The sequence below is a fragment of the Ovoidimarina sediminis genome, from assembly GCF_032586175.1.
In the GTDB taxonomy this organism is placed as follows: Bacteria; Pseudomonadota; Alphaproteobacteria; order Rhodobacterales; family Rhodobacteraceae; genus Ovoidimarina; species Ovoidimarina sediminis.
On sequence record NZ_JAWHTE010000005.1, the window covers coordinates 115,344 to 224,453 of the forward strand.

Sequence of the window (109,110 nt, forward strand, 5' to 3'; positions counted from 1 at the left end):
GGCCGACGAATCCGCCGATCCGATCCGCGCCGCCGAAGAGGGCCGCGCGACCGCGCCCACCTTCCCGGTCGGCTGGCTGATCGTGGTGAAGGGCCCGGGCCGCGGCGCCTGCTTCACCCTCTCTGCCGGGGCCTCGAAGATCGGGCGCGGCGAGGATCAGGCCGTGCGGCTTGATTTCGGCGACACCTCGATCTCGCGCGACAACCACGCGGTCGTGGCCTATGACGACGAAAGCAAGCAGTTCTTCATCGGCCATGGCGGCAAGGCGAACCTCGTGCGCCTGAACGACATGCCGGTTCTGTCGACCGAGACACTGAACGATGGCGACGTGATCCGGATCGGTGAAACGGTTCTTCTGTTCGTTGCGCTTTGCAGCGATGCGTTCTCGTGGACGGACGGGCCCTTTGCGGAAAGCACGCATGCCGCGGAATGAGGCCACATACGATGCCACCTCGGCGCTGATCCGGGGCGCGCGCGATCACCAGGAAGATGCGGTGATCGTCGACTTCCCCGTGGGTTCGCCCCTTGGCATGGTTGTCCTTGCGGACGGCATGGGCGGGCATGCGGCGGGCGATGTCGCGTCGAAAATCGTGATGACCGAAGTGTTCTGCGAACTGAAGTTCCAGACTTCGGACGCGGCGCTGGAGGGCGGGGTGCGCGAGACGCTTCTTGCCGCCGCCCAGGGCGCGAACGAATGCATCGCGGCCCATATCGCCGAACATCCCGAGGCGGAAGGCATGGGCGCGACGCTGATCGGCCTTGTCATGGAAGGCGAGCGCCTGAACTGGGTGTCGATCGGCGATTCGCCGCTTTACCTGTTCCGAGCCGGGGCGCTGACCCAGCTGAACGAAGATCATTCCATGGCCCCGCAGATCGATCAGATGATCGCCAGTGGCCAGATCGACGCGGAAACCGGCAAGAACCATCCCGACCGCAACGCACTTCTGTCGGTTCTTTCGGGGGACGAGATCGCGCGGATCGACTGCCCCAAGGACGGCGTCGCGCTCGAACACGCCGATATCGTGATTGCGGCGAGCGACGGGATTCAATTTCTCGATCACGAGGTGATCGAAGGCATCCTGCGCGACACGAAGGGCAAGCCTTCGCAGGCGATCGCCACCGCCCTGATCAAAGAGATCGAGGCGCTGGGTGACCCGGACCAGGACAACACCTCGATCGCGGTGATCAAGGTAGAGCTGGACCAGGCGCAAAGCGACATGGCCGCAGCGCTTCAGGCCGCGTTCCACACCTTCGAGACGGCGGAACCGTCGGAGCGGATGTTCGAGCCGCCCGAGCGCGTGCGCTCGCACCGGAAGGCGGACTTGGCGGAAACGCCCCTGCCGGTCTTCGAACACCATGTCGCAGAGGCTGAGGCTGAGGCCGAGGCCGATGACGACGCGGCGGACGCCGACGGGATGAACTCCGAGACGGTCGACGTCGGGATGGCGGAAGACGACGTGGCGGACGCCGTCGAGGAAGGCGTTACGGCAACGGACGCCGCGGAGGCGGAGATGACAGCCGACAACGAGGCCGGCGCTCCCGATGAGGCGCACGAGGAACATCGCGGGCCGGTCCGGCCCGTCCTGCGGCTCGGGCTGAACCGCGACGCTGATGGCAAGATAGTATTGGAACGACGGGGATGAACCAGGCAGTCGCGATCGATGCAATAGAGGAACGGCTTCGCGCCCTTGTTCTTGACAGCGATCTTGGCCGCGAGGCTCGCATTCAGGCCGAACGCTATCTTGCACGGCTGACATCGCCAGTGCGCGTTACGCTGTTTGGGCGCGACGAGGTGGGCAAGCGCCGGATTCTGGAAACCGCCGCGGGACGCCCGATCCTCCCCGGCGCACCGAGTGTGCCGATGCTGGAACTGCGATTCGGCCAGATGGAGCTGACCCAGATCACCTATGCAGACGGCTCTGTCACCGAGCATCTGGGCGATGTGTCGCCCGATCACCTGGAAGGCGCGGTCGTCGTGGCGATCGAGGCGCCGCGCCCGATTCTGCGCCGGATCAGCATGCTGGATGTCTTTGCCGAGGATTCCATTCCCGATCACCGCGAGGCGATCGAATGGGCGGCGACTCGCACCGATATCGCGATCTGGTGCACCGAGCGGTTCGACACGCTGGACCAGGCGATCTGGAACGAGATTCCCGACCGGATTCACGATCACGCCTATCTTGTGCTGACCGGGCGCGAGGCCAGCGACGAGGGCGGGCTGCCCGCGCACCTGGCCGAGGCGTTTCTGGATGTCTGTGGCATAAACCCTAAGCTCGCGATCGGCGAGGATGGTGTCGACGTGGTGATCAACCGGCTGGTGAGTCATGCGGAACTCGGCCGCGAGGCGGATGCCGACAGCGCACTGCTGTTCGTCAAGAAGCTTGAAACCATGCCCGCCGCGCGCGGCAACTCGGGCCTGAGGCCGACGACGCGCCCGCGTACCCGCCCGCTTTCGCGCCCGCTGACGAAGCCCGCGCCGGCGGCCGATGCCGCAGAGGCAGGGGCGGAGAAGACAAGAACGCCCACCACGCCGATCCGCCGCCAGACGCGGCCCAGGACGCGGCCCTTGGGATCGCCCGACGCCCTTCCCAAGCGGCAGGCTGCGCCGGAGGAGCATCGCGACGTGATGCGCACCGGCCTTGGCTACCTACGCCGCCGGGCGCAGGCGCTTCTTGACGATCTCCGGCGCGAAAGTGGCGGAACGGCCACGGATATCCCCGCGATCTGCGGCGAAACGCTGCAGCATCTGGGAGATTTGCTTTCCAGCGCCGACGACACGCATTCCGAGGCGATCACACAGCTTTCCGATGCCGTGATGGATGCGGAAAACGTTGTAATTCTTATGGAAAATGAAGATGGGCCGGGGGTTGCCGCCGACGCCGTGGGCATCCTTCTGCAGGTACGGCAGGATATCGAGGCGGCGCTGGCCGCCTGATCCCCGCCCGCTAACCAAACAGCCAGAAACACGCCTTAAATTCACCACACTGGTCGGAGAGAAGAACCTATCATGAGTTCCACGTGGGGATTGTTTCTGAGGACCGATGAGATCGAGCGCACGGTCTCGTGTCTGGCGAGAGGGGCCCCAGAACGACGGTGAGGGTAGCGGATGAACGTTGAAAACAAGATAGAAGCGGACAGTGAAGCCGACTTTCAGGTGAATACCGGGTTGTTGAGGCGCGGACTGGATGCGCTTGACCCGTTCGTCCAGCGCGTGCGCGAGCTTGAGACGGCCCTTCAGACAATCGTGGATGCAGGCGACAAATCGGCCGCGCGGGCGGCCAAACGCCTGCAGCGCCAGCTTGCCAAGCTTGAACCCTCGCTGACGATGATCGGCCAGGTGAAGGCGGGGAAAACCTCGCTCGTCAATTCGCTGATCGGCTGGCCTGATCTTCTGCCCGCGGACGTGAACCCCTGGACATCGGTCGTCACCTCGATTCACCTCAGCCCGAAGGCGCAGCTTGGCGGCAACCGCTCCAGCTTCCGCTTCTTCGACCAGGCGGAATGGACGCGTCTGCTGGATCGCGGTGGCCGTATCGGCGAGCTTGCGGGCCGCGCGGGCGCCGAAGACGAGATCGAGAAGGTTGCGATCCAGCTTGAGGCGATGCGCGACAAGTCGATCCGCCGGCTGGGCGACAAGTTCGAATTGCTGATGGGGCAGGAACACAAATACGGCTATTTCGATCACGAGCTGATCGAACGCTATGTGTGCCTGGGCGACGATTTCGAAACCGATTACGAAACCTCGACGACGCAAGGCCGGTTCGCCGACATCACCAAATCGGCCGAACTTTACATGCAGCGCGAGGAATACCCGTTCGATTTCTGCATTCGCGACACGCCGGGGGTGAACGACACCTTCATGATGCGCGAGCAGATCACGATCCGCGCGATCCGTGAAAGCCGGATGTGCGTCGTCGTTCTCTCGGCGCATCAGGCGCTGTCGACGGTGGACATGGCGCTGATCCGCCTGATCTCGAACCTGCCGTCCCGGGAAGTCACGATCTTCGTCAACCGGATCGACGAACTGTCCGACCCGGTGTCCCAGGTGCCCGAAATCCGCGACAGCATCCGCAAGACGCTTAAGGATCACCAGGGCCCGGTCGATGCCGAGATCATCTTCGGCAGCGCCTACTGGGCGAACCATGCCCTGAAAGGCTGGATCGACGAATTGAGCGAGGACAGTGCCGAGGCGCTGTACAAATGGGCCGAGTCCGAGCTTGAGGATGGCGGCAAGGATATGCCGGCGCACGAGATGGTCTGGCAGCTCTGCGGCGTGCCGCGGCTTCTGCAGCGCGTGTCCTCCAGCATCGAGGAAGGATCGGGCGGCGAAGCGCTGACCCGTATCGCGAAGCAGGCGCTGAACCTCGTTTCTGGGCTGGCCACCGGCGATCACATCGAGGCGCACGAGCCCTCGGCCAGCGATCTTCCGCCTCTGGATCACGGCCAGATCGGGGCCGAGCTTGCCCGGATCGAGACCGATGCATTGTCGGAATTCGACGCGGCCTTCGACGCGGTTTCGGACGGCTTCGTGAAGCGGCTGGAGAAATCGCACAAGTCGTTCCTCGACCGCGCCACGGCTTCGCTGATCACGAACCTCGAACGCTTCGGCGACACCGATGTTTGGCATTACGATGCGACGGGCCTTCGCGTTCTACTAAGATCGGCGTTCCAGGTTTTCGCGCGGAATGCGCAGAAAGCTTCGAAGACGATCTACAAGAAAACCTCGGACGATATCCGCGAGGTGTACCTGCGCGCCTTCGGCATGTCGGACGCAAGCTTTCAGCTTGAACCGCCCCCGGTGCCCCATGTGGCCGCGCCCGTGCTTCTGGGCCAGACCATCGCGCTGGATCTGTCGTCGACCTGGTGGTCGCGCTGGTGGCGGCGGCGGAAGGGCTATGCCAATTTCGCAACCGCTTTCGCCGAGATCATCAAGGCCGAAACCGACCCGATCGTCGAGGATATGCGGGTGGAGCACGTGGCTGCAGTGCGGCGCGACGCCCGCCGGGCGCTGACCGATTTCATCGCCGCGCAGCGCGAGATGCTGGACGGGCTCGTCAGCCGGGCGGCGGGAGGCAAGGCCGATCTGTCGGTGCTTGACGGCGGGATCGATCCCTCGGCCCGCGCCGCGTCGCTGACGCGCACCCGCACCATTCTGCAATCCTATGTCGAAGATCAAACGGAGACGGCCGCATGACCACACCCGACGCCGACACCTCCGTCACCAAACGCCCCGTCATCGCCCTGATGGGGGAGTTCAGTGCCGGTAAGAGTACGCTTTCAAACCTTCTGCTTGGCGAAGGCCGATCGCCCGTCAAGGTGACGGCGACGCAGCTTCCGCCGGTCTGGTATGTGAAGGGCGAGGGCAATCCCGTTGTCGTCGGCACCGACGGTACCGAGACCGAGATCGAGCGGGGCGAGATCGAGGGCGTCGATGTCGCCTCGACTGCGCATATCCGCATCCCTTCGGGCGCCGAGATCCTCGATATTCTTGAGCTTATCGACATGCCCGGCAACTCCGACCCGAACATGTCCGCCGAAGTGTGGCAGCGGTCGATCCATCATGCCGATGCGGTGATCTGGTGCACCCATGCCAACCAGGCCTGGCGCCAGAGCGAGGCTGCGGTGTGGGAAGAGCTTCCCGATGCCCTGTACATTCGCAGCATCCTGCTGCTGACCCGCTTCGACAAGATCCTGGGCGAAAAGAACCGCCACCGTGTGCTGCGCCGGGTGCAATCTGAAACGCGTGATCTGTTCCGCCATGTCCTGCCGATCTCGCTGACCGAGGCGCTGGCGGCCACCGATCAGCCCGAGAAATGGGCTGATTGCGGGGCGGAGGCCTTTACCGAGGCTCTGCTGGACATCGTGATGAACGAAACGCCACTGCCGGCGGAGCCGGCGGGGCCCGCCCCCCGCCAGGTCGCCCCGCGCCGCGTGATGCGCGACGCGCCGCGCGAACGGCGGATCCTGCAGGATCGTCCAGCCGCGGAATAACCGTCGGGCGGCAAGGGCGCCGCCCCCTGAAGCGCAGCATATCCGGGGCATCTTGCGCAGATGCGCCATGCCGCTCCCGGTTGCATTGGGAGGCGCGATCGGTCAGTGATACCTGAGCATGTGCTCCGGGTACGATGGATGGCCGTTCTTAAAGATCTGAAACGTATACGTGAGGCCGGGCCCGGCATCGAAGCCGTGGCCTATGTGGATATGGCGACCTCGACGGTGCTGGCCACGTCTTCGGCAATCGACGAGCCGCAGGAGCGGTTCGACGGCCTGTGCGATGCGGCGATTGCCCTTCTCGACGGTGCCGATGGCGAACCCGACGAGGCGGTGCGGATGGCAAGCACCGAGGCACTTGTGGTCTGCCGGTCCGCTGCGGACCAGGAAGAGGCGCTGTGCCTTGTCTGTGCGCCTGATGCCGATGTTTCCGCCGTGATGCATCACGCCCGCGCCGCCTTCGACGCGGAGGGCAGCAAATGAGCGTCGATCCCACCCTCGAACGCCGGCTGGAGGCGCTGGCGGGGGCGGGCACGGCGGACCGGGAAGGGCGCGTCCTGCGCGCGCTCTCGGCCGATACGCTCAGAAAGCGCGTGTTGCGGCTTCTCGACGAGACGGTCATGCCGCGGGTTCTGTCGCTCAGGGCCGATGGCGGGCGGTCGGTGGCGCTTGACGTCGCCAATGGCCGGGTCGGGCGCATCCTGACGGCGGACAGCGCCGTCCTGCCCGGCGGAGAGGCCGAGCTTGTGGGCCAGCCGCTGACCATGGAGGACGAGAGCGTGACCGCCCGCGTTGCGGGCTGCCTCGAACGGCTTCTCGAAGGAAGTGCGACGCTGACGGTGCGGAGCGAAGGCCCCGGCGCCTCGCCCGAACCGACGCAGCCTGGCCCCTCGGCCCGGGCGATTGCGGAGGTCTGGGGGATCGAACTTGCGCCGTCCGACCTGCCCGAACCCGGCGCGATCTTCGATGACGTGCTGGCGGCGGTTCAGGGCAAGGCGCGGGCCTGGCTGATGCTGGGCGCAACACCGGAAGACAGCGGCGGGGCCGGCGATCAGGATGCGCTGGACGACCTGAACGCCTTCGCCGAGGCCTGGGGCGTCGGCGGGCAGGCCGCCGCCGCAACCTTGGGGCTGCCCGAGGGAGAGCGCTGGTCGCTGATCGCGCTGCACCGTACGGGGGCCGCGCCCGACCTGACGGTGATCGCGCGCTATGATGGCGTGCACCTTTACCTTTCGGTGCCGCGCGAGGCACTGGGCTTCGTCGCCGACACCTGGCGGCGGGCGGTGAGCGTCTGAGTCACGCTAAGTCGTTGCTTTCACGGAATTCTGCGCTAATTCGATGACGGAGCGGTCTCGGGATGCCTCCGCTGGCCGATGCATTGGAACCAGATCATGCCTTGAGCGTTTGAACCTTGGTCCGAGCAGGGAAACATCTGGAAGAGCACTGTGGTAGCAGAAAAGACGTCACCGAAGCAGCAAGAGGCGCAGGACGCCGAAGAGGAAAAGATCGTCGAAGACGCCACCGGTCTGGCGCCCAAGCTGATCTACGAGGTGATCCGTCGGGAGGGTGAAGAAGAACTGGCCCGCACCAAGCGCTCGCTCTTCTGGTCGGGCATCGCGGCGGGCATCATGATTAGCTTCTCAGTCGTCGGAGAAGCGGTGTTCCGCACCTACCTGCCGGTCGCTCAGTGGAGCTACCTTGTTGAGAATATAGGGTATTCCCTCGGGTTCCTGCTGGTGATCATGGGCCGGATGCAGCTTTTCACCGAGAACACGATCACCACCGTCCTGCCGCTTATGGTGACACCCACACCGCGCATGTACTGGGCCGTCGCGCGGCTGTGGGCGATCGTGCTGGGGGCGAACGTGATCGGCGCTTTCGCGATCGCGACGCTTTACGCCCATACCCCGGTGCTGCCCGGCGATCTGATCCCCGCCATGATGTCGCTGTCGGAACATGCCGTCGGCATGGGGGCGGCGGACAGTTTCTGGCGCGGCATTCCGGCAGGTATCCTGGTGGCCGCGATCGTCTGGATGATTCCACAGGCCCAGACGAGTGCGTTCTTTGTCGTGCTTCTCTTCACCTGGATGATCGCGGCCGGCGACTTCACCCATATCGTCGCGGGATCGGTCGAGATGGCCTTTCTTATGGTGCAGGGCGAACTTGGCCTCGGCCCGGCGCTTTTCGGGTTCTTCCTGCCTGTTCTGGCGGGCAACGTGGTGGGCGGCACCGTCATCTTCACGCTGATGGCCTGGGGTCAGGTGCGCGACGATATCGTGAAGGACGGGAGCTAACGCGTTTCGGCCAGAAGCGCGTCGATCTCGGCCCGTGACGGCATCGAGGGCGCGGTGCCGGGGCGGGTGACGGAAATGCCCGCCGTGGCGCAGCCGAAGCGCACCGCGTCAACCGGATCGGCCCCTTCGGACAGCGCCGTCGCGAAGCCGCCGTTGAAGGCATCGCCTGCGCCGGTGGTTTCCACAACCGGCCCGGCACTGATCACGGGGACATGCACGGTTTGTTCGCCGTCACGGTAGAGCGCGCCGTTTTCTCCAAGGGTGATGATCGCGGCGCCAACGCCCTTCGCGAGAAAGGCATCCGCCGCCCGCTCGGCATCGGCGACGGAACGTACGGCGATGCCGGTGATGCCTTCGGCCTCGGATTCGTTCGGGGTGACGACATCGCAAAGCGCCAGCATCTCATCGGAAATCGGCGCGGCGGGGGCGGGGTTCAGGATCGTGCGCGCGCCGCCGGCGCGGGCGATCTTCAGCGCCTCTTCAGCGGCATCCATCGGCTGTTCAAGCTGGGTGACGAAGACATCCACCGAACCGATCAACTCGGCATTTGCGCGGATATCGTCGGGCGAAATCGTGCGCGCGACGCCGGGGCAGACGATGATCGCGTTGTTGCCCGTGGCCTCCTCGACAAAGATATAGGCAGCCCCCGTGTAGCTGTCGTCATGCTGGGTGATCGCGGGTTTGACGCCCGCCTTCCGCCAAGTGGCCAGCGCCATTTCGGCGAAGGGATCGCGCCCCAGCTTGGTGATGAAATGCACATCGCCCCCGGCCATCGCAGCGGCCACCGACTGGTTGGAGCCTTTGCCGCCCGGCCCCAGAGCAAAGCTGTTGCCCAGGATCGTCTCGCCCATCTTCGGCGGGCGTTCGGCGCGATAGGCCGTGTCGGCAACAAAGACACCGAGAATGGCGATATGTCCCATGGGGCGGCTCCTTCGAAATCAGGCGTCGGGCGGGATCACGCCCTTGCGGAACAGGAAACAGCCGTAGAACCGGCGTTCTCCGGTCTGGATCACGGCATAGGCCTCGCGCGCGCGATCGTAGAAATCGAACCGTTCGACCGAAACCATGGGGCGAGGCTGGCCCTCGGCGGCGTCGATTTCGGCCTGCACCTCGGCCTGGACGGCGGGGATCTCGTCGGGGTTGTCGACGATTTCCATCCGCGCCGCGAAATCATCGACGAAGGTATCCAGCGGGAAGACCGAGAGGATGGCATTCGCCGCCTCGGCGCTGGTGAGGTTGTCCATCCTCAGAAGCTCGCCGTAAACGGTGTGCCGGGCGACCTGATCGGAAGGAAAATTCGTGTCGGCCAGCACCAGGACGTCGCCATGGCCCATGGCGCGCAGCGCGTGCAGCACCTCGGCATTGAGGCGCGGGTCTATCCCTTTCAGCATTGGTCGTCTCCTGTCGTCGTCTGCGGTCAGCCCGGCGCGGGCAGGCGATCTGCCACAAGCGGGATCAGGTGATCGGCAAGCGCCCGGTGCGCCTCGGGGGTAAGGTGCAGCCCGTCCACGGGCGAGGCGGGCGCGATGGGCCCGGCGTCGAGGAAGGCCGCGCCATGGGCGGCGGCGGTTTCAGCGACGCGTAGCGCCAGGCCGCGGGATTTCGCGGCCGCGCCTTCGAAGAGTTCGGCCAGCAGCCCGGTTTCGTCGATGAGCGGCGGCGAGACCAGTATGATCTCAGGCGCCGCGCCGCCGGGGCCCACGCCGGCGGCGGCGATGGTCGTGAGAATCCGGTCAAGCGAGCGCCCGATATCGTGCGGCGTCACGGAGAACCGCGCCTTCATGTCGTTCGACCCCAGCATGACGATCACAAGGTCGATCGGCCGGTGTGATTCGAGAAGCGAGGGCAGAACAGCAAGCCCGTTCTTGTGCGCCCCTTCGATCGGGTCGTCATGCAGCGTGGTGCGCCCGGGGTGCCCTTCGGCAATCACCGTGAGGTGGGGCAGGCCGGCGGCCAGGATGTTCGGCCAGCGCTCTTCCGGCGGGTAGCGGCCGCGCGTGGCCCAGTCGGTGAGCGGCATGGTGCCGTGGGTGTTCGAATCCCCGAAGCAGAGGACGACGGGCGCACTCATCCCATCCGTGCCCCGCTCTCGCGGTCGAAAAGAAGGATGGCGTCGGGCGCGGCGGTAAGATGCACCGTCTCGCCCGCCGCGAAGCTGCGGCGTTCGCGGAAAACCGCCGTAATGTCGGCCTCGCCGCGCGAAAAGACCACGTGGGTCTCGGCACCCGTGGGTTCGACGACGTTGACGGTCGCGGCGATGCCATTGTCGGACAGCGCGAGGTTCTCGGGCCGGATCCCGAGCGTGACGGGCTGGCCGTCTGTCACGCCCTCCGCACCGGTGACGGGCAGCCGCGTGCCGCCCAGATCCGCGGCCCAGCCGCCATTCTCGGCCCGCAGCGTGGCCTCGAGCATGTTCATCGACGGCGAGCCGATGAAGCTCGCCACGAAGGTATTCGCAGGCCGGTCGTAAAGATCGAGCGGCGAGCCGATCTGTTCGATATGGCCCGCCTGCATGACGACGATCTTGTCGGCCATGGTCATCGCTTCGATCTGATCATGCGTGACATAGACCGTGGTGGTGCCGAGACGCTGGTGCAGTTCGCGGATCTCGGTACGCATCTGGACGCGAAGCTTCGCGTCAAGGTTCGACAGGGGCTCGTCGAACAGAAACACCTGCGGGTCCCGCACGATCGCGCGACCCATCGCAACGCGCTGGCGCTGGCCGCCCGACAGCGCGCGGGGGTAGCGGTCGAGGTAAGGCGTAAGGCCGAGGATCTCGGCGGCGTTCTTCACACGCTTCGCGATTTCCGCCTTGTCCATCCGCCGCATCCGAAGCGCGAAGGCCATGTTCGAGGCCACTGTCTTGTGCGGGTAGAGCGCGTAGTTCTGAAACACCATCGCGATGTCTCGTTCCGACGGCGGTAGGTGGTTCACCACCCGCGGCCCGATCGAGATCTGGCCGCCCGTGATCTCTTCCAGCCCCGCGATCATCCGAAGAAGCGTGGATTTCCCGCAGCCGGACGGGCCCACCAGCACGGTGAATTCGCCATCGGCGATATCGAGGTTCACGCCATGGATCACCTGCGTCTGACCATAGGCTTTGACCAGATCGCGGATCGTCACTTCGGCCATGGGTGCCCCGTCTCCTCCCCCGTGTCGTCCAAGTGGTAGCGAAGGGGGGCGGGGCTGTCTACGGGTTGCCGACATTCTAGCATGTCAGTGCTTGACAGGCTGCGCATCCCCCGGCGACACTTTCCCCAAGGTCAGCCCATTCCGCTGCCCAGACCCGCCGCAAGACGCGGGCGGGGGCGGATCAGGCTGGTTCACGCGTTTTACGGGAGGAGCTTTCACATGAAGCGTCACATCTACGACTACATGCAGCGCACCGGCAAGCTGAAGCGCCGCGATGTTCTGAAGGGCATCGGGGCCACCGGCACCCTTGCTGCGTTCTCGGGCGTCGCCACGGGCACAAGCGTGCGCCCGGCCTGGGCGGGCGGCCATGCCTCGCTCAGGGCCGAGATCCTGAAGATCCCCGGCGTGGGCATGGGCTCGCCCACCGATGCCGACTGGCAGAAGGTCGGCGAGATGTGCCTCGGGCCCATCAAGGAAGTCGTGGCCGAGGGCGAGTTCGCGGGCGTCGAGTTGACGTTCATGGGGCTCAACAACCAGAACCTCCACAACTTCCTGTTCCGGGGCTTCCTGAAGCCTTGGGAAGCCTATACCGGCGCGAAGATCAACTGGATCGACCTGGCGCAGGCCGATTACAACGCGCGCCTCCAGCAATCGATCGCCACGGGCACCGTCGATTTCGACATCATCGAAATGGGCGCGCCGTTCGAGGGCGACGTTCTGGGCCGCGGCATGGCGTCCGAAATGCCCGACTGGGTGAAGGACGTGATCGATATGGACGATTACGTGGGCTATCTGCAGGCGCCCGTGGGCACCTGGGATGGCAAGACCTATCGCGTCTCGATCGACGGCGACTGCCACACCTTCGCCTACCGTACGGATTACTTCGGCGACGGCTCGCTGACCGGGCGCCCCGTGCCGACGACATGGCAGGAAATCAACGCGGTCTCGAAGGAACTCGTGGGCAAGACCGATCCGCTGACCGGGCTTGATGCGCACGGTTATCTCGACCCGCTGAAGGGTTGGGGCGGCTTTGGTTTCTACTTCCTCGAAAACCGGGCGGCGGCCTATGCCAAGCATCCCGACAGCCCCGCCTGGCTCTTCGATCCCGACACCATGGCACCCATGGTCAACAACCCCGCCTGGGTGCAGGCGATCCAGGACGTGATGGATCTGATCGAGGCGGGCGTTTACCCTGCCGACCAGATCAACGCCGACCCGGGCACCACCGCGTTCCAGCAGTTCCTGGCCGGCACCGGCTCGATGCTGATGTGGTGGGGCGATGTGGGCTCGTCGGCCCGCACCTCCGACACCTCGGTGGTGGGCGATGTCGTTGGCTTCGGGATCAACCCGGCCTCCGAACGGCGCTACAACGCTGCGGCGGGCGCTTGGGAAGAAACCCGGAACGAAGCGCCGAACATGGCCTATATCGGCTGGGGCGTCTACGTCATGGCGACGGTCGACGGTGACGACAAGAAGAAGAAAGCGGCCTGGTCGGCGGCGGCCCATCTGGGCGGGCGCGACCTGTCGCTCTGGGCCTCGGCCTATCCGTCAGGCTTCCAGCCCTACCGGAACTCGCACTTCCAGTACGACGAATGGGAAGAGGCCGGCTATGACCGCGCGTTCATCGAGGATTACCTCGGCTCGAACGCCGACAGCTACAACCACCCGAACGCGGCGATCGAGCCCCGTATCCCGGGCATCTTCCAGTATTACTCGGTGGCTGAGGACGAACTCGCCAAGGGCTTTGCCGGGCAGTACGGGTCGGCCCAGGAAACCGCGGATGCGATCGCGGCTGCCTGGGAAAACATCACCGACCAGATCGGGCGGGATAGCCAGATCGCGCTGTACCGCGCGTCGCTGGGACTCGACCAGGGCTGATACGAATACCCGTGGCGCGTCTTTCGCGGCGCGCCACGGGACCTGAATGGTAGTAACGATTGCATCCCTCGCCGTTCTCGCGGCGGTGCCGTGGCCGGTTTACAGCCTTCTGGCCCTTCGGCAGGTGCGCGACTGGCGGCCGGCCGAGGCCCGCAAAGCGGCGCTGGGCCTGCTGGGCTACGCCGCCGGGGTAGCGGGGGCCTGGGCGCTTCTCCCTCAAAGCCTTCCTTATCTCGCCGGGGCCGGGGCGCTCTGGCTTCTGGGCGAACGCATCCGCGCGCACAACCGCTGGGGCGCCTGGTCCGGGCTGCCGCCCGGAAGCCTGTCGCTGGCCCCGCACGGGCCCTGGACGGATGAGGCATATTTCCGGAAGGGCCGCGAACGCTATGGCCCGGTTTTCAAGTTCACCCGCTATTTCAAGCCCTGCATCTGCGTGATCGGGCATGAGCGCGCGGCAGAGATCCTGGGAAAGAAGCGTGACGCGCTCGGTCTGCCGCCGCTGGCGATGAGTCACCGGATTCCGAAAGGCTATATCCGTTTCATGGCGCCCGAGGATCGCGAGGCGCTACGCGTCATTCTGCGCGAAGGGCTTGATTGCGCACTGAACGAGGCGCGGATGGCGCGGCTTCGGGCCGAGATTGACCGGCGGATGGAGGCCGCCGTGGGAGCGGGGGCGTTCGAGCCGCGCGGGTTCTGCCACGATCTGACGACCGACCTGATGCTTGACGTGATCTATGGCGTCATGCCCGGCGATCCGGCGGCGCCGGCGTTTCGCGCCGCGATCGCAACGCTGCGGCGCGGGGAGGCGGAGCGGGCGGGCGAGCCCGAGATCGAGGCCGCGCTCGTGCGGCTCGGCGCCTTGGCGCGGGAGCGGGCGGATCGCGGGGACGGCGTGTTGCAGGCGGCCGTCGGGGCCGATCCCGGGCGGGCAGAGGACGAGACGCTGTTGAGGAATCTCGCCTATATCACGCTTCTTGGGTCGACCGATGTGGGCGATTTCATCGTCTGGGCGCTGAAGATCCTGTCGGAGGCGCCGGAGTGGCTTGCCGATTTGCGCGCGGCCCCCGACGCGCGGCTAGCTGACATGTGCGGGGCGACAGTGAAGGAAATCCTGCGTCTCGAGCAAAGCGAGTTCGTGATCCGCCGCGCGACGGAGGATCTGACGATTGACGGGTTTCGCGTGCCGAAAGGCTGGATGATCGTCATTTCGACGCGGGAAAACCACCGCGATCCCGAGGTGTACGATGCGCCGCACGCGTTTCGCCCGGCGCGGTTTCTGGGTGGCGGGCGGCCGGTGGTGGGCTATCGCCCGCTCGGGGCCTTTGATCGCACCTGCCTTGGCGCGCCCATCGTCGATCTGGTGGGCACACAGGTCGTGCGGGCACTGGCGCGCGGGATCGACCTGAAGGTAACCGGGGGCGACCCGCGCCGTTACGCGGCGCAGCACTGGCGCCCGAACCCCGCCTTCCGGGTGGCCTTCGCCTGTCGGCCGAAGGTGGCCTGAGGGCGCGCGGGCCTCAGGCGGCGAGGCCCACGCAGTTCCGCCCCTGGTTCTTCGCGTGGTAAAGCGAGCCATCGGCCTTCATCATCATCCCGCGGTAGTCGTCATGGCTCTCGTCGGTGGCCGCCACGCCGATGCTGATCGTCACCGGGATTTCGGCTTCACCCACGGCAAGCGGTTCGGCGCCCACCGCCGCGCGCACCCGTTCGGCGATCTGCACCGCGATCTCAGAGGTCGCGTTGCGAAGGATCAGGCAGAACTCCTCCCCGCCCATGCGGATCAGTTCGTCGGCGCCGCGCGTGTTGCGCTGCAGGATCGCGGCCGTCTGGCGCAGCACCTCGTCACCGATATCGTGGCCGTATTCGTCGTTCACCGCCTTGAAATGATCAAGGTCGATCAGCGCGATGGCGAACCGTTGACCCCGGCTTTGCCACTGTTCCCAAAGGGTGACGATGGTCTGCTGGAAGTAGCGGCGGTTGAAGGTGCGGGTCAGGGGATCGGTGAGGGCGAGTTCGGCAAGTTGCTGAAGCTGTTCGTGGAGGAGAAGGTAGGAGCCGAGGCAGCGCGCAAGCGCCTGGAGAAGCAGGAAACCCTCTTCCGTGATCCGGCCCGCCTCTTCATAGGCGACGCCCAGCGCGCCGAAGCACCGCTCCCCGATCACGATCGGGGCGACCATGCAGCAGGTGAGCCCGGCGGCGGCCAGTTTCTCAAGCTCCCTGTAGGTCGGCACGCCCGAGAAATCGCGCCGGATCTCAGCCTCGCGGGTGCGGTAAGCCTTGCCGATCATCGTGCCGTCGAACGGTACCAATGCACCGGTGCTGATCGCCTGTTTGCCTTCGATCGCGATCAGGCGCAGGCCGCCTTCTTCGGCGATGGCGACGGTGGAGCGGTCGGTCGCCATCATCCTGCTGGACCAGCGCGCATAGGTGGCGAACACCTCGTCGCGGTCGGTCGTGCGCGACAACTCGTCGAGAAACCCGACCGGCACACCAAGATGTGCGACGGCTTCGTCTTCCGCGACAGGCGGCGCTGGCTGCATCGGATGCACCCTTTCATTCGTACATAAAAAGCCCCGAGCCTAAGGCACGATTCATCTGGTTCTTTATCCGGAACTCATGAAGCAGGCGTTACCTCCCGGCTGGGTAGACGCGCGCGATCAGTCCACCCAGGCGACGCTCTCGGAGGCCAGAAGCGCTTCGATATCGGGAGTGACGATCAATCCGTTCGCCACACGCGCGTCGCGTTCCCCTTCGAGGTGCCGGATCGTGTCGAGCTTCCCGATAACCCTATCGATCAGGTCGAAGGGCACGGTCACAACCCCGTCGCGGTCAGCAATCACCATGTCGCCCGTTTCCACCTGACGCCCGCCCATCTGCACCGGCAGGCCGATTTCGCCGGGCCCGGTGTTCATCGGCGAATTGGGGGTCAACCCAGCGGCCCAGACCGGAAGCCCCACAGTGACGATACCGTCGAGGTCGCGGGCCGGTCCATCGGTAACAGCCCCCGCCGCGCCCGCGTTTCTGAGCGCGCCCAGCACCCGGTCGCCAAGCGCTGCGCATCCCTGATGGCCCGCGACACCGATCAGCACCATGTCGCCCGGGCGGGTGAATGCGGGGGCGGCGAGCGTTGCAAGGCAATCGCCCGGGCCCGCGTTGACGGTCAGCGCGGGGCCATGGGCGGCTTGCGGCAACTCCGTACTCAAGGGGGCGATCGCGGCGGCCAGCGCGCCCTGGCCCGCCATGGCATCGACGATGAAGCTGGTGGGCGTGTCGGCGAAGGCCGCGATCTGTGCGTCGGTCGGGCGACGCACGGGTCTGCGGATGGCAAGGACGGGGCAGGCTTCGATCATGGGTCGGGTCTCCTTCAGGCAATGTGGGCGAGGAACGCCTCGATCTCGGCTTCCGTCGTTGCCCAGTTCGTTACGAGCCGGGCGGGGATCATGTCGTCCTCCGCCCCGCCTTCGAGCGCGTCGAGCGTCATGAAATACTCTGCCCCTGCCGTCACCGCGCGGCGGTGGGCGGCCCGTGGCAGGGCGACATATATCATGTTGGCCTCCGCCGGGTGGAGGAGATCGGCATGGGGCAGGGCGGCGAGGCCCTTCGCCAGCCGCTGGCCCGCATCGTTCGCCGCGCGCGCCATGCGAAGCCACAGATCGTCTTCCAGATAGGCCGCGAACTGCGCCGAAAGATAGCGGTGTTTCGAGAAAAGCTGTGCTCCGCGCTTGCGGCGGAAGGTGGCCTCGTCGCGTTTGGCGGGATCGAAGAACACTACCGCCTCGGCGCCCATAAGCCCGTTCTTCGTGCCGCCGAAGACAAGCACGTCGATGCCGGCCTTCCAGCTCATCTCGGCGGGTGTCGCGCCAAGGGCGACGAGCGCATTCGTAAACCGCGCGCCGTCCATGTGAACGGGGCAGCCATGGGCCTTTGCAACGTGGGTGAGCCCCGCCAGCGTATCGAGCCCATAGACAGTGCCGCGCTCGGTGACCTGGGTGATCGACACCGCGCCTGGCTGCACGAAGTGAAGCCCGCGGGGCAGGCCCTCGCGGATCGTGGCATCCAGCCCCTCGGGCGTCATGCGCGCATCCGTCTCGGGCACGAGCACGAGTTTCGCCCCGCCGGTGAAGAATTCCGGCGCGCCGCACTCGTCGGCCTGGATATGCGAGACGGCGGAGGTGTAGATCGCCTGCCAGGGCTCGACGAGGCAGGCCAGCGCCAGGCTGTTGGCAGCGGTGCCCGTGGCGACGAGGAAGACCTCGGCCTCGGGCGCCCCGAATGTCTCGCGGATCCGGTCGCGGACCGGCCCCATCAGCGCATCCTCGCCATAGGGCGTGGCATAGCCTTCGTTTGCGCGCAAGAGCGCCGCCATCACGTCGGGATGGGCGGGGCCGGTGTTGTCGGATGCGAAATTCACGGGCGGGCGTCCTCGATCAGATGGTCTTCCCATTCGTCCTCGGGTACCTCGAATTCGGGCACCGTCCAGCCCCTGACAGAGATGCCCGCGCTATGCACCGTCTCCGACGAGCCGGAAAGAAGCGGGTGCCAGTCGTAAAGCGGCTTGCCCTCGTGAAGAAGGCGGTAGGCGCAGGTCGACGGCATGAAATAGGCGACGTCCGGCAGGGATTTCGGCGTCAGCACCACGCATTCGGGCACCAGCGTCTTGCGGATGTCGTATTGCCCGCAGCGGCAGGTCTCGCCATCGAGCAGGCGGCAGGCGACACGGGTGAAGGCGACCTCGCCGGTGTCTTCGTCTTCAAGCTTGTTCAGGCAGCAGCGCCCGCAGCCGTCGCAAAGCGCCTCCCACTCCCGCGGGGTGAGGTTCCTGAGCGGGACCCGTTCCCAGAACCGGTCGCGCAGCCCCTCGCGGTCGATCGGATCAGCGCCCAAGGATCTCGCGCGCCTTCGCGCTGTCACGGTCCATCTGGGTGATGAGGGCCTCGAGGCTGTCGAATTTCTCTTCCGGGCGCAGGTAGGCCACAAGCGCGACCGACAGATGCGCTCCGTAAAGATCGCCCGCGAAATCGAACAGGAAGGTTTCGAGATTGGGAAGGTTTTCCCCGAACATGGGCCGGACGCCCAGCGAAGCGACGCCCGTATAGTCGCCCGCATTCGCCCCGTCGAGAACGCGTACGCGCACCGCGTAAACCCCGAATTTCGGCGGGTGCAGCCCGTCGATCGACATGTTCGCGGTGGGATAGCCCAGATCGCGCCCGCGCTGTTCGCCGCGGATCACCTCGCCCTCGATCCGGTGAAGGTGGCCGAGCATGCGCGCGGCGTCCTCGGGCCTCCCCTCCGACAGCGCCTCGCGGATGCGGGTGGAGGACACTTCGATGCCTCCTGTTTCCAGAAGTGGCGTGACGGTGACGCCAAAGCCCATCTTGCGCCCGAAACGTTCAAGATCGGCGGCGGTGCCCGCGCGGCCCTTGCCGAAACAGAAATCCTCGCCCACGACCACGTGTTTGAGGCCAAGGCCCTCTGCCAGAATCTCGCGTGCGAAAGCCTCCGGCGTGAGTTGCGACAAGGGCGCATTGAACGACAGTTCGTAAAGCCGCTCGACCCCTAGCGCTTCCAGCCGGTGGGCCTTCGCCTCGGCGCTCATCAGCCGGAAGGGCGGCGCGTCGGGGGCGAAGTATTCGCGGGGGTGCGGCTCGAACGTGACGACGCCGGTGGGGATGCCCAGTCGCTTCGCGGCCTCGGCGGCAAGCCCGATCACCGCCTGGTGGCCGAGATGCACCCCGTCGAAATTGCCGATCGCCGCGGCGGCGCCGCGATCCTCGGGGTCAGCATAGCGTGGGTCCCTGACAATCCGCATGGACGCACGCTTATCGGCGCGCCCGGGGGCGTGCAAGTCAGTCGAACTTGGCGGAGGGGGCAAGCACCGTGGCCTCGCCCGTCAGCACCGGTTTCCCGTCGACCTCGCAGCGCGTTTCAAGCTGCACGCGGCGCTTGCCGTAATCGATCGACAGTACGGTGACGACCGCGCGCACCCGGTCGCCGGGGCGGACGGGGGCCAGGAACTTGAGCGACTGGCCGAGATAGACGGTGCCGTGGCCCGGAAGCTGTTCGCCGATTACCGCCGAGATCAGCCCGGCGGTCAGCATCCCGTGGGCGATGCGCCCGCCGAAGATCGTATCCATCGCATAGGCGTCGTCGAGGTGCACCGGGTTCCGGTCGGTCGAGACTTCGGCAAAAAGCTCGATATCGTGATCGGTCACCAGTTTCGTCAGCTCGCGGGTCATGCCCACTTCGAGATCTTCGATGACGATGGTTCCGCGGGGCATGTTGTCCAGCATGGGCGGCCTCTCACAAAGTAACTTTTGAACCCGACGTGATCGGATTTTGAAACTTAATTACTTTGCGATCGCAGGAAGTCCAGCGAAAAGAGGATCAGCGAAGCTGACCTATCGCATAGGTGGGCTGGGTCTGCGCCTCTGCCACGAAGGCATCGAGCGCCGCCTGGTCGGGATCGGTCGCGGTTTTCGTCTCTGCTGCCGCGAGGCCGCCGGTGACGAAGAGCGAATCGATATCCTCGCCCAGCGCGCCCTTGATATCGGTGTGAATCCCGTCGCCCACGGCGAGGATACGGGCATCTGCCACCGATTGACCGAGTTCGGCCAGCCGGCGGCGTGCGAGATCGTAAACCGGCGGGTAGGGCTTGCCGAAGTAAAGGCTTTCGCCCCCCATTTCGCTGTAAAGCGCGGCCAGCGCGCCTGCGCACCATTCCCGCGTGTCGCCCCGGTCGACCACGATATCTGGGTTGGCGCAAAGAAGCTTCAGCCCCTTCTGCTTGGCGTAAAGGAAATCGGGCCGGTTCACCGCCGGGTCGGCCAGCGCATCGAATGGGCCGGTGCAGACGATGCCCTCGGCCTCGGGAAGGGGCACGCGCTCGATCGTCGGGCAATCCTCGATCAGGTGGATCGGTTCGAAGAAGGTGAGATCGCGCTGTTCGCCGATATGGTAGACGCGGGTGCCCACGACGCATTTGAACATCGCAAGCCGTGCGCTGTCGCCCGACGTGGCTATGGTATCCCAGGCGTCGTCGGGCACGCCGAGTTTCGCCACCTGCCGCGCGACATCCGCGCGCGGACGCGGCGCATTGGTCAGAAGCACGACCTTGCCGCCCCTTGCGCGAAACGCCTGAAGTGCCGCGACGGCCTCGGGATGGGCGCGGACGCCGTTATGCAGGCACCCCCAGAGATCGCAGAAGAGCGCATCATAGCGGTCTGAAACCTCGGCAAGGCTCGTCAGGATCGGGGTCATGGAGTGTCCTTTCTGGCGTCTCTCCAGCCCCCTATGGCGCATTTGCGGCGGCGCTTCCAGCCGATCCCCGGTGACCCCATGGGACGGCGGCGTTTCTTCTGCGGTACCGCGACATATCGCCTGCGCTGATCCTCAACTTGCGGGGCAGCACGCTTCTCGGCGGAAGAGCGGGCCTCTTCCGCCGCGTTCCCCGGATCGGAATCCGGGAAGCGGTTCAGACCGTGAGGTTCGGAATGATCTGCTTTTTACGGCTGACGATGCCGGGCAGCACCACGGTATCGCCCGTGACCGTGGCGCCGAAGCTTTTTTCGGCCACCGCTTTCACGGTGTCATTTGGCACCAGCAGCGTGGCTTCCTCGTTCAGGATGTCGACGACGAAGAGAAGCACCTGGTTCGCCCCGTCCTCTTCCGCCACCGGCCCCATCGCGGCCATCAGCGCCTCCTTCCGGTCGAGCACCGTGCCGGGCGAGGTGGTTTCAAGCACGGAAACCCGGAATTCGAGCCCGCCAACCTCGTATTCCTTCGAATCCATCCGCAGAAGCTCGGCTTCCGAGAAGGCCGAGACGTCGGATTTCGCCGCGAACATCTCTGCCGCGTATTCAGGGATCGACACGCCCAGATCGGCCGCCAGCGCCTCGGCCACCGCGCGGTCATGTGGCGTCGTGGTGGGGGAGCGGAATTCCAGCGTGTCGGAGAGGATGCAGGTCAGCATCGCGCCCTTCAGGGGTTCGGGCATGCGGTCCATGTCGTCGCCGATCAGATCGTGCAGGATCGTCGCGGTGCAGGCAAGCGGCCGCACCGTGATGTCGATCGGGCCCTTGGTTTCAAGGCCGCCCACCAGCTTGTGGTGATCGATGATCCCCTGGATGTCGGCCTCGTTGATCGCATCGGGCAGTTCGGCGGGGTTGTTCGTGTCGACGATCACCACCGGCTGGCCGGGGGAAACGCTGTCGATGATCGCCGGCCGGGCGATCGCCCAGCGGTCCAGCATGAAAGCGGCCTCGGTGTTGGGCGTGCCCAGAAGGCGGGCCTCCGCCGGGGTGCCTTTGATCTCGCTGAGATACCAGGCCCAGATCAGCGGGCTGCCGGTGGAATCGGTGTCGGGCGATTTGTGGCCGAAAACAAGCGTCGTCATGGGTGAACGGTCCCTCGGGTCATCACTGTCGCGCGCCTTCTACCCCCGCTTTCGGGTGAAGTTAAGGGGCGCGTCAGGAGGCCGCGGCGGGCGCCTTGCGCTTCGTTGCCTCGCTTGCCACCGCCTGGGCCGAGATCACCCTGTCGCGGCCGCCGTTCTTGGCCTCGTACAGCGCGGCATCGGCCGCGCGCAGAATGCTCTGCGCCGAGGCCCCCACCGCATAGCTCGCCACACCGGCGGAGATCGTGACCGGCGGCAGGCTTTCGCCCTCGTAGGACAGTTTCAGAACACCGAGGGCGGCTCGGATATCCTCGGCCAGCCCCATCGCCTCGTCATGGGCAAGCCCGGGTGCGAGGATCACGAACTCCTCCCCGCCCGCGCGGCAGACTGCGCCCCGGTCGCGCGCCACATCGGTCAGAACCTCGGCGATCTCGCGCAGCACGAAGTCGCCCGCGTCATAGCCGAAGCGGTCGTTGAACTGCTTGAACTCGTCGATGTCGCAGGCGACGATCGCCAGTTCCATCTCGCCCGACCGCGCCTGTGCGATCATGCGCCCCGTGGTTTCCACCAGCCAGCGGCGGTTCCACACCTTCGTCAGCGGGTCGCGCACCGACTGGTCGAGAGGCATCTGGCGCAGCCTGACATTGGCGATCGCAAGGCTCATCTGTTCGGCGCAAAGCAGGCACAGAAGCCAGCGCTTCTGGATGAAGGTTTCAAGCTTCATCCGGTTCAGCCCGCTCAGGTGAAACGCGGTGAAGCGCACGTGAAGCATCCCGATCGTCTCGCCGTCGGCGACGATCGGCAGGCAGAAGAACGGGTGCTTTTCATCCTCCACATGGGCGCAGGCGAATTCGATCGCCCGGGTGCCGAAGGAATAGGCGCGCCCGCGCCGCAGCGCCCAGCATTCGTCGGGCTGGATCGCGTCGATCGACCGCCGGTCGCCCCAGGCCGAGGCCACCTCCAGCGTGTCACGGTCGTCGGTATAGATGTAAAGGCTGCCTTCGGCCTCGGGCAGAAGCGTGGCCATCGCCTTCCGCGCGACCTTAAGCAGTTCGTCCATCGACTTGGCGGAATACAGCCATTCATTGATCTGGCTCAGAAGCGAACGTTCCCGCTCGCGCTGGCGCTCTAGCTCCATCACTTCCGAATTCTTGGTCTCGAGCGCGCGGCGCTCGGTCACGTCGCGTTCGATCGCCAGGAAATGAGTGTGCTGCCCGGCCTCGTCGAAGATCGGCGTGATGTGCATCTCGATCCAGTAGGGTTCGCCGTGCTTGGTATAGTTCAGGATCTCGGTGCTGAGCGACTGGCGCCGCTTCAGGGCCTCGGATAGGGCGGCGATCGCTGCGGGATCGGTGTCGGGCCCCTGAAGTATCTCGCCCGGCCGCCGCCCGCGCATATCCTCGATCGAAAAGCCGCTCATCCGCGAAAAGGCACCGTTCACCCACACCGTCTTGCCGGCGCCGTCGGTCACGATCACGCTGTCGGTCCCATGGCGGGCGATCAGGCTTTCATAGAAACCGGAAGGGGTTTTCTCCTGCCCTTTTGGCATCGTATTCCAAGCATCCCCACGTCGTCCTGCGCCGATGCCATAGGCAGAAAAGGTAAACAGACTGCTTAAGATCCCGCCTCTCTGGCCAGCGGCGAAGGGATTGCCGTAATGTGGCCCTCATGCGCGAGGCGGAGCTTTACGAACCGGTCAAATCCCTGCTCGAAGCCCGGGGCTTCGAAGTGAAGGGCGAGGTCGGCGCGGCCGATGTGGTCGCGGTCCGCGGCGACGAGCCGCCGGTGGTTCTTGAACTGAAGACGGGCTTCACGCTCGCACTCTACCATCAGGCGGTGCGGCGGCTCGCGCTGACCGACACGGTCTATATCGTCGTGCCCCGGCCCACCGGGAAAACCGCGCGCCGGCAGATCGCCGACAATCTCAGGCTCTGCCGGCGGCTGGGGCTCGGGCTCATCACCGTCACGGGCGGTCTGGCCGAGATCCGCTGCGATCCCGGGCCCTATCGGCCGCGCAAGTCGAAGGTGCGGGCGGACCGGCTCCTGAAGGCCTTCGCCCGGCTTCAGGGCGATCCGAACGATGGCGGGGCCACGCGGCACGGGCTTGTCACCGGCTACCGGCAGGAGGCGCTGCGCTGCGCGGCCTATCTGGCGGAGACGGGGCCGGAGAAGGGCGCGATCGTCGCGCGTGCCGCCCGCGTGCCACAGGCCACGCGGATCATGGCCGACAATCACTATGGCTGGTTTCGTCGCGTCGAACGCGGGATCTATGCGCTCACGCCAGAGGGCCGCGCGGGGCTGACCCATTGGGCGGGAAGTTGGGAAGGGGAGTGACCCGGCCCCTTCATTTTGGCAGAAGTACTCAAATGGCGCGCCGTCACAGCCGGGTCAGACGGTAGCCCAGGCGTTCCAGCGTCATCAGGACGCCGGTTTCCCCCGACAGATGCGCCGCGCCCACAGCGATCACCGCGTCACGGCCCTCGATCAGGGCGGGCAGCTTCTCGGCCCAGTCGCGGTTCCGCTCCACCAGCACGGTCTCGAGGAAAGCATCGACCGACGCGTTGCTGCCGGTCAGAAGTCTGGATTGCACGCGGCTGAACTCCACGAATTCCCGGTGCCGCCCCGAAAGGTAGCTGTCGAGCGTGGTGGCGATCATCGCCGCGCCGTCGATATCCATCTGAAGCGCGACCTTCAGCATCTCGACCTGTTCGTCGAGCGTGCCGGCCGAGATCACCTCGAGGATCCGGTCGAGATCGTCGAGCGTATCGATTGCCAGGCCCAGGCGCTCCGCCTCGGCTTCGAGCATCGCGTCAAGCCCGGCTTTCCCGGCCTGCTGATCGACGATCGCGCAGGGCGGCAGGGCGAGCGTGACGCTGACGAGCCAGGGGCGGAACTGCGCGGCGACCATGGCGGGCACGCCGCGCTCCTCCAGCCGGCCCGCAAGCAACGCCCAGGTCTCGTCCCCCAGAAGATCGATCAGCGAGGGGCCCTCGGTCAAAAACGCGACCTCGGGGTTCGCCATGATCCGCTGCTGAAGCGCGGCCTGGTCCGAGGTCGTCGCCTCGAGGATCAGCACGTCGGCCCCGGCCATCGCCGGGGCCACCTCGTCGCGGATCGCGGCAAGGCGCGGATCGTGGATATGCACGGTGCCGACCACATGCACCGTCTTCCCGTCCTTCTCGGCGCGCCAGATATTGCCCTCGGGATAGGCGTGGGCGGCGGTTTCCGCCCGAAGCTCGGCCTTGAGGTCGGCGGGAAGCGCCGCGATCAGGTTTTCGCCCTCGCAGGCCGCGTAGGCGGCGGCGGGCATCAGAAGGCTGAGGGCGAGGGCGGTGAGGTGGCGCAGCATCAAGGGGTCCTTCAGGCGGCAGGAGGGCAGGGGCATAAGGCCAAGCGCGGAAAGATTAATCAACCAAAACGGGCAGCAGTTTGGCAGGGAAGGGCCGGGGCCGGCTATTGTTCGCAGACTTGCCACAAAGCGTTCCGCCCCGGGCCGGTTGCATTGCGGCCCCTGTCGCGGTAGTCCTCGCCCTCCAGCCGGGCCTCCTTCGGGCCCGGGCCGCGAAAAAATCTTCGCACCCGTTGGTTGACACACGCCATCCGCTTCCTTATCTCCGCGCCGTTAGCACTCTCTGCCAGTGAGTGCTAACATGGGAGAAAAATGAACCAAGGAGCGTTCGAAGATGGCATTCACTCCGCTGCATGACCGCGTGCTCGTCCGCCGTGTCGAGTCGGACGAAAAGACCAAAGGCGGTCTGATCATTCCCGACAGCGCCAAGGAAAAGCCCGCTGAAGGCGAAGTTGTCGCTGTGGGCGCAGGCGCCAAAGACGACGACGGCGATCGGATCGCGATGGACGTCAAGGCCGGCGACAAGATCCTGTTCGGCAAATGGTCGGGCACCGAGATCACGCTGGACGGCGAAGAACTTCTGATCATGAAGGAAAGCGACATCCTCGGCGTCATCGCCTGAGGCCCGCCCCTTTTCGGTCTAACTGAACAAACGTATTAACAGGAGACAGCAACATGTCTGCCAAGGACGTCAAATTCGACACCGACGCCCGCAACCGCATGCTCAAGGGTGTGAACATCCTTGCCGACGCGGTGAAGGTGACGCTCGGCCCGAAAGGCCGCAACGTCGTTATCGAGAAGAGCTTCGGCGCCCCCCGCATCACCAAGGACGGTGTGACGGTGGCCAAGGAGATCGAACTCGAGGACAAGTTCGAGAACATGGGCGCGCAGATGGTGAAAGAAGTCGCCTCGCGCACCAATGACGAGGCCGGCGACGGCACCACCACCGCCACGGTTCTGGCCCAGGCCATCGTGAAAGAGGGCATGAAGTCGGTTGCCGCCGGCATGAACCCGATGGATCTCAAGCGCGGCATCGACCTCGCCGTGTCGAACGTGATCGAGCACATCAAGAACGCCGCCCGCGAAGTCAAAGACTCCGACGAGGTTGCGCAGGTCGGCACGATCTCCGCGAACGGCGAGGCCGAAATCGGCCGCCAGATCGCGGACGCGATGCAGAAGGTCGGCAATGACGGCGTGATCACCGTCGAAGAGAACAAGGGTCTCGAGACCGAAACCGAAGTCGTCGAAGGCATGCAGTTCGACCGCGGCTATCTCTCGCCCTACTTCGTCACCAACCCCGACAAGATGACCTCCGAACTGGAAGACGCCGTCATCCTGCTGCACGAGAAAAAGCTCTCGTCGTTGCAGCCGATGGTTCCGCTGCTCGAGTCGGTCATCCAGTCGCAGAAGCCGCTTCTGATCATCGCCGAAGACGTGGAAGGCGAAGCCCTCGCCACGCTCGTCGTGAACAAGCTGCGCGGTGGCCTGAAGATCGCCGCCGTCAAGGCTCCGGGCTTCGGTGACCGCCGCAAGGCCATGCTGCAGGACATCGCGATCCTCACGGGCGGCCAGGTGATCTCGGAAGATCTCGGCATGAAGCTCGAGAATGTCACCATCGACATGCTCGGCTCGGCGAAGCGCGTTTCGATCACGAAGGACGAAACCACCATCGTCGACGGTGCCGGCGACAAGTCGGAAATCGAAGCCCGCGTGGCCCAGATCCGTGGCCAGATCGAGGAAACCACCTCGGATTACGACCGCGAGAAGCTGCAGGAGCGGGTTGCGAAGCTCGCCGGTGGCGTTGCCGTCATCCGCGTCGGCGGCATGACCGAAGTCGAAGTGAAAGAGCGTAAGGACCGCGTCGACGACGCGCTGAACGCCACCCGTGCCGCCGTTCAGGAAGGCATCGTGGTCGGCGGTGGCGTGGCGCTCGTTCAGGGTGCCAAGGCTCTGGAAGGCGTGAAGGGCGAGAACAGCGACCAGGATGCCGGTGTGGCCATCGTGCGCCGTGCGCTCGAAGCCCCGCTGCGCCAGATCGCGTCGAACGCAGGCGTCGACGGGTCGGTCGTGGCCGGCAAGGTGCGTGAATCGGACGACCTGTCGTTCGGCTTCAACGCCCAGACCGAAGAGTATGGCGACCTGTTCAAGTTCGGCGTCATCGACCCGGCGAAGGTTGTCCGCACCGCTCTGGAAGACGCCGCCTCGGTGGCGGGCCTCCTGATCACGACGGAAGCCATGGTTGCCGACAAGCCCGCCAAGGAAGGCGCGGGCGCCGGCGGCGGCATGCCCGACATGGGCGGCATGGGCGGCATGATGTAAGCTGCTTCGCCGGACGTCTGGCAGAAGAGTTGGGAAGGGGTCGCGCAAGCGGCCCCTTTTCGGTTTATCGTGCGCACGCGGCGAAAGGAGCGGACACGCGCGAGAAACCTTGCAGAGCCTGCCTGTCCGGACGGTCGGGCCCTGGCCGGTGGGCCAGCTGCCCTCGATTCCGGGCAAGGGAAGGATAGGCCGGCCATTCGCGCTAATACACTTTGATCACCGGTTTGCGGACCAAGGGGTCGCCAGCCAAACAGGGTGGCCTGGCGACTTACGGCGAAGGAAGTGACAAACGGACCGCCAATCCAAAGGTACCACCAAGCACAGGCAAGAAGCCGCTCAGTTTGGCATAATCCAGTGATATAATTGTGGCTGCTTTTCGGTTGAGACGACCGACTAGACCGAACGGTTAGTTCACATCTCCCAATAAATGCACTCCCTACAGGGCATCGGGCGCAAGGTCCCGATCCATTCACCCAGGAGCAAGCAATGTTCAGAAAATCCGCAGCCACTCTCGCCGTTTCGCTTTTGCTGACGGGGGCGGCTCTTGCATCGGGCAACGTTGAACTGACCGACGAGAACACCGCGCAGATCCGCACACTTCTGACCGAGCAGGGATACGAAGTCGGCAAGATCAAGATCGAAGACGGAAAGTACGAGGCCTACGCGAAAAAGGACGGCCACCGTTACGAGGTGTTCATGAATGCCGCCTTCGAGATCGTCGAGATCGAAGAGGACGATTGATTGGCGTTGGCCGCAGGCTCTCGGATCTCCGAGGGCCTGCGGCGGGTCGTGCAGAGGAATATCCGCCATGCAAAGATTGAAAGTTTGGGATCCCGTGGTGCGGGTCTTTCACTGGTCGCTCGTGGCCGGGTTCGCTGCCAACGCGCTCGTGCTGGACGATGACGGCAAACTGCATCAGTGGGTCGGCTACATCGTGGTCGCGCTCGTGATCCTTCGCCTGATCTGGGGTGTGGTTGGAACACGCTTTGCGCGGTTCTCTTCCTTCCCGCCGGATATCTCCGCGTCGCTAGGCCAGATGCGCGACATCCTGAACGGCATCCGACGGATCCACATCGGGCATACCCCGCTCGGCGCGCTGATGATCTACAATCTGCTTCTTTCGATGCTCGTGATCGGGGTGTCCGGATGGCTGATGACCACGGACATGTTCTGGGGGGTCGAATGGCCCGAAGAGCTTCACGAAACTGCCGTCGCGTGGGCCGAGGTCTCGGTCGTCCTGCACGTCGCCGCCGTTCTCTTTGAAAGCTGGCGGACGAGCGTGAATCTGCCACGCGCCATGATCACAGGTTGTAAGGAAATTCAAAAGGACCAAGAAATGGTTGCATGATTTCCGACTCCGCCGTCCGGCATCCAACAGCCCTGATCCTTTTGATGGCGGTGCAGCTGGCCTGCGCCGTCTTTTTCGTCACGGACGCGGTTCAGGACTTTTTCGAAGGCGGGCCGGGCAGTCTGGACGGGCATCTCATCATCGAGGCTCTTGCGACCCTGAGCCTGCTCATTGCGTTCGCACTGGAAGGCCGGATACTCGCCAGCCTCCGCCGCCGTGAAGCCCACCTCGAAGAGAGCCTGAAAAATGCCAGCGCCGAGGTGCACGCCGTGATCATGGCACAGTTCGACGCTTGGTCGCTCTCCCCTGCGGAACGCGACATTGCCTTGTTTCTGGTAAAAGGGCTCTCGACACAGGAGATTGCCGAAATGCGGGACAGCGCAGAGGGCACCGTAAAGGCGCATTTCAACGCGATCTTTCGAAAGGCTGGCGTCCACAGCCGGGTAGAACTTCTCAGCCTTCTCATCGATCGTCTGCTCGGCAGCAGGCTGCAAACGTTGAGTGAGTGATCGCTACGCGTGGCACCGTCATCGCACTGTAATCCCTGCCGCGGCAAAGTCCGCCTTTGCGCTACAACGACTGCTCTTACCGACGTCGGCCATTCGCTGCGGATGCGATCGATGTCACTCATGGGCTCCTACCGGACTTGCGGCGCGGAAGCGCCCCTGTGACCCTGGTCTGAAGCAGCCCTGCAGAACCGGCCGAGGTAGGGCTGCAGACGCGCAAGGCCGCTCGCCCGGGGCGACGGCCCGGCAGGAGGATGCCGGGCCATCGGAGCTTACGCCCCATTCATTTCTCCCGCAAGGAACGGCTCGGGGCTGTCTACTTCCTCGAGCCTCTTGCCTTTGATCTGCCAGAACCGGTTGCCGACATTGCGCAGGAAGCTGCGGTCGTGACTGACAAGCAGGCAAGATACGCTATGCGCAACAAGCTCGTCCTCCAGCGCTTCCTGCCCTTCGATATCAAGATGGTTGGTCGGTTCATCCAGCAGGTAGAAGTTCGGATTGATGAGCCGCAGAACCAGCAGGGCCAGCCGCGCCCTTTGCCCGCCGGACAGGGCGCCGACCCTGGTGTCCTGCATCTGTATCTTCAGGCCGGCGCCCGCCAGAACGCCGCGCGCGCGCTGGTCGCCGATATCGAATTGCCCGGTCACAACGGTCATGGGCGTGTCGTCGTCCGAAAACTGGCTCAGATGCTGATCCGAATAGGCCGACACCACCGAAGGCGCGCATTTCACCGGGCCCCCACCGCCATCCAGCGACTGCTGGATCATCCTGACCAGCTGGGTTTTTCCGGTGCCGTTGGCGCCAAGAAGCACGATGCGATCGCCCGGCAGGATCCATTTCTGTCCTGTCTTGTACAGCAGCCGGCCATCCGGCGTTTGAACCGGCACATCCTCCAGTGTCACCAGCGCCTTGGCATGGGTGCCGCTGTTTGACAGCCTGATCTCTCCGGCGCTCCGGTCGCTATGGGCGGGTCTGGCCGCGGCCTCGATCTGCGCCGCCCGGTCGTTCAGCTGCTTGGTCTTGGTCACCAGCAGGTCGGAGCCGGAGTTGATGCCGATATTCTTCAGCTTCGCGGCCTGCCTGCGGAGCTGCTGGGCCTTGTTCAGGTCGTTCGCGAAGCGGCGCTGATCCGCCCCGTCGGCCTCGTCAAGCGCCGCGCGCGCCGCCGTGTAGGGCAGGGAAAACACGCGCGAGCGTTCCGGGCGCAAGAAAAGCGTACGGTTGGTCGTGGCATCCAGAAAGGCCCGGTCATGGGAGGTGATCACAACCGGCACATCGCGCGGCAGGGCCGACAGCCACTCCTGCAACAACCCGATGCGCTGCAAATCGAGGTGGTTGGTCGGTTCGTCCAGCAGCAGAAGACCGGGCTCCCTGATCCATGCTGCGGCCAGAAGCGCGGTGCGCTGCCAGCCACCGCTGAGCGCGCTCAACGGAAGCTGCTGCAGGTCATAGGGAACGCCGAGGTCCCCCAGAACCACATCCACACGCCAGCTTTCGAACGCCGCCTGTTCGGCAGGCAGCGCGTTCAGAACCCAGTCGTAAATCGTCAGGGCATATGCGTGGTCCGGCACGTTCTGCGGGACAAAACCAACCAGCAAACCACGCGCGCGGACGATCTCGCCATGGGTGGGGTCGAATGTGCCGGAAAGGCATTCCAGAAGGGTGGTTTTCCCGCACCCGTTTGCCGCGACCAGCCCGATGCGGTCGCCTTTGGAAATTGTCAGGTTCAGGTCTTCAAAGAGGGGCTCACCAAGGATCACGCTCAAAGCGCTGATGTTCATGACAGTCATTGGAGTCTCGGGTCTTACAAAGAGATGCCGCAGCGCGGCTTTGGGCAGACCGATCGAGATTGTGCCTCTGGCCAGCCCTGCAAACGAATTTACAGGGCGAAACGGGGACCATGCTGAAGTCGGCGGATGATACGCATGTTCAGCTTGTGCCCTCCCGTTGTTGAGTGTGACTGTTCCGCACGAGGTTAGAAAACAAAGCCAGTCTCAGCAAGGGCCTCGCACGATGAAGGCACACCGGCGGCGTAGGGCAGAAGGGTTTCGGTCCGGGCCGTAAGCGGCCATTCGCGTCACCTCTCTCCGGGGTGTTCCTGTCGCAACCGCCGCGGCCAGGTGATACTCTGCGGCCAGATGACACGTGGAGAGCTGATCGCCGCCTTGTGCGCGGACCCTCTTGGTTAAGAAACATTGGACATCCCGGCAGACGAAAACCCTTCCGATCCCACGTTGCGCCTGAGGATCATGGCCGCGAGCATCGGCGGCGAGATTGGTGTGCCGTTCCTCGAAAAGCTCGTCGGAACGCTCAAGGATGTCATGGACGCGGAACTGGTGCTGATCACCCTCGGCGAGGGGCACCCACCCACCCGCGCCCGCGCCATTTTCGCGATCGAGGCAGGGGTCGCGGTCGAGAATATCGAATACGATCTCGACGGCACGCCGTGCCAGCAGGTCTATCAGGGCAAGACCATCGTCATCCCCACCGATCTGGCTGACCGGTTTCCGAAGGAAGAGGGGCTTTCAGGCTATGTCGGCGTTCCCATTCACGATGGCCGCGACCACGTGATCGGCCATATCGCGGTCTTCTCGAAGGTGCCGATAAGATCGCCGGAAGCGGCGGATGCCATTGTCCGGATCTTCGGGGCACGGGTGGAGGCGGAGCAGCGCCACAAACAACTGGCCGACGAACGCGACAAGCTGATTGCCGAACTGGTGCAGACGAACGAAACCCTGCAGGCCCGAAACCAGGCGCTGCACGATGCCAACCAGACCAAGACGGCGCTTTTGGGCATGGTGACCCATGACCTTCGCAACCCGCTATCCGCCATCGTCGCGCAGACGGAACTCCTGCAATCGCTCATGGGCAGGCAGCACGCCGATCGCGAAAAAATCGAGGGCCGGATCGCCAGGATCATGGCCAATGCCGACCGTCTGACCGGCGCGATCGATGCCACGCAGACGCGCTGCCGGTCGGAAACCGGAGAGATCGAACTCCGGCGGCGGCGGGTGGATGTCTCCATCCTCGTGGCGACCGCAATCGAAACCAATTCGCGGGAAGCCCGCCGGAAATCGATCACGCTTGCCTTCGACGGGCAGGCGAACTGCTGGGCCAGCCTCGATGACAGCCTGTGCCTCGAAGCCATCGACAACCTGATTTCAAACGCAATCAAGTACTCACAGCCGGGTACGGAGGTGCGTGTATCGGTTCGAAGCGACGACACCAGTTCACCATTCTGGTCAGGGATCAGGGGCAGGGCCTGTCCGACGAAGACATGAAGAAGGTGTTCACTCCGTTTCAGACATTGTCGGCCCGCCCGACCTCCGGCGAGAGTTCCACGGGGCTCGGCCTCGCCAATGTGCAGGCAACTGCCCGGGCCCATGGCGGGGCGGCAACCGTCGAGAGCGATGGCACGGGATGCGGGGCAACCTTCGGGATCGTGATGCCTCAGTAGGTCGTGCCGGGCCGGGCCCGCCCGGCGGGCTTGCGGCGCTCTACTCCCCGGGCAAGGAGAGGATAAGCCAGCCATTCGCGCTCACACATGTCGACGGCCGCGATGCGGACGAAGCTGACCGTCTCGGCTGACCCATTTTCTCGTCGTAGGTCCTGATTGTTCGACTATTTCATGGCAGCCAGATCTCGCGCACATAGACCGGCACGTCCATTACGGCCACGATCTCTTCCGAGCCGTCCAGAAGGGAGCCGAGTTCGGGAACGCTACTTTTCAGGCTGAACTCCCCGGAGCTTGGTTTGCCCAGCGATGTACTTGCCACCAGATCCACCATTTGCCGGAACCGGTAGATGCGTGAGAAATCGGGAACACTTGCCAAATGCGGGAACGCTTCTCCAGGCGTCCAGCTGGGGGTGCCGGTCTTGTAATCCAGTTGGAAGCTTAGCGTGCCGCCACTCGAAACTTCGACTTCCCATGTGTCCGAGCGCGCCCGGCCGCCATTCGCCGGCCCTTCGACGGATGACTTCCGAGGGATCTCCGCAGCTAGGTTGACTTTGTATGGATCTACCTCCGGCGTCGTCGTGTAGATGCGCAAGACAAAGAGGCGGACCTCTTCGTCAGTAGTCTGCTTTCCGAGGGACACCAGCGCCACGGCGCGGCGGCTGGCCGGCGCGAGAGGTTTTCCCTCTGCGTCGTACTGCACCAGGCTGTCGATGAAGACGAGTAGCAGGTTGGCGCCGCCAAGTGGACCACTCGGGAAGGGAACGGATGACCATCCCTCCGGCAGGAATGTCTGCACTGTATCCGCGGATGCACTAACACCGACAAGTACTCGACTATCGACATTCGAGCCGACTGGGGTCTCCGCTTCCGCTTCCGCTGCGCACTGAAACGTCCAAAAAGCGATGACTGTCAGAAATAGGCATAGGTGCCGTCTCAAGGTGATCCCAAGCATCACCGTCTCCCCTTCCCCATAGGCCAGAGACTCAAACGCAGGATCCGGCATCTCGCCGGATTTCTCCGCCCGATGCACTGGCACAACCTGGAAGCTCCCGGCCGGGATCTTCCAAAGCCATCATGCCAACTTTCCATCCTTCAAACAACTCGCGTCATTTAGGCCGAACCGCACATCCCGAACGCGATGGCGCAGACTGAATGGATGACCGCTCCGGCCCAATTGTGTTGAAGACGTCGGGTTGAGGAGCGCGATCGGATCGTGGTCGCATGCGCTTTCGCCCGGCTCTCAGGCCGGGGCGGGCGTCGCGGGGATCAGTTTGGCGAGTTTCCTGGGGTTCTGGGCCGTTGCGGCGAGGAGGAACTTGTCCTTGGTGCCATTTGGTCCGCTGAGGCGCAACCGGTCGAGCCGGAGAATGCGTTTCTGGTGTGCGAAGAGCATCTCCACCTCCTCGCAGAGCCGCCGCTCCGACGATTTCGCCCCAACCTCTGCTTCGCGGGCGAAGCCGCCGTTGGGGCCAATTCCTTGAAAGCTTGCTCGGCGAACATCCCTGCGGTGTGTGGCCCACACAGAGGATTTGCAGCAGATCAGTTCTTTGCGAAGCTATTGCGCAAAGTCTGTTTGGTCACTTTCCCGGCGCCATTCCGAGGCAGCGCGGCTGCATATTCTACGTGTGCCGGCACTTTGAAACCCGCCAGTCTTTCGCGCACGGTGGCCTGTATATCCTCTGAAGTGGCGTCCGCGCCGTCTTTCAATACGACCACGGCCAGGCCGACTTCACCCCACTTCGCATCGGGCACCCCAATCACGGCAACTTCAGCAACGGATGGATGGGCAAGGATCGCATTTTCCACTTCGGCCGGATAGACGTTTTCGCCGCCGCTGATCAGCATGTCCTTAATGCGGTCGCGAATGTAGAGGAATCCTTCTTCATCGACTGAACCTGCGTCGCCAGTATGGTACCAGCCGTCACGAATGGCTTCGGCGGTTGCCTCCGGCCTGTTCCAGTAGCCCGTTGTCAATTGCGGCGTCCTGCAGGTGATTTCGCCGATCTCGCCGACGGGCAGCTCGACGCCATCCGGCCCGACAATCTTCATTTCCGCGTCGGGAAAAGGCTTTCCGCAGGACTCGAGCCGCCGTCCCTCGCGCAATTCGGCCGGGTCGAGGGCGCAGAACATGCAAGTGGCTTCAGTCATGCCATAGACGTGGATGAAGCCGGTTTCCGGAAAGACAGCCTGAGCACGCTTTAGCAGTTCTGCCGGCATCGGGGATGCTCCGAAGGCCACCGTCTCGAGGCCTGTGATCGTCAGCCCTCGTGCTTCCATCGCCAGCACAAGCATCTGGATCACTGCCGGGATCATAAGGGTGCAGGTGATCTCCCGCTCGGCGATCGTACGAAGCAGACTGTCGGGAGTGATGTCTACAACAAGCGTATTGCTGCATCCCGCCGCGAGACCGAAGAACAGCCACGCGTTCCCGGCGACATGAAAAAGGGGCATGCAAACGAGGCTGCGAGACGTCTCCCTGAACGGTCCAAGGAACTCTACACCGTTGCGGCACAGGGCCAGAACGTTCTCGTGCGAGAGCAAGACACCCTTGGGATTACCCGTGGTTCCCGACGTGTACATCTGGAAGAGCGTGCTCTTGCCATCCCGCTGTCTGCTGTCGAATGCGAGGTCCTGCCTGGAGTTCCATCCATCGTAGGATCCATCTGCGGTAATCGCGATCACCCGCTCACAGCTTTCGCATTCGGTTTCCGCCAACTCCGCGGTTTTCAGAAAGTCAGGGCCTGCAAAAATGAACCTGGCCCCGCTATCGCGGACAATGAACTCGATTTCACCCTGCGCGAGCCGGAAATTGAGGGGAACAAGAACCACGCCCGTCATCGATGCCGCCATCATGAGATCGACGAAGGCCACATCGTTCTTCGACAACAGGGCTACGCGATCTCCCGGGCCCAGCCCCTCGTCCGAGAGACGCGCTGCCAGTCGCTTTGCCCGGATCAAGAGATCCGAGTAGGTCAGTTCCGCCATCTCGTCCCGCACGGCCACCTGGCCGGGGCGTTCCTGGTCATGGAAATGAAGAAGATCGTGAATGCAGGTACAGCTGTTGATGCGGGCAAGAATGGCGTCGACCCCATCGTCATCGGATCCACTTCTCATCCCAGCGGCAGTTTCAATCGTCCGAGTCAATTCAGGTTCTCCAGGGAACAGGCGGAACGCATCTTCTTCATTCGCCGCCCACACTAGCAGATTTGACCGCTTTGGCCCAAAGCCGTCGTTGGCGTCAGCTGCGCGATCTCGGGGAACCCCGTTCTGAAAGACGCGACGAGCCGGGCGAGAAGGGGGATGAGGCCATCGGGCCCGCGCGGGGGAGGTGTCTCTCGGGCGAAAGGCCGACCGTTCCTCTGGCGCGATCCTCCGAACCCATGCCCGGCGGGGTTTCCCCCGCGTGACTCCGGGCAAGAGGGCCGCCTTGCCGTCACTCGCCCGACCGCGCTAGCCTTCGCCGCGAAACGTATTGTGGAGTTCCGCCGCTATTACCGAGGACAGCGCATACCCCCCGGCGGCCGATGCCGGCAAGGTCGGTTCCTACCTGGCGGCGGCGAAGGCCGGGGGCGGCTATGTGTGGGACGAGGTGCTGGAATACAGGGTCTGGTGCTCTCCGCGCCTCGGGGCCGGGGATCAGATGGACGGCAGCGATTATTACTACGCCTTCGACACCTGCGAGGAGGCCATGGCCTTCGCGGCGGCCACGAACGGCGCGAAGGAGCCTCTGGCCCTGATCCTCCAGCGCGAATACATCGACGAACCCGCCCCCGGCGAGTACCGCCATGTGCAGGAAGAGCGCGTGGCGGAATGGCCGGTTGCCTTTCTCGCCCGCCCGCGCAGGACGGGCAGAACCATTCCCGATTTCCTCGCCCCCGACGCGCCGGAAAACAGGCTGGCCATCCTGCGGGGCGAGGCGCCGCCGCCCGGCCACTGAGGGGGACGGGCAGGCCCCCTTCCACCCGGCGCGGCTCCATGCAATCAGAAGGCGTGCGCCAGATCGTCCGATATCTCACCCACCCGCAGGTGGTGATCGATCCCGAACGGGACGTGCGCAACTGGTCGCTGAACGCCACGGGGGCCGCGCGGGTCGCGGCCCTCGCGGAGCGGCCCGGCGCGCTGGCGGGCACCCGGCGCGTGGTTTCGAGCGCCGAGGCGAAGGCGATCGAAACCGCCGAACCCCTGGCAAGGGCGCTGGGCGTTCCGGTGGAGGTGCGCCCGGCTATGCACGAGAACGACAGAAGTGCCACGGGGTTCCTCGAACCCGAGGAATTCGAGCGGGTGGCGGACCAATTCTTCGCCGCGCCGGATGCCTCCGTCCGGGGCTGGGAACGGGCGCGGGACGCGCAGGCGCGGATTGTGGCCGAGGTGGAAGAGGTGCTGGCCGGGCCGGGTGGCGATCTTCTTCTGGTGGGACACGGCGCCGTGGGCACGCTGCTTTACTGCGCGCTGGCCGGGCGTGAAATCGACCGGCGCCACGATCAGATCCCGGGCGGCGGCTGCTGGTTCGCCTTCGACCGCGACACTCGGCAGCCCGACGGGGGCTGGCGGCCGATGGAAGAGTTCTGACGCTGGTTCAAGAGGCGAGCGGGACCGGAAAGACGACGAGGGCCGGTTCTGGGGCCTTCGCGTTACATACCTGGTTCGTCCGGCGCGTCCCGCGTCCCGCTTGACGGCAATCACACGCGTTTTGTGCCAGACTGCGCTCAACCCCAAAGGGTCGGGAAAGTCACGAAACAGCTGACCTATGTGTCGGCGATCCTGATGATCCCGGCAGTGGCAACGGCCGGCCCGCTCCATGATGCCGCCGCCAGGGCGGCACCGCCGGGATCGAGGCGCTCACAGACGACGGTGCGGATTTCAACGCCGTGCAGATGGTGACACCCCTCGTGATGGCCGCGCTCAGCGGGCAATCCGAGGCCGTGGCCCTGCTGCTCACACGCGGTGCTGATCCCGATATCGAGACGTCGGCGATGGGAACCGCGCTTCACGCCGCCGCCCAGCGCGGGTTTCAGGAGGTGGCGCGTGCGCTTCCGGACGCGGGCGCAGGCACGGAAACGGGCAATCCCGATGGCTATACCCCCCTGATGATCGCCGCCCTGAAGAACCAGACGAACGTGCTGGGCCTGCCAGTCGAGGACGGCGCGGATATCCACGCGATGGGCGTTCCGCGCGGCAACGGCATGGGCGGAAACGGCAGGATCTGCGCGCTTCACGTCGCCGCCTTCGACGGAGAGACGGAAGCGGCGGGCCTGCTCAGATCCACCGGGGCCGGGCCGCTCGGCACCGAGGCACAGTGGCTGGCGTTCGAGCCCGTGATCCGCACGATGGGCGGCGCGTCCCTCCACGTCGGCGAGAAGGCGGGGATGGATGCTGGCGGCGCTTTTCGCGGGCCTCTTCACCGTGCGGCAGGGCGTCATGTGGGCCATGATCCATGGCGCGCTGGCCTGCCGGAAGGCGGGCATCCCGGTTCAGGCCCTTTCCGATCTCGATGGGCATGATGCGGCCCTGATACGACTATTTCGCAGCAACCGCCCCTGCGGGCACCTATGACGCTTCCGCCCGCCAACATGACGACCTATGCCCCGGCTCCTCGTCGACATGACGCTGAAGGGGCCGGACGAGGGGCTGGGCGACAAGGCGCTGACGGCGGTGATCGACGTGCTCGAACGCGCGCACCAAGCGGATCGCTAGCTTCGTACCACGTAGACCGAGCACTTTGCGTGGGTCACGACATGGCTTGCCGTGGTGCCAAGAAGATAATCCTGCACCTTGGGGTTGGCGGATTCCATCACGATGACGTCCACGTTGCGCTCGTCGGCCAGCTTCACGATCTGGCGGTGCACCGCGCCCTTGCGCACGACGGCTTCAAGTTCGACGCCCTCGGCGGGGTGGGTCTGCAGGAAGCTCTGCAACTGCTCGCCCCAGAAGGCTTCGGAATCGCGGATGTTCAGGTTGCGCTCCATTTCGGGTGCGACGGTGGCGACGAGGAGTTTCGCGCCCCGGCGTTTCGCCATGGCGATCGCTTCTTCATAGGCGCTGTAATCGGTTTTCAGGTGGCGCAGGTTAACGGGGCAGAGGATCAGCTTGGTGTCGCGGGGCATCTTGTCCTTTCTCGGTTCAGACAGGTCTTTTCGCCGGGCGCAAGCGCGGTTTGCCTGCCCGGGCGGCAGACCATGACTAGCACAGCTGGCGCGGATCGTCTGCCCGGGCCGGGCGAAGCGGCCTCGATCAGGCCGTTGCGGCGTAATGGGCGAAAACCTCGGTGCGCCCGTCCTTGCCGATCAGGAAGACGGAATAGGCTTCCCTCTGATCCTCCGGCCCCATACCGGGCGAGCCGTACGGCATGCCGGGTACGGAAAGGCCAATCGCCTCCGGCTGTTCGGCCAGAAGGCGGCGGATGTCGGCGGGCGGCACATGACCTTCGATGATATACCCGTCCACCGCCGCCGTGTGGCAGGATGCCATGTCGGGCGCTATGCCGCTGGCGGCCTTGAAGCGCTGCAACGCGTCAAAGGACGCGTTCCGAACCTCCATGTCGAAACCGGCGTCGGCCATGATCTCGATCCACGCCGAGCAGCAGCCGCAATTGGGATCCTTCACCACCTGCACCAGCGGACGGGATTGGGCCAGCGCGGGGCAGGCCAGCCCGGCCCCGGCCAAGGCAAGGCCCGACAGAACATGTCGGCGGTTCGGCAATCCGGGGCGGCTCATGATGTAATCTCCTGGCTGGTTTCAGGCGTCTGGCAAGGGATGGCGATCCTCCCGCGTCCCCGCAATGATATGTGTCCTATCCCGGCGCAGTCGACAGCGCGAGGCGGCCTGCGACGTCCTGCCGCCGGAGGATCGCGCCCGCGCGGGCGGCCCGCGACAGGCAAGAAAGCCTGAAAGCACAGGCAATCTCGCATCACACTGGGCAAAGACCGGCATCGAGGCCAGTCCCGCGACCCGGCCGCACCCAATCGCGAGGAGGTCAAAAGGCATCTGGCAATGTTCCTGCTACCCCTATCGGCGGCTCTCGTCTGCGGATCGGTGGCGCTTGCCGCCGGATCCGGCGATCACAGCCACGGCACGCCCGCTCCCGACGAAATGCTGGAAGCCATGCGCGACATGCATGCCGGACACGATCACGCCCACGATTTCGAGGCGATGAAAGGGATCTCGGAGGCGGAAATCCCTGAGAAATTCGGGCTTCTGATGCCCCGAGGCGACGGGCGCATGGAGGGCCGCACGCCTCAGCGCGCGGCCCGGATATCCCGCGCAATCTCGTCGAACAGCGTGCCGAAGGGTGATCCGATCCTTATCTCTTGAAACGTTTTCATCGCCGTCTTTGCGTCGATCCGGCGGTTTTTCACCGCGATGCGCGTCACCTTGCCCTTCACGATATGCTCCGCCGCGTCGAACTTGCCGTCGAAATTCGCGTCATAGAACCAGGCGCTCACCCCGGGATCGATCCGTCCGTTTCCGTCGAGATCCACGCAATCCACTACGAGCGTGTCGAACCGCCCGTCATTGTTGCGGTCGATGGCGTGGTGGCTCCAGTAGACGATCTTGAACGCCCCGCCCTCCCCCAGTGCGCTGCCGCCATTGAACACGATCCAGTCCGGCGTTCCGTCCCCGGCGAGATCGAAGAACGCCCCGAATTCAAGCGTGTGCCCGCCCGCCGCCTTCGGGGTGTAGGAATAGAAATCGGCCGTGCCGTCGCGGTTCCTGTCCTCGACGTTCAGATAGGGATAACCCTTGAAAGTCTTCGTCTTTGCGCGCGCGACGGGCGTCCGAAGGCCCATTTCCCAGAGGCGCAGGTATTCCGCGTTAAGCGCGGTGTGAATCCGCGATCGCCGCCGGTCGTCATAGGGCCCGACTTTCGCGACGATGCGGGGCGTCTTCGAGGCGAGGGTGATGTCGGCGTCGGCTGGGGTGGCGGGCAGAAGCCCGAGGCAGGCCGAAAGAACCGCGACGAAGGCCGCCGCGCCGGCGCGGGCGCCGCCTTTGCCCGGGCCGCCGGATCTTCGGGGGGGGCGGCGTTGCATGATCTTGCTCCTGCGCCTGTTCTGGTCCGGAACAAGCCTAGCCGTTGCGCCGTCCGCCCGTATTGACGGGCCTCAATCGCAAGGCGCGATCCGGCGGGTGCGCACAGGCCCCGGTGCGAATTCCGTTCAACCTGGCGCCGTTCCATGCGTAAGCTGCCCGAACGGCAGTTTCGACAGGGGGACACGAAGACATGCCCGATCATACTCACGACTGGCTCGTGTTTCATCGCGTGCGCTTCGCCGCGCCGCGCGACGGCACCAACAACCCGCTCCCGGGCCCGGCGGGGGCCGATGTCTGGCGCTTCTATCCCGCCTCGCCCTCCGGGCCGAACGGCATGCGCACCAACATCTCGGATGAATGGGGCGGGTTCGGCATCTACCCGAACCGTACGGCGGCGGAAGAGGTGTTCGCGGCGCCGGAACGCCATCTGCCGTTCCTCGCCGACACCGTAGAGGCCTATCACGCCATCGTCGTGCCCTATTCCCATCGCGGCAAGGTGGACTGGCGCGGCACCCCGCAGGAAAACACCACAATCACCCCCGCGCCGGAGGACCCCGGCGGGCCGCTCATGGTGCTGACCTCGGCGGGCTATGATCACGTGGGGCCGGACGACCTGCCCCGCGTGGCAAAGTTCATCCACGAGGTCGACCAGGTGCAGGCCTTCTACGCCACCCTGCCCGACAACATCCGCCGCGCCGTTTACAGCGGCGCCGGCGTCGACGGCCATAACGGGATGACGATCTCGATCTGGCGCAGCGACGCGGCGATGATGGCGGCGGCCTACAAGCCCGGGCATCACCGCGCGCAGATGGAGTACCACAGGGATGTCGGCCATTTCGATTACAGCTCGTTCACCCGGGCGCGGATCGTCGCGTCGCGGGGCCGTTGGGACGGGGGCGATCCGATCCGGGAAATCGGCTGAACCCCTCCGCGGCGAACCAGAACGAGGGACCACATCCATGCCACGTCCAGACGCCCTGCGCACCCCGGCGGAACGATTTGTGAACCTCCCAGATTTCCCGTGGCAGCCGCACTACATCGAGGGGCTCGCGGGGTACGAGGGCCTGCGCATGGCGCGGATCGACGAGGGGCCGGAAGAGGCTGACCACGTCTTTCTCTGCCTTCACGGCCAGCCGTCCTGGAGCTTCCTTTACCGCCACATGATCCCCGTGTTCCTGGAAACCGGCGCGCGGGTCGTCGCCCCCGATCTCTTCGGTTTCGGGCGATCGGACAAGCCGGTGGACGACGCGGCCTACACCTTCACCTTCCATCGGCAAAGCCTGATCGCCCTGATCGAGGCGCTGGAATTGCGGCACATCACGCTGGTCTGCCAGGATTGGGGCGGGCTTCTGGGCCTGACGATCCCGCCCGATATGGGCGACAGGTTCGACAGGCTTCTGGTGATGAACACTGTCCTCGGTCTCGGCGGCGGCAGCACCGAGGGCTTCGACGCCTGGCGCAGGTTCCACGGCGATCATCCCGATTACGATATGCCGGCGCTGTTCAGGTCCTACATCCCGGGCATTTCCGACGACGCGGCGGCGGCCTATGTCGCCCCGTTTCCCGATCCGAGCTACCGCGCCGGGGTGCGCCGGTTTCCGTTCCTCGTGATGACGGAGCCGGATATGGAAGGCGTCGACGTTTCCCGCCGCGCGGCCCGGTGGTGGGCGTCGGAGTGGCGGGGTGACAGCTTCATGGCGATGGGCGAACGCGATGTGCTGATCCCGCCGCGCCTGATGCGGCGGATGCACGAGATCCTCGGGATCAAACGTCCGCCCCTGTGCCTGCCCGAGGCCGGGCATTTCGTGCAGGAAACGCACGGGGGCCATGTGGCCCGCGCCGCGCTGGCTGCATGGGGGGAGGGGTGATCTCCGCGGCGCCCCGGGGTCCAATTCGGGGATTGTCACTGTCGGCGAAGCGGGTAGCGTGGCGTGACGCCCCGCGCCGCGGCACGGCGCATTGGATTTACAAGAGAATTTCTTCGGACAGCCGCCCATGACCGACGAACGACACTCCCGCCGCCTGTCCGCCATCATGGCGGCGGATGTCGTGGGATATTCGCGCCTCATGGCGACCGACGAGGCGGGCACGCTGAAGGAGCTGAACCGCCACATGGAAGGGCTCTTCAACCCCGCCATCGCGCGGAACGAGGGCCGCATCGTCAAGCTGATGGGCGACGGGGCGCTGGTCGAGTTCATGAGCGCGGTGGACGCGGTCCGCTGTGCGCAGGAAATCCAGGAGACGATCGCGGGTGCCGGTGCCCCCGACGGGATCGTCCTCAGGATCGGGATCAACCTCGGCGACATCATCATCCAGGGCGACGATATCTTCGGCGACGGCGTGAATATCGCCAGCCGGATCGAACAGCTGGCGAAGCCGGGCGGGCTGTGCGTTTCCTCGGTGGTGCACGAGATCGTCGATGGCCGCCTGCCGGTCGCCTTCACCGATGGCGGGCCGGTCTCGGTCAAGAACATCGACCGGCCCTTGCGCGTCTTTCACTGGCATCCGGGCGATCCCGCCACGCCTGCGCCCGCCGCCGCCCCGCGCCCCGCGCCCGCCGCTGCCCCGCGTCCCGCACCCGCCGATGCCGCCTGTTCGATCGCCGTTCTGCCGCTCGACAACATGTCGGGCGACCCCGAGCAGGAGTATTTCTCCGACGGGATCAGCGAGGATATCATCACCGATCTCTCCAAGGTGTCGGGCCTCACCGTGATCGCCCGGAACTCGAGCTTCGCCTACAAGGGCAAATCCACCGACCTGCGCGTCGTGGGCCGCGAACTGGGCGTGACACATGTGCTCGAAGGCAGCGTGCGCCGCGCGGGCCAGCGCGTGCGCATCAATGCGCAGCTCATCGACGCCCTGACCGGCGGCCATGTCTGGGCCGACCGCTATGATCGCGATCTGACCGATATCTTCGCGGTGCAGGACGAGGTGACGTTTGAGATCGTGAAGGCGCTGAAGATCTCGCTGTCCCCCGCCGAACGCGCCAATATCGTCGATGTGGGTACCACCGATGTCGCGGCGCATGAGGATTACATGCGCATGCGAGGGTTCCTGTTCTTCCCGGGTATGACGGCGGAGGGGTGGAAGCAGGCGGTGCTTTACGGCGAACGCTCGATCGAGCGCGATCCGAACTATTCCGCGCCCTACGGAATGCTCGCGATGATGCATCTGCTCGACTACCACAATCACTGGTCCGGCCGCCCGTCGGAAGAGGCGATGCAAGCAGCGCACGACTACGCGCACCGGGGGCTCGAGATCGGGCCCGACGATCTCTGGCCCAACCACGCGGTCGCGGTCGTGGCGCGCTGGCAGGGGCACCTCGATCTGGCCATCGAGAAGCTCGACAAGGCCATGGCGCAAAGCGCGGATTACTCGCTGGGCTGGTTCACGCGGGGTGAGATCGAACTGGCGCGGGGCGAACTGAACGAGGCGATCGAACACCTGGAACGGGCGATTCGCCTCGATCCCTCCTTCCGCCATCAGTACATGCAGTTCCTCGCCATGGCGCATTTCCTGAAGGGGAATTTCGAGACGGCGGTGGTGCTTCTGAAGGAACGCGTGTTCCTGGTGAAGGATACCGATATCGGCCGCGCCTGGCTCGCTTCCGCGCTGGGCCATGTGGGGGATCGGGAGGGGGCGCAGGAGGTCTGGGCCGAACTGATGACGATCAACCCGACCTTCTCGATCACCACGCGGATGAAGCGGCTGACGCTCGCCGACCCCGCCCACGAGGCGCTGGTGCTGGAAGGCCTGACGAAGGCGGGACTGCCGGTCGACGGGTAGGGGCAGCGTGCGGGCCCTGCCCGGCGGGCCTCACGGCCCTAGACTCCGGGCAATTGGCGGGAAGGGCCTTCGCCCGGGGCAGTCGAACGGGAGTGGCGGCGCGTCAGGGTGCCCGCATCGGAACAGGAGGGGCGACATGCCATCGATCGACATTCAGGTGCTGGAAGGGGTGTTCTCGGACGAGGAGAAGGCAAGGATCATCGAGAAGGTGACCGACGCCTTCGGCGAGGTGGCCGGTCAGACGATCCGCGACGGCACCTCCGTCCGGATCCACGAGGTCCGAAGCGGTTCCTGGGGCTATGCCGGGAAGGTGCTGACCACCGAAGACGCGCTGGAGATGCGATCGCGGGGGTGACGCGGACTATGCCCCCCGCCGCTCCCACCGGTGCAGCACGTCCTCGCCCACCCGCGACACCTCCCGCAGGCGGTAGCGCGGCGCACCCGCAAGGCTGTCGATCCCCATCGCGCCCAGCGAGGGCTGGCCTTCGGCCCCAAGCGTCAACCCGGCCGTGAAGCCCAGGATTTCGTCCACCAGATCCGCCGCCAGAAGCGAGGCGGCAAGCGCGCCGCCGCCTTCGCAGAAGACCCGCGTGATCCCCTCGCGCCCCAGTGTCTGAAGAAGCGCGCGGGGCTCCAGGTTGCCGCCGGGCCCCGCCTCGGTGCCGATCAGCCGCCCGCCTTGCCCCTCCCAGGCCGCGCGGGCGTCCTCGTTCACCGCACCGGGGCTCGCGTCGACCAGCGCCCAGACCGGGCCCGCGGCCGCCGAACCGATCAGCCGCCCGTCGAGCGGCACGTTCAGATGCCGGCTGACCACCGCGCGCACCGGCTGGCGCACCGCGCCCATCTCCCGCACCGACAGATCCGGGTCGTCGGCCCGTGCCGTGCCCCCGCCCACCAGCACCATGTCATGACGCAGCCGCTCGGCATGCACGCGCCGCCGCGCCTGGGGTCCGGTGATCCAGCGGCTTTCGCCGGTGGCCGTCGCGATCCGGCCATCGAAGCTCGAGGCGAGCTTCAGCGTCACCATGGGCCGCCCTTCGCGCATCCTGAGGAAGAACCCCCGGTGATCGCGCCCCGCCGCCTCGGCAAGAACGCCCGCCGTCACGGCGATCCCCGCCGCCTCCAGGCGGGCGATGCCGTCGCCGGCCACTTTCGGGTTCACATCCTCAAGGGGGATCACCACGCGCGCCACGCCCGCCGCGATCAGCGCCTCGGCGCAGGGCGGGGTGACGCCGTGATGCGAACAGGGCTCCAGCGAGACATAGGCCGTGGCGCCGCGCGCGGCCTCGCCCGCCTGCGCGAGGGCGATGGGCTCCGCATGGGGCCGTCCGCCCGGCGCGGTGCGCCCGCGTCCCACGATCCGGCCATCCCTGACAATAAGGCATCCCACGGCTGGGTTCGGCCAGACCTGGCCCATCCCCCGCGCACCAAGCGCCAGCGCGGCCGCCATGAACCGCGCATCGGCTGCCGCCTCAGCGGGCGCGCTCACTCGCCGTCAGGCTGTGGCGGGCGCAGTTCCTGCACGAAATCCTCGAAATCGTCCGCCGCCTGGAAATTCTTGTAGACGCTGGCAAAGCGCACATAGGCGACCGTGTCGATCCGGGCGAGGCTTTCCATCACGATCTCGCCGATGGTCTTCGACTGGATGTCGGTTTCGCCCATGCTTTCAAGCCGGCGCACTATCCCGGAAATCATCTGGTCGATGCGCTCGGGCTCTATCGGCCGCTTCTGCATCGCGATCCGGATCGACCGTTCCAGCTTGTCGCGGTCGAAATCCTCGCGCTTGCCGTTCGACTTGATCACCACGAGATCGCGCAGTTGCACGCGTTCATAGGTGGTGAAGCGTCCGCCGCAGGCGGCGCAGAAGCGGCGGCGCCGGATCGCGACGTGATCCTCCGCCGGACGCGAATCCTTGACCTGGGTATCGATGTTTCCGCAAAACGGGCAGCGCATCCCGAACCCCCTGCTCTCTGGTCTTCTTGGGGGGCGTGGCCCCCGATCCGCGCTCACTATAGGGGGTCTCCCAGAGTTTGGGTAGACGTGAATTGGCGCTACTAGATCAAGGGTTGGAACCCGTGGCATGAGGGCCGCGTTTGTCCGGGAAAGCAAAGGAGATCAAGCATATGGCACGCACGTTGTTCATCACCGGGGCCAGCACCGGAATAGGGGAAGCGACCGCCCGCGCCGCCGCGACGGCAGGCTGGAACGTGGCGCTTTTCGCCCGCTCGGCAGAGAAGCTCGAGGCGCTCGCGGGCGAGATTGGCGAGGCCGCGCTGGCGCTTCCGGGCGACGTAACCGACCTTGCCCAGATCGAGGCAGCGGTGGCGCAGACGGTCGACCGTTTCGGCGGGATCGACGCCGCTTTCGCGAATGCGGGCCGGGGCGTCGACAAGCCCGGCACCGAAGAGGGCGACCCCGAGGAATGGCGGCAGGTCGTCGACCTCAACATCATGGGGCTGCTTTACACCACCCGCGCCGTGTTGCCCGAGCTGAAGAAGACGAAGGGCACGCTCTTGCTGACCGGCTCGGCGGCCGGGCGGCGGCACATCAAGGGGTCGATCTATGGCGCGACGAAATGGTTCGTCCACGGCTATGGCGGCAACATGGCCGAGGAAATGCAGGCCTGGGGCGGGCGCTGCGCAGTGATCGCGCCGGGGATGGTGGACACGCCGTTCTTTGATGAGGCCAAGCCCGACAAGCTCAAGCCCGAAGATGTTGCGGCGGCGGTGATGCACGCGATCGAGGCGCCCGCGCGGGCCACGATCCGCGAAATCTTCCTGATGCCGACCAACTGATGTCCGCCGGGCCCAAACGCGATTTCATCGGCTACGGCGACGCGCCGCCCTTCGCCGACTGGCCCGGCGGGGCGCGCATCGCCGTCAGCTTCTCTATCAATTACGAGGAAGGCGGGGAACGTTCGATCCTCGAAGGCGACGACCGGTCGGAAGACCGGATTTCGGATGTCGATGTCGAGGCGCGGCCCGCTGCGCGCGATCTGAATATCGAGCAAAGCTATGAATACGGGTCGCGCGTGGGCTACTGGCGGCTCTTGCGCGCCTTCACCGACCGGGGGCTGACTGCGACGGTGAATGTCGTGGGCCGCGCCGCGGAACAGAACACGCTCGCGCTTAAGGCGATGATCGGCGCGGGGTTCGATCTGATGCCCCATGGCTGGCGCTGGATCGACTACGCCACGCTGACCGAGGAGGAGGAGCGCGCCCATATCGCCCGCTCCATCGCGCAGGTAGAGGCGCTGACAGGTGCACACCCCCTGGGCTATTACGCGGGTCTTCCGTCTGTGAACACGCGGCGGCTGGTGGCCGAGGCGGGCGGGTTTCTCTACGACTCGGACGTTTATAACGACGATCTGCCCTACTGGTCGCCGGATCACCCGGGGCTTCTCTTGATGCCCTACTCGCTGGACACGAACGACTCCAAATTCGCCCGCGCCGGAAACGGCTATCAGGTGGGGGCGGAATTCGTTGGCTATCTGAAGGATACGTTCGACGTGCTCTATGCCGAAGGGGCGGCGCGTCCGGCGATGATGACCGTGGGGTTGCATGCCCGCCTGATCGGGCGGCCGGGACGGATCGGGGCGCTCTACAGGGTGCTCGATTACATCGCGGGGCACGACGATGTGTGGATCGCGCGCCGGGGCGACATCGCACGGCACTGGCAGGCGCGGCATCCGGATCCGCGGGCGGGGTAGCTCTAGCAGAGGGGCATAACCCGGAACCTTCCAGAAATCTGATCGCCCCGGCGTGAGGCTGGGTGCGACGTGGAATCGAACGACCGGGTTGCGGGAAAAAACCGAGCCGGTCACAGTTCGGGTCGCCGGCCCACGGTCTGACGATGGCGTGGCCCGTCGAACACTTGCGATCCTGAGATCGCATCTCCTCATTCCGCCAGTGGCCCCGGCAACACCGGCCGCAATGCCCGGCGTCCCCGGTCTGGGCCACCGCATGGCGCCAATCATGAATAATAAGTTTGCCAAGGCGCCGGGTCAGCTTGTCGACACGGCATCATCGCCTGTGTCGAGCGCGGAACGAAGATCAGGCGCGCGGCCTGACCCCCGTGCCCGCTGGCCGGGTCAGGTGACGGCGCTCAGTTTGCGCTTCGCCGGCCCGGCATTTGCATCGATGAAGTTCAGCACGAGCGGGCGGATGTTGTTGCGCCAGCTCTTGCCCGCGAAGATCCCGTAATGGCCCGCGCCGGGTTCGACATGGGCGGCCTTTTTCTCGTCCGGCAGCCCGGTCAGAAGATCGAGCGCGGCAAGGCACTGGCCCGGGGCCGAGATATCGTCTTCCTCGCCTTCCACCGTCTTCACGGCGACCGAGGTGATCTTGCCCATATCCACCTTGTGCCCGTCGACGACGAACTCGTTCCGCGCGATTTCGCGGGATTTGAAGATCCGCTCGACGGTGGAGAGGTAGAATTCCGCCGTCATGTCCATCACGGCGAGGTATTCGTCGTAAAAACGGTTATGCTTGTCGTGGTCCGACGACTCGCCCTTGGCGGTGCGCAGGATCTGGTCGGAAAACGCCTTGGCGTGGCGTTCGGCGTTCATCGACATGAAGGACGACAGCTGCGCGAGGCCGGGATAGACCATGCGGCCCACGCCGGGATACTTGAAGCCCACGCGCTGCAGCGCGAGGTTTTCCAACTGGCCCATCGTCACGCGGCGGCCGAAATCGGTGACGTCCGTGGGGGCGGCGTCCGGGTCAATCGGCCCGCCGATCAGTGTCAGTGTCCGGGGCTGGGCCTCGGGCTCCAGTTCTGCGAGATAGGCGGTGGCGGCAAGGGCCAGCGGCGCGGGCTGGCAGACCGCGATCACATTCGTGTCGGGCCCGAGGTGCCGCATGAAATCCATCAGGTAGAGGGTGTAATCCTCGATATCGAACTTGCCCATCGACACGGGGATGTCGCGCGCGTTGTGCCAGTCCGCGACCCAGACCTCGGCATCGGGCAGAAGCGATTGCACGGTGGATCGGACGAGCGTGGAATAGTGCCCCGACATCGGCGGTACCAGAAGGATGCGGCGCGGCTTCTCCGGACGACCCAGAACCTCGAACCGTATCAGATCGCCGAAGGGGCGCTTCACCTCGCGGTCGATCTGCACCACGTGATCGCGCCCGTCCTGTCCGACCACCGAATTGATGTTCCAGTCCGGCTTCGCGACCATCCGCGAAAACGTGCGTTCCGTCACCTCGCCCCATGCGGCCATCAACTGGAAGGCCGGGTGTGCCACCAGCCCCGTCGCGGGGTATGACGCCATCGCAAGCGCTGTGGCGCCCAACCACTGGTTGGTGTTTCTGATGGACTCGTAAAGGTCGTACGTGACCATATAGCGCATGGTAGTCGCCTTCCCCCGGGATACATCGCCCGGAAATTTCGTCGCTTTGCCCCCAGACGAGCGAGCCGGTACATTGGGGAAGCGGCGGTTCATGCTGCACCTGCAAAATAGCCGGGAAACTTGACGATGACAACAAAAGAAACCGATACCTCGCCGACCGGTGCCGTCGAAATCGGAAATCTTGAGCGTCTGAACGAAAACCTTGCAAAGGTTGAAGAACTCTCGACCCGGCTGATGAGTGCGATCTCACAGAAGAAAACCGTCCCGGCCAGCCTGCAGGGGCCGAGCCAGGATCTCTACATGAAGGCCGCCGCCGCCTACATGGCCGAGATGATGGCCAACCCCTCGAAAATCCTCGAACACCAGATCAGCTACTGGGGCAAGGCGCTGAAGCATTACGTCGAGGCCCAGCAGGTGCTGGCCTCCGGCCGGCTCGAGGCACCCGAGGACACGACGCGCGACGACCGGCGCTTTTCCAACCCGCTCTGGCAGTCGCACCCCTATTTCAACTTCCTCAAGCAGCAGTACATGCTGAATTCCGAGGCGATCGAAGAGGCGATCAAGGGGCTCGAGGGTCTCGACGCGCAGGAACGCAAGCGCGTGGAATACTTCACCCGCCAGATCGTCGACATGTTCAGCCCCTCGAACTTCCTCGGCACCAATCCCGAGGCCCTGCAGAAGGCGGTCGAAACCGACGGCGCAAGCCTCGTCAGCGGCCTTGAAAACCTCGTCAGCGATATCGAGGCGAATGACGGCGATCTTCTGGTGACGCTCGCGGACAAGGATGCCTTCCGCGTCGGCGAAAACCTCGCCACCGCGCCCGGCAAGGTCGTCTACCGCAACCGCCTCATCGAACTGATCCAGTACAGCCCGACGACCGAAACGGTGCACAAGACGCCGCTCATCATCTTCCCGCCCTGGATCAACAAGTTCTACATCCTTGATCTGAAGCCCCAGAACAGCCTGATCCGCTGGATCGTCGACCAGGGCTATACCCTCTTCGTCGTCAGCTGGCGCAACCCCGATCCCTCGATGCGCGACGTCGGCATGGAGGAGTATATCGAGGAAGGCTACCTCACCGCGATCGAAGAGGCCCGGCAGATCTGCGATGTGCCCAAGGTCAACGCCATCGGCTACTGCATCGCGGGCACCACGCTCGCGCTCACGCTCGCCCTGATGCAGAAGCGCGGCGATACCCGCATCAACTCCGCCACCTTCTTCACCACGCTCACCGATTTCTCCGACCAGGGCGAGATCGGGGTGTTCCTCGACGACGATTTCATCGACGGGATCGAGGCGGAGGTGGAACAATCCGGCATCCTGTCGTCCTTCTTCATGAGCCGCACGTTCAGCTTCCTGCGCTCGAACGACCTGATCTATGCCCCCGCGATCCGCAGCTACATGATGGGCGAAAAGCCCCCGGCCTTCGATCTGCTCTACTGGAACGGCGATTCCACGAACCTGCCCGCGAAGATGGCGGTGCAGTATCTGCGCGGCCTCTGCCAGGGCGACAGGTTCGCACAAGGGGGCATCGAATTCTTCGGCGAGACGCTCAAACTCAGCGACGTCAAGGTGCCGGTCTGCGCGGTCGCCTGCGAAACCGATCACATCGCCGCCTGGCCCGCCTCCTACAACGGGGTGCGCCAGATGGGATCGCGCTCGAAAACCTTCATCCTCTCGGAATCCGGCCATATCGCGGGGATCGTGAACCCGCCCTCGAAGAAGAAATACGGTCATTACACCAACCCCGACCTGAAGCTGTCGGTCGAGGAATGGCGCGAGGGCGCCGAACACAACGAAGGCTCGTGGTGGCCGCGCTGGGAAAAGTGGCTGTCGAAGAAATCCGGCGCCCAGGTGAAGGCCCGCGAACCGGGGGGTGCGAATCACCTGATCCTCTGCGATGCGCCTGGAACCTACGTCATTTCCCAGCCAAAGGGCTGAAATCGCTCCATAAATAATTTTCGCTGCAGCGCAGCAAAAGCACTTGAAATGCTGCGCCGCAGCGTGCATATTCTCTGCAGCTGCAAAGGACGCGGGAAGAGCCCGCGGACCACACAGATGAGCCGCAGGAACCAGGAGATACACCGATGGCCAAAGCACAAGACTACACCAAGATGTTCAAAGACATGATGGGCAACTTCCCGGTCGACATGACCGCGATGCAGGATGCCTACAAGACGCAAGCCTCGCTGGCCGAAAAGATGTCGAAGGTTGCTCTCGAAGCTGCCGAGAAGTCGACCGAGATCTCGTCCAAGTGGACGCTCGACACGATCGGCAAGATGGGCTCCGTCGCCACCGTCAAGGAAGAGCCTGCCGACTACGGCAAGGCGATGACCGATTTCGCGTCGGCCCAGGCCGAAATGGCTGCCGAAAACATGGCTGCTTTCGCCGAAGTCGCGAAGAAAGTTCAGATGGAAACCGTCGAGCTGATGCTCGCCGCCGGCAAAGACATCTCCGAAGATGCGACCGCCGCGGTCAAGAAAGCGACTGCCGACGTGACCGCCGCTGCGAAAAAAGCGACCGCAGCCGCGAAGTAAATTCAAGGTTCTGATTTCCGGCCATATACCTCCCTGCCGGAATCATACCTCAGGCGGGTTCTTCGGAACCCGCCTTTTTTGTTGTCCGGTCGGTCGGCGCCGGGGCCGAAGTCCTGATCTCCGGCACGGCGGGCGGGGCAGGGCGCCGCCCCAGCCGCGGCGCCTCCACCTCGCGGATCAGCTTGCGCTTCATCGCCTCCGCATAGGCTTCGAACCCCAGTGCGACCTCGATGAAGGCCGCCGGACCGTGAAGCACGTTCGCCCGGAAATAGGCCGTCAGTTCGCTGATCTCGACCTGCCGTTCATCCCCGATCATCGGCGTCTGGCCGACGACCAGCGCATTCACCGTTATGTCGCCCAACGCCCCGCTGTCGCGCACGGCCTGGGGCAGGGGCCAGTCGTTGTTCTTCCCGTCCCCCGAAACGTCGAGCGTGCGCTTCCAGCAGGCGGGCCCGGTCCGGAACAGCCCCGTCGCGTGCTGCATCGCCGCGCCAAGCCCGGTGGCCTCGGGCGCCGCCGCCCGCCGCCAGCCGCGAAGCCGCGCGGCGACGGCCGCGATCTCGCCCGGCCCGGAAAGCGCCGTCCAGCCCAGCACCTCGCGCTGATAGCCGCTGCCCGACCACTCGAAGATCATCAGGCTGACGGGGGCCTGCGGGATCGCAAGAAGCGCGTTCTGCACTTCCGCATCCTCCAGCGCCTCCGCGATCCCGCCCATCTGAAGCGTGTATTCGGTCGGATCGACCGAGCCCGAGACATCGAGCGCGAGGATCAGCGCCAGACGGCATGCGGCCTCCGCCCCGCCCGGGATCAGCGCGAGGATCAGGGCAAGCATCCTCATCGAACCCACCCGATCAGACGCGGCTGAAGTTCGCGCAGAAGCTTCTTCTGCATGGCGCGGGCGTAATCCTCGAACCCCCATGCGGGTTCCAGAAACGCATCCGGCCCGTGCAGGATCCGGTCGCGGAAATAGGTGGTCAGATCGCGTATATCCGAAAGCCGCGTCGTCTCCGACATGGGCGACTGTCCGATCACCAGCGCATTCACCGTTATCCCGTCGAGGAACCCGCTGTCCTTGACCTGCCGGGGCATGGGAAAGGCGTTGTTGCGCCCGTCGCCCGAAATGTCGATCGTCCGGCGCCAGCAGGCGGGCCCATCCTCGAACCGCGCCGCGGCATAGCGCAGCGCCGCGCCAAGCCCGGTGGACCCGCGCGAGAAGTCACGCCGCCAGCCGCGCAGATGTCCGGCCACGGCCGCCGTGTCCGCGGGGCCCGTCATCGCCGTCCAGCCCAGAACCTCGCGCTGGTACTGGCCGTTCGACCATTCGAAGATCATCAGGTGCACCGGCGCCTGCGGTTGGGCGAAGAGTGCGGCCTGCACCTCCGGGTTCTCGAGCGCTTGCGCGATCCCGCCCATCTGCAGTTCGTATTCCCGTGCGTCGACCGAGCCCGAGATGTCGAGGGCGAGGATCAGCGCCAGCCGGCACGCGGCCCCGGCGCCTCCGGGGATCAGCGCAACTGCGGCGGCGAGGGCGGCGGCAAGGGCCTTCAGCGCAGCCATCCGATCGCCCGGGGTTCCAGCTCGCGCAGAAGCTTGCGGCGCATCGCGCGCTCGAAATCGGCGTAGTTTTCCGCCTGTTCCACGAAGGCGAAGGGCCCCCGGATCACCTCATCGCGGTAGTAAAGCGTCACGCTGGGATCGCCGCCGATCACAAGCCCGTTCACCGTGATGTCGCTGTAATCGAAATACTTGTAGGTGCTTTCGGGCGGGTAGCCGTCGTTGTTCGTTCCGTCGCCCGAGATATCGAGCGTGCGATAGGTGCATTGCGGCGCGGTGCGGAACGCCCGCTGGGCCCAGGACAGCGCATAGCCGATGGCGGTGGGGTAGCGCGTTTCGACCCGCTGGGACGCGGCCAGCCGGGCGATCGCGGCATCGAGATCGGCGGAGGTTTCGATCACCGACCAGTGCAGCATCCAGTCCTGCTGCCACTTGCCCGACCATTCGAAGACGCCAAGCGCCACGGGGCCGGGGCCAAGCATCGCCTCGCGCACCACCGGGCTGTTCAGCGCGGCGGCCAGGCCCTCGCGCTGAAGCCTGTCCTCGGCATCGTCCACCGAGGACGAGACATCGAGCGCGAGAAGCAGCGCCAGCCGGCAGGCCGCCTCCGCGGGCCCCGCCACGAGGCCCGCCAGAATCGCCGCAAGCGCCAGGGATGCCCTACCAGTGACCGGTGCTCTCCATGCTCGCCCAGGGTTCCTTCGGCGGCAGGGCATCGCCCTTCTGCAGAAGCTCGATCGAAATGTTGTCGGGCGAGCGGAAGAAGGCCATGTGCCCGTCGCGCGGCGGCCGGTTGATCGTTATGCCCCGGTCCATCGCCGTCTGGCACATTTCGTAGATGTCATCGACGAGGATCGCGATATGCCCGAAATGCCGGCTGTCCGACGGCAGACCCTCGTCCCCGTCCCAGTTATAGGTCAGCTCCAGCGTATCCCGGTCGTCGCCCTCCGCCCGCATGTGGACGTTGGTGAACCGGCCCTTCTCGCTCACCGTCCGCCGATCCTCCCGGAATCCCAGCATTTCATAGAACGCCATGGATTTCTCCAGGTCCAGCACCCGCACCATCAGATGATAAAACTCAGTCGCCACGCTCATCGCCTCCGCGTTTATCCACAAGAAAAACCCGTTTACCCCCAAGTTTGGGGTTCCGGACAAATCTGAACCCTATATGTTGAACCCCCAAGGTCCGCCATACCGGTCAGACAAACCGTATTCCGGCAGGGCCTTGTCAGCAACGGGAGGCAGAGGAAAATGAACGTGACCGCCAGCGACTTTCAGAACCCCATGGACGAGATCGAAGAGCTTCGCGCCACGAAAACCCTCACCGCCCGCGTCACCGCCCCGGGGATGGAGGAACACCTCTACACCCCCAAGCCGGTGCTCGACCACGGCTTCATCCGCGTCATCGATTACATGGGCGACGACAGCGCCATCGTCCAGGCCGCCCGCGTCTCCTACGGCAAGGGCACCAAATCCGTGTCGAACGACGAGGGCCTGATCCGCTACCTCATGCGCCACTGGCACTCGACACCGTTCGAGATGTGCGAACTGAAACTCCACGTCAAACTCCCCGTCTTCGTGGCGCGGCAGTGGATCCGCCACCGCACCGCCAACGTCAACGAATACTCCGCCCGCTACTCGATCCTCGACCGCGAATTCTACATCCCCGCGCCCGAACACCTCGCCGCTCAATCGACCGTGAACAACCAGGGCCGCGGCGCCGTGCTGGAAGGGGAGGAGGCGGAACGCGTCCTGAGGCTCCTCACCGACGACGCCATGCGTGCCTACGACCACTATGAAGAGATGCTAAGCCAGGACGGCCAGCAGGGCCTCGCCCGCGAGCTTGCCCGCATGAACCTGCCCGCCAACATCTACACCCAGTGGTACTGGAAGGTGGACCTCCACAACCTCTTCCACTTCCTGAGGCTCCGTGCCGACGCCCATGCGCAGTACGAGATCCGCGCCTATGCCGAGGCGATCTGCGACGTGGTGAAAGACTGGGTGCCGCTGGCCTTCGCGGCCTTCGAGGATTACCGGATGGGCGGGGCGACGCTCTCGGGCAAAGCGCTCGACTGCGTGCGGCGGATGCTCGCCGGGGAAGAGGTGACGCAGGAGACGTCGGGCATGTCGAAGGGGGAATGGCGGGAGTTTATGGGGGTGATTGGGTAGTCAGCTTGAAAAAAGTCTTTGTCTCATATGTTCGCCAAGATTCGAAGTTCGTAGACCGATTGGTCGAAACACTCGATCGGAACGAGATTGACGTCTGGTTGGACAGAAACGATCTCGACCCCGGACAGCCTTGGGAGTTCGCGATCCGCAAAGCTATTCAGAATGGCTGGAAGTTTCTTTCGATACAATCTGCAAAACGCTTGGCGCGCGAAAAAACTGAAGCGAACAAAGAGCTCTCGATCGCATTTGAAGAGTTCACTAAAAGACCGCTAGATAGCGGATGGCTGATTCCAATTAGAATTGATGACTCCGAGATCCCGGATAGGCCAATTGGAGGCGGTATACACTACCTGCAGCTTCAGATATGCGATTTCCGGAACTTCAAGAAAGGGGCGGCCCGGCTTCTCTCAGTATTGGGCGTTGATAACCCGAAAGGTTTAGATGAACCTGAGATCAGCAAAGGCACTGGGTTCCAGTAGCCAAATGGCACTTGGCATGCGGCGCTCGAATCTTTGGAGAAATGGAAAAGAGCATATGGCGTCGATGAAGTCTCACGGTCTCAACTTTCAGAAGTTTGCCCGAGTCGGACGCTTTCTGATCTGACTTCACTGGGGCTGGTCAAAAACGCACGGAAAGGAATCTGGCAACTTTCGCACCAAATGGACGATGTCAAATTGGAGCTCTCCGTCGCGATAGCTAGGGTGCCCGCGTTTTCTCTCGCTGCGGAAATGTTGCGAAAGGATTTCCGTACGAGGGGTGCCGATATTGGCGCGGAAATTTCAGAGTTGCTAGGTGCCGATTGGAAGCTATCTTCAATGGAGCGAAATGGTTGTGCGTATAAGAGGTGGACGCACTTTATCCGAATTTCGGAGGACCAAAGCCTGGAGAGCCGGATTATCTTGTTTTTGAAGCGATGCGTTCAAAGCAGATGGGTCACGGCCGGAACACGGTTCTAACCGAGGACGTAAAGCGCGACATTGCTAGATGGAAAGCTGAAGGGATTAAGCCGGGAGAGATGGCCAGACGGTTGGGAGTTCAGCCAAACACTATTTACAACTTCCGTCGCAATTATCCTGAACAATGGGATGAGCTTTGAGCAAGCGTAGGGTGGGGTTCCACCCCACCATTCGACCACACCACCATTCCACCGCGCCATGGTGGGTTGAAAACCCACCCTACGCCCCGAACCGCGCGCGGTCCCGCCGATACGACGAATACGGCCAATCGCCCGGGTCCTCCACGAAGCCGTGCTTCACGGGATTGAACCAGCAATATTCCACATGCGCGCGAAAATCGGCCGCGTCCCGGATGTGATGCTCCCAGAACCGCCGTTGCCAGATCCCGGCGTCCCCTTTCCGCAACTTCGATGCCGAGCGTAGGGTGGGGTTCCACCCCACCACCGTCCGGATGCCGTTTTCGCGAAGGGTGGGGTGAAACCCCACCCTACCACCATCCCGGACGGCACGCGTAAACCGCGCCTTGATCGCGCCCCACCGGGTCGAATAGGCCGTATCGCCCTCGGGCAACGTCCACACCGCATGAAGGTGGTCCGGCATCACAACCCAGGCCTCGATCCGGAACGGGTGCGCGGCTCGCGTCTTCCGCACCGCGTCGCGCAAGGCGCCGATCTCGCGGGTCAGAAGATCGCCGCCCCGCTCCGCCAGGGTCACCGTGAAAAAGATCGTGGCCCCCGGTCGCCGGGGCCGGATATACACCGACATGGCCCCCGACATGCCGCGATCGTGGTTAAGGGAACCTTAGCGGGGCCCTCAAAGCTGCGCTTCCCGAAGCCCCCGCTTGCATTCCTTCGGCGGCTTGCCGTCCTGAGTGAAGGCATCCACCCCGCAGGCCTTGCACGCCCACCGCTGCATGCCCGAGGCGCGGGCCCGGTTTTCCTTTCGCCATTTGCAGGGCGTCGCGCGCTTCCGCCGGGCGCGCAGCATCAGCGCCAGAAGCGCGCAGGCGATCGCTGCCAGAAGCGCGATCTGCAGCCAGGCCTCGGGCATCACCCAGGCCGCACCGTCTTCGGGAGGGCTCACGAACTTCATGGCCGACATGCTACACCGGGACTGTGGCCTTCGTCAGGCTATCGCGCGGCGGCCCCGGGGCTCCGCCCGTTCGGGCCACAGATCGTCCACCGCACGATCTGTGAAACGGCCCTCACCCCCCTTGAACCCCGGGCACTGGCGACCCTACGTTCAGGGGAAACACCAAGGTTGGAGATCCCCATGCAGATCCAGGTCAACACCGACAATTTCATCCATGGCGACGAACGCGTGATCGAGGTGGCCGAGGCCGCCGTCGAAACCGATCTCGGCCGCTTTGCCGACCGGCTGACCCGGATCGAGGTGCATCTGAAGGATCAGAACGCCGACAAGCACGGGCCCGCCCATATCCACTGCACGATGGAGGCGCGGCCCAAGGGCGGGCGCCCGCTCGCCGCGACCGACGAGGCGGAGGATATCCAGAAAGCGCTGAAGGGGGCCGCGACGAAGCTTCGCGGCCGGCTCGACCGCGAACTCGGCAAGACCGATTCCCACCGCTGAGGCGGGGGAGGGGGCGCGCGGGTGGCCCGGAAGGATCGCCCCGAAACACCCGACGGGCGCTATTTCGTGGCCCGCGGGCGGCTTTGCCGCAAGACCGATCCTGGGCTTTCGGATGGCGATCGGCGCGCGGCGATCAAGGCGCTGATGCAGGCCCGGATGGCCGAACGGAAAGGCGGCGGGCCGGAGGCGCGCGCTGCCGTTCTCGCCGCGAAAACCCGGCTGGGCGAGGCGGGCCCGGTCTGGTGGTCGGACGGCACGCCCGACGAGGCCGGGTGCGCCCCCGAAGACAGCACCTATGCCGCCTGGTGGGCGGGCCTGTCCGAGGGCCAGCGCCGCGCCGGGACTGGGGATTAACCCCTCCGTCATCTTCGTGAATTGCCACCGTACGCCCCGTTACCGGGGTCGGCCTGTGTACGCCCGGTGTACGCCCGGTGTACGCCGTGTGACTTTTGCGTTTTCCGGGGCCCGCATGGGCCCGAAAGCGTGAATCGACCGTGCGCTGCCCCGGTTCGGGCGGCGGTTCGGGCCCCGTCGGGCCGCACGAAACGGGGGCGCCCGGACGGCCCGGGCCCCTGCAGGTCTCAGCCGCCGCGCCGTGGCGGGCTAGAGCGCTTTCAGGTCGCCCGCAAGCGTCCGGCCGTCACGGCCTTCCACCATCTCGAAGCTGACCTTCTGGTTGTCCGCGAGGCCGGTCAATCCGGCCTGTTCCACCGCGGAAATATGAACAAAAACGTCCTTTCCTCCGTCGTCGGGAGCAATAAACCCATACCCTTTCGTGGTATTGAACCATTTTACGGTGCCGGTCGGCATTCCGTCTCTCCTTCTGAAGTCTTCCCGGCCGAGGGGCGCCCGGGTCTTCCCGTATCGAAGGTGCTCTCACGCCACACCCGCCGCACAATCCGAAGGGCGAGGCGCGCGTTCCCAATGACACTGCAAAAAGGATTCGCCATTTCCGGCGAAAAGCAAGAAAAGACAGGCCAGATGTCCCGAAATTTACCAAATCCCCCCGTCGACCTGCTCGGAATCCCATCATGCGACACCACCCGCCGCGCGCTGAAAGCGCTTGCGGAGAAGGGGGTTGAGTTCCGGGATGTGCGGGCCGATCCGCTGACGCCGGAGGAGCGTGCGGTGCTTTTGGAAAGGTTTGGGGAGGATCTCATAAACCGGCGATCAACCACCTGGCGGGGGCTTGATGCGGGCGAACGGGCGCAGGATCCAGACGCGCTTCTTGCCGCGCACCCCACCTTGATGAAGCGGCCGGTGATCCGGATGGGGGACGCGTGGTATCTCGGCTGGGACAGCGCTGTTCAGGCGAAACTTCTGGGCTGACAGGCCGCCTTCACATGGCCGCGGCGTGCGTCGCCGTGGTCTGGCGCGACAGCACCCGGTCGATTGACAGGGGCCCCGCGCCGCGCAGGACGAGGACGATCAGCAGGAATACCCAGAACGCGCGCTGGTCGAGGATGAGGGCCGAGGGCATCCCGTCGAACCACGCGCCGATATCGCCTGCGCCCAGCCCGTGGCCGGTGATGTCGACAACCGACTGGATGATCACGAATACGATCATGCCGAGGGCGGCAAGGCGCGTGAGAAGGCCGATCACGATCAGGATCGGCAGGATCACCTCGCCCCACATGGCGAAGAACACGACGGTGGTGTGATAGCCCGTAAGCACCGAGAAGTCGTAGCCCGCGGCCTCGATCACCTTCGGAAAGACCTGGATATAGGCGCCGTCCGATGGCGTGAAGAGCCCGGCGAACCCCTCGCCGAATTTCGTTAGCGCCGAATTCCAGTAATAGATGAAGAGGGTGCCGAGGAAGACGACCCGCGCCAGCGTCGGGATCAGGAAGGGGGCTGCCGCCTCCAGCGCGCCGAAGAGCGAATTGTGAAGCGTGGCGAGGCGGGTCATGGCGTTGTCTCCAGTCCGGTGAGTGCGCCGGCCCCGAGGAGGAGGCCGAGCGTGGTGGTCAGGTCGAAATCGGGATGGTCTGCGAGCGCGGCGTCGAAGGCCGACCCAAGGGGCGCGCCCTCGGACAGGGCGGCGATGAAGGCCGCGGCACCGGGGGGCAGAAGAACCGGGTCCGGGTCGAATTCCAGGCGGACGACCAGCACGTCCTGCGGCCCGGGTGCGGGTTTGGGGCCGCCGGGCTCCATGTTGTAACGCCAGAGCGCGTGGATCGGCCAGGGCGACCGCACAAGGCGCAGCGCCGGGGAAAGCGCCACCCGCGCCGTCATCATCTGATCGGGGGCGAGGGCCTGCAGGCAGGTCGGGTCGATCGGTGTGCTATCCGCGGCGTGATACGCATGGCGCAGGGCGAGTTCGAGCCGGGCGACATCGGGCAGATAGCCCCATTGCGCGACCGGCGGGAAGGTTTCTAGAAAACCGGGCATCGCATCGCCGTAGAACATCATCAGGGGCGAGGCGGGCGGATGGGCGCGCAGAAAGACTGAAGCGACCTTGCGGAAATTCTCTTCCCCCAGAAGCTTGCGCAGGACGGGGAAGGCGGTTTCGAGCGCTTCGGTCAGGCTGACGGCCATGTTGTTGCGGTAGACATCGAAGCGCTTGCCGGCGCTGCGTCCTTCGGGATCGGAGAGGCCGGGGGGCACCGGCTGACCGGGATCGAGAAGCGCGACCGCGAACTGATCCTGCCCCACGGTCATGGACGGGCCGGGGCGAGGATTGCTTCGGCCCGCTCTGCCTCCGCCCTGAGCGTGGCCCAGTCGGGCACGTCTGTATCCCACTCGATCAGCGTCGGGCGCGGACCGCCAAGCGCAATGGTCTCGCGGTAGAGCGCCCAGACCGGATCCACCACCTCGCGCCCGTGACTGTCGATCAGAAGGGGCGCGCCGTGGCCGTCTTCATCCTCGTCATGGCCGCCCAGGTGGATCTCTCCCACCGCGTCGAGCGGGAAAGCGCGGATATAGCTTTGAGCATCTGTCTTCTGGTTGGTGGCCGAGACGAAGACGTTGTTCACGTCGAGCAGCAGTCCGCATCCGGTGCGGCGGGTGAGCTCGGTCAGAAATTCGATCTCGCCCATCTCGCTTTCGTCGAACGCGAGATAGGTCGAGGGGTTTTCCAGAAGCATCCGCCGCCCCAGGCGCCCCTGCACTTCGTCGATATGCGCGGCGACGCGGGCCAGAGTGGCCTCGGTATAAGGCAGGGGCAGAAGATCGTTCAGAAAGCCCCGGTCATGTGTCGACCAGGCGAGGTGTTCTGAAAAGCTCGACGGTTCGAGCCAGCCGACCAGTCGGGCAAGCCGATCGAGGTGATCGCGGTCAAGCGGGCCTTCCCCGCCGATGGACAGACCAACCCCGTGGACGGAGATCGGGAAGCGTTCGGCCAGGGCGCGAAGCTGTGCCAAGGGGCGGCCGCCATCGCCCATGTAATTCTCGGCATGGATTTCGAGCCAGGTGACGGGCCCGGGATGGTCGAGCACGTCCTGAAAATGCTGCGGCTTGTAGCCGACACCGGTGCCGTTCGGCAGAGGTTCGTGGTATTTCGGGCTGGCGTCGAGCATCGGGTAAGGTCTTTGCGGGTTCTGGCAAGGATGCCCCGGCGCGGACGGCCGGGGCAACGCATGCGGGCGTTTTGGCTTAAGCCGGCAGATCGCGCTCAAGCGGTTCAAGCGCCCCCTGACGCTCGGTGCCGTCGGCCATGGCCGGAAGCTCGATCTCGGCGCAGGTGCCGGCTTCGACGAGCGTCCAGGCGTTGCCCTGGTAATCGACGGTCGAGGTGCCCGCACAAGTGGTGCCGGGGCCAGCGGCACAATCGTTCTTGCCCGCGAGCGAAACACCATAGCACTTTTCCTTTGCCTGGGCGTTGGCGGGGGTGGACATCTGGGCCGCGAGGGCGGCGGCGACGGCGCCGGCGACGGCGAGGGTCTTGGTGGTGTTCGACATGGGAGGGCTCTCCTGTGTTATTTGGGTTCTTTACTACAGTCACCGCACGGGCGGCTGGTGCAAGACCTAGGGAAGATGACGGTCGTTTTTCCAATCACACGAACGTCATTAACAGCGACGTGTGACGCCGTAACATAACACCCACGTGAGTTGACAGCGCGATTCGGGTGCGATGCGGCACTTGTGTGCATGCATCGAAACCCTCGGTTAAGGGGCGTCGTTTATGTCCCGGGGCAGTAAGACCCAGCAAAGAGGCAGCCCAATGAAATCTGATATCTTTCGCCATCTGGCGGCTGGTCTGGCAGCCGGGTTTGTGGCGTCTGCCGCGCTGGCGGGACAGCCGGTGCCGGTGATGTTACAAGCCATCGAGCATCAGCCCGCACAACTGGAGGTGATCGATGGAACGGGCGCGCGCCTGTCCTTCGCCCCCTCAGACCTTGAAACCTTGCCAACCTATCAGATGGTTACAAAAACCTCTTGGCGCGAGGCGCCGGCGCAGTTCGAAGGTGTTCTTCTGTCAGACCTTTTGCGTGAGACCGGGCTTTACGATGTTCCCGCGATCCAGGTGACGGCGGAAAACGACTATACGACGATCATTCCCCGGGCCGCGTGGCAGGAAATCCCGATTCTCGTGGCAACCCGGGTGGATGGCGAGGCGCACACACGGCGCGCGCGCGGGCCGATCCAGTTCGTGATCGACATGGAAATCTACGAGACATCCGAGTTCGCAAGGGAAGAATACATGGTTTGGATGGCCAGCCGTCTTGAGGCGGCAAACTGACGTGACCGGCCAGCTTAAGGCCCTGCTGGATCGCGCGCTTGATGTCATGTCTACGCGCATAGGCGTGGCCGTTTCGCTGGCCCCCCTGATCGTCCTGTGCCTCTGGGCCGGGATCTATATCCAGCAGGGGCTGGAGGATCTGGAAGAAAAGAAGCGGCTGTTCGCAGACCGGCAGTTTCGCAACGGCTTTGCCGCGATGAGCGATGTGCAGCGGCTGAACCTCGTGGCGATGGAGGCCGCGCAGGCCGGGCAGATGACGGCCGAGCTTCAGCAGGCGTTTCGTAACGCGACCGATTTTCTTTATGTGCGCGTCGGCACGCTCGAGCGGTCGGGGGGCGGGGTCGATCGCCTGCCCGAAGGCCAGCAGGCGATCGCCGATCTGTCGCGGGTGCTGGGCATCGCGGAGCGGGCGCTGGAGGCCGGCGTGGACGATCCCCAGCGGCTGACCAACGAGCTTCTGGATGCGTCCGACGCTTCGCGGCGGAGCCTTGCGACCTTCGTCGACTATATGCGCGGGCTGCAGGACGGGGTGCTCGACGCCCAGTCGGGCGTGATCCGCGACCAGCTTCGCGTGATGTGGGTCAGCCTGATCCTGCTGACCCTTGTGGGCATCATCACCATCCTGCTTCTGCGGCGCGAGGTTCTGGCCCGGCGGGGGCGCGGCGACGCGGAACGCAGGGTGGAATACCTGGCGTTCTTCGACCCGCTGACCGGGTTGCCCAACAGGGTGCAGTTTCACGACCGGCTAACCGCCCTGATCGAGACCGGGCGGCCGGTGGCGGTGATGATCCTCGACCTCGACGGGTTCAAGTCGATCAACGACACATCGGGCCACGCGGCGGGCGACGCGGTGCTGAGGGCCGCCGCCCATGCGATCGACGAGGCCGTGGGCCGGCAGAACGGCTTCGCGGCCCGGCTGGCCGGCGACGAGTTTGCCGCGGTCGTGGCAACGGATGACATTGAACGGTTGAACGTGCTTTGCGGACGCATTCTTACCAAGGTTGCCGAGCCCGTCTGCCACGAGGGTGAGGCCCTGAGCGCGGGGATCAGCATCGGGCTTGCCACGTCGACGCAGGTGAGTTCGAAGATGGACGTGAGCGTCGAGACGATGCTGCGCGCGACAGACCTCGCCCTTTACGCGGCCAAGGCGGCGGGACGAAACCGGGTGGCCGTATATGACGAGGAGCTCGAGCGCCAGTACCAGGCCCGGCGCGCGCTGATCGAAAGCCTGCCCGAAGCGTTGCGGCGCGGCGAACTTTCCGTTTACCTGCAACCGAAGGTCCGCCTGCCCTCGCGCGAGATCTACGGCTTCGAGGCCCTGGTGCGCTGGGACCGGGACGGCCGCACGGTGATGCCCGACGAGTTCATCATGATCGCCGAGGAAAGCGGCATGGTCACGGAGGTGGATACCTTCGTGCTGGTCGAGGCCGCCTCGGCGATTGCCGCGTGGAACGCGCGCCACGGCACCTCGTTTCACCTGAGCGTGAACCTTTCGGCGCTGAATTTTACCTCGCAGGGCATGGTCGAGACGGTGCGCACGGCAATCACGAAGTCGAAGATCGACCCCGCGCTGATGACGCTCGAGATCACCGAGACGCTGGAGTTGCGCGACTGGCCGACGGCGCAGAGCACGATCCGCCGGCTGCGGGCGATGGGATGCCGAATCGCGATCGACGATTTCGGGACAGGCTATTCCTCGCTGGCGTACCTGCGGCTCGTGGGCGCGGATGAACTGAAGGTGGACCGGTCGCTGATCAGCGAGGTCGCCGTGTCCGACGAGGCGCGTTTCATCGTGGATGCGGTGCTTGATGTGGGCCGGAACATCGGCATGGAAGTGCTGGTGGAAGGTGTGGAGACCGAGGAACAGGCCGGTGTGCTTGAGGATATGGGGGTGCGCCTCGCGCAGGGTTTCCTCTTTGGGACGCCGCTGCCGGCAGAGGCGGCCCTCGCCGATGCGATGCGGGCCAGGGCTGATGCGCCGGGCGGTCTCGCGGGCTGAGCCGACCGGCCCGGGGCCGCGTCGTGGCGGGAGTTCGTGTGCATGAGGCGGCACGATGGATGGACCGGACCACCGCGCCGTCGCGGGCCAACGCGGCATAGCCGGGGCCGGAACACTGCGATCGGGCCGAGGGCCAGGGCGAAAGGATTTGGCTCTGCCTCTGCAGGTGGACCGGTGATCTGAAGCGACCTTTCCTGTGGCGTTGGCGGGAACTCCTGCAGGCGCGGCCGCTTGCGGCGGCGCGAAAAGAATCCCGCGGGCTCCACCTCGTGCGGCGACGCGGAAGGGCGCCCGCGGGCTCCGCCCCGTGCGGCGGCGCGGAAGGGCGCCTGCGGGCTCCGCCTCGTGCGGCGGCGCGGAAGGTCGCCCGCGCGCCTGGCTTGTTCCCTTTCGGTTGCTGCGACAGTGCAGTCTGCGCGCGGGTATCTGCGGATGCGGCGGGCTGCGGCTTCGCCCGCAGGTGGGGGTGGCCGGCCCGGAGGTGGGCCGTCCGCGAGCGCGACTCCGGGACTTCGGGGCAGGGCCATGGGTGACCCCGGCCGGTGGAATGCCCTTGGCAAAGGGTTGAGTCCGCAGACATTCGCGCCGCGAGCGCGGCCGTGCGAGGCAGCGTCGCAGGTTTAGGTGCCGCAGAGGCAGGGCAGCCGATGCCGCGCTATCCGGGCAGAAAGCTTTCCCGCCCAGCGGTGCAGATTGCCCCGCGAGCGGCGTGCTGCGGATGGCGGGCCGTCAGGCGCCCCGAAGATCGGGCGGCGTGGCCTCGTCGGTGAGATCGGCGACGATCTGATCGAGATCAACTGTCGCCGTCTGTTTCTCGCCCAGGCGGCGGACGGTGACGGTGCGGTTCTCGACCTCGCGTTGGCCGATGGCGAGGATCACCGGCACCTTGCCGACCGAATGCTCGCGCACCTTGTAGTTGATCTTCTCGTTCCGCGTGTCGGCTTCCGCCCGTATGCCCGCGGCGCGGAGGGCCCCCAAGACCTCACCGACATAAGCATCGGCATCGGAGACGATCGAGGCCACGACGACCTGCCGGGGCGCGAGCCAGAACGGCAGCTTGCCGGCATAGTTTTCGATCATGATGCCGATGAAGCGTTCGAAGGAGCCGAGGATCGCGCGGTGGAGCATCACCGGGCGGTGCTTTTCGCCATCGGCGCCGATATAGGTCGCATCCAGCCGCTCCGGCAGGTTGAAATCGGCCTGGAAGGTGCCGCATTGCCATTCCCGCCCGATCGCATCGGTCAGCTTGAAGTCGAGCTTCGGGCCGTAGAAGGCGCCTTCCCCGGGGTCGAGTTCGTAATCGTTCCGGATCGAGAGGATCGCGCGTTCAAGCGCGGATTCGGCCTTGTCCCACACCTCGTCGGAGCCCACGCGCACTTCGGGCCGGGTCGAGAACTTGATGTCGAACTTTGTGAAGCCCGCGTCACGGTAGATGCCTGAAAGAAGATCGATGAAACTGGCGCATTCCGCCTCGATCTGATCCTCGGTGCAGAAGATATGGGCATCGTCCTGGGTGAAGCCCCGCACGCGCATGAGCCCGTGCAGCGCGCCATGGGGTTCGTAGCGGTGGCAGGAGCCGAATTCGGCAAGGCGCAATGGCAGATCGCGGTAGGATTTGAGGCCCTGGTTGAACACCTGCACGTGGCAGGGACAGTTCATGGGCTTCAGCGCATTGACGCGTTTTTCGTTCGCATGTTCCTCGTCGATTTCCGTGATGTACATGTTTTCACGGTACTTGTCCCAATGCCCCGAGGCTTCCCAGAGCTTGCGATCGACGACCTGGGGCGTCTTGATCTCGCGATAGCCGGCGCGGGTCAGCTTGCGGCGCATGTAATCTTCGAGTTCGCGGTAGATCGACCAGCCGTTGGGATGCCAGAAGACCATGCCGGGGGCCTCTTCCTGGAAGTGGAAGAGCTCTATCTCGCGGCCGAGGCGGCGATGGTCGCGCTTTTCGGCCTCTTCGAGAAAGGTGAGGTAATCCTTCAGTTCCTGGCGGTTCTTGAAGGCAACGCCGTAGATCCGCTGAAGCTGGGGCCGGTTCGAATCGCCGCGCCAATAGGCGCCCGCGACCTTCATCAGCTTGAAGGCATCGGCAGGGACCTGGCCGGTGTGCTGGAGATGCGGCCCGCGGCAGAGATCCTGCCAGTGGCCGTGCCAGTACATGCGGATCGGCTCTGAACCGGGGATCGCCTCGATCAGTTCGACCTTGTAGGGCTCGTTATTCGCCTTGTAGTGCGCAATGGCGCGGTCGCGTTCCCAGACCTCGGTGGTCACCGGATCGCGGCGGTTGATGATTTCCTTCATCTTCGCTTCGATCGCGCCCAGATCCTCGGGCGTGAAGGGCTCTTCCCTGTCGAAATCGTAGTACCAGCCGTTCTCGATCACCGGGCCGATGGTGACCCGGACATCCGGCCAAATCTCCTGCACCGCGCGGGCCATGATGTGGGCCGCGTCGTGGCGGATCAGCTCATAGGCCTGGGCATCGTCGGCCATGGTGTGGATGGCGATGGAGGCGTCGGCATCGATCGGCCATTGCAGATCCCAGTGCGCACCGTTCACGGTGGCCGAGATCGCCTTCTTGGCGAGCGAGGTCGAGATATCGGCAGCTACTTCGGCGGGCGTGATGCCTGCGGCCACGCTGCGGGAATTGCCATCGGGGAATGTCAGGGAAATCTGGGCCATCGGCCTGAAGCTCCTCGTCGGTTTGGCGCCCACGGAACGCCCGGTTGCGGGTATGTCGTCTGGCGTTCGTCTGCGCCTTTCGGCGCGCTGGGTCAACCGTGAAAGGGCGCACAGGCCCGTGTTTATGGTTTGTTCTTTCGTGCCTGTGGCGGATGTGAGAGTGTTCCGGGAACCAAAAGGAGAGGGATCATGCGATCGTTCGACGAGATTCTGGAGATTGCGGCGGAGCGGAAGGGTGGGCGCGCGGCCGTGCTTGACCGGGCCGACGGGCCGAAGACGGCCGCCGATCTGGCGGCGACCCCGGATGACAGGTGGCTGTCGCAGATGTCGAAATCGATCTTTCAGGCCGGGTTCAGCTGGACGGTGATCGAGGCGAAGTGGCCCGGCTTCGAAGAGGCCTTTGGCGGCTTCGCACCCGGGCCGCTTGCCGTGATGCCGGAGGAGCGCTTCGACGCGCTCATGCAGGACAGGCGCATCGTGCGGAACGGCACGAAGATCCGTGCCGTGCAGGAGAACGCCGTCTTCGTGACAGAGGTGGCGCGGGAGGCCGGCAGTTTCGGACGGAAGATCGCGGACTGGCCGGGCGAGGATTATGCCGGGCTTCTCTACTGGCTGAAGCAGAACGGATCGCGGCTTGGGGGCACCTCGGCACAGTATTTCCTTCGAGTTATGGGGAAGGACAGCTACATCCTGTCGCGCGACGGGGCGCCGACGAGCCGGAAAGCGATGGGCGCGGTGCAGGAGGCGTTCAACGACTGGGCCGCCCAGTCGGGCCAGAGCCTGACCACGATCAGCCGGGTTCTTGCGCAGTCGATCGGGTGAGGTCTTGAACGAGGGGGGCTTCCGCCCCCCTCGTGCTCCCCCCGAGGATATTTATGGCCACATGAAGATCAGGCGCGGAGCACCTCGACCGCGATGACGAGGATCGCGATCCAGCCTGCGGTGAAGAGGAGCGGGCGGGCGGGGAAGCCCGCGGCGCCGGAGATCATGCCAACCGCATGGGCGATACGGAGCCAGAAGAAGAGGCCCGCGGCCCAGATCGTGAGCGTGGTCGAGACCCCCGCCTGATGGGCGATCAGAACGACGATGGCGAAGGGAAGCGCCTGTTCCACGAGGTTCAGATGTGCCCGGTGCGCCCTGTGAACCCAGGCCGGGTAGGCGGTGAGATCGTGCGGCCGTAGGAACGCATCCTGGCCCTCGACCGCGTGACGGTTGACGCCCACGATGTAAGGGATCCACAACGAGGCCGCGAGGATCGCCGTGAGGGTGAGCCAGGTGAGTTCGGGGGTCATGCGCCGGCCCCCGCCATGGAGTTGAAACGGTGCGCCGCCCCCGATTCGAGATAGGTCTTGAGCCCCGCGGCCCAGCGGGCCCATCCGTCATGCACACCCTCGCCCGGGACGACAGGGACGGAGAGATCGTAATGTTCGACGGTGAGCGCACAGTGATCGCCTTCGGACGCGAGGAGGAAGATCGTTCTGGAGGGCGCGCCGCCGCCTTCCCAGTTCGGTTCGAAGGTGGAGACGATGCGGGATTTCGGATCGGTCTCGAGCGTGCGGGCGCGCATCATCGTGCCGCCGTCAGGGGTTTCGTAGATGTAGGTGTCGTCTTCCTTCCGGACGCCGCCGGCGAGGAAATGCCAGGTGCCCATCTGCGCCGGGTCGGTCAGCGCCTCCCACAAGGCATCCTGGGTGCAGCGAATAAAGGTCTTCATGACGAAATCAGGCTTGTCGGTCATGGAGGAGGGTCCTTCGAGTTGGGTTTTGAGATCGATCACGGCCCGGGCGGCGGGCTTGGCGAGCAGGGGTTCGATCCAGCGATCGATAACCTCCTGCAGGGGAACGGCGTTGAGGTAGTGATATTTGAACCGTCCCGATTTGCGCGTGACCACGAGGGAGGCGTCTTCGAGGACCCTGAGGTGTTTCATGACGCCGAACCGGGTCATGTCGAGCTGTGTTTCAAGCTCGGACAGCGACTGGCCGTCGCGGTCACGCAGGCTGTCGAGCAGGGCGCGCCGGGCGGGGTCATTCAGGGCTTTGAAGATCGCATCCATGGATTCGCTTATAAGTGACTAAATACTCACGTGACAAGATGGTAACGTAATTGTCTGTTTGGAGAGGTGCGTCTGGACGCCGGGCGGTATCGCTGCCAAGGCTTGCATAAAACGGAGGTGGCAATGGCCGAGCCAAGCTGGCTGACGACGCCCGAAGGACGGCGCCTCGGGTACTACAAGGTCGAGGGGGCGGGCCCCGCGGTCGTGTTTCTGGGCGGGTTCCGCTCTGACATGGAGGGCACGAAGGCGCTCTTTCTCGAAGACTGGGCCAGGGCGCGGGGGCGCGCCTTCCTGAGGTTCGACTATTCGGGGCACGGGCAGAGTTCGGGCGACTTCCTCGACGGCGCGATCGGTGATTGGTTCGAGGATGCGTGCGCCGCCCTGTCGCTTGTCGACGGACGCGCGGTGCTCGTGGGGTCGTCCATGGGGGGATGGATATCACTTCTTCTGGCGTGCGAGGTGCCGGAGCGGGTGGCGGGGCTGGTGACAATCGCTGCGGCGCCCGATTTCACGGAGGACAGCATGTGGGCCGGGTTCGACGACGCCCAGAAGCGGATGCTGACGGACGCCGGGCGCTTGGAGCTTCCGTCGGACTATTCGGACGAGCCCTATGTCATCACGCGGCGGCTGATCGAGGAGGGCCGGGGGCGGCTTGTGCTGCGCGATCCCCTGCCGCTGCCGTTCCCGGTGCGGTCGTTGCAGGGCACGGCCGATGCGGATGTGGACATGTCGGTTGCGCTCAGGCTTCTGGATCATGCCGAGGGCGGGGACATGCGTCTGACGCTTGTCAAAGGGGCCGATCACCGGTTTTCGAGCCCCGATTGCCTGGAACTGATCGCGGCGTCGGTGGACGAGGTGCTGGCGGCGGTCGGCTGATGGACACAGGGGAGAGCGCTATGACCCCGGAAGAGGCGAAGGCGGCGCTGGGGCCGCTTGCGGTGATGGCCGGATGCGAGGCGGAGGATGCGCGCAGGGCGCTTGCGGCAGTGCTGGTGCCGGATGCTGTCGTGCACATGGCCTTTCCCTTCGAGCGGCGTGCGGGCCCCGAGGCCCTGTTCGATGCGGGTTTCGCGTCGCTTTATGCCGCCTTTCCCGATCTCGAGCGGCGCGAGACGATCCGCATGGCGGGCCGCGACGGGGCGGGGCAGATGTGGGTTGGCGTCTGCGGGGCCTATGTGGGTACCTTTGCCGCGCCCTTCCTCGGCATTCCGCCGACGAAGCGGGCGGCGGCGATGCGGTTTCACGAGTTCTTCCGGGTCGAAGAGGGCCGGGTCGTCGAGGTGCAGGCCCTGTGGGATATCCCCGAACTGATGATGCAGGCTGGGGTGTGGCCGCTTGTGCCCCCGCTCGGGCGCGAATGGCATGTGCCGGGCCCGATGACGCAGGACGGGCTGACGATTTCGGGCGACGGGGCGCGCGCGCTTGGAATTGTGGATGACATGCTGACGGCGCTTGGCCGGAACGCCGACGGCGAGGCGGCGATGGATCTGCCGCGCTACTGGCACCCGCGCTGTGCTTGGTACGGTCCATCCGGCATCGGGACGGCGCGGGGGATCTCGGGGTTCCGCAGACAGCACCAGATCCCGTTCCTGAACGCGATGCCCGACCGGCGGGGCGGGGTGGAGGCCGGGCACCTTTTCGGCGAGGGGAATTACGTGGGCTACACCTCGTTTGCCGGGATGCGCGCGACATTGAGCGGGGGCGGCTGGCTTGGCCTGCCACCGACGGGCGCGGAGTTGACGATCCGAAGCCTCGATTTCTGGCGGGTGGAGGGAGATCTCATTCGCGAGAACTGGGTTCTGGTCGATATGCTGCACGTCTATGACCAGCTTGGCGTCGATGTTTTCGCGCGGATGGAGGAGCGTCTGGGGTGAGGCGCAGACCGCAGAGCTATCTGGCGCTTGAAGAGCTTGGCCGCGTGCGGCTGTCACGGCATTTCTTCATGCGGAACTTCCTGAATTCCGAGATCGGGAACTTTCACGGGGTGCCGAACCTGCCGGAGGATCCCGACGTCGCGATCGCGGCGGGGCGGCGGCTGGCGGAGGAGTTGCTCGATCCGCTGTTCGAGACGTTTGGGCAGGTGGAGATCCGGTCTGGCTATCGTTCGCCCACGCTCAACTATTTCGGGGCGAAGGTGGCGCGGCCGCAGAAATGTTCGCAGAACGAAAAGAACTTTGCCGGGCATATCTGGGACCGGCGCGACGGGGTGGGGCGGATGGGGGCCTGTGTGTCGCTTGTGATCCCGTGGTTCGCGGATCGCTTTGCCGAAGGGCGCGACTGGAGGGATCTGGCATGGTGGATTCACGATCACCTGCCCTATCACGAGCTGTATTTCTTTCCAAAGCTCGCGGCGTTCAACCTGACCTGGCGGGAAGAGCGGGCGCCGCGTATCCTGAGTTACATCGCGCCCAAAGGGACACTTCTGGCAGCGGGGGCTGAGCCTGGGGAAAGCCTGGCGGAGCGGCAGGCGCGCTATGCCGATTTCCCCGCGTTTCGGGGGATTGCCTATCCCTGAGGTCGGGGCGTAAGGTGGGTTTTGCACAGGTATGCAAAAGCGAGGCATCCATGGATCTGCCGAAGACCCCCTCGTTCCGGCTGGACGGGCGGCGCGCGCTGGTGACGGGCGCCTCGCGCGGGATCGGGCTGGGCGCCGCGGTGGCGCTGGCGGAGGCTGGCGCCGAGGTTACCTTCGCGGCCCGGGGCGCCGATCAGCTGGACGCCGCCGTGGCGGCGGCGCGGGTGGCGGGGCTGAAGGCGCAAGCGCTGGCCCTCGACGTGACCGATCATGACGCAGTGGAGGCCGCGTTCGACGCGACGGGCCCTTATCACGTCGTTGTCAATGCGGCGGGGATGGCGCGGCATGCCCCCGCGCTAAAGACCACGGCGGAGGATTACGACGCCGTCATGGGGCTGAACCTCAGGGCGGCCTATTTCCTGTCGCAGAGGGCGGCGGAGGGGATGCGCGGGCTGGGCGGTGGCTCGATCATCCATATCTCCAGCCAGATGGGCCATGTGGGAGGGATCGACCGGGCCGTCTATGCCGCATCGAAACACGGGGTCGAGGGGATGGCGAAATCGATGGCGATCGAATGGGGCCCCCTTGGCATCCGCGTCAATACGATCTGCCCGACGTTCATTCGAACGCCTCTTACCGAAGCGACCTTCGCCGATCCCGAGCGGGTGGCTTGGATCACCTCGAAGATCAAGCTCGGTCGGACGGGTGAAGTGGAGGACGTGATGGGGGCTGTCGTCTATCTGGCATCTGACGCGTCTTCGCTGGTGACCGGCAGCGCGCTTCTGATCGACGGCGGGTGGACGGCGGGCTGATGACGGAACGCAAGGTGACATCGCTGGACGTGGCCGCGCTGGCGGGCGTGAGCCAGTCGGCGGTAAGCCGCGTCTTCACCCCCGGCGCCAGCGTGTCGAAGAAGATGGAAGAACGGGTGCGCAGGGCGGCCGATGCGCTGGGCTATCGCCCGAACGTGCTGGCGCGGTCGCTGATCACCGGCCGGTCGCGGATCATCGGGCTGGTGGTGGGGTATCTCGAAAACCAGTTCTATCCCGACGCGCTGGAGCGTCTGTCGACCGCTTTGCAGGCGAAGGGTTATCACATCCTCGTATTCATGACCGAAGGCAGCCAGTCCGACGGGGGTGAGGTGATCCAGGATCTGCTGGATTACCAGGTGGACGGGCTGGTGACGGCGAGTGTGGGCATGACCGACGATCTGGCCGCGCGCTGTGAAGCGGCGGGGATCCCGGTGGTTCTGTTCAACCGTGGCCAGGACGATCCGCGACTGAACGAAGTGACATCCGACAATACTGCCGGTGCGCGCGAAGTGGCGAAGTTCCTGGTGGCGGGCGGGCATCGGCGGATTGCCCATATCTCGGGCTGGCACGGATCGTCGACCGGGCGGGAACGGGCGGCGGCGTTTCGTGCCTCGCTGGAGGAACTGGGTCAGCGGCTTCTTGCCGAGGAGACGGGCGCCTTCAGCCGCGAAGGTGCGGCGGAGGCGGCGCGGCGGCTGATGCGGGAGGCCAAGCCCGATGCGATCTTCGTCGGCAACGATCACATGGCCTTTGCGGTGATGGATGTGTTGCGGTTCGAAATGGGGATCGACGTGCCGGGGGAGGTGTCGGTCGTGGGCTATGACGACGTGGCGCTGGCGGGATGGCCGGCCTATGATCTGACAACACTGCGCCAGCCTTCCGGCGCGATGGTCGAGGCGACCGTCGACATCCTGATGGATCGGCTGGAAGGCCGGGCGACTGCGCCGCAGAAGCGGCGGATCGCCGGAACGCTGATGGTGCGCGGCTCTGCCCGCGTACCGGACGGCTGGGAACAGGGGGGCGCCCGGTGAAGGGGTTCGACGCGCGGTGGAAGGACTTCCCCGATTACATCCTGGGGATCACGGCAGAGATCTGGGAGGGTCGCGAAACCGGCCCGCGGATGAAGGCGTATTACGCCCCCGAAGTGATCGTGCGGGTGCCCGGCGGCGTGTCGGTGGGCGAATCTGCCGCGACGCGGGCGACGATCGCGACCCTGAACGAGTTTCCCGACCGCACGCTTCTGGGCGAGGACGTGATCTGGTCGGGCACGCCCGAGGACGGCATGCTGTCGTCGCACCGGATCCTGAGCCAGGCGACCCATGCGGGCGACGGCATCTTCGGGCGGGCGACGGGTACGAAGATCACCTGGCGGGCGATCGCGGATTGCTTTGCGAAGGACAACCAGATCAGCGACGAATGGCTGGTGCGCGACAACGGCGCGGTCGTCCGGCAACTGGGGCTGAGCCCTGAGGACTGGGCGCGCGCCCGGGTTGCGGCGGGCGAGGGCGGTGCGCCCTTTACCCCCGCGCGGGATATCGAGGGGCCGTATACGGGCCGGGGCAACGACCACCCGACTGGGGCGCGGCTGGCCGATATCCTGACGCGGATCATGGGGGCGGAGTTTTCCGTCATCCCCGCGGCCTATGACCGGGCCAGTCAGCTTGACTACCCCGGCGGTGTGCGCACGCACGGGCACGCGGCGGCGGACAGGTTCTGGCTGGCTTTGCGCGCGGCGTTTCCCTCGGCCCTCTTCACCGTCGAGCACGTGATCGGGCGCGACGACCCGATGATGCCGCCCCGCGCGGCTGTACGCTGGAGCCTCTACGGCACCCATGACGGCTGGGGCGGTTTCGGGGCGCCCTCGGGCGCGGAGGTTCACGTGATGGGGATCACCCATGCCGAATTCGGGCCATGGGGCCTTCGGCGGGAATGGACGCTTTACGACGAAACCGCGATCTGGACGCAGATTGCCCTTCATCAGGGGTAGGGCCCGTGGCCGAGCATCCCGAAGACCCGCTGAGCACGCGCACGCAAGGCATCTACGAACGGCAGGCCGAAACCTATGACGCGCGGCGCTCGCGCGCGCTGTTCGAGGCGCGGTGGCTCAGGCGGTTTGCGGGCGCGATGCCCGAAGGGGGCCGGGTGCTCGACCTCGGCTGTGGTTCCGGCCGGCCGATCGCGGGCTGGCTGATCGGCGAGGGGTTTCGCCTGACGGGGGCGGATTTCTCCGAACCGATGCTGGAACTTGCGCGCGCCCGCTGGCCGAACGGCGACTGGCGGCTTTCGGACATGCGCACCCTTGATCTGCCTGACCGGTTCGACGGGATCATCGGGTGGGACAGCTTCTTTCACCTTACCCCGGACGAGCAGCGCGCCTGCCTGCCGCGGCTGGCCCGGCATCTGGTGCCGGGAGGCGTGCTGATGGTGACGGTGGGCCCGCGCGAGGGCGAGGCGGCGGGCGTCGTGGGGGCCGAGCCCGTTTATCACGCGTCGCTGTCCGTCGCCGAATATGCAACGGTTCTCGCGGCATGCGGGATGCGGATGACGGCCTATCTCGCCGAAGACCCCGACTGCGACTATCACTCCGTCATGATGGCATTGCGGGGGGCGTGAATGGCTGATGCGAACGGGGTGATCCCGGTCTTCGACGGGCATAACGACGCCTTGTTGCGGCTTTGGCAGCAGGGCGGCGACGTGGTGGCGGCGTTCAAGGCGAGTGAGGCGGGGGATATCGACCTTGAGAAGGCGGCGCGAGGCGGCCTGATCGGCGGGTTCTTCGCGATGTTCGCGACCGCGGGCGGTTTGTCGATCGATTTTTCCGCCTTCGACACGCCGCCCTATGACCTGCCGCTGCCGCCGGAGATGGCGCAGGACGCGGCCGCCGGGGTGATCCTCGGGCAGGCCGGCGTGGCGGCGCGGCTGGAGGCCGCGGGCTGTGTGCGGTTCATCCGGCGGGCGGAGGATCTGGCACCGCTGAAGGCCGGGGAGGGGTTCTTCGGGGTTCTGCACATCGAGGGGGCGGAGTGCATCGGACTGGAATTGCAGGAGCTTGACGCCCTTTATGCGCTTGGGCTGAGGTCGGTGGGGCCCGTCTGGTCGCGCCCCACGATTTTCGCCGAGGGCGTGCCCTTCCGCTATCCTTCGGACGGCAATACCGGCGGCGGGTTGACCGAGGCGGGGCGGGCGCTCGTGGCGCGCTGCAAGGAGCTTGGTGTGATCGTCGACTGTTCGCACATGACCGAAGCGGGATTCTGGGACGTGGCGGAGGCGGGCGTGCCCCTTGTCGCGACCCATTCGAATTCCTGTGATGTAACGCCTTCGGCCCGGAATCTCAGTGAAGCGCAACTGCGGGCGATCGGCGAGACCGGGGGGATGGTTGGCCTCAACTTCGGCACCGTGTTTCTGAATCGCGATGGCAGCAGGCAGGCGGCCGGGGTGCTGGATAACGCGGTGGCGCATCTCGACCGGATGATCGAGCTTGCGGGCGAGGGGCATGTTGGCTTCGGCTCGGATTTCGACGGAGCACCGATGCCGGATGACCTGCGAAGCGCGGCGGATCTGCCGAATCTGATCCGGCGGCTCGAGGCGGCGCAATACGGCAGCGCATTGATCGAGCGGCTGGCGCACGGCAACTGGATCGGTTTTCTCGAGCGGCATTTCGCGGGGCCTGTAGCATGAGCGCACGCTGGGGCATCCTCGCGCTGCTGTTCGGCATGCGCGCAGTGATGGCGTTTCAGTTCCAGGCGGTTGCGGCGCTGTCGCCCCTGATGATGGACCACTTTGCTGTCGGGCTTGCCGAGACCGGGCTGATCCTCGGCCTCTACCTCGCGCCGGGGATGATCGTGGCACTGCCCGGGGGCGCGCTGGGCCAGCGTTTCGGCGACAAGGAGGTGGTGACGGCCGGCCTGGGCCTGATGGTGCTGGGCGGGGTGATGATGGCCCTGGGTCAGGGCTGGGCCCTGCATCTGGCGGGGCGGCTGGTCGCCGGGGCGGGCGGCGTTCTGCTGAACGTCCTGATGACGAAGATGGTGGTCGACTGGTTCCGGGACCGCGAGATTTCGACGGCGATGGCGATTTTCGTGAATTCGTGGCCGGTGGGGATCGCGCTTGCCCTGGTAACCTTGCCGCCGTTTGCTGCGGGGGCAGGCTATGGCGGGGCGATGTGGCTGGTTGCCGGCGTGACGGCGGCCGCGTTCATCCTTTTCCCGTTGGCATACCGCGCCCCCGAAGGCGTGGCGGCTGCGGCGCGCCGGGCCTGGCCCGCAGGTCGCGTGATGACCGCCGTGATCGCGGCGGGCGCAGTCTGGGGCTTTTACAACACCGCCTTCGCGATGGTCTTCGGTTTCGGGCCCGCGGTCCTGAGCGAGCAGGGGTGGAGCCTGGCCGAAGCGGGAGCAGCGACGAGCCTCGTTCTCTGGGCGATGGCGCTTGGCGTGCCACTGGGCGGGCTGATCGCCGACCGGACGGGGCAGGCGGGCGCGGTGATGCTGGCCGGTTTCCTGGGCTTTGCCGTCACACTCTGGCTGGCGGGCACCGGCGCGGCGGGCGCGCCCTTGTTCGCCGCGATGGGCTTTCTGGCCGGGCTGCCTGCAGGCCCCGTCATGGCGCTGCCGGGCCGCATCCTCGCGCCCGCGACGGCGGCGACGGGCATGGGCATCTTCTTCGCGGTCTACTATGTGCTGATGCTCGCCGTGCCCTGGGCGGTGGGAGAGGCCGCGGAACGGGCGGGCACCGCCCGGCTCGCCTTCGATGCGGGCGTGCTGATGCTGGTGCTGACGCTTCTCAGCTTTCTAGTCTATGGTCGCGCCGCGCGTACCGTGCGGATGCCGGAACCGGAGGGACAGACGTGACGATCAGAACGACCCATGTGGGCAGCCTGCCGCGGACGCAGGATGTGGTGGATTTCATCTTCGCCCGCGAGCGGGGGGAGGCCTACGACCCGGACGCATTCGACGCCGCGATGACGGGGGCGACGGCCGAGACGGTGCGCAGGCAGGTGGAGGCCGGGATCGACATCGTGTCGGACGGGGAGACCTCGAAGATCTCCTACGCCACCTATGTGAAGGATCGCTATACGGGGTTTGCCGGAGACAGCCCGCGGAACTCTCCGGCGGATCTGAAGATGTTTCCATCCTTCCTCGAACGCCTGAAGAACGATGGCGGCACGCCGACCTATGCAAGGCCGATGTGCGTGGGCGAAGTTCGCTCGAAGGGCCAGGGCGAGCTTGAGAAAGATATCGCGAACCTCAAGGCCGGGATGGAGGCGCAGGGGGTTGAGCGGGGTTTCATGAATGCCGCCTCGCCGGGCGTTATTTCACTGTTCCTGCAGAACGATTTCTACCCGAACCGCGAGGCCTACCTTGCCGCGCTCGCCGATGCGATGCGCGACGAGTACCGCACCATCGTCGCCGCCGGGCTTGAGCTGCAGCTTGACTGCCCGGACCTCGCCCTGTCGCGGCACATGCTGTTCACCGATCTTTCCGACGAGGAATTCGTGAAGGTCGCAGGCATGCATATAGAAGCGCTGAACCACGCGCTTGAGGGGATCGATCCCGCGCGCGTGCGGGTTCACATCTGCTGGGGGAATTACGAAGGCCCCCATGTCTGCGACATCGACATGGACAAGGTGTTTTCAACCCTGATGGGCGCGCATTGCCGCTATGTACTTTTCGAGACGTCGAACCCGCGCCATGCCCATGAATGGACGGTGTTCCGCGACCGGAAGGCGGAAATTCCCGATGACAAGGTGCTGGTGCCGGGTGTTGTCGATACCACGACGAACTTCGTGGAGCATCCCGAGCTTGTGGCCGAGCGGATCGCGCGCTTCGCGGGGATCGTCGGGGCCGAGCGGGTGGTCGCGGGGTCCGACTGCGGGTTCGGGACGTTCGCGGGGTTCGGAGCGGTTGATCCCGAAATCGCCTATGCCAAGCTTGGCGCACTGGCCGAAGGCGCGCGGATCGCCTCGGGGAGGGTGTGAGGCGATGCCGGCCCCCTTGGTCTGCCTGCCGGGCATGATGTGCGACGCGCGGCTTTACGAGGCCGTGACGGCGCGGTTTTCCGCGGAACGGGCAATCGTGCACATCCCGCTGACGCGCGGGCGCACGATGACCGAGATTGCACAGGCGGTGCTGGACGACGCGCCGCCGCATTTCGCGCTTCTGGGCCTGTCGATGGGCGGTATCGTGGCGATGGAGGTGATGCGGCTGGCGCCGGAGCGGATCACCCGGCTTGCGCTTCTCGACACCAACCCGCTCGCCGAGACGCCGGAAACCGCGGCGCTTCGGGAACCGCAGATCGTGGCGGCGCGCACCGGACAGCTTGAAAAGGTGATGCGGGAGGAATTGAAGCCCCGCTACCTCGCACCGGGGCCGGGGCGTGATGGCGTGCTCGACCGGGTGATGGAGATGGCTGTGGCGCTTGGCCCCGATGCTTTCGTGCGCCAGTCGCGCGCGCTTCAGAAGCGGCCGGATCAGACCGAGACGCTGAAGCGGATCGCCGTGCCGACGCTGGTGCTGTGCGGGCGGCACGACACGCTGTGCGATCTGCGCCGGCACGAGTTCATGCGCCAGCTGATCCCAGGATCGGTGCTGGAGGTGATCGAGGATGCGGGGCATCTGCCGGTGCTCGAACAGCCCGAGGCGACGAATGCGGCGCTGGCGCGGTGGATGTCGGACACGCTTCTTCTGACCTGAGCGGCGGGAAATGATCGCGCGCGACCGACCGGGGTGCTTGCCAGAGGCGGGGGGAGCGCCTATCTGACGGCTGTGACGGGCACTGCCTCTCTCGTGCGCGGTCCAATTCCGGTGGCCTTACTCAATTCCGAGGGAGCTGGCTCTGTGCGGATCCTGGTCCGTTTACCTGGCGCCCACCTGTGTATGCAGGTCCTCGGGAATTCAATCCCGCCACGGTTCGGGCGGTCCCGTCACGCAACTTCCTGACTGTCAGTAGCCCCTGGTGCGGTCGACCGCGCCTGCGGGGCTGCGCCCGGCCTCGAGATCGGCGATCGCGCGGCCCACCGCTTGTGCGACCGCGAGATCGGTAGAGCTGCTTGCCGCGTGAGGGGTGATCATGATGCGCGGGTCGGCCCAGAACGGGTGATCGGACGGCAAGGGTTCCGTCCGGAAGACATCGAGGGCGGCAGCGGCAGGACGGCCGGCGTCGAGCGCGGGGATCAGATCTTCCTCGACAAGATGCCGTCCGCGGCCCAGTTGGACGAGGAGCGCATCGTCGCGCATGGCCCCGAGGGTGCGGGCGTTCAGGATGCCATCGGTGGCAGGGGTGAGCGGCAGGCAGGCGACGACGACGCGTGACTGGCCGAGAAGGCGGAAAAGGCCGTCTTCGCCTGCGAGAACCTCGACCCCGTCTTCGTGCCGCGCGCGGCCCGCCCATGCCGCCACGGGGTAGCCCAGCGCGCGCAGCGCCCGGCCGGTCGCGGCGCCCATGTTGCCGAAGCCCAGAAGGCCGACGGGAACCTCGGCATTTGCCGTCCAGTTCACCAGTTCCCAGCGCCGTTCGGCCTGCTGGGCCGGGTAGCGGAACATGCCGCGATGCCAGCCGGTGACGTAATGGGCGGCGAAGGCGGCCATCATGTCGGCCTGGCCGGGATCGACCATGCGGCAAAGGGTGGTCTCCGGACGCAATCCGGGATGGTCGACGAGGCGGTCGACGCCCGCGCCCCAGGAACAGACGAGCGCGAGATCGGGGTAGGGATCGAAGGCGTTGTCGGGTGGGGCGTGGGCGAAGGCCACGCGTACGGACGCGGGATCGGCGATCTCGTCCGGCCGGCGGAGCGGGTGGGCGGGAAGGGCCTCGGCGAACGCGTCCTCGAAGGCCGTCTTCAGATCGAAGTCTGCACTGAGGCAGACGATTTCCGTCACGGGCGGCGGCGGGCCGGGCGCGCCGCGACGGGGACAAGGACAGCCTCTGCCTGCCGCGGCCCGCGGGGGGCGTCGTCATCACGCGCGCCAAGGCGCATGATCGCGATCCCGAACTGGACGCCGGAAAACACGATCCCGTTGAACATCACCAGCAGGAACGCCGCGAGGGGCCCCAGGGGATCATGGGTGACGAGGTGCCAGAGATTGGCGACGTTGAACCAGAAGAGCAGCGCGACGAAGCCGACCGCGGCCCCGAAGCCGATCAGTGTATGACGGATGTAGAGCGCGACGAGTTTCGGCATGGCGGCCTCCCGGAGGTGAACGCCATCAGACCTATCACGTGCCGCGCTGAAGTACAGGCCGGAGACCTCAGCGGGCGATGCCGCCCGTGCCCGGCCCTGTGGCAGCGCTTGCGGCGGCGGTGGAGACGCTGCCGTCGGTCCGTCCGAAGCCTGCCTCGAACGCCCCGCCCCGAGCGCCGGGGGCCGATGCGGAGACGGTGGCCTCCTCGATTTCGGGTCCGTCTTCGGTGCTGGAGAGCGCGCCGGTTTCCGCATCCACCGCAAGTACGGTGTCGAGGCCGTCGGCCGAAAGCGCTGTTACCTCCGCATCTCCGCCTTCGAAGATGCCGGTGATCACGCCACAGCCCGAAAGGAGCAGGGCGGCGCCTGCCGTCAATAGAAGTCTGCCCGTCATGTCACTGTCCTCAATCACCCCGGTTTGGCCCGGGCTGCCCGAAAGCTTGCCGCGGGACAGGCGCGAGATCAAAGAAATCCGCGCGCCGGGCGGTGCGGGCGGGTCAGGTTGCGCCGGTTTGTTGCGCGAAAGACTCGCGTGGTTCAAAATGCGAAAGGGTGAATGGCCGTGTTATCTTGGGCCTTTTCAGTTGCTTGGCGTAGAGATTCCGGGGCTCTGCCCCGCCGCCCGTGCCGGGCGGCCCCCCGGGATATTTCCAGCCACATGAAGGGGCCGGGCTGGTTATCCGAAGGCGGCCGGGTTCGCCTCGCGCGCCATGTGATCGAGCACCGCGTTGACGAAGCGCGCCTCGCGGCCCTCGGGAAAGAAGGCCTTGGCGATATCAACGAATTCCGTGATCACGACGCGGGGCGGGGCTTCGCCTTCGGTGAGTTCGGCGCCGGCGGCGCGGAACAGCGCGCGCAGCGTCGGATCGATCCGGTTGATCGGCCATTTCGCGACAAGCGCGCGGTCCGTCATCTGATCGATCTTCGCCTGCCAGTTCACCGCGTCATCGACGAGCTTGCGGAACAGATCGACATCGCCTTCGGCCAATTCGCCATCCTCGTATGTGGCGCCGAAGCGATGATCCTCGAATTCACGGATCACACGGTCGGCGGGTGCGCCCGACTGTTCCATCTGGAAGAGCGCCTGCACGGCGTAGAGCCGGGCGGCAGATTTCATCTGGCGGCCCGAACTCATACCGGGAAGGACTCCGGATCGTCGTCTTCGCCGGCGATGCGGTAGCTGCCGGGTTGGAAGCCCACGCCCTTGTCCGCCCGCCGCCATTTCCGGCCAAGCGCGACGAGGTGGAGCGCCGCTTCCGCCGCGCCGCCAGCCGTGTTGAGGCGGGATTTGTCGGCACGCTCTTCGGCCTGTTCGAGGTTTTCGACTGTGATGATACCGTTGCCGATCGCGACCCCCTGGAGCCCGAGCATCGTAAGCCCGCGGGCGCTTTCGCCGATGACGATGTCGTAATGGCTGGTCGCGCCCCGGATCACGCAGCCGAGCGCCACGTAGCCGTCGTAGTTAGACAGCCGGTGCGCGAGCGTGATCGCGCCGGGGATTTCGAGCGAGCCCGGCACCTCGATCGTCTCGTGCCCGACCCCGGCGGCGTCGAGAACACTGCGCGCCGCGTCAAGCTGTGCCTCGGCGACCTTGGTGTAGTAGGGCGCGATGACGATCAGGATCTTCACCGGATCGACGAATTCGGGAAGCGGCAGCGCGTTGTCGGAATGGCCGGCCATCAGCGATCTCCCGTGATCTTGCGGGTGCCCGTGATCTCGAGCCCGTAAGCGTCCAGCCCGACGACCCGGGGCTGGGGCGAGTTGGTGAGGAGAATCATCTTCGAGATCCCGAGCGACGACAGGATCTGGGCGCCGAGCCCGTACTGGCGCAGCGTCTGCGGAGAGGCCGTGTCGCCGCGGACGAGTTTCATCGTGGTGTCGCGAAGGAGGACGAGCACGCCGCGGCCCTCGGCGGCGATCACTTCCATCGCATCGCCGAATTCGCGCGCGCGGCCGGGCGTGCCGAGCCCGACGACATCAAGCATCGGATCGAGCGCGTGCATGCGCACGAGAACGGGATCGTCGCCCGGGATATCGCCCTTGATGAGCGCGATATGTTCGTCGCCATGGGCAGTGTCGCTGAAGACCCGCAAGGTCCAGTCGCCGCCGAATTCGGAAGTGACGGTGCGTTCTTCTGTTACCGCGACGAGGTTGTCATGGCGGCGGCGGTAGGCGATCAGATCGCTGATCGTGCCGATCTTGAGATGGTGGTGCTGGGCGAATGCCACGAGATCGGGCAGGCGGCTCATGGTGCCGTCTTCGTTCATGATCTCGCAGATCACCGCTGAGGGGTTGAGCCCGGCGATGCGGGAGATGTCGACCGCCGCCTCGGTATGGCCCGCGCGGACGAGAACGCCGCCATCGCGGGCGCGCAGCGGGAAGACGTGGCCCGGGCTTGCAATATCGGCCGCCGTCTTGCCCGCGTCGATCGCGACCGCGACGGTCCGGGCGCGGTCATGGGCGGAAATGCCGGTGCTCACACCTTCGCGCGCCTCGATCGAGACGGTGAAGGCAGTTTCGTGACGCGAGGAGTTGTGGCTCGCCATGAGCGTGAGGCCGAGCGCATCGACCCGCTCGCCCGTGAGGCAGAGGCAGATCAGGCCGCGCCCGTGGGTGGCCATGAAGTTGACCGCCTCGGGCGTTGCCATCTGGGCGGGGATGATCAGATCGCCCTCGTTCTCGCGATCTTCGTGGTCGACGAGGATGAACATCCGGCCGTTGCGGGCATCCTCGAGGATTTCCTCGATCGAGGAAATCGCATCGCGCCAGTTCTCTTCGACGGGGCCGGGGGTTTCGAAACTCATCGGTTCAGGGCAGTCCAGGTGCAGGTTCGGGCGCGGGATAGCGGATCGTCCGGGGGAATGCCAGCGCGACGTCAGGGCGCGAAATAGCGCTCTGCATCGAGATAACCGGCAAGTCGGCCCGCAGCGCACCAGTCGCGTTCGAGATGGGTCGCGCCGATCACCAGTATCCCGTCGCGGGGTAGGGCACCGATCGGCGCGGTGACACGGTCTCGCAACTCGGGCCAGGTGTCGAGGATCGTGGGGGCCGAACCGGCGCCGTCAAGGGCGCCTGCGTTCAGCGAAAGCACCGCCTCGGGCGTGCCCGGCGGGTGGACGAGAACGATGCGGCCGGTGCGCCGGAGCGCTTCGAGTTTCGCTACGCGGGCCGGGGCGATGCGATCCCGCTCGATCCAGAGGGCGTTGGAGGAAAAGAGGAAGGCCACCAGATCGCGACCGGTGGAGGCGCGGACGCCCGCATAGGTCTTGTAATCGAGCCCAAGTTCGCGGGCGCGGCGGACGCGCATGCGCACCATCTCGACCGGGAGGACCGGCAGAAGCTCTGCCCGCGCCTTGTGCCAGGCGAAGCGGCGCCAACCCGCGCCGCGGTCCATCGATGGCCCACGGTTGTGGCCGATCCCGCTCATCCCGCCTCCGCGAGCCGCGCGACGTAGCGCGCGAGCGTATCGATCTCGAGGTTGACAGGATCGCCCTCGCGGGCGTCGCCCCAGGTCGTCACCTCCTTGGTGTGCGGGATGAGGTTGACGCCGAAGCGGGTGCCCTCGACCTCGTTCACGGTCAGCGAGGTGCCGTTCAGGGCGACCGAGCCTTTGGGCGCAATGAAGCGGGCGAGATCGGCGGGTGCCTCGAAGGTGATGCGGGTGCTGTCGCCTTCGTCCCTGAGCAACGTGATCGTCGCCACACCGTCCACATGACCCGCAACGATGTGGCCGCCCAGTTCGTCGCCCACGCGCAGGGCGCGTTCGAGGTTCAGGCGGCGGCCCTCGTGCCAGGCGTTGCGTCCGATATTCGTCTTCGAGACGGTTTCGGCGGAGATATCGACGGAAAACCACGGTTCGGGATCCGAGCCGAGCCCCGTGACGGTGAGGCAGACCCCGTCGCAGGCGATCGAGGCGCCGATGTCGATCGTGTCGATGTCGTAGGATGTGGCGATCTTCGCGATGAGATCGCCTTCCTGGCGAAGCGCGAAGACGCGACCGATATCGGTGATGATCCCGGTGAACATGGCACTGTCCTTCCCACCTGTTGCCATCTGACCTAGTCCGCCCGCGCCCCCGGCGCAAGCGGGCGTCTCGGCGTGGACGGGGGCGGGGCGGCGTGGCACTGTTGCGGGCGATGACGCGCCGGTTTCTGTTCCTCCAAGGCCCGCACGGGCCGTTCTTCGCCGAACTGGCGGGGACGCTCGCGCGCGCGGGTGCCCGAGTGGGCCGCGTTCTGTTCAATCGGGGCGACCGGATGTTCTGGCCGGGGCGGCTGGGCGGCACGCTGTATCGCGGCGGCGCGGAGGACTGGCCCGGCTGGCTTCATGCCAGGATCGCGCGGGATGGCGTGAGCGATCTGGTGATCTATGGCGACACGCGCCCGGTACACCGCGCGGCGGTGGAGGCCGCGCGCCAGGCCGGGGTTACGGTTCATGTGTTCGAGGAAGGCTATCTCAGGCCCTGGTGGGTGAGCTATGAGCGCGAGGGGTCGAACGGCGCGTCACGGCTGAATGCCCTGTCGGTGGCGGAAATGGCCGAGGCGCTTGCCGCCCCCCATGAAGGTGCGGAAGCGCCCGAAGGTTGGGGGGCGCTTTACCGGCACATGGCTTATGGCGCGCTCTATCACGGTGCAATGTTGTCTGGAGGCCCGCGCCTTCCAAGCCACCGCGAGGTGCCTGTGGGGCGCGAGGCCCGGCTTCACCTTCTCAGGTTGATGGCGCTGCCGGCGCACGCGCTGGAGCATCGGGTGAAGCTTCGCGGGATCCGGCGGCGGGCGGCGCCGTTTCACCTGGTTCTCCTGCAACTCGACCATGATGCGAATTTTCGCCATTACGGGCCGTTTCCCGACAGCCGGGTGTTCGTCGACACCGTGCTAAAGGGGTTTGCAGAGGGGGCTCCGGCCCACCATCGCCTTGTTTTCAAGGCGCATCCCCTGGAGGACGGGCGTGTGCCCATGCGCCCCCTGATCGCGGAGAGGGCCGCAGCTTACGGGGTTGCCGGGCGTGTGGATTACGTTCCGGGCGGGCGGCTTGGCGCGCTGCTCGATGCCTGCCGGACGGCGGTGACGGTAAATTCCACTGGCGCGCAGCAGGCGCTTCTGCGCGGCCGGCCGGTGAAGGCCTTCGGGCAGGCGGTCTATGCCCGGCAGGAGTTCGTCTCGGGCCAGCCACTGCAGGCTTTCTTCGCCGATCCGATGCCGCCCGATACGGCCGCCTACCACGTTTTCCGGCAGTTCCTGCTCGAAACCTCGCAGATTCCCGGCAGTTTTTATGCCGCAACGGGGCGCAGGCAGATCCTGCGCCGGGCTGCCGACATGATGCTGGCGGCAGACGACCCCTATACCTTGCGGTTGCGCCGCCCGAGGCAACTAGAAGGCGCGGCACGCCCGCAACACCTGCGCATGCTCGATCGCTGAGACCGTCGCGAAAGTGTTTCCGAACCCCTCAATTTGTTAACAATTTTCCTAAAATACTGAGGCAGTGTTCCAATAACAGGTCGAGGAGACCGGGCAGTGATACCGAAAATGCTGGGCGCAGGGCGGCCTTTGGGGCTGCTGCTTGCCGTGTCTCTGGTTGCGGGTTGCGGCCTGCCACGTTCCGGCCCGAACAAGGGCGAAATCCTTTCGGGCAGCGTGGATCGCAGCGGCAATGCGCTGATCATCGAGGTGGACGACGCGGTGACGCGGGCGACCACGCAGGATCCGGCGCTGAGCTTCACGACGGGCTTCCTGAACGCGGGGCTCACCGGTTCCGACACCGTGCGGGCGGGCGATACGCTCAGCCTTCAGATCTGGGAAAACGTGGATGACGGGCTTCTGTCGAACCAGGGCCAGAGCATCACAGCGCTTGACGAGATCCAGGTTGATGGCGCGGGCTTCATCTTCGTGCCCTATGCTGGTCGCATCAAGGCGGCCGGCAATACGCCCGAGGGAATCCGGCGGCTGATCACCGACAAGCTTTCAGCCCAGACACCCGACCCGCAGGTCGTGGTGCGGCGTCTTGCGGGCGACGGCGCGACGGTTTCGCTGATCGGCGGCGTCGGCGGGCAAGGCGTCTATCCGATCGAGAGGCCGACGCGCACGCTGACGGCGATGCTGGCGCAGGCGGGCGGCGTGACGATTGCGCCCGAGATCGCGCAGGTCACCGTGATCCGGGGCGCCCATAGCGGACGGATCTGGCTTGAAGACCTGTATGAAAACCCGGAACTCGACATCGCGCTCAGGGGCGGCGACCGGATCCTCGTGGAGGAAGACCGGCGCACCTTCACCGCGCTTGGCGCGACGGGCGGGCAAAGCCGCGTGCAATTCACGACACAGACGATCAGCGCGGTGGAGGCGATTGCGACCGTGGGCGGCCTGAACCCCGGCCTTGCCGATCCGACTGGCGTCTTCGTCCTTCGCGAGGAGGAGGAGCATATCGTCGAGGCGCTGACCGGTGGCGATGTCGTCGGCCCGCAGCGCGTGGCCTACGTGCTGAACCTGACCGATCCGAACGGCATCTTCATCGCGAAGGATTTTCAAATTCGCGACGAAGACACGGTCTATGTGACCGAGGCGCCCTATTCGCAATTCGTGAAGGTGCTGTCGGCGATCGTGGCGCCGCTGACATCGGTCAATACAATCGACCAGCTCGCAAGCGGCAACTAGGCCGGTGGCGGGGACGGCCGGGGCGCCCTCCGACGAAAGCAGGGCGGCGCCTGCGCGCCTCGTCGTCTACAATGCAGGCTTTCTGACCGAAGGGCGGATCCGGCGGATCCTGGAGTTGAGCGGCTGGCGCGTTTCCGTGGGCGTGCCGGGGGCCGGCGATACCGTGGGCGTCTGGGGACAGAGCCCGACGAGCGGGCGGGGCGAGGCAGTGGCCGATCTTGCGGGCCGGCCGGTCGTGCGCGTCGAGGATGCCTTCCTGCGCTCGTTGTTCCCGGGGCGGGGGGGCGAGCCCTCGATGGGGCTTCTGATCGACCGGAGCGGTGTGCATTTCGATGCCTCGGCGCCGTCGGACCTCGAAACCCTTCTGGCCACCCATCCTCTTGACCAGACGAACCTTCTCGACCGGGCACGGGATGCCGCGGCATGGATGGTGGCGCGGCATCTGTCGAAATTCGCGGCCACCGATCCGGCGGAGGCGGTGCCCGACGCGCCTTACGTGCTTGTCATCGACCAGACCGAGGGCGATGCCGCGGTGCGCGCGAGCGGCGCCACGCGGGCCACGTTTCAGGACATGCTCGTCGAGGCGCGACTGTCTCATCCCGGCCTGCCCATGGTGGTGAAGGCGCATCCCGAAACCACGGGCGGCCACCGTCCCGGGCATCTGGGCGAGGGCGATCTTCACGAGGGCGATCACCTGATCACCGCGCCGGTCAGCCCCGCACGGCTGATGGAGGGCGCGGTGGCCGTCTATACCGTGTCGTCGGGGCTTGGATTTGAGGCGATTTTTCATGGGCACCGGCCGCGGGTCTTCGGCACGCCCTTCTACGCGGGTTGGGGCCTGACGGAGGACCGGGGGCCCCTGCCGCGCCGGGGGCGGCCCCTGTCGCGGGCGCAGCTTTTTGCGGGCGCGATGATCCTTTACCCCGCCTGGTACGATCCGTTCCGAGACCGGTTGTGCGAGGTTGAGGATGTTCTGCGCGCGCTCGACGCCGAGGCGCGCGCCTGGCGAGAGGATCGGCAAGGCTGGGTCGCGCGCGGTATGTCGCGCTGGAAGCGGCCGCACCTCGATGCGTTCTTCGGGCGGGTACAGCCCGTGATCCACGGAGCCGATGCCGCGATCGGGCGGCGCGTGATGGTTTGGGCCCGGCACGCGACCCCGGGCGAGACCGTGGTGCGGGTCGAAGACGGTTTTCTGCGTTCCCGCGGGCTGGGTGCTGCGCTCACGCCGCCCGCGTCCCTCGTGCTTGATGATCTTGGGATCTATTATGATCCGCGCTCGGAGAGCCGGCTGGAGCGCCTGATTGCGGAAGCCGCGGCGCTTGAGCCGCGGGCGCTTGGCCGGGCCGAGGCCCTGATCGCGCGGATCCGTGAAACCGGGGTCACGAAATACAACACCGGCGGTGCGATGCCCGACCTGCCGGAAGGTCGCCATATCCTCGTGCCCGGACAGGTGGAGGATGACGCGAGCCTCGTGACGGCGGGCGGCGAGGTGCGGCGGAACGATGTGCTTCTGGCGCTGGTACGGGAGCGGAACCCCGGGGCCGTCGTGATCTACAAGCCGCATCCGGATGTTCTGGCGGGATATCGCGAGGGGGCGGTGGCAGCAGCCAACGCCGATATCGTGCTGGGCGAGGTGGATGCCGCGGCGGCCCTCGCAGAGGTGGATGAAGTCTGGACGATGACTTCGCTTCTGGGGTTTGAGGCTTTGCTGCGTGGGCTTCCGGTGACGGTGACGGGGGCACCTTTCTACGCCGGCTGGGGGCTGACCGACGATATCGGGACGGTGCCGGCGCGGCGCACGGCGCGGCCCTCGCTGGCCGCACTCGCCCATGCCGCGCTGATCGAATATCCGCGCTACCTCGACCCTGTGACGGGGCGACCCTGCCCGCCGGAGGTGATCGTCGACAGGCTTGCCGAAGGCGGGCTGCCGGGGCCCAAAGGCGTGCTTGCGCTGATGCAGCGCCTAAAGGGCAGGCTGGGCCGCTGATCGAAACCGCCCGATTATCGGGAGGTTGCGCCGGCCCTGCACAAATAAACAGCACGCTTCTCAACGCCGCCGGACCGTGCCACTGTCCCCCTGTTCTCTTCCGCCGGCGAAGATCGGTAAACGAGAGAACCAGAATGCTCGAACCAGGGGGTACCCATGACCAAACGACCACTCCACGCTGCCGACCTCAACCGGCGTCACCTTCTTCAGGGCGCAGGCGGTTTCGCCGCCGCGGCGGGCCTTGGGCTCGCGCCCGGCCGGCTTCTCGCGCAGGACCCGATCAGCGTGGCCGGCATCTATACCGTCCCTGTGGAGCAGCAGTGGGTCAGCCGCATCCACGTGGCCGCCGAAGCGGCGAAGGCGGCAGGCCAGATCACTTATACATTCACCGAGAATACCGCGAACACCGATTACCCGCGGGTTATGCGTGAATATGCCGAACAGGGCGTCAAGCTGATCATCGGTGAGATCTTCGGGGTGGAGCAGGAGGCGCGCGAGGTTGTGCTCGACTATCCCGAGACGGCGTTTTTGTTGGGCTCGTCCTTCCTGGATGATCCCGCCTATCCGAACCTCGCGGTCTTCGACAACTACATTCAGGATGCGTCCTATCTGACCGGGATCATCGCCGGTGCGATGACCGAAACGGGCAATATCGGGATGGTCGGCGGCTTCCCGATCCCGGAAGTGAACCGGCTGATGCATGCCTTCATGGCGGGCGTGCGCGAAATGCGGAGCGACGCGACCTTCCAGGTCAGCTTCATCGGCTCTTGGTTCGACCCGCCGAAGGCCAAGGAAACCGCGTTCGCGATGATCGAGAATGGGGCGGATATGCTTTATGCTGAACGCTTCGGCGTGTCGGACGCGGCACAGGAACGCGGCGTTCTGGCGATCGGCAACGTGATCGACACCCAGGCCGATTATCCCGAAACGGTCGTCGCCTCCGCGCTCTGGCATTTCGAGCCGACGCTTCAGGCCGCGCTTGCGCGCGTGATTGCGGGGGATTTCGAGGCCGCGAATTACGGCGTCTACAGCTATATGAAGGAAGGCGGCTGTTCCCTGGCGCCCCTGGGCACATTCGAGGGCAAGGTGCCCGACGCGGCCATGGCGCTGGTGGCCGAACGTGAGGCGGCGATAAAGGCCGGCGACTTCGTGGTCGAGGTGAACGACGAAGAGCCCACCTCGTCCTGATGCCTTCCCTTGCGCCCCCGGGCGTTGCGCTGAAGCTGACCGGCATCACCAAGCGGTTCGGCCGGCTGACCGCGAACGACAGCATAAGCTTCGCCCTCCACGAGGGCGAAGTGCTTGCTTTACTTGGGGAAAACGGCGCGGGTAAGACGACCTTGATGAACATCCTCTTCGGCCATTATACGGCCGACGAGGGCAAAGTAGAGGTCTATGGCGAAGACCTGCCGCCCGGTGCCCCCGGGGCCGCGCTGAAGGCGGGCGTCGGCATGGTGCACCAGCACTTCACCCTGGCCGAGAACATGACGGTGCTGGAAAACGTGCTGCTCGGCACCGTGCCGCTCTGGCGGCCGACGCTTGACCGCACGGCTGGGCGGGCGCGGCTGGAACGGCTTTCGCGGGAATTCGGGCTGGCGGTGCATCTCGATGCGAAGATCAAGGCGCTGTCGGTGGGCGAACGGCAGAGGGTGGAGATCCTGAAGGCGCTGTATCGCGACGCGCGGATCCTGATCCTCGACGAACCGACCGCCGTGCTGACGCCGCAGGAGGCGCAGGCGCTGTTCGAGACGCTGAAGACCGCCGTGGGCAAGGGCCTTTCGGTGATCTTCATTTCGCACAAGCTGCACGAGGTGATGGCGATTTCGAAGCGTGTGGTCGTGCTTAGGCACGGCAAGCTAGTGGGCGAGGTCGCGACGACAGACACCAACGAACGCCAACTCGCGGAGATGATGGTGGGCGCCGAGGTGGCGCTGCCGAAAGCGCCCGCGGCGGCGCCGGGCGAGGCTTATCTTGAGCTGCGCGATGTAAGCCTGCCGCCGGAGGGGCGGCGCGTCGGGTTGAGCGGCGTCACCCTCGAACTCAGAAGCCGCCAGATCACTGGAATTGCCGGCGTTTCCGGCAACGGGCAGGCGATGCTTGCCGATCTGGTGGGCGGTTTGGCTGTGCCCGCCTCCGGCGAGATCAGGCTTTACGGCAAGCCCGTTACAGCGTGGTCGCCGCGCGCCGCGCTTGACGCTGGCGTGGGGCGGATCCCGGAAGACCGGCACGCGGTGGGTTCGATCGCCGATCTGTCGCTGACCGAAAACGCCGTGCTCGAAAGTTACAAGACGGCCCCGCAAAGCCGGTCGGGCCTGATGGATTGGGCCGAGGCGCGGCGGCGAGCGGAAGCGATCATCGCACGCTACGACGTTCGCTGCCCGGGGCCGGAGACCCGGATCAGGCTTCTGTCCGGGGGGAACATGCAAAAGCTGATCCTGGGCCGCGTGATGGAGGCGGGGCCGAGGATCATCCTTGCGAACCAGCCTGTGCGCGGCCTTGATATCGGCGCGCTGACCTATGTGCAGGAGCGGCTGATCGAGGCGCGCGGCGAGGGCGCGGCGATCCTGCTGATCTCGGAAGACCTGGACGAGATCCTGGCGCTGTCGGATGTCGTGCACGTGATGTCGGAGGGGCGTCTGTCGCCGGGCTTCGCCCGCGGCACGAAAACTCAAGGGGAGCTTGGGGCGCTGATGGCCGGGCAGGGGTTCGACGATGCGGCTTGAACCCGTCGCCTCCCGTACCATGGCCCGCACGCTGGGGCTTCCGGCGCTGGCGCTGGCCGGAACGGTGGTGGTGGCCTCGCTTCTGGCGATGCTGGCCGGCGCCAACCCCTTCGCCACGCTCGGGCTGATCCTGAAAGGCGCTGCGGGATCGAAATTCGCGCTGTTGGAAACGCTGAACCGGGCGACGCCGCTGATCTTCACCGGTCTTGCCGTCGCGGTGGCGTTTCGCGCGAAGCTCTGGAATATCGGGGCGGAGGCGCAGCTTTACGCAGGCGCACTCGTTACCGTGCTGATCGGAACGAAACTGGGGCTGTCGGGGCCCGTGGCGATCCCGATCATGGGCGTCGGCGCGGTGATCGCAGGGGCACTCATGCTGCTCGTGCCAGTGATCCTGAAGGTGCGGCTCGGGGTGGACGAGGTTGTCACCACGCTGCTTTTCAACTTCATTATGCTGCTTTTCATCTCGATGCTGCTTGAGGGGCCGTTGAAGGATCCGATGGGCATGGGGTGGCCGAAATCCGAGGCGCTCGACCGCGATATGCGCCTGCCGCGCATTGTCGAGGGGCTGCGGCTCCACTGGGGCTTCGCGCTGGGCCTGATCGCGGCAGTGCTCGTCTGGATCCTGCAATCGCGCACGACGCTCGGGTTCGAGATCAGGGCGGTGGGCCTCAATCCCAACGCGGCGCGGTTCGCGGGCATTCCGATCCGGGCCGTTCTCTTGAAAACCGCGCTTCTGTCGGGCGGGCTAGCGGCGCTTGCGGGCTATTCCGAGGTCGCGGGGCTGAAAGGGAACCTCACGCTCGATCTGTCGCCGGGCTTTGGCTACACCGGGATCATCGTGGCCATGCTGGCGCTTCTGCACCCCCTGGGCGTGGTCGTGTCGGCGATCTTCGTCGCGGGCGTTTTCGTGGGCACCGACAGCATGAGCCGCGCGGCGGAAGTGCCGACCTATATCGCGGACATGGCGCTTGCCACGGCGCTTCTGTTCATGGTGCTCGCGATCCTTCTTACGAATTTCCGGATCGTGCGGGGGTAGGGCGTTGGAAATCGTCGATATCCTTCTGTCCGCCAGTTTCTGGGGCGCTGTTCTTCGCATCGCCTCGCCCCTGATATTTGCCACGATGGGGGAACTGATCTGCGAACGGGCGGGCGTTCTGAACCTCGGGATCGAAGGGATCATGGTCATCGGGGCCTTCGCGGGATGGATGGCCGTCTATGCCGGCTTCGGGCTCTGGCCCGGGGTGGTGATCGCGATGCTGTCAGGCATGGCGTTCGGCCTTCTGCACGCGACGCTGAGTGTGCCCCTGGGCCTGTCGCAGCATGTGGTGGGGCTGGGCGTGACGCTTCTGGCGACCTCGACGGCATACTACGCCTACCGGATTGCGCTGCCGGAGGTGACGAGCCCGCCCCGGATCGAGCCGTTTCAGCCGGTCGACATCCCCGTGCTGTCGGATCTGCCGTTTCTTGGCGAAGCGCTGTTTTCCCAGACGCCGCTGACCTACCTCGCGCTCGCGACGGCCGGTATCGTTGCGGTTGTACTCTACCGCACCCCTGTCGGCCTCGCGCTGCGGGCGGTGGGCGAAAACCCCTCTGCCGTCGAGGCGCAGGGCTTGTCGGTCACCGCGATCCGCATGGGCGCGGTGATCGTGGGGTCGGGCCTGATGGCGGTGGGCGGTGCATTCCTGACGATGTCAGCCTTTTCGTCGTTCTTCTTCGAAATGGTGAACGGGCGCGGCTGGATCTGTATCGCGCTGGTCGTCTTCGGGGCGTGGCGGCCGGGCAAGGCGCTTCTGGGCGCGCTTCTTTTCGCGGCCTTCGACGCGCTGCAGATCCGGATGCAGCAGACGCCCCTCGGCGCGCTCGTCCCCTACCAGATCTTCCTGATGGTGCCTTACGTGCTGTCGATCCTCGCACTGATCCTGATGTCGCGGCGCGCTGAGGTGCCCGAGGCGCTGATGGTCCCCTACAACCGCGGAGAACGCTGATGGCGGAATTCGATATTCTCGTAACCGGCGGCACCCTTCCGGACGGGCGGGTGGCCGATATCGGCACGAAGGGGACGACGATCGCGGCGATCGGGGATCTGTCGGGATCGAGTGCGGGCCGGGTGATCGATGCCGCGGGCGACCTCGTCAGCCCGCCCTTCGTCGACCCGCATTTCCACATGGATGCGACGCTGAGTTATGGCACGCCGCGGATCAACGCCTCCGGCACGCTTCTGGAAGGGATCGACCTCTGGGGTGAATTGCGCGAGATCGCGACTGTAGAGGAGATGGTGGACCGCGCGCTGACCTATTGCGACTGGGCGGTGTCGCTGGGTCTTCTGGCGATCCGCAGCCACGTGGATACGACGCCCGATCACCTGAACACCGTGACCGCGATGCTTGAGGTGCGTGAGCGGGTAAAACCCTATCTCGACCTGCAGCTTGTCGCCTTCCCGCAGGACGGCTTCTTCCGGTCGAAGACGGGGGCGGAGAACGTGCGCCGCGCGCTCGACATGGGCGTCGACGTGGTGGGTGGGATCCCGCATTTCGAACGGACGATGGAGGAGGGCCGCGCCTCTGTTCGCGCGCTGTGCGAAATGGCCGCGGAGCGCGGGCTTCTCGTCGACATGCATTGCGATGAAACCGACGACCCGATGAGCCGGCACATCGAGGCGCTGGCCTATGAGACGCAGCGGCTGGGGCTGGAAGGCCGGGTGGCGGGATCGCACCTGACCTCGATGCATTCGATGGACAATTACTATGTCTCGAAGCTTCTGCCGCTGATGGCCGAGGCACAGATTTCGGCGATCCCGAACCCCTTGATCAACATCGTGCTGCAGGGGCGGCACGACACCTACCCGAAGCGCCGTGGCCTGACCCGCGTGAAGGAGATGCAGGCCCAGGGCATCGCCGTGGGCTGGGGCCAGGATTGTGTGCGCGATCCGTGGTACAGCCTCGGAACGGGCGACATGCTGGACGTGGCCTTCATGGGGCTTCACGTGGCGCAGATGACCTCACCGGAAGAGATGCGGCGATGTTTCGAGATGGTGACGGAGGTGAACGCGGCGATCCTGCATCTCGACGGTTACGGGCTGGCGGAAGGCAAGACGGCGTCCTTCGTGATTCTCGATGCCGGCGATCCGGTGGAGGCGCTGCGGCTGCGCTGCGACCGGCTTGCGGTCGTCTCTAAGGGCAAGATCGTCTCGGAAAAGGCGCGGAACGACAGCCGGCTGAGCCTCGTTGGCCGGCCTGGAACGGTGCGTCGGCGGCACAGCGCGGGGTAAGCGCGCGTCAGCCGGACGTGGCCTGTGCCTCGAGGATTTCGGCAAGAAGCGGGTTTGGAAACCTCCGCTGGATCGCGACGGCATAGAAGACTTCGCTGATCTCGTCGAGCCGGGCGAGTTCTGTCAGGGTTCCCGCCGCAAGTTCATCCTGCACGACGATGGGCGGAATGACCGCGACGCCCGCATCGGCACGCGCTAGAAGCCGCATCATCGCCATGTCATCGGCCTCTGCCGCCACGCGCGGGACGAGGCCGAGCCGCTCGATCAGCGCATCGAACCCTGCGCGCAGCGAGGTTTCGAGCGCCGGCAGGATCAGGGGGTGGGCGGCAAGAAGGGCCGCGATGTCGCCGTCCGTCTGCCGTGTCGGAGTGCCGATCAGGCTGACGGGCTGTTCCGCGAGGCGGTGGACGAGATAGGGGCTGGAGGCATCGCGCGCCGGGACGAGGTTTGTCAGTACGACGTCGAGGGACATCGCTTCCAACCCCCTCAAGAGCGCCTCCTGCGGGCCGGAGCGGAGCACGATCTCCACATCCTCGCGCCCTATGACCGGGTCGAGAAACGCCATCTGGAAGTTGCGCGACAGGGTGGCGAGCGCGCCGATGCGAAGCGCCTGCCGTGCCCCGCCCGCGGTTTTCAGCGTGGCGGTCAGATCCTCGGCGGCGCGAAAGATCTCTTCGGCATGATCGAGTGCGATGCGCCCCGCCTCGGTCAGCACGAGGTTGCGCCCGCTGCGCTGGAAAAGCGCATGGCCAAGCGAGGCCTCGAGCGCCTTGATCTGGGTCGAGACCGCCGATTGGGAGATATTGAGCGCCCGTGCCGCGCCGGTGAGCGTGCCGTCGCGGGCGACAGCGCGAAACAGCCTGAGATGATGCAGGTTAAGGGCGGACATAATTCGGCATAATAGAACGATTGTAGAAATAATATGTAATTTTCTTTATGTATACCAACCCCTATTTGCTCCCCCAGTTTCGAGAATGGAGCATCTCATGGCCTCTGCCGTCTCTCTGTCTTTCCTTGCCCCACTGGTTCTGCTGGCAGTGGCCGTGCTTGCATTCAGCACGCCGGGCCGTCGCCCGGGCGCCCCGACCAACTTGTCGGAATACGCCGCGCTTGGCGCGCTTGCACTGGCGGCGGGCGGGGCGCTGCAACTCCTTCTCCACGGGCCCGGCGTGCTGGTGCTCGGCGGCGCGATTCTAAGGGCCGATGCGGTGAGCGTCACCATGGCGCTTCTTGTAGCTTTCATCGGCTGGGTCGTGATGCGCTACAGCCGGACCTACCTTGACGGGGAAGAGCGGGAGGGCGCGTTTCACGGGCTGATGCTGGCGACGCTGGCGGCGGTTCTGGTCTTCGTTCAGGCCGCGGGTCTTGGCGTCGTCGCCGTTGCGGCGGTTCTGGTGGGGCTGGGGCTGAAGCGGCTTCTTCTGTTCTATCCCGATCGGCCGGAGGCGCAGCGCGCCGCCACGAAATTCGCTCTGGTATGGCACGGGGGTGACGTGGCGCTGTTCGGGGCGGCAGCGCTTCTTTACGGGGCCTTCGGAACGCTGGACCTGGCCGGGCTTGCCGCGAGCGCCGAAGCCGGCGGCCTCGGGCTGGCCGGGAACGTGGCCGTGGTGCTGATCGTACTTGCCGCGGCGCTCAAGACGGCAGCCTTCCCGCTGCACGGCTGGCTGACCGAAGTGATGGAGGCGCCGACGCCGGTATCCGCCCTGCTTCACGCCGGGATCATCAATTCAGGTGGCGTGCTTCTGATTGCCGCCTCGGGCCTCGTGGCACAAAGCCCTGGCGCCATGGCCGCGCTCGTGATGCTGGGCGGGCTGACGGCGCTGTTCGGGGCGGCGGTGATGCTGACGCAAAGTGCGGTGAAGACAGCTCTTGCCTGGTCGACCGTGTCGCAGATGGGTTTCATGCTGCTGCAATGCGGGCTGGGGCTCTGGGCGCTGGCGCTTCTCCATATCGTGGCGCATTCGCTTTACAAGGCGCATGCCTTCCTGTCCTCGGGCGGCGCCGTTACGGCGGTTGCGGCGCTCCGGCGGCCGGGGCCGGTCGCGGTGCCGCGACTTGGCGCAGTTCTGAAATCCTTCGGCCTCGCGCTCGTGCTTTATGCAGGGATCGCGACGCTCTTCACCCTCGTCTTCGGGCCCAAGACGGCACAGGCGCTGGCGCTGGGCGGCATCCTGATCTTCGGTGTCGCCTATCTTGTGGCGCAGGGACTCGCCGACATGGCGCCCGCAGAACTGACGAAGCGGACGGCACTGGCCGCGCTCGGCACTGCAATGGCCTATTTCGCCTTCCAGGCGGGGGCGGATGCGATCTGGGGCCTCTGGCTTCCCGCCGCCCCGCTGCCCTGGCCACTCGAATGGGCGCTGATCGTGCTGGCGGTGGCCTCCTTCGGCCTCGTGGCCTTCGCACAGGCGCTCTTCCCGCTCTGGGCGCATCATCCTGCGACCGCGGGGCTGAGGGTGCACCTTGCGAACGGCCTTTACCTCAACGCGCTTCTCGACCGTGCCATTGGCGGCTTCCGCTCGGCGAAATCGACCTGATCCATGGAGACCGACATGTTTCTCAAGCATTCCCAGATCGCCCCGGCCCGGATGACCGATGTCCTGAAAGCTGCCGAGGCGGCGGCGCGCGCGATCCCGCCCGCCTTCCCGCTGGACGCCACGGTCGCGGTGAACCCCTTCCTCGGGCAGACGGGCGAGGATCTTGCAACCGCTTCTGCACGGCTCGCACGGGTTGCGGGGATCCGGCTGACGCAAAGCGCGGCGGACTATGCCGCGGCGATCGCTTCGGGGAAAATCACCGATGCGGATCTGGCGGCGGCGCTCGATGCGGCATCAGCGTCGGGCACGCCCGCGGATGTGGCCGCACTCAAGGCCGCCCTGGACACAATCGATGCGGACGCTGCGCCCTTGCCCACCGTGGCCGATCTTGCAGCACAGGCCACGGGCACCGACTGGCCCTCGGTCATCGAGAAGACGATCGGCCTTTGGGCGGCGGGGCAGTTCGACCGGGGCCAGGCCCTTTGGTCGCCCGCGCCGGGGGCCGAGGCGTTCGCGGCATGGCGGGCCTGGGCCGTCAATGACCTGACGCCTGAAATCGCGGGGCTCAAAGGTTTCTGCGCCCATGTGGCCGCCGCCCCCGATACTTCGGAGCGCGCGATCCTCAGGGCGGCAGAAGCGCTTGGGATTGTCGACGAGGCGGCGGAAACAGCGTTTCACCGGCTTTACATCGACCTCGCCGGCTGGGCGCAGCATGGGCGCTGGCTTCTCTGGCAGGCGGAACTCGCGGGCGGGACGGACCGGACGCTTGCCGATCTCCTCGCCATCCGGCTGATCTGGGAAGAGGCGCTTCTGGCCCATGTGCCCGAGATTGCGGAAGCCTGGGCCGAGACCGTCGCCCGCCATGCCGACCCTTTGGTGCCCAGCCAGGCGCAGATCACGCTGGCTATCCTTCAGGATGCGGCCGACCGGGCGCATCAGCGGGGGCTGACGGCGGCGCTCGACGGCACGATGCCGGGGGGCGAGCGGCCCTTCCTGCAGGCGGCCTTCTGCATCGACGTCCGGTCAGAGGTGTTCCGGCGGGCGCTTGAAAGCATCGATCCGTCGATCGAAACGATCGGCTTTGCCGGGTTCTTCGGCCTGCCGCTGGCGCACAAGGCACATGGGTCGGACGTGGTGGAAGCGCATCTTCCGGTGCTGCTGACCCCGGGTGTGGAGACCACGAGCCATGCCGACGACGCCACAGAACAGGAAGTGCGGATCGCCGCGCGGGCGGTGCGGGCCTGGGGCCGGTTCCGGCAGGCGGCGGTGTCGTCCTTCGCCTTCGTCGAGGCGGCGGGGCCCTTCTATGCCGGCAAACTAGTCAAGGATGCGCTGGGCCAGGGCGGCGCGCCGGCGAAACCCGATCCCTTGCCGCAAGTGGCGGGTGGTCTGTCGGCAGAGGCGAAGGCCGACACGGCGGCCGCCGTTTTGAAGGCGATGAGCCTAAGGGACGGGCATGGAAAGGTCGTGCTGCTTCTCGGCCATGGTGGGCAGGTCACGAACAACCCCCATGAAAGCGCGTATCACTGCGGCGCCTGCGGGGGCTATACCGGCGAGGTTTCCGCGCGGCTTCTTGCTGTTCTTATGAACGATCCAGAGGCGCGGGCTGGGCTGGCCGAACGCGGTATCTCGCTCCCCGATGACACGGTGTTCGCGGCTGGCCTGCACGACACCACGACCGACGAAATCACGGTGTATGACGACGGGCTGACGGAGGGCGTGGCCGGGGATCTCGCGACGATCCGGGGCTGGCTGAAAACCGCGGGCCGCATCGCGCGTGCCGAACGGGCCGCGACGCTGCCTGGCGCGACGGCGGAAACGGTGGCCGCTCGCGCACTCAACTGGGCCGAGGTGCGGCCCGAATGGGGGCTGGCGGGCTGCGCCGCCTTCGTCGCCGCACCACGCCGGGCGACGGCGGGTCGGGATCTTGGCGGGCGGGCCTTCCTTCACAGCTATGATTGGCAGGCCGATGAGGGGTTCGGCACGCTTGAACTGATCCTGACCGCGCCGGTCGTCGTCGCAAGCTGGATCAGCCTGCAATACTACGGCTCCTCGGTGGCGCCGGAGGTGTTCGGTGGCGGCAACAAGCTGATCCACAACGTGGTGGGCGGGATCGGCGTGATCGAGGGCAATGGCGGGCGCCTGCGCCCCGGCCTGCCCTGGCAGGCTGTGCATGACGGGGCAGCGCTTCAGCACGATCCCCTGCGGCTTTCGGTGATGATCGAGGCCCCGCGGGAGGCGATCCTCGACGTGCTGGAGCGGCATCCCGAGGTGCGGGCGCTGTTCGACAACGGCTGGCTGCATCTCTTTGCCTTGCAGGATGGCCGTGTCGATGCGCGCTATCGGCCCGGGCTGACCTGGGTGGAGCACGCAGCCACCGATCTCGCCGCCTGATGGAACTGACTGCGCTGCCCCGGGCATCCGGGGCAGCGAGTTGTCGAGGGAATCAGGTCAATCCGGGCCCGACAGAGGCGCGCGATGTTGATTTTTTCGGGCCTTTCCTTGGCGGCATAGCGCAATAACCGCATAAAAAATATATTTATTACAGGTAGTTAAGAACCATTTTCATAGGCGCCGCAAGAATATGTCCAAACTGTGGCATTGGTCACAGATGCGAAACCGCCGATCGCCTAACGTACGGGCAAGAGATCGGAGAGAGACCATGCAAATCTACGCCACCTGCACCAAGACCGACACCCGCAGCATCGCCCGCAGAGAGATCTATCGCCGTGCGCTGATCGAAGAGCGGCGCGCCAATGCAGGCTTCTTCGGCCGCCTCATGCTGGCGGTCGGGATCTGAACCCTACACACCTCGCATTTCGACAAAGGTGATTTGAGATGAACGTTTTTACGCTGAAAATGGCGATGAATATTGAAACGAACCGCCGCCACCGCAGGAAATACGCTGTGGAAGACCGGACTGCCCGGTCGCGGTTCGAGCCGGTCAGGCGATAACGCGGAGCACACAAAGACCGGTCGGGGAAGGAGGGGCATCTTGCCCCTCCTTTTTTCGTGCGTCAGGCCAGGGAAATATTCGTGGCGTTCTGACGGCCGTCGCGCCCGGTCTCGAGGTCGTAAGTCACCTTCTGATCGTCTGCGAGGCCGGTCAGGCCAGACCGTTCGACGGCCGAGATGTGAACGAAAACGTCCTTCCCGCCTTCGTCAGGGGCGATGAAGCCATAACCCTTGGTCGTGTTGAACCATTTTACGGTGCCAGAGGCCATCCGTATGTCTCCTTCGTGTCTTACCGCCCGCGGCATGCGGCGGCCTGGCGTCGTCGTCTAGATCGAGACTGAGGCCGGTAAGGGAGACAGTAGTCGAGTAGAAGAGTAGCGGGCCCTATATGGCAGAAGAGGGCGGAATTTTCAAGGAAATCCGATGTGCGGGCGGTGCGTTAACCTCTCTGGCGCTGCGCGGAATCCTGCCGAAACCAAGGGGCGCGGACGTGCCGGGAACGGGCGTTCGGTCATGCAGCCCGGGCTGATCGGGGCCTCGATTTCCCGGCACCCGCGCGGCCCGGAATGCCGTGTCGTCGTGGTAGAGCGCGGCCCCTGTGGACGCCCATCCCCGCAACGGCTAGCGTGGCGCCGGTCTGAGGGAGGGCGGGGAATGAGCGGTTTGGCAACCGGGGTACTGATGGGGCTCCTGGGCACGGTGGCGATGGATCTCTGGGCTTGGCTGCTTGCACGGCTGAACGTGGCGCCTGCGCCGAACTGGGCGATGCCGGGCCGATGGCTCGGCCATATCCCGCGCGGCCGGGTGTTTCACGACGATATCGGCAAGGCGGATCTGGTGGAGGGCGAACTGGCGCTCGGCTGGGCGCTGCATTACGGGGTGGGCGTGATCTACGGCGTGATCTTCATCCTGCTGGCGGGGCAGGCCTGGCTTGATAATCCGTCCTTCCTGCCGGTCTGGGCGTTCTCGATCCTGACCATCGCGGCGGGCTGGTTCCTCCTGCAGCCCGGCATGGGCCTCGGCTGGGCGGCGTCGAAGACACCCTCGCCGGGGAAGGCGCGGGCGATGGGGCTTCTGGCGCATACGGTGTTTGCGGTGGGGATGTGGGTTGGGATTTTGACGGTTGGTTAACCAAGCTCGCGCAACCTGCGGCGATGACGGACTATCGCCGCGCACGGATTCCGGGAGGGGCCTATTTCTTCACCGTAGCACTTGAAGATCGGTCGCAAACGACGCTTGTCGATCATGTTGACGCCCTTCGCGCGGTCTATGCACAGACGAAGGCCGAAAGGCCGTTCCGGTGCGATGCCTTCGTCGTGCTGCCGGATCATCTTCACGCGGTCTGGACCTTGCCGGAGGGCGACGCGGATTTCTCAATGCGGTGGCGGATCATCAAGGCGCGGTTCTCGCAGGCGGTGTCGCGTCGGGTGGGTGGTTTCCACCGATCAGCGTCAAAGCGCCGGAAAGGCGAACTCGGAATTTGGCAACGCCGCTTTTGGGAGCATTGCATCCGGGATGAAGCGGATCACCAGGCGCATGTGCGGTATTGCTGGCTCAATCCAGTGAAGCACGGCCATGCCGCGCGTGCGGCCGAGTGGCCCTATTCGTCGATCCATCGGGATATCCGCGCGGGCCGGGTCGATCCCGAATGGACGGATCTGCTGGCCGAAGGTGCCTTCGGAGAGTAGGATGGGTGATCTTCACCCATCTTCCGGTCGGGCAGGGTTGCCGGGGTGGTTGCGGCATGATGGGTGCGAGCACCCATCCTACGATTGCCGTGATCCACGCGTCGAACCCAACCGCAAATTACAAGAAGCCCACCCTACCGCGCGAACTTCTTGTACTTGATCCGCTTCGGCTCCACCGCATCCGGGCCCAGCCGGCGCTTCTTGTCTTCCTCGTAATCCTCGAAGTTGCCTTCGAACCATTCCACATGGGCCTCGCCCTCGAAGGCGAGGATGTGGGTGCAGATCCGATCGAGGAAGAACCGGTCGTGGGAGATCACGACCGCGCAGCCCGCGAAATCCACCAGCGCGTCTTCCAGTGCGCGGAGTGTTTCCACGTCGAGGTCGTTCGTCGGTTCGTCGAGCAGCAGGACGTTGCCGCCGGATTTCAGGAGCTTGGCCATGTGCACGCGGTTGCGTTCGCCGCCCGACAGCAGCCCCACCTTCTTCTGCTGGTCGCCGCCCTTGAAGTTGAACGCCCCGCAATAGGCGCGGGAGTTCATCTGCGCGTCGCCCAGTTCGATCACCTCGGCCCCGCCCGAGATCTCTTCCCAGACGGTCTTGTTCGCGTCGAGCGCGTCTCGCGACTGGTCGACATAGGCGAGCTTCACCGTATCGCCGTATTCGATGGTGCCGGTGTCGGGAGTCTCCTGCCCCGTCAGCATCCGGAACAGCGTGGTCTTGCCCGCGCCGTTCGGCCCGATTACCCCGACGATGCCACCGGGGGGGAGCGAGAAGGACAGGCCCTCGATCAGTTGCTTGTCGCCAAGATGTTTGGCGAGCCCCTCGACCTCGATTACCTTTGATCCGAGGCGCGGGCCGTTCGGGATCACGATCTGGGCGCGCGTGATCTTTTCGCGCTCCGACTGCTCGGCCAGTTCGTTGTAACGGTCGATCCGGGCCTTCTGTTTCGACTGGCGTGCCTTGGCGCCCTGGCGCATCCATTCAAGCTCGCGTTCCAGCGTTTTCTGCTTCGACTTGTCCTCGCGCGCCTCCTGCGCAAGCCGCTTGGCCTTCTGTTCGAGCCAGGCGGAATAGTTGCCCTCGTAGGGAATGCCCCGCCCGCGGTCGAGTTCGAGGATCCATCCGGTGATGTCGTCCAGAAAATAACGGTCGTGGGTGACGATCAGGCAGGTGCCCTTGTAGTCGATCAGGTGCTGCTGCAGCCATGCGATCGTCTCGGCGTCGAGGTGGTTCGTCGGTTCGTCGAGAAGAAGCATGTCGGGCGCTTCCAGGAGAAGCTTGCAGAGCGCCACGCGGCGCCGTTCGCCGCCCGAGAGCGTGGAGACATCAGCCTCGTCGGGCGGGCAGCGCAACGCTTCCATCGCCACGTCGATCTGGCTGTCGAGATCCCACAGGTTCTCGCTGTCGATCTCGTCCTGCAGACGCGCCATCTCGTCCGCCGTTTCGTCGGAATAGTTCATGGCGAGTTCGTTGAACCGGTCGAGCTTGGCCTTCTTTCCGGCCACGCCCAGCATCACGTTGCCGCGCACGTCGAGGCTTTCGTCAAGCTCGGGCTCCTGCGGAAGATAGCCCACATGCGCGCCCTGCGCCGCCCAGGCCTCGCCGGTGAAATCGGTGTCGATCCCGGCCATGATCCGCAGCAGTGTCGATTTCCCCGCGCCGTTCACGCCCACGACGCCGATCTTCACGCCGGGAAGGAAGGACAGGCGGATATTCTCGAAGGTCTTCTTGCCGCCCGGATAGGTCTTGGAAACGCCATCCATGTGATAAACGTACTGGTAGCTGGCCATGAGGGTCTGTCCTGTCCGCGGGTCTGCCTGAAATCTGGCGCTTACCTATGCGCGCCCGCGGGCAGGGGCAATCCCGTGTTTTGGCGCTGGAACCAGGCCTGAAGCGCTTCGGCGGTGCGCCGTTCAGGGCTTTTTCGACCCGAGGTGGCGCGCAGGACGGCGTTCCACTGGATCGGCAGCCCGTCTTCGGTGACCTGGGTGGCCCGGATGCTCGACCATTGAAGATAGGGCCAGAGCGCCCAGCGGCTCAGGATCGACACCCCCTGTTCGGCCTTGATCAGTTCGCAAATCGCTTCGATCGAGCCCACGCGCACCTCGCGCGCCGGATAGGCGCGGCCGTCCCACACACGTTCGCCCTCGAAGCCGGGCTGGCGGACGAAGGAATAGGTGAAATAGGTTTCGCTTTCGAAATCCTCTGCCGACACGAAATCGCGCCCGGCGAAAGCGTGGGTGGGCGCGGACATGGCGGCGAGTTCGTCCTCGAAAAGCGGCACGGCGGTGGCCGAGCCGGGGAAGATTGTGCCGGGGGTAAGGACGATGTCGATGCTGTCTTCCAGAAGCGCCTCGAAGGGGGAAAGTACGGCGTTGGCGTCGACCTCGATCTCGATATCGGGATGGGTTTCGCGGAACTCAGACAGGAAATCGGGCAGCCAGTGGAAGGCGTTGTAGACCGCAACGGTCAGGTGAACGACGTGGTGCACGCCCTTGGCGGAGCCGATCGCGAGCGTTTCGGCCTGCGCAAGATCCGACAGAAGGCGCCGCGAGGCATCGGTCAGAATATCGGCTGCGGGTGTCGATCTGAGGATGCGGCCTCGCTTTTCGAATAGTGTGATGTCGAGCCGGCGTTCCGCCTCGCGGATCCGGTGGCTGAGGGCGGACGGGGTGACGCGCAATGCGCGCGCCGCGTCGGCAAGCGTGCTTTCGTTGGCGATGGCTTGCAGAAGTTCGAGATGACGAAGGTCGAGGCGCGGTCTCATAGGTGAAACAAATTCATCGTTAGGGTGAATATTCGGAATTGGATTCAGTGTATAACTTACCCCATATGCCCTGTCAGCAAGATTGAGGCCCCGACTGAAGGAGTAATGAGGATGCCGATTTCACACTATCCCGAACTGGTTGTGGCCTATCACGCCGACACTGCCCCACGCCACCAGATCTGGTCGGCCTTCCGCGTGTTCCTGCGCGGCGAAACGCAGGGTCGCCTGTTTCCCCGTGCTTCAGAGGCTGCGGGCGAGGCGTAAGCCGCGCCAAGCGCGCGGTCTCGCATGCGGGGCCGCCGCTCACCTGTAGCCAGCGAAGACGGACTGGCCGCCGCGTGCCTCTCGCACCGGCGGCCTGTTTTATTCATGGGTGCCTAGCCAAGGCCCATGTGCCGCGCCCGGGCGCTGCGTTCGATCGCCGCGGCGTGAAGCCGGTCGATCGACAGCTCGTAGCGGATTTCCTCGAGAAGCCGCAGTTCGGATTCGCGCAAGGTGCCGTCGGCGGCCGCCACGTCGCAGGCCAGCGCATAGGCGGTTTCGAATAATCGTTCCGGCAATGCTTCGCGTACAAGCCCGAAGAGTGCATCGAGCCCATCCTCTTCCGAGAAGAGATCGAGCACCATGCGCGACACGACCGCGATCCTGTCCTGGTCATAGTCGCGGAACACGGGCAGGTGGTTCACGATCCGCTCGATCGTGACGAGTTCCGGCGTCGGCATGTTCAGATCGGAGGCCGAAGTGGCGATCATCACGGCGACCAGCGCATCGGGCGGCGTGAGCGTGGTGGATGTGTCTTGCACCTTGGTGATCCTTCCTGCGGAGGCTGCAGAATATTGACGCCTGACGCGGGCGGCAATAGGAAGCGGCGTTCGACCGGGGGGATGCCCGGAACACATGGGAACACTTCAGATGTCCGATCTCAGAAATGCAGCGATGACCTCGAAAGCCTGGCCGTTCGAAGAGGCGCGGCGCATTCTGAAACGCTATGAAAAGGCACCGCCCGAAAAGGGCTTCGTCCTGTTCGAAACCGGCTATGGCCCCAGCGGGCTGCCGCATATCGGAACGTTCGGCGAAGTGCTGCGCACGACGATGGTGCGCCGGGCGTTCGAGGTGATCTCGGACATTCCGACGCGGCTGATCTGCTTTTCCGACGACCTCGACGGGTTGCGGAAGGTGCCCGACAACGTGCCAAACCCGGAAATGCTCGCCGAACACCTGCAGCGCCCGCTGACTTCGGTGCCCGATCCGTTCGGCGAACACGAAAGCTTCGGCCACCACAACAACGCGATGCTGCGCCGGTTCCTCGATACCTTCGGGTTCGAGTACGAGTTTCAGTCGGCGCGCGAATTCTACCGCTCCGGCCGCTTTGACGAGACGCTGCTTCTGGCGGCGGAACGCTACGACGCGCTGATGGAGGTGATGCTGGCCTCGCTTCGGGAAGAGCGGCAGCAGACCTATTCGATCTTTCTGCCGATCAGCCCGTCGAGCGGGCGGGTGCTTTACGTACCCCTGAAGAACGTCGACGGCGCGAAGGGCGAAATCACCTTCGACGACGAAGACGGCACCGAAGTTACGCTGCCAGTCACCGGCGGCAACGTGAAGCTTCAGTGGAAGCCCGATTTCGGCGCGCGCTGGGCCGCGCTCGGCGTCGATTTCGAGCCCTATGGCAAGGAACACGCACCCAACACGCCAATCTATTCGAAGATCTGCGAAATCCTCGGTGGCAGGCCGCCCGAGGTGTTTACTTACGAGCTTTTCCTGGATGCCGAGGGCCAGAAGATTTCGAAGTCGAAAGGCAACGGCCTGTCGATCGACGAATGGCTGACCTACGCGGCAACCGAAAGCCTGTCCTACTTCATGTATCAGAAGCCGAAGACAGCGAAGCGGCTTTGGTGGGATGTGATCCCGAAGGCTGTGGACGAATACCACCAGCAACTCAGGGCCTATGCGGATCAGGACGTGAACGCGCGGCTCAACAACCCCGTTTTCCACATCCACGGCCACGACGTACCGACAAGCGATATGGTCGTGCCCTTCGCGATGCTTCTGAACCTTGCCAGCGTCTCGGGCGCCGAGGACAAGGAAACGATGTGGGGATTCATCCGGCGCTATGCGCCTGAGGCAAGCCCCGCGACGCACCCGCATCTCGACGAGGCGGCGGGCTTCGCCGTGCGTTATTACAATGACTTCGTGAAGCCCGGAAAGGTTTACCGCGCGCCCGACGACACCGAACGCGCAGCGATGGAGGATCTGCTGGCGCGTCTCAGGGCCTGGGACGGCGGGCTCGACGCCGAAGAGCTTCAGTCGATGGTGTTCGCCGTCGGCAAGGCGCACGGGTTCGAGCCGCTGCGCGACTGGTTCAAGGCGCTTTACGAGGTGCTTCTGGGCGCCAGCCAGGGCCCGCGCTTCGGCGGGTTCATCGCGCTCTACGGTATCGAGGAAAGTATCGCGCTGATCGAGGCGGGGCTTGCGGGCACGCTGGCGACCGAACCCGTGGCCAGCTAAGCGAGGTTGACCGAGGGCGCGCGCGGGCTAGCGTCTTCATCATCACTGGATGATGGAGGCGGGCGATGCGTGGATGGCTTGTTGCGGCACTGATGGCGGTTCTGGCGCTGGGTCCGGCCGGGGCGCAGGAGCGTGATCCGGCGATCCCGGGCGTGATCCAAAGCCAGATCGATGCCTTTCTTGCCGACGATTTCGTCACCGCCTTCACATTCGCCTCGCCGAACATCAAGCGACTTTTCGGCAATCCCGACCGGTTCGGCACGATGGTGCGCCAGGGCTATCCGATGGTCTGGCGCCCGGCGGACGTGCAGTTTCTGGAACAGGAAACCAAGGGCGGGGCGATCCACCAGAAGGTTCTGATCACCGATGCCGAAGGCGTGCCCCACGTGCTCGATTACCAGATGATCCCCACGCCCGAGGGTTGGCAGATCAACGGCGTCGTCCTTCTTGTCGCACCGCCCGTC

Annotated in this window: 116 protein-coding genes, 1 other RNA gene and 1 pseudogene (2 of these 118 running past the window's edge); 67 read left to right on the top strand and 51 right to left on the bottom strand. The window is 65.4% G+C overall.

Annotated features, from left to right (window positions below; genetic code table 11):
• From RXV90_RS08090 to RXV90_RS08125, 8 genes are all read left to right on the top strand, one after another.
• Positions 1 to 433, top strand: partial view of an FHA domain-containing protein gene (locus tag RXV90_RS08090; protein WP_316648031.1) — the end only. It extends 1,751 nt beyond the left edge of the window; 433 of the gene's 2,184 nt are visible here — the last part of the coding sequence; the start codon falls outside the window, past its left edge; its stop codon occupies positions 431 to 433.
• Positions 420 to 1,643: a PP2C family protein-serine/threonine phosphatase gene (locus RXV90_RS08095; protein WP_316648032.1), complete on the top strand. Its 1,224-nt coding sequence runs from the start codon at positions 420 to 422 to the stop codon at positions 1,641 to 1,643. The genes RXV90_RS08090 and RXV90_RS08095 overlap by 14 nt, the downstream gene beginning before the upstream one ends.
• Complete coding sequence (locus RXV90_RS08100; RefSeq protein ID WP_316648033.1) at positions 1,640 to 2,935, top strand: hypothetical protein; 1,296 nt, start codon at positions 1,640 to 1,642, stop codon at positions 2,933 to 2,935. Before RXV90_RS08095 ends, RXV90_RS08100 begins: the two co-directional genes overlap by 4 nt.
• A 171-nt stretch (positions 2,936 to 3,106) precedes the next feature.
• On the top strand, positions 3,107 to 5,194 hold the full coding sequence (locus tag RXV90_RS08105; RefSeq protein WP_316648034.1) for a dynamin family protein: 2,088 nt from the start codon (positions 3,107 to 3,109) through the stop codon (positions 5,192 to 5,194).
• On the top strand, positions 5,191 to 5,991 hold the full coding sequence (locus tag RXV90_RS08110; RefSeq protein WP_316648036.1) for a GTPase: 801 nt from the start codon (positions 5,191 to 5,193) through the stop codon (positions 5,989 to 5,991). Before RXV90_RS08105 ends, RXV90_RS08110 begins: the two co-directional genes overlap by 4 nt.
• 138 nt (positions 5,992 to 6,129) lie before the next feature.
• The gene (locus RXV90_RS08115) at positions 6,130 to 6,474 is read left to right on the top strand and encodes a hypothetical protein (RefSeq protein WP_316648037.1); all 345 of its coding nucleotides are present in this window, start codon (positions 6,130 to 6,132) and stop codon (positions 6,472 to 6,474) included.
• Positions 6,471 to 7,286 (top strand): hypothetical protein, encoded by an 816-nt coding sequence (locus RXV90_RS08120; protein WP_316648038.1) that lies wholly within the window; start codon positions 6,471 to 6,473, stop codon positions 7,284 to 7,286. The genes RXV90_RS08115 and RXV90_RS08120 overlap by 4 nt, the downstream gene beginning before the upstream one ends.
• A 150-nt stretch (positions 7,287 to 7,436) precedes the next feature.
• Positions 7,437 to 8,285 (top strand): formate/nitrite transporter family protein, encoded by an 849-nt coding sequence (locus RXV90_RS08125; protein ID WP_316648039.1) that lies wholly within the window; start codon positions 7,437 to 7,439, stop codon positions 8,283 to 8,285.
• Here RXV90_RS08125 and RXV90_RS08130 read toward each other — a convergent pair.
• From RXV90_RS08130 to RXV90_RS08145, 4 genes are read right to left on the bottom strand one after another with little or no spacing between them, the layout of a single operon-like run.
• Positions 8,282 to 9,205 (bottom strand): ribokinase, encoded by a 924-nt coding sequence (locus RXV90_RS08130; RefSeq protein WP_316648040.1) that lies wholly within the window; start codon positions 9,203 to 9,205, stop codon positions 8,282 to 8,284. The genes RXV90_RS08125 and RXV90_RS08130 overlap by 4 nt on opposite strands.
• An 18-nt stretch (positions 9,206 to 9,223) precedes the next feature.
• Positions 9,224 to 9,676 (bottom strand): RbsD/FucU family protein, encoded by a 453-nt coding sequence (locus RXV90_RS08135; RefSeq protein ID WP_316648041.1) that lies wholly within the window; start codon positions 9,674 to 9,676, stop codon positions 9,224 to 9,226.
• 26 nt (positions 9,677 to 9,702) lie between these two features.
• Positions 9,703 to 10,356, bottom strand: a complete 654-nt coding sequence (locus RXV90_RS08140; RefSeq protein WP_316648042.1) for a GDSL-type esterase/lipase family protein — start codon at positions 10,354 to 10,356, stop codon at positions 9,703 to 9,705.
• Positions 10,353 to 11,417 carry an ABC transporter ATP-binding protein gene (locus tag RXV90_RS08145; RefSeq protein WP_316648043.1) on the bottom strand — a complete coding sequence of 355 codons (1,065 nt, stop codon included), beginning with the start codon at positions 11,415 to 11,417 and terminating at the stop codon, positions 10,353 to 10,355. Before RXV90_RS08145 ends, RXV90_RS08140 begins: the two co-directional genes overlap by 4 nt.
• A 219-nt stretch (positions 11,418 to 11,636) precedes the next feature.
• Between RXV90_RS08145 and RXV90_RS08150 the strand changes: the two genes are divergently transcribed.
• Entirely contained in the window at positions 11,637 to 13,295 is a 1,659-nt protein-coding gene (locus RXV90_RS08150) for an ABC transporter substrate-binding protein (protein ID WP_316648044.1), read from the top strand.
• Between the two features lie 46 nt (positions 13,296 to 13,341).
• Positions 13,342 to 14,799 (top strand): cytochrome P450, encoded by a 1,458-nt coding sequence (locus RXV90_RS08155; RefSeq protein ID WP_316648045.1) that lies wholly within the window; start codon positions 13,342 to 13,344, stop codon positions 14,797 to 14,799.
• 13 nt (positions 14,800 to 14,812) lie between these two features.
• Here RXV90_RS08155 and RXV90_RS08160 read toward each other — a convergent pair whose 3' ends face one another.
• The 9 genes from RXV90_RS08160 to RXV90_RS08200 form a co-directional block, all read right to left on the bottom strand.
• Entirely contained in the window at positions 14,813 to 15,835 is a 1,023-nt protein-coding gene (locus tag RXV90_RS08160; protein WP_316648046.1) for a GGDEF domain-containing protein, read from the bottom strand.
• A 117-nt stretch (positions 15,836 to 15,952) separates the two neighbouring features.
• Positions 15,953 to 16,645, bottom strand: a complete 693-nt coding sequence (locus RXV90_RS08165; protein ID WP_316648047.1) for an RraA family protein — start codon at positions 16,643 to 16,645, stop codon at positions 15,953 to 15,955.
• A 14-nt stretch (positions 16,646 to 16,659) separates the two neighbouring features.
• Positions 16,660 to 17,706 carry a threonine aldolase family protein gene (locus RXV90_RS08170; protein WP_316648048.1) on the bottom strand — a complete coding sequence of 349 codons (1,047 nt, stop codon included), beginning with the start codon at positions 17,704 to 17,706 and terminating at the stop codon, positions 16,660 to 16,662.
• Positions 17,703 to 18,179, bottom strand: coding sequence for a YcgN family cysteine cluster protein (locus RXV90_RS08175; RefSeq protein ID WP_316648049.1), 477 nt, complete (start codon positions 18,177 to 18,179; stop codon positions 17,703 to 17,705). Before RXV90_RS08175 ends, RXV90_RS08170 begins: the two co-directional genes overlap by 4 nt.
• Positions 18,169 to 19,104 (bottom strand): bifunctional riboflavin kinase/FAD synthetase, encoded by a 936-nt coding sequence (locus RXV90_RS08180; protein ID WP_316648050.1) that lies wholly within the window; start codon positions 19,102 to 19,104, stop codon positions 18,169 to 18,171. The genes RXV90_RS08175 and RXV90_RS08180 overlap by 11 nt, the downstream gene beginning before the upstream one ends.
• 37 nt (positions 19,105 to 19,141) lie before the next feature.
• Positions 19,142 to 19,585 carry a MaoC family dehydratase gene (locus RXV90_RS08185; protein WP_316648052.1) on the bottom strand — a complete coding sequence of 148 codons (444 nt, stop codon included), beginning with the start codon at positions 19,583 to 19,585 and terminating at the stop codon, positions 19,142 to 19,144.
• 94 nt (positions 19,586 to 19,679) lie between these two features.
• Positions 19,680 to 20,552, bottom strand: coding sequence for a TIGR01459 family HAD-type hydrolase (locus RXV90_RS08190; RefSeq protein WP_316648053.1), 873 nt, complete (start codon positions 20,550 to 20,552; stop codon positions 19,680 to 19,682).
• Between the two features lie 214 nt (positions 20,553 to 20,766).
• Positions 20,767 to 21,687 (bottom strand): manganese-dependent inorganic pyrophosphatase, encoded by a 921-nt coding sequence (locus RXV90_RS08195; RefSeq protein ID WP_316648054.1) that lies wholly within the window; start codon positions 21,685 to 21,687, stop codon positions 20,767 to 20,769.
• Positions 21,688 to 21,760: 73 nt separating this feature from the next.
• On the bottom strand, positions 21,761 to 23,236 hold the full coding sequence (locus RXV90_RS08200; RefSeq protein ID WP_316648055.1) for a diguanylate cyclase: 1,476 nt from the start codon (positions 23,234 to 23,236) through the stop codon (positions 21,761 to 21,763).
• Positions 23,237 to 23,355: 119 nt separating this feature from the next.
• Here RXV90_RS08200 and RXV90_RS08205 point away from each other — a divergent pair, with 119 nt between their 5' ends.
• Positions 23,356 to 24,021, top strand: coding sequence for a DUF2161 domain-containing phosphodiesterase (locus tag RXV90_RS08205; protein ID WP_316648056.1), 666 nt, complete (start codon positions 23,356 to 23,358; stop codon positions 24,019 to 24,021).
• 43 nt (positions 24,022 to 24,064) lie between these two features.
• Here RXV90_RS08205 and RXV90_RS08210 read toward each other — a convergent pair whose 3' ends face one another.
• Positions 24,065 to 25,099 carry a TraB/GumN family protein gene (locus RXV90_RS08210; protein WP_316648057.1) on the bottom strand — a complete coding sequence of 345 codons (1,035 nt, stop codon included), beginning with the start codon at positions 25,097 to 25,099 and terminating at the stop codon, positions 24,065 to 24,067.
• Between the two features lie 271 nt (positions 25,100 to 25,370).
• Here RXV90_RS08210 and groES point away from each other — a divergent pair, with 271 nt between their 5' ends.
• The 5 genes from groES (at position 25,371) to RXV90_RS08235 (ending at position 29,212) form a co-directional block, all read left to right on the top strand.
• A complete protein-coding gene (gene groES / locus RXV90_RS08215) occupies positions 25,371 to 25,658 on the top strand; it encodes a co-chaperone GroES (protein WP_316648058.1) in 288 nt (95 codons plus the stop codon).
• Positions 25,659 to 25,711: 53 nt separating this feature from the next.
• The gene (gene groL, locus RXV90_RS08220) at positions 25,712 to 27,355 is read left to right on the top strand and encodes a chaperonin GroEL (protein ID WP_316648060.1); all 1,644 of its coding nucleotides are present in this window, start codon (positions 25,712 to 25,714) and stop codon (positions 27,353 to 27,355) included.
• A gap of 486 nt (positions 27,356 to 27,841) precedes the next feature.
• Positions 27,842 to 28,096, top strand: a complete 255-nt coding sequence (locus RXV90_RS08225; RefSeq protein WP_316648061.1) for a PepSY domain-containing protein — start codon at positions 27,842 to 27,844, stop codon at positions 28,094 to 28,096.
• 67 nt (positions 28,097 to 28,163) lie between these two features.
• Positions 28,164 to 28,703 (top strand): cytochrome b/b6 domain-containing protein, encoded by a 540-nt coding sequence (locus RXV90_RS08230; protein WP_316648062.1) that lies wholly within the window; start codon positions 28,164 to 28,166, stop codon positions 28,701 to 28,703.
• Positions 28,700 to 29,212 (top strand): helix-turn-helix transcriptional regulator, encoded by a 513-nt coding sequence (locus RXV90_RS08235; RefSeq protein ID WP_316648063.1) that lies wholly within the window; start codon positions 28,700 to 28,702, stop codon positions 29,210 to 29,212. The genes RXV90_RS08230 and RXV90_RS08235 overlap by 4 nt, the downstream gene beginning before the upstream one ends.
• Before the next feature lie 269 nt (positions 29,213 to 29,481).
• On the opposite strand, the gene RXV90_RS08240 is transcribed toward RXV90_RS08235, so the two are convergent.
• Positions 29,482 to 30,999, bottom strand: coding sequence for an ABC-F family ATP-binding cassette domain-containing protein (locus RXV90_RS08240; protein ID WP_316648064.1), 1,518 nt, complete (start codon positions 30,997 to 30,999; stop codon positions 29,482 to 29,484).
• A gap of 405 nt (positions 31,000 to 31,404) precedes the next feature.
• Here RXV90_RS08240 and RXV90_RS08245 point away from each other — a divergent pair, with 405 nt between their 5' ends.
• Together RXV90_RS08245 and RXV90_RS08250 are read left to right on the top strand one after the other, a co-directional pair.
• Positions 31,405 to 32,490 carry a sensor histidine kinase gene (locus tag RXV90_RS08245; protein WP_316648065.1) on the top strand — a complete coding sequence of 362 codons (1,086 nt, stop codon included), beginning with the start codon at positions 31,405 to 31,407 and terminating at the stop codon, positions 32,488 to 32,490.
• On the top strand, positions 32,487 to 32,666 hold the full coding sequence (locus RXV90_RS08250) for an ATP-binding protein (RefSeq protein WP_316648066.1): 180 nt from the start codon (positions 32,487 to 32,489) through the stop codon (positions 32,664 to 32,666). Before RXV90_RS08245 ends, RXV90_RS08250 begins: the two co-directional genes overlap by 4 nt.
• A 169-nt stretch (positions 32,667 to 32,835) precedes the next feature.
• Here the strand turns inward: RXV90_RS08250 and RXV90_RS08255 are convergent, their stop codons facing one another.
• The 3 genes and pseudogenes from RXV90_RS08255 to RXV90_RS08265 all read right to left on the bottom strand — a co-directional run bounded on the left by RXV90_RS08255 (position 32,836) and on the right by RXV90_RS08265 (position 35,780).
• Positions 32,836 to 33,618: a hypothetical protein gene (locus RXV90_RS08255; RefSeq protein ID WP_316648067.1), complete on the bottom strand. Its 783-nt coding sequence runs from the start codon at positions 33,616 to 33,618 to the stop codon at positions 32,836 to 32,838.
• A gap of 288 nt (positions 33,619 to 33,906) precedes the next feature.
• Positions 33,907 to 34,074, bottom strand: a pseudogene (locus RXV90_RS08260) (IS5/IS1182 family transposase); the annotation flags it as partial.
• Between the two features lie 131 nt (positions 34,075 to 34,205).
• Complete coding sequence (locus tag RXV90_RS08265; protein ID WP_316648068.1) at positions 34,206 to 35,780, bottom strand: long-chain-fatty-acid--CoA ligase; 1,575 nt, start codon at positions 35,778 to 35,780, stop codon at positions 34,206 to 34,208.
• Positions 35,781 to 36,138: 358 nt separating this feature from the next.
• Between RXV90_RS08265 and RXV90_RS08270 the strand changes: the two genes are divergently transcribed.
• The 3 genes from RXV90_RS08270 to RXV90_RS08280 all read left to right on the top strand — a co-directional run bounded on the left by RXV90_RS08270 (position 36,139) and on the right by RXV90_RS08280 (position 38,167).
• Entirely contained in the window at positions 36,139 to 36,603 is a 465-nt protein-coding gene (locus RXV90_RS08270; protein ID WP_316648070.1) for a hypothetical protein, read from the top strand.
• Between the two features lie 38 nt (positions 36,604 to 36,641).
• Positions 36,642 to 37,235, top strand: a complete 594-nt coding sequence (locus tag RXV90_RS08275; RefSeq protein WP_316648071.1) for a histidine phosphatase family protein — start codon at positions 36,642 to 36,644, stop codon at positions 37,233 to 37,235.
• A gap of 305 nt (positions 37,236 to 37,540) precedes the next feature.
• On the top strand, positions 37,541 to 38,167 hold the full coding sequence (locus tag RXV90_RS08280) for an ankyrin repeat domain-containing protein (protein ID WP_316648221.1): 627 nt from the start codon (positions 37,541 to 37,543) through the stop codon (positions 38,165 to 38,167).
• Between the two features lie 189 nt (positions 38,168 to 38,356).
• On the opposite strand, the gene RXV90_RS08285 is transcribed toward RXV90_RS08280, so the two are convergent.
• Both RXV90_RS08285 and RXV90_RS08290 read right to left on the bottom strand, forming a co-directional pair.
• Positions 38,357 to 38,770: a universal stress protein gene (locus RXV90_RS08285; RefSeq protein WP_316648073.1), complete on the bottom strand. Its 414-nt coding sequence runs from the start codon at positions 38,768 to 38,770 to the stop codon at positions 38,357 to 38,359.
• Between the two features lie 127 nt (positions 38,771 to 38,897).
• Positions 38,898 to 39,380 carry a DUF411 domain-containing protein gene (locus tag RXV90_RS08290; RefSeq protein ID WP_316648075.1) on the bottom strand — a complete coding sequence of 161 codons (483 nt, stop codon included), beginning with the start codon at positions 39,378 to 39,380 and terminating at the stop codon, positions 38,898 to 38,900.
• A 276-nt stretch (positions 39,381 to 39,656) separates the two neighbouring features.
• On the opposite strand from RXV90_RS08290, the gene RXV90_RS08295 reads away from it, so the two are divergent.
• Entirely contained in the window at positions 39,657 to 39,977 is a 321-nt protein-coding gene (locus tag RXV90_RS08295; protein ID WP_316648076.1) for a hypothetical protein, read from the top strand.
• Here RXV90_RS08295 and RXV90_RS08300 read toward each other — a convergent pair.
• Positions 39,902 to 40,696: a hypothetical protein gene (locus RXV90_RS08300; RefSeq protein ID WP_316648077.1), complete on the bottom strand. Its 795-nt coding sequence runs from the start codon at positions 40,694 to 40,696 to the stop codon at positions 39,902 to 39,904. The two genes, RXV90_RS08295 and RXV90_RS08300, sit on opposite strands and share 76 nt — an antisense overlap.
• Before the next feature lie 191 nt (positions 40,697 to 40,887).
• On the opposite strand from RXV90_RS08300, the gene RXV90_RS08305 reads away from it, so the two are divergent.
• The 4 genes from RXV90_RS08305 to RXV90_RS08320 all read left to right on the top strand — a co-directional run bounded on the left by RXV90_RS08305 (position 40,888) and on the right by RXV90_RS08320 (position 44,838).
• Entirely contained in the window at positions 40,888 to 41,619 is a 732-nt protein-coding gene (locus RXV90_RS08305) for a hypothetical protein (protein ID WP_316648078.1), read from the top strand.
• A gap of 37 nt (positions 41,620 to 41,656) precedes the next feature.
• Positions 41,657 to 42,565 carry a haloalkane dehalogenase gene (locus RXV90_RS08310; protein ID WP_316648079.1) on the top strand — a complete coding sequence of 303 codons (909 nt, stop codon included), beginning with the start codon at positions 41,657 to 41,659 and terminating at the stop codon, positions 42,563 to 42,565.
• 127 nt (positions 42,566 to 42,692) lie between these two features.
• A complete protein-coding gene (locus tag RXV90_RS08315) occupies positions 42,693 to 44,483 on the top strand; it encodes an adenylate/guanylate cyclase domain-containing protein (protein ID WP_316648080.1) in 1,791 nt (596 codons plus the stop codon).
• Positions 44,484 to 44,619: 136 nt separating this feature from the next.
• Positions 44,620 to 44,838 (top strand): tautomerase family protein, encoded by a 219-nt coding sequence (locus RXV90_RS08320; RefSeq protein WP_316648081.1) that lies wholly within the window; start codon positions 44,620 to 44,622, stop codon positions 44,836 to 44,838.
• Positions 44,839 to 44,844: 6 nt separating this feature from the next.
• On the opposite strand, the gene ribD is transcribed toward RXV90_RS08320, so the two are convergent.
• The gene (gene ribD, locus RXV90_RS08325; RefSeq protein ID WP_316648222.1) at positions 44,845 to 45,933 is read right to left on the bottom strand and encodes a bifunctional diaminohydroxyphosphoribosylaminopyrimidine deaminase/5-amino-6-(5-phosphoribosylamino)uracil reductase RibD; all 1,089 of its coding nucleotides are present in this window, start codon (positions 45,931 to 45,933) and stop codon (positions 44,845 to 44,847) included.
• Between the two features lie 35 nt (positions 45,934 to 45,968).
• Entirely contained in the window at positions 45,969 to 46,436 is a 468-nt protein-coding gene (gene nrdR, locus RXV90_RS08330) for a transcriptional regulator NrdR (RefSeq protein WP_316648082.1), read from the bottom strand.
• Positions 46,437 to 46,606: 170 nt separating this feature from the next.
• Here nrdR and RXV90_RS08335 point away from each other — a divergent pair, with 170 nt between their 5' ends.
• Positions 46,607 to 47,278: an SDR family oxidoreductase gene (locus RXV90_RS08335; protein ID WP_316648083.1), complete on the top strand. Its 672-nt coding sequence runs from the start codon at positions 46,607 to 46,609 to the stop codon at positions 47,276 to 47,278.
• Positions 47,278 to 48,192 carry a polysaccharide deacetylase family protein gene (locus RXV90_RS08340; protein WP_316648084.1) on the top strand — a complete coding sequence of 305 codons (915 nt, stop codon included), beginning with the start codon at positions 47,278 to 47,280 and terminating at the stop codon, positions 48,190 to 48,192. The genes RXV90_RS08335 and RXV90_RS08340 overlap by 1 nt, the downstream gene beginning before the upstream one ends.
• 381 nt (positions 48,193 to 48,573) lie before the next feature.
• Here the strand turns inward: RXV90_RS08340 and phaZ are convergent, their stop codons facing one another.
• Positions 48,574 to 49,836, bottom strand: coding sequence for a polyhydroxyalkanoate depolymerase (gene phaZ / locus RXV90_RS08345; RefSeq protein WP_316648085.1), 1,263 nt, complete (start codon positions 49,834 to 49,836; stop codon positions 48,574 to 48,576).
• A gap of 126 nt (positions 49,837 to 49,962) precedes the next feature.
• On the opposite strand from phaZ, the gene RXV90_RS08350 reads away from it, so the two are divergent.
• Positions 49,963 to 51,777: a PHA/PHB synthase family protein gene (locus tag RXV90_RS08350; RefSeq protein WP_316648086.1), complete on the top strand. Its 1,815-nt coding sequence runs from the start codon at positions 49,963 to 49,965 to the stop codon at positions 51,775 to 51,777.
• Between the two features lie 146 nt (positions 51,778 to 51,923).
• The gene (locus tag RXV90_RS08355; RefSeq protein WP_316648087.1) at positions 51,924 to 52,373 is read left to right on the top strand and encodes a Phasin; all 450 of its coding nucleotides are present in this window, start codon (positions 51,924 to 51,926) and stop codon (positions 52,371 to 52,373) included.
• Positions 52,374 to 52,422: 49 nt separating this feature from the next.
• Here RXV90_RS08355 and RXV90_RS08360 read toward each other — a convergent pair whose 3' ends face one another.
• The 4 genes from RXV90_RS08360 to RXV90_RS08375 are packed head-to-tail and all read right to left on the bottom strand — an operon-like array spanning position 52,423 to position 55,016.
• Positions 52,423 to 53,211, bottom strand: a complete 789-nt coding sequence (locus RXV90_RS08360) for a DUF1194 domain-containing protein (protein WP_316648088.1) — start codon at positions 53,209 to 53,211, stop codon at positions 52,423 to 52,425.
• Positions 53,208 to 53,930, bottom strand: a complete 723-nt coding sequence (locus RXV90_RS08365) for a DUF1194 domain-containing protein (RefSeq protein WP_316648089.1) — start codon at positions 53,928 to 53,930, stop codon at positions 53,208 to 53,210. The genes RXV90_RS08360 and RXV90_RS08365 overlap by 4 nt, the downstream gene beginning before the upstream one ends.
• Complete coding sequence (locus tag RXV90_RS08370) at positions 53,918 to 54,550, bottom strand: DUF1194 domain-containing protein (RefSeq protein ID WP_316648090.1); 633 nt, start codon at positions 54,548 to 54,550, stop codon at positions 53,918 to 53,920. The genes RXV90_RS08365 and RXV90_RS08370 overlap by 13 nt, the downstream gene beginning before the upstream one ends.
• Before the next feature lie 37 nt (positions 54,551 to 54,587).
• Positions 54,588 to 55,016 (bottom strand): VOC family protein, encoded by a 429-nt coding sequence (locus RXV90_RS08375; protein WP_316648092.1) that lies wholly within the window; start codon positions 55,014 to 55,016, stop codon positions 54,588 to 54,590.
• Positions 55,017 to 55,211: 195 nt separating this feature from the next.
• Between RXV90_RS08375 and thyX the strand changes: the two genes are divergently transcribed.
• From thyX to RXV90_RS08390, 3 genes are all read left to right on the top strand, one after another.
• The gene (thyX, locus tag RXV90_RS08380; protein WP_316648223.1) at positions 55,212 to 56,096 is read left to right on the top strand and encodes an FAD-dependent thymidylate synthase; all 885 of its coding nucleotides are present in this window, start codon (positions 55,212 to 55,214) and stop codon (positions 56,094 to 56,096) included.
• Positions 56,066 to 56,575: a toll/interleukin-1 receptor domain-containing protein gene (locus tag RXV90_RS08385; protein WP_316648093.1), complete on the top strand. Its 510-nt coding sequence runs from the start codon at positions 56,066 to 56,068 to the stop codon at positions 56,573 to 56,575. Before thyX ends, RXV90_RS08385 begins: the two co-directional genes overlap by 31 nt.
• Before the next feature lie 365 nt (positions 56,576 to 56,940).
• Positions 56,941 to 57,192 carry a helix-turn-helix domain-containing protein gene (locus RXV90_RS08390; RefSeq protein WP_316648094.1) on the top strand — a complete coding sequence of 84 codons (252 nt, stop codon included), beginning with the start codon at positions 56,941 to 56,943 and terminating at the stop codon, positions 57,190 to 57,192.
• Between the two features lie 79 nt (positions 57,193 to 57,271).
• On the opposite strand, the gene RXV90_RS08395 is transcribed toward RXV90_RS08390, so the two are convergent.
• Both RXV90_RS08395 and RXV90_RS08400 read right to left on the bottom strand, forming a co-directional pair.
• Positions 57,272 to 57,817 carry an REP-associated tyrosine transposase gene (locus tag RXV90_RS08395; RefSeq protein WP_316648095.1) on the bottom strand — a complete coding sequence of 182 codons (546 nt, stop codon included), beginning with the start codon at positions 57,815 to 57,817 and terminating at the stop codon, positions 57,272 to 57,274.
• A 48-nt stretch (positions 57,818 to 57,865) separates the two neighbouring features.
• Complete coding sequence (locus tag RXV90_RS08400) at positions 57,866 to 58,153, bottom strand: hypothetical protein (RefSeq protein ID WP_316648096.1); 288 nt, start codon at positions 58,151 to 58,153, stop codon at positions 57,866 to 57,868.
• Positions 58,154 to 58,324: 171 nt separating this feature from the next.
• Here RXV90_RS08400 and RXV90_RS08405 point away from each other — a divergent pair, with 171 nt between their 5' ends.
• Both RXV90_RS08405 and RXV90_RS08410 read left to right on the top strand, forming a co-directional pair.
• Positions 58,325 to 58,642 carry an HPF/RaiA family ribosome-associated protein gene (locus tag RXV90_RS08405; protein ID WP_316648097.1) on the top strand — a complete coding sequence of 106 codons (318 nt, stop codon included), beginning with the start codon at positions 58,325 to 58,327 and terminating at the stop codon, positions 58,640 to 58,642.
• Between the two features lie 21 nt (positions 58,643 to 58,663).
• Entirely contained in the window at positions 58,664 to 58,996 is a 333-nt protein-coding gene (locus RXV90_RS08410; protein ID WP_316648098.1) for a hypothetical protein, read from the top strand.
• Positions 58,997 to 59,245: 249 nt separating this feature from the next.
• Here RXV90_RS08410 and RXV90_RS08415 read toward each other — a convergent pair whose 3' ends face one another.
• The gene (locus RXV90_RS08415; protein ID WP_316648099.1) at positions 59,246 to 59,452 is read right to left on the bottom strand and encodes a cold-shock protein; all 207 of its coding nucleotides are present in this window, start codon (positions 59,450 to 59,452) and stop codon (positions 59,246 to 59,248) included.
• 171 nt (positions 59,453 to 59,623) lie between these two features.
• On the opposite strand from RXV90_RS08415, the gene RXV90_RS08420 reads away from it, so the two are divergent.
• The gene (locus RXV90_RS08420; protein ID WP_316648102.1) at positions 59,624 to 59,971 is read left to right on the top strand and encodes an arsenate reductase family protein; all 348 of its coding nucleotides are present in this window, start codon (positions 59,624 to 59,626) and stop codon (positions 59,969 to 59,971) included.
• Between the two features lie 10 nt (positions 59,972 to 59,981).
• Here RXV90_RS08420 and RXV90_RS08425 read toward each other — a convergent pair whose 3' ends face one another.
• From RXV90_RS08425 to RXV90_RS08440, 4 genes are all read right to left on the bottom strand, one after another.
• On the bottom strand, positions 59,982 to 60,551 hold the full coding sequence (locus tag RXV90_RS08425) for a DoxX family protein (RefSeq protein ID WP_316648103.1): 570 nt from the start codon (positions 60,549 to 60,551) through the stop codon (positions 59,982 to 59,984).
• Positions 60,548 to 61,303 carry an HvfC/BufC N-terminal domain-containing protein gene (locus RXV90_RS08430; RefSeq protein WP_316648104.1) on the bottom strand — a complete coding sequence of 252 codons (756 nt, stop codon included), beginning with the start codon at positions 61,301 to 61,303 and terminating at the stop codon, positions 60,548 to 60,550. The genes RXV90_RS08425 and RXV90_RS08430 overlap by 4 nt, the downstream gene beginning before the upstream one ends.
• On the bottom strand, positions 61,300 to 62,160 hold the full coding sequence (bufB, locus tag RXV90_RS08435; protein ID WP_316648105.1) for an MNIO family bufferin maturase: 861 nt from the start codon (positions 62,158 to 62,160) through the stop codon (positions 61,300 to 61,302). Before bufB ends, RXV90_RS08430 begins: the two co-directional genes overlap by 4 nt.
• Before the next feature lie 76 nt (positions 62,161 to 62,236).
• Complete coding sequence (locus RXV90_RS08440) at positions 62,237 to 62,542, bottom strand: BufA1 family periplasmic bufferin-type metallophore (RefSeq protein WP_316648106.1); 306 nt, start codon at positions 62,540 to 62,542, stop codon at positions 62,237 to 62,239.
• 262 nt (positions 62,543 to 62,804) lie between these two features.
• Between RXV90_RS08440 and RXV90_RS08445 the strand changes: the two genes are divergently transcribed.
• Together RXV90_RS08445 and RXV90_RS08450 are read left to right on the top strand one after the other, a co-directional pair.
• Positions 62,805 to 63,323, top strand: coding sequence for a hypothetical protein (locus RXV90_RS08445; RefSeq protein WP_316648107.1), 519 nt, complete (start codon positions 62,805 to 62,807; stop codon positions 63,321 to 63,323).
• A gap of 1 nt (position 63,324) precedes the next feature.
• A complete protein-coding gene (locus tag RXV90_RS08450) occupies positions 63,325 to 65,322 on the top strand; it encodes a putative bifunctional diguanylate cyclase/phosphodiesterase (protein WP_316648109.1) in 1,998 nt (665 codons plus the stop codon).
• A 729-nt stretch (positions 65,323 to 66,051) separates the two neighbouring features.
• Here RXV90_RS08450 and thrS read toward each other — a convergent pair.
• Positions 66,052 to 68,004: a threonine--tRNA ligase gene (gene thrS / locus RXV90_RS08455; RefSeq protein WP_316648111.1), complete on the bottom strand. Its 1,953-nt coding sequence runs from the start codon at positions 68,002 to 68,004 to the stop codon at positions 66,052 to 66,054.
• A gap of 189 nt (positions 68,005 to 68,193) precedes the next feature.
• On the opposite strand from thrS, the gene RXV90_RS08460 reads away from it, so the two are divergent.
• A complete protein-coding gene (locus RXV90_RS08460; RefSeq protein ID WP_316648113.1) occupies positions 68,194 to 68,826 on the top strand; it encodes a DNA-3-methyladenine glycosylase I in 633 nt (210 codons plus the stop codon).
• A 68-nt stretch (positions 68,827 to 68,894) separates the two neighbouring features.
• Here the strand turns inward: RXV90_RS08460 and RXV90_RS08465 are convergent, their stop codons facing one another.
• Together RXV90_RS08465 and RXV90_RS08470 are read right to left on the bottom strand one after the other, a co-directional pair.
• Positions 68,895 to 69,296, bottom strand: coding sequence for an MAPEG family protein (locus RXV90_RS08465; RefSeq protein WP_316648115.1), 402 nt, complete (start codon positions 69,294 to 69,296; stop codon positions 68,895 to 68,897).
• Complete coding sequence (locus tag RXV90_RS08470; protein ID WP_316648117.1) at positions 69,293 to 70,057, bottom strand: ArsR/SmtB family transcription factor; 765 nt, start codon at positions 70,055 to 70,057, stop codon at positions 69,293 to 69,295. Before RXV90_RS08470 ends, RXV90_RS08465 begins: the two co-directional genes overlap by 4 nt.
• A 123-nt stretch (positions 70,058 to 70,180) precedes the next feature.
• On the opposite strand from RXV90_RS08470, the gene RXV90_RS08475 reads away from it, so the two are divergent.
• The 12 genes from RXV90_RS08475 (at position 70,181) to ssrS (ending at position 80,308) form a co-directional block, all read left to right on the top strand.
• Entirely contained in the window at positions 70,181 to 70,933 is a 753-nt protein-coding gene (locus RXV90_RS08475; protein ID WP_316648119.1) for an alpha/beta hydrolase, read from the top strand.
• A 20-nt stretch (positions 70,934 to 70,953) separates the two neighbouring features.
• Entirely contained in the window at positions 70,954 to 71,931 is a 978-nt protein-coding gene (locus tag RXV90_RS08480; protein WP_316648120.1) for an ester cyclase, read from the top strand.
• The gene (locus RXV90_RS08485; RefSeq protein WP_316648121.1) at positions 71,928 to 72,572 is read left to right on the top strand and encodes a hypothetical protein; all 645 of its coding nucleotides are present in this window, start codon (positions 71,928 to 71,930) and stop codon (positions 72,570 to 72,572) included. Before RXV90_RS08480 ends, RXV90_RS08485 begins: the two co-directional genes overlap by 4 nt.
• Positions 72,573 to 72,622: 50 nt before the next feature.
• Positions 72,623 to 73,384 (top strand): SDR family NAD(P)-dependent oxidoreductase, encoded by a 762-nt coding sequence (locus tag RXV90_RS08490; protein ID WP_316648122.1) that lies wholly within the window; start codon positions 72,623 to 72,625, stop codon positions 73,382 to 73,384.
• Positions 73,384 to 74,415 carry a LacI family DNA-binding transcriptional regulator gene (locus RXV90_RS08495; protein ID WP_316648123.1) on the top strand — a complete coding sequence of 344 codons (1,032 nt, stop codon included), beginning with the start codon at positions 73,384 to 73,386 and terminating at the stop codon, positions 74,413 to 74,415. Before RXV90_RS08490 ends, RXV90_RS08495 begins: the two co-directional genes overlap by 1 nt.
• The gene (locus RXV90_RS08500; protein ID WP_316648125.1) at positions 74,412 to 75,371 is read left to right on the top strand and encodes an ester cyclase; all 960 of its coding nucleotides are present in this window, start codon (positions 74,412 to 74,414) and stop codon (positions 75,369 to 75,371) included. The genes RXV90_RS08495 and RXV90_RS08500 overlap by 4 nt, the downstream gene beginning before the upstream one ends.
• Before the next feature lie 5 nt (positions 75,372 to 75,376).
• Positions 75,377 to 75,997, top strand: a complete 621-nt coding sequence (locus RXV90_RS08505) for a class I SAM-dependent methyltransferase (RefSeq protein WP_316648126.1) — start codon at positions 75,377 to 75,379, stop codon at positions 75,995 to 75,997.
• Entirely contained in the window at positions 75,998 to 77,062 is a 1,065-nt protein-coding gene (locus tag RXV90_RS08510) for a dipeptidase (RefSeq protein WP_316648127.1), read from the top strand.
• Positions 77,059 to 78,234, top strand: coding sequence for an MFS transporter (locus RXV90_RS08515; protein ID WP_316648128.1), 1,176 nt, complete (start codon positions 77,059 to 77,061; stop codon positions 78,232 to 78,234). Before RXV90_RS08510 ends, RXV90_RS08515 begins: the two co-directional genes overlap by 4 nt.
• Entirely contained in the window at positions 78,231 to 79,361 is a 1,131-nt protein-coding gene (locus RXV90_RS08520; RefSeq protein WP_316648129.1) for a cobalamin-independent methionine synthase II family protein, read from the top strand. Before RXV90_RS08515 ends, RXV90_RS08520 begins: the two co-directional genes overlap by 4 nt.
• Positions 79,362 to 79,365: 4 nt before the next feature.
• Positions 79,366 to 80,076: an alpha/beta fold hydrolase gene (locus RXV90_RS08525; protein WP_316648130.1), complete on the top strand. Its 711-nt coding sequence runs from the start codon at positions 79,366 to 79,368 to the stop codon at positions 80,074 to 80,076.
• A gap of 76 nt (positions 80,077 to 80,152) precedes the next feature.
• Positions 80,153 to 80,308, top strand: a non-coding RNA gene (ssrS, locus tag RXV90_RS25925) — 6S RNA.
• A 17-nt stretch (positions 80,309 to 80,325) separates the two neighbouring features.
• Here the strand turns inward: ssrS and RXV90_RS08530 are convergent.
• The 8 genes from RXV90_RS08530 to RXV90_RS08565 all read right to left on the bottom strand — a co-directional run bounded on the left by RXV90_RS08530 (position 80,326) and on the right by RXV90_RS08565 (position 85,589).
• On the bottom strand, positions 80,326 to 81,261 hold the full coding sequence (locus RXV90_RS08530; protein WP_316648131.1) for a 2-hydroxyacid dehydrogenase: 936 nt from the start codon (positions 81,259 to 81,261) through the stop codon (positions 80,326 to 80,328).
• Positions 81,258 to 81,563 (bottom strand): hypothetical protein, encoded by a 306-nt coding sequence (locus RXV90_RS08535; protein WP_316648133.1) that lies wholly within the window; start codon positions 81,561 to 81,563, stop codon positions 81,258 to 81,260. The genes RXV90_RS08530 and RXV90_RS08535 overlap by 4 nt, the downstream gene beginning before the upstream one ends.
• A gap of 67 nt (positions 81,564 to 81,630) precedes the next feature.
• Positions 81,631 to 81,957: a hypothetical protein gene (locus tag RXV90_RS08540; protein ID WP_316648135.1), complete on the bottom strand. Its 327-nt coding sequence runs from the start codon at positions 81,955 to 81,957 to the stop codon at positions 81,631 to 81,633.
• 282 nt (positions 81,958 to 82,239) lie between these two features.
• Entirely contained in the window at positions 82,240 to 82,680 is a 441-nt protein-coding gene (gene nusB, locus RXV90_RS08545) for a transcription antitermination factor NusB (protein WP_316648136.1), read from the bottom strand.
• A 14-nt stretch (positions 82,681 to 82,694) separates the two neighbouring features.
• Positions 82,695 to 83,243 carry a 6,7-dimethyl-8-ribityllumazine synthase gene (locus RXV90_RS08550; protein WP_316648137.1) on the bottom strand — a complete coding sequence of 183 codons (549 nt, stop codon included), beginning with the start codon at positions 83,241 to 83,243 and terminating at the stop codon, positions 82,695 to 82,697.
• Complete coding sequence (gene ribB / locus RXV90_RS08555) at positions 83,243 to 84,367, bottom strand: 3,4-dihydroxy-2-butanone-4-phosphate synthase (protein ID WP_316648140.1); 1,125 nt, start codon at positions 84,365 to 84,367, stop codon at positions 83,243 to 83,245. The genes RXV90_RS08550 and ribB overlap by 1 nt, the downstream gene beginning before the upstream one ends.
• Before the next feature lie 71 nt (positions 84,368 to 84,438).
• Positions 84,439 to 84,990, bottom strand: coding sequence for a hypothetical protein (locus RXV90_RS08560; protein ID WP_316648142.1), 552 nt, complete (start codon positions 84,988 to 84,990; stop codon positions 84,439 to 84,441).
• Complete coding sequence (locus RXV90_RS08565) at positions 84,987 to 85,589, bottom strand: riboflavin synthase (protein WP_316648224.1); 603 nt, start codon at positions 85,587 to 85,589, stop codon at positions 84,987 to 84,989. Before RXV90_RS08565 ends, RXV90_RS08560 begins: the two co-directional genes overlap by 4 nt.
• 110 nt (positions 85,590 to 85,699) lie before the next feature.
• Between RXV90_RS08565 and RXV90_RS08570 the strand changes: the two genes are divergently transcribed.
• The 8 genes from RXV90_RS08570 to RXV90_RS08605 all read left to right on the top strand — a co-directional run bounded on the left by RXV90_RS08570 (position 85,700) and on the right by RXV90_RS08605 (position 96,188).
• Positions 85,700 to 86,980, top strand: a complete 1,281-nt coding sequence (locus RXV90_RS08570) for a capsule biosynthesis protein (protein WP_316648225.1) — start codon at positions 85,700 to 85,702, stop codon at positions 86,978 to 86,980.
• 108 nt (positions 86,981 to 87,088) lie between these two features.
• Positions 87,089 to 88,210, top strand: a complete 1,122-nt coding sequence (locus RXV90_RS08575) for a polysaccharide biosynthesis/export family protein (RefSeq protein ID WP_316648226.1) — start codon at positions 87,089 to 87,091, stop codon at positions 88,208 to 88,210.
• A 4-nt stretch (positions 88,211 to 88,214) separates the two neighbouring features.
• A complete protein-coding gene (locus RXV90_RS08580) occupies positions 88,215 to 90,197 on the top strand; it encodes a capsular polysaccharide biosynthesis protein (protein WP_316648144.1) in 1,983 nt (660 codons plus the stop codon).
• Positions 90,198 to 90,353: 156 nt separating this feature from the next.
• A complete protein-coding gene (locus RXV90_RS08585; RefSeq protein WP_316648145.1) occupies positions 90,354 to 91,385 on the top strand; it encodes a BMP family protein in 1,032 nt (343 codons plus the stop codon).
• Positions 91,385 to 92,920, top strand: coding sequence for an ABC transporter ATP-binding protein (locus RXV90_RS08590; protein WP_316648146.1), 1,536 nt, complete (start codon positions 91,385 to 91,387; stop codon positions 92,918 to 92,920). Before RXV90_RS08585 ends, RXV90_RS08590 begins: the two co-directional genes overlap by 1 nt.
• Positions 92,910 to 93,956 carry an ABC transporter permease gene (locus RXV90_RS08595; protein WP_316648147.1) on the top strand — a complete coding sequence of 349 codons (1,047 nt, stop codon included), beginning with the start codon at positions 92,910 to 92,912 and terminating at the stop codon, positions 93,954 to 93,956. Before RXV90_RS08590 ends, RXV90_RS08595 begins: the two co-directional genes overlap by 11 nt.
• A 4-nt stretch (positions 93,957 to 93,960) precedes the next feature.
• Complete coding sequence (locus tag RXV90_RS08600; RefSeq protein ID WP_316648148.1) at positions 93,961 to 94,905, top strand: ABC transporter permease; 945 nt, start codon at positions 93,961 to 93,963, stop codon at positions 94,903 to 94,905.
• Positions 94,905 to 96,188, top strand: coding sequence for an amidohydrolase family protein (locus tag RXV90_RS08605; RefSeq protein ID WP_316648149.1), 1,284 nt, complete (start codon positions 94,905 to 94,907; stop codon positions 96,186 to 96,188). Before RXV90_RS08600 ends, RXV90_RS08605 begins: the two co-directional genes overlap by 1 nt.
• A gap of 7 nt (positions 96,189 to 96,195) precedes the next feature.
• On the opposite strand, the gene RXV90_RS08610 is transcribed toward RXV90_RS08605, so the two are convergent.
• On the bottom strand, positions 96,196 to 97,077 hold the full coding sequence (locus tag RXV90_RS08610; RefSeq protein ID WP_316648151.1) for a LysR family transcriptional regulator: 882 nt from the start codon (positions 97,075 to 97,077) through the stop codon (positions 96,196 to 96,198).
• 97 nt (positions 97,078 to 97,174) lie between these two features.
• On the opposite strand from RXV90_RS08610, the gene RXV90_RS08615 reads away from it, so the two are divergent.
• The 3 genes from RXV90_RS08615 to RXV90_RS08625 all read left to right on the top strand — a co-directional run bounded on the left by RXV90_RS08615 (position 97,175) and on the right by RXV90_RS08625 (position 101,528).
• Complete coding sequence (locus tag RXV90_RS08615; RefSeq protein WP_316648152.1) at positions 97,175 to 98,728, top strand: proton-conducting transporter transmembrane domain-containing protein; 1,554 nt, start codon at positions 97,175 to 97,177, stop codon at positions 98,726 to 98,728.
• A gap of 51 nt (positions 98,729 to 98,779) precedes the next feature.
• Positions 98,780 to 101,122, top strand: a complete 2,343-nt coding sequence (locus RXV90_RS08620; RefSeq protein WP_410482354.1) for a YbcC family protein — start codon at positions 98,780 to 98,782, stop codon at positions 101,120 to 101,122.
• Between the two features lie 268 nt (positions 101,123 to 101,390).
• The gene (locus RXV90_RS08625) at positions 101,391 to 101,528 is read left to right on the top strand and encodes a hypothetical protein (RefSeq protein WP_316648155.1); all 138 of its coding nucleotides are present in this window, start codon (positions 101,391 to 101,393) and stop codon (positions 101,526 to 101,528) included.
• A gap of 217 nt (positions 101,529 to 101,745) precedes the next feature.
• On the opposite strand, the gene RXV90_RS08630 is transcribed toward RXV90_RS08625, so the two are convergent.
• Positions 101,746 to 101,952 carry a cold-shock protein gene (locus RXV90_RS08630; RefSeq protein WP_316648156.1) on the bottom strand — a complete coding sequence of 69 codons (207 nt, stop codon included), beginning with the start codon at positions 101,950 to 101,952 and terminating at the stop codon, positions 101,746 to 101,748.
• A gap of 385 nt (positions 101,953 to 102,337) precedes the next feature.
• Here RXV90_RS08630 and RXV90_RS08635 point away from each other — a divergent pair, with 385 nt between their 5' ends.
• Positions 102,338 to 102,814, top strand: coding sequence for a DUF2938 domain-containing protein (locus RXV90_RS08635; protein ID WP_316648158.1), 477 nt, complete (start codon positions 102,338 to 102,340; stop codon positions 102,812 to 102,814).
• Between the two features lie 23 nt (positions 102,815 to 102,837).
• Positions 102,838 to 103,371 carry an REP-associated tyrosine transposase gene (locus RXV90_RS08640; protein ID WP_316648159.1) on the top strand — a complete coding sequence of 178 codons (534 nt, stop codon included), beginning with the start codon at positions 102,838 to 102,840 and terminating at the stop codon, positions 103,369 to 103,371.
• Positions 103,372 to 103,505: 134 nt separating this feature from the next.
• On the opposite strand, the gene ettA is transcribed toward RXV90_RS08640, so the two are convergent.
• Both ettA and RXV90_RS08650 read right to left on the bottom strand, forming a co-directional pair.
• On the bottom strand, positions 103,506 to 105,161 hold the full coding sequence (gene ettA / locus RXV90_RS08645; RefSeq protein ID WP_316648160.1) for an energy-dependent translational throttle protein EttA: 1,656 nt from the start codon (positions 105,159 to 105,161) through the stop codon (positions 103,506 to 103,508).
• Positions 105,162 to 105,202: 41 nt separating this feature from the next.
• On the bottom strand, positions 105,203 to 106,138 hold the full coding sequence (locus RXV90_RS08650) for a LysR family transcriptional regulator (RefSeq protein WP_316648161.1): 936 nt from the start codon (positions 106,136 to 106,138) through the stop codon (positions 105,203 to 105,205).
• A 111-nt stretch (positions 106,139 to 106,249) separates the two neighbouring features.
• On the opposite strand from RXV90_RS08650, the gene RXV90_RS08655 reads away from it, so the two are divergent.
• On the top strand, positions 106,250 to 106,402 hold the full coding sequence (locus tag RXV90_RS08655) for a hypothetical protein (RefSeq protein ID WP_316648164.1): 153 nt from the start codon (positions 106,250 to 106,252) through the stop codon (positions 106,400 to 106,402).
• Positions 106,403 to 106,515: 113 nt separating this feature from the next.
• On the opposite strand, the gene RXV90_RS08660 is transcribed toward RXV90_RS08655, so the two are convergent.
• Entirely contained in the window at positions 106,516 to 106,890 is a 375-nt protein-coding gene (locus tag RXV90_RS08660) for a tellurite resistance TerB family protein (protein WP_316648227.1), read from the bottom strand.
• A gap of 160 nt (positions 106,891 to 107,050) precedes the next feature.
• Here RXV90_RS08660 and RXV90_RS08665 point away from each other — a divergent pair, with 160 nt between their 5' ends.
• Complete coding sequence (locus RXV90_RS08665) at positions 107,051 to 108,646, top strand: lysine--tRNA ligase (protein WP_316648166.1); 1,596 nt, start codon at positions 107,051 to 107,053, stop codon at positions 108,644 to 108,646.
• Between the two features lie 65 nt (positions 108,647 to 108,711).
• On the top strand, positions 108,712 to 109,110 hold the 5' portion of the coding sequence (locus tag RXV90_RS08670) for a DUF4864 domain-containing protein (RefSeq protein ID WP_316648168.1). 9 nt of this gene lie beyond the right edge of the window; 399 of the gene's 408 nt are visible here — the first part of the coding sequence; it begins with the start codon at positions 108,712 to 108,714; its stop codon lies off the right edge, out of view.

What these genes read in the sequence shown, in the direction of transcription:
- RXV90_RS08095 (WP_316648032.1), top strand. Translation starts at nt 420, where the DNA reads ATGCCGCGGAATGAGGCCACATACGATGCCACCTCGGCGCTGATCCGG.
- RXV90_RS08100 (WP_316648033.1), top strand. Translation starts at nt 1,640, where the DNA reads ATGAACCAGGCAGTCGCGATCGATGCAATAGAGGAACGGCTTCGCGCC.
- RXV90_RS08105 (WP_316648034.1), top strand. Translation starts at nt 3,107, where the DNA reads ATGAACGTTGAAAACAAGATAGAAGCGGACAGTGAAGCCGACTTTCAG.
- RXV90_RS08110 (WP_316648036.1), top strand. Translation starts at nt 5,191, where the DNA reads ATGACCACACCCGACGCCGACACCTCCGTCACCAAACGCCCCGTCATC.
- RXV90_RS08115 (WP_316648037.1), top strand. Translation starts at nt 6,130, where the DNA reads ATGGCCGTTCTTAAAGATCTGAAACGTATACGTGAGGCCGGGCCCGGC.
- RXV90_RS08120 (WP_316648038.1), top strand. Translation starts at nt 6,471, where the DNA reads ATGAGCGTCGATCCCACCCTCGAACGCCGGCTGGAGGCGCTGGCGGGG.
- RXV90_RS08130 (WP_316648040.1), bottom strand. Translation starts at nt 9,205, where the DNA reads ATGGGACATATCGCCATTCTCGGTGTCTTTGTTGCCGACACGGCCTAT.
- RXV90_RS08135 (WP_316648041.1), bottom strand. Translation starts at nt 9,676, where the DNA reads ATGCTGAAAGGGATAGACCCGCGCCTCAATGCCGAGGTGCTGCACGCG.
- RXV90_RS08140 (WP_316648042.1), bottom strand. Translation starts at nt 10,356, where the DNA reads ATGAGTGCGCCCGTCGTCCTCTGCTTCGGGGATTCGAACACCCACGGC.
- RXV90_RS08145 (WP_316648043.1), bottom strand. Translation starts at nt 11,417, where the DNA reads ATGGCCGAAGTGACGATCCGCGATCTGGTCAAAGCCTATGGTCAGACG.
- RXV90_RS08150 (WP_316648044.1), top strand. Translation starts at nt 11,637, where the DNA reads ATGAAGCGTCACATCTACGACTACATGCAGCGCACCGGCAAGCTGAAG.
- RXV90_RS08155 (WP_316648045.1), top strand. Translation starts at nt 13,342, where the DNA reads ATGGTAGTAACGATTGCATCCCTCGCCGTTCTCGCGGCGGTGCCGTGG.
- RXV90_RS08160 (WP_316648046.1), bottom strand. Translation starts at nt 15,835, where the DNA reads ATGCAGCCAGCGCCGCCTGTCGCGGAAGACGAAGCCGTCGCACATCTT.
- RXV90_RS08165 (WP_316648047.1), bottom strand. Translation starts at nt 16,645, where the DNA reads ATGATCGAAGCCTGCCCCGTCCTTGCCATCCGCAGACCCGTGCGTCGC.
- RXV90_RS08180 (WP_316648050.1), bottom strand. Translation starts at nt 19,104, where the DNA reads ATGCGGATTGTCAGGGACCCACGCTATGCTGACCCCGAGGATCGCGGC.
- RXV90_RS08185 (WP_316648052.1), bottom strand. Translation starts at nt 19,585, where the DNA reads ATGCTGGACAACATGCCCCGCGGAACCATCGTCATCGAAGATCTCGAA.
- RXV90_RS08190 (WP_316648053.1), bottom strand. Translation starts at nt 20,552, where the DNA reads ATGACCCCGATCCTGACGAGCCTTGCCGAGGTTTCAGACCGCTATGAT.
- RXV90_RS08195 (WP_316648054.1), bottom strand. Translation starts at nt 21,687, where the DNA reads ATGACGACGCTTGTTTTCGGCCACAAATCGCCCGACACCGATTCCACC.
- RXV90_RS08200 (WP_316648055.1), bottom strand. Translation starts at nt 23,236, where the DNA reads ATGCCAAAAGGGCAGGAGAAAACCCCTTCCGGTTTCTATGAAAGCCTG.
- RXV90_RS08205 (WP_316648056.1), top strand. Translation starts at nt 23,356, where the DNA reads ATGCGCGAGGCGGAGCTTTACGAACCGGTCAAATCCCTGCTCGAAGCC.
- groES (WP_316648058.1), top strand. Translation starts at nt 25,371, where the DNA reads ATGGCATTCACTCCGCTGCATGACCGCGTGCTCGTCCGCCGTGTCGAG.
- groL (WP_316648060.1), top strand. Translation starts at nt 25,712, where the DNA reads ATGTCTGCCAAGGACGTCAAATTCGACACCGACGCCCGCAACCGCATG.
- RXV90_RS08225 (WP_316648061.1), top strand. Translation starts at nt 27,842, where the DNA reads ATGTTCAGAAAATCCGCAGCCACTCTCGCCGTTTCGCTTTTGCTGACG.
- RXV90_RS08230 (WP_316648062.1), top strand. Translation starts at nt 28,164, where the DNA reads ATGCAAAGATTGAAAGTTTGGGATCCCGTGGTGCGGGTCTTTCACTGG.
- RXV90_RS08235 (WP_316648063.1), top strand. Translation starts at nt 28,700, where the DNA reads ATGATTTCCGACTCCGCCGTCCGGCATCCAACAGCCCTGATCCTTTTG.
- RXV90_RS08240 (WP_316648064.1), bottom strand. Translation starts at nt 30,999, where the DNA reads ATGACTGTCATGAACATCAGCGCTTTGAGCGTGATCCTTGGTGAGCCC.
- RXV90_RS08250 (WP_316648066.1), top strand. Translation starts at nt 32,487, where the DNA reads ATGAAGAAGGTGTTCACTCCGTTTCAGACATTGTCGGCCCGCCCGACC.
- RXV90_RS08255 (WP_316648067.1), bottom strand. Translation starts at nt 33,618, where the DNA reads ATGCTTGGGATCACCTTGAGACGGCACCTATGCCTATTTCTGACAGTC.
- RXV90_RS08265 (WP_316648068.1), bottom strand. Translation starts at nt 35,780, where the DNA reads ATGAGAAGTGGATCCGATGACGATGGGGTCGACGCCATTCTTGCCCGC.
- RXV90_RS08275 (WP_316648071.1), top strand. Translation starts at nt 36,642, where the DNA reads ATGCAATCAGAAGGCGTGCGCCAGATCGTCCGATATCTCACCCACCCG.
- RXV90_RS08280 (WP_316648221.1), top strand. Translation starts at nt 37,541, where the DNA reads ATGGTGACACCCCTCGTGATGGCCGCGCTCAGCGGGCAATCCGAGGCC.
- RXV90_RS08285 (WP_316648073.1), bottom strand. Translation starts at nt 38,770, where the DNA reads ATGCCCCGCGACACCAAGCTGATCCTCTGCCCCGTTAACCTGCGCCAC.
- RXV90_RS08290 (WP_316648075.1), bottom strand. Translation starts at nt 39,380, where the DNA reads ATGAGCCGCCCCGGATTGCCGAACCGCCGACATGTTCTGTCGGGCCTT.
- RXV90_RS08295 (WP_316648076.1), top strand. Translation starts at nt 39,657, where the DNA reads ATGTTCCTGCTACCCCTATCGGCGGCTCTCGTCTGCGGATCGGTGGCG.
- RXV90_RS08300 (WP_316648077.1), bottom strand. Translation starts at nt 40,696, where the DNA reads ATGCAACGCCGCCCCCCCCGAAGATCCGGCGGCCCGGGCAAAGGCGGC.
- RXV90_RS08305 (WP_316648078.1), top strand. Translation starts at nt 40,888, where the DNA reads ATGCCCGATCATACTCACGACTGGCTCGTGTTTCATCGCGTGCGCTTC.
- RXV90_RS08310 (WP_316648079.1), top strand. Translation starts at nt 41,657, where the DNA reads ATGCCACGTCCAGACGCCCTGCGCACCCCGGCGGAACGATTTGTGAAC.
- RXV90_RS08315 (WP_316648080.1), top strand. Translation starts at nt 42,693, where the DNA reads ATGACCGACGAACGACACTCCCGCCGCCTGTCCGCCATCATGGCGGCG.
- RXV90_RS08320 (WP_316648081.1), top strand. Translation starts at nt 44,620, where the DNA reads ATGCCATCGATCGACATTCAGGTGCTGGAAGGGGTGTTCTCGGACGAG.
- ribD (WP_316648222.1), bottom strand. Translation starts at nt 45,933, where the DNA reads ATGGCGGCCGCGCTGGCGCTTGGTGCGCGGGGGATGGGCCAGGTCTGG.
- nrdR (WP_316648082.1), bottom strand. Translation starts at nt 46,436, where the DNA reads ATGCGCTGCCCGTTTTGCGGAAACATCGATACCCAGGTCAAGGATTCG.
- RXV90_RS08335 (WP_316648083.1), top strand. Translation starts at nt 46,607, where the DNA reads ATGGCACGCACGTTGTTCATCACCGGGGCCAGCACCGGAATAGGGGAA.
- RXV90_RS08340 (WP_316648084.1), top strand. Translation starts at nt 47,278, where the DNA reads ATGTCCGCCGGGCCCAAACGCGATTTCATCGGCTACGGCGACGCGCCG.
- phaZ (WP_316648085.1), bottom strand. Translation starts at nt 49,836, where the DNA reads ATGCGCTATATGGTCACGTACGACCTTTACGAGTCCATCAGAAACACC.
- RXV90_RS08350 (WP_316648086.1), top strand. Translation starts at nt 49,963, where the DNA reads ATGACAACAAAAGAAACCGATACCTCGCCGACCGGTGCCGTCGAAATC.
- RXV90_RS08355 (WP_316648087.1), top strand. Translation starts at nt 51,924, where the DNA reads ATGGCCAAAGCACAAGACTACACCAAGATGTTCAAAGACATGATGGGC.
- RXV90_RS08360 (WP_316648088.1), bottom strand. Translation starts at nt 53,211, where the DNA reads ATGAGGATGCTTGCCCTGATCCTCGCGCTGATCCCGGGCGGGGCGGAG.
- RXV90_RS08365 (WP_316648089.1), bottom strand. Translation starts at nt 53,930, where the DNA reads ATGGCTGCGCTGAAGGCCCTTGCCGCCGCCCTCGCCGCCGCAGTTGCG.
- thyX (WP_316648223.1), top strand. Translation starts at nt 55,212, where the DNA reads ATGGACGAGATCGAAGAGCTTCGCGCCACGAAAACCCTCACCGCCCGC.
- RXV90_RS08385 (WP_316648093.1), top strand. Translation starts at nt 56,066, where the DNA reads ATGGCGGGAGTTTATGGGGGTGATTGGGTAGTCAGCTTGAAAAAAGTC.
- RXV90_RS08395 (WP_316648095.1), bottom strand. Translation starts at nt 57,817, where the DNA reads ATGTCGGTGTATATCCGGCCCCGGCGACCGGGGGCCACGATCTTTTTC.
- RXV90_RS08400 (WP_316648096.1), bottom strand. Translation starts at nt 58,153, where the DNA reads ATGTCGGCCATGAAGTTCGTGAGCCCTCCCGAAGACGGTGCGGCCTGG.
- RXV90_RS08405 (WP_316648097.1), top strand. Translation starts at nt 58,325, where the DNA reads ATGCAGATCCAGGTCAACACCGACAATTTCATCCATGGCGACGAACGC.
- RXV90_RS08415 (WP_316648099.1), bottom strand. Translation starts at nt 59,452, where the DNA reads ATGCCGACCGGCACCGTAAAATGGTTCAATACCACGAAAGGGTATGGG.
- RXV90_RS08420 (WP_316648102.1), top strand. Translation starts at nt 59,624, where the DNA reads ATGTCCCGAAATTTACCAAATCCCCCCGTCGACCTGCTCGGAATCCCA.
- RXV90_RS08425 (WP_316648103.1), bottom strand. Translation starts at nt 60,551, where the DNA reads ATGACCCGCCTCGCCACGCTTCACAATTCGCTCTTCGGCGCGCTGGAG.
- RXV90_RS08430 (WP_316648104.1), bottom strand. Translation starts at nt 61,303, where the DNA reads ATGACCGTGGGGCAGGATCAGTTCGCGGTCGCGCTTCTCGATCCCGGT.
- bufB (WP_316648105.1), bottom strand. Translation starts at nt 62,160, where the DNA reads ATGCTCGACGCCAGCCCGAAATACCACGAACCTCTGCCGAACGGCACC.
- RXV90_RS08440 (WP_316648106.1), bottom strand. Translation starts at nt 62,542, where the DNA reads ATGTCGAACACCACCAAGACCCTCGCCGTCGCCGGCGCCGTCGCCGCC.
- RXV90_RS08445 (WP_316648107.1), top strand. Translation starts at nt 62,805, where the DNA reads ATGAAATCTGATATCTTTCGCCATCTGGCGGCTGGTCTGGCAGCCGGG.
- thrS (WP_316648111.1), bottom strand. Translation starts at nt 68,004, where the DNA reads ATGGCCCAGATTTCCCTGACATTCCCCGATGGCAATTCCCGCAGCGTG.
- RXV90_RS08460 (WP_316648113.1), top strand. Translation starts at nt 68,194, where the DNA reads ATGCGATCGTTCGACGAGATTCTGGAGATTGCGGCGGAGCGGAAGGGT.
- RXV90_RS08465 (WP_316648115.1), bottom strand. Translation starts at nt 69,296, where the DNA reads ATGACCCCCGAACTCACCTGGCTCACCCTCACGGCGATCCTCGCGGCC.
- RXV90_RS08470 (WP_316648117.1), bottom strand. Translation starts at nt 70,057, where the DNA reads ATGGATGCGATCTTCAAAGCCCTGAATGACCCCGCCCGGCGCGCCCTG.
- RXV90_RS08475 (WP_316648119.1), top strand. Translation starts at nt 70,181, where the DNA reads ATGGCCGAGCCAAGCTGGCTGACGACGCCCGAAGGACGGCGCCTCGGG.
- RXV90_RS08480 (WP_316648120.1), top strand. Translation starts at nt 70,954, where the DNA reads ATGACCCCGGAAGAGGCGAAGGCGGCGCTGGGGCCGCTTGCGGTGATG.
- RXV90_RS08490 (WP_316648122.1), top strand. Translation starts at nt 72,623, where the DNA reads ATGGATCTGCCGAAGACCCCCTCGTTCCGGCTGGACGGGCGGCGCGCG.
- RXV90_RS08495 (WP_316648123.1), top strand. Translation starts at nt 73,384, where the DNA reads ATGACGGAACGCAAGGTGACATCGCTGGACGTGGCCGCGCTGGCGGGC.
- RXV90_RS08510 (WP_316648127.1), top strand. Translation starts at nt 75,998, where the DNA reads ATGGCTGATGCGAACGGGGTGATCCCGGTCTTCGACGGGCATAACGAC.
- RXV90_RS08515 (WP_316648128.1), top strand. Translation starts at nt 77,059, where the DNA reads ATGAGCGCACGCTGGGGCATCCTCGCGCTGCTGTTCGGCATGCGCGCA.
- RXV90_RS08525 (WP_316648130.1), top strand. Translation starts at nt 79,366, where the DNA reads ATGCCGGCCCCCTTGGTCTGCCTGCCGGGCATGATGTGCGACGCGCGG.
- RXV90_RS08535 (WP_316648133.1), bottom strand. Translation starts at nt 81,563, where the DNA reads ATGCCGAAACTCGTCGCGCTCTACATCCGTCATACACTGATCGGCTTC.
- RXV90_RS08540 (WP_316648135.1), bottom strand. Translation starts at nt 81,957, where the DNA reads ATGACGGGCAGACTTCTATTGACGGCAGGCGCCGCCCTGCTCCTTTCG.
- nusB (WP_316648136.1), bottom strand. Translation starts at nt 82,680, where the DNA reads ATGAAATCTGCCGCCCGGCTCTACGCCGTGCAGGCGCTCTTCCAGATG.
- RXV90_RS08550 (WP_316648137.1), bottom strand. Translation starts at nt 83,243, where the DNA reads ATGGCCGGCCATTCCGACAACGCGCTGCCGCTTCCCGAATTCGTCGAT.
- ribB (WP_316648140.1), bottom strand. Translation starts at nt 84,367, where the DNA reads ATGAGTTTCGAAACCCCCGGCCCCGTCGAAGAGAACTGGCGCGATGCG.
- RXV90_RS08560 (WP_316648142.1), bottom strand. Translation starts at nt 84,990, where the DNA reads ATGAGCGGGATCGGCCACAACCGTGGGCCATCGATGGACCGCGGCGCG.
- RXV90_RS08565 (WP_316648224.1), bottom strand. Translation starts at nt 85,589, where the DNA reads ATGTTCACCGGGATCATCACCGATATCGGTCGCGTCTTCGCGCTTCGC.
- RXV90_RS08570 (WP_316648225.1), top strand. Translation starts at nt 85,700, where the DNA reads ATGACGCGCCGGTTTCTGTTCCTCCAAGGCCCGCACGGGCCGTTCTTC.
- RXV90_RS08575 (WP_316648226.1), top strand. Translation starts at nt 87,089, where the DNA reads ATGCTGGGCGCAGGGCGGCCTTTGGGGCTGCTGCTTGCCGTGTCTCTG.
- RXV90_RS08585 (WP_316648145.1), top strand. Translation starts at nt 90,354, where the DNA reads ATGACCAAACGACCACTCCACGCTGCCGACCTCAACCGGCGTCACCTT.
- RXV90_RS08590 (WP_316648146.1), top strand. Translation starts at nt 91,385, where the DNA reads ATGCCTTCCCTTGCGCCCCCGGGCGTTGCGCTGAAGCTGACCGGCATC.
- RXV90_RS08595 (WP_316648147.1), top strand. Translation starts at nt 92,910, where the DNA reads ATGCGGCTTGAACCCGTCGCCTCCCGTACCATGGCCCGCACGCTGGGG.
- RXV90_RS08605 (WP_316648149.1), top strand. Translation starts at nt 94,905, where the DNA reads ATGGCGGAATTCGATATTCTCGTAACCGGCGGCACCCTTCCGGACGGG.
- RXV90_RS08610 (WP_316648151.1), bottom strand. Translation starts at nt 97,077, where the DNA reads ATGTCCGCCCTTAACCTGCATCATCTCAGGCTGTTTCGCGCTGTCGCC.
- RXV90_RS08615 (WP_316648152.1), top strand. Translation starts at nt 97,175, where the DNA reads ATGGCCTCTGCCGTCTCTCTGTCTTTCCTTGCCCCACTGGTTCTGCTG.
- RXV90_RS08620 (WP_410482354.1), top strand. Translation starts at nt 98,780, where the DNA reads ATGACCGATGTCCTGAAAGCTGCCGAGGCGGCGGCGCGCGCGATCCCG.
- RXV90_RS08625 (WP_316648155.1), top strand. Translation starts at nt 101,391, where the DNA reads ATGCAAATCTACGCCACCTGCACCAAGACCGACACCCGCAGCATCGCC.
- RXV90_RS08630 (WP_316648156.1), bottom strand. Translation starts at nt 101,952, where the DNA reads ATGGCCTCTGGCACCGTAAAATGGTTCAACACGACCAAGGGTTATGGC.
- RXV90_RS08635 (WP_316648158.1), top strand. Translation starts at nt 102,338, where the DNA reads ATGAGCGGTTTGGCAACCGGGGTACTGATGGGGCTCCTGGGCACGGTG.
- RXV90_RS08640 (WP_316648159.1), top strand. Translation starts at nt 102,838, where the DNA reads ATGACGGACTATCGCCGCGCACGGATTCCGGGAGGGGCCTATTTCTTC.
- ettA (WP_316648160.1), bottom strand. Translation starts at nt 105,161, where the DNA reads ATGGCCAGCTACCAGTACGTTTATCACATGGATGGCGTTTCCAAGACC.
- RXV90_RS08650 (WP_316648161.1), bottom strand. Translation starts at nt 106,138, where the DNA reads ATGAGACCGCGCCTCGACCTTCGTCATCTCGAACTTCTGCAAGCCATC.
- RXV90_RS08655 (WP_316648164.1), top strand. Translation starts at nt 106,250, where the DNA reads ATGCCGATTTCACACTATCCCGAACTGGTTGTGGCCTATCACGCCGAC.
- RXV90_RS08660 (WP_316648227.1), bottom strand. Translation starts at nt 106,890, where the DNA reads ATGATCGCCACTTCGGCCTCCGATCTGAACATGCCGACGCCGGAACTC.
- RXV90_RS08665 (WP_316648166.1), top strand. Translation starts at nt 107,051, where the DNA reads ATGTCCGATCTCAGAAATGCAGCGATGACCTCGAAAGCCTGGCCGTTC.